Below are 99937 nucleotides of genomic sequence, written 5' to 3'. Positions count from 1 at the left end.
CTCGCCATCAACGAATCCAGCTCCGCCACAACATGATCCAACACCACCCGACAGGTCTACCAGCACCGAACCACCTGAGTGCAGTTGCAGTATTAGTTCAGACTGTCATGGTCATAGCCCAGGTGATCGGTGATCTCGCCTTCCAACGGTTGATGGGGGCGGATTGGTATCGGTTGTGAGGTTGAGCGGAGCCAATTTCAGTGGCGCCGTGATTGTTCGAACTCTCGTGCCACGAAGGAGCGCACCAGCGCGAGTTGGGCGAGGATTGTCGGCATCTCCACGTCCGAGAAGCGTGAAAGCGATCTTGTCGAGGCGTTCCAGCGCGCTGGATAGCTTGTAGGGCTTGAGGCTTCGGACGAGGTTGTCGGCCTCGGCGTTGTACGCGCGCAGCATCAGCATCGAGTATTCGCGGATCATCTTGCGGCCATCGGTGACCGACCCCTCGACCACCCATGTTTTCAAGGCCTCGATCGCGCCGCCGTCGCGGCGCGCCATGTCCTTGATCTCACCTTGTAGTTGCTTGAGCTCGTCACGGTAGGCGACTGAGTCGGACAGGGGGTGGCGGTATTCGTAGATGCCGATCTCCTGAAGCACCGACTCTTCTCGAGTGTTGATCACCTGCGTGCGGAGGCTGTCCAGCAGCGTTTGCTGGTCGGTGACCTGTGCTGCGTACTGGTCCCGCAGCTGTTGTAGTTCGGCGATCTCGAGCCCTCCGGTACTCGCCAATTGTGCTCGTAGCCTTTGGTTTTCGGCGAGCGCGTCCGCCAGCTCCTGCGACTGCTTCTTCGCGTGCGCACGGGCACCGAACAGCGGGACCTTCGAGGCCTGCCCAACGTTCTGCTGGGTCTGGTCGGTGATGTCGACCGCGGAGGGAGGTACACGGTCACCGGTCCATTCGGTGCCGTTCCAATACCTCAGAAAGCCCTCGTTCTGAGGGTCGGGGTACCAGTTCGGTGGCGCGGTATTCATGATCCCCCTTGTCGCAGTTGCTATCTCGAGGATGCCAGCACGAACCGGCCACTGGAAGCAGAACGCCGATTGTCTCCGCGGCGACTGGCGATCGGGCACTGCTGTCTCGCCATCAGTAGAACCCGGCGAAAACACCTGGGCGCTCGCGGGCTCGGTCGTTGATGTTGGTGCTAAATCCGTCACCCTAGCGGCATCAAAGCAGACCTGAGTTTCGTCGCGGCCGGCTTGCCCGTAACCAGCTCCAGCTCATCCCCGACCAGCTCTGATACCTGCCGCCGACGGCGGCGGGCATTGCACTCGGCCTGGTGGGCCGGCGCTTACTGCACCACACACCCCGGGGCTTGTGGGGCGCCGGCGAAGCGGTCGGCGAGGAACTTCATGCCGCCCAAGGCTTCGCCCGCGGCGGCTCCGATATGCGTCGGGAACAGCGAGTGGATCGCGGTGAGGGTGGCACCCTGAGCACAGTAGCTGTCGACGAGGGCGGTGTAGCCGGCGACGGGGATCTTCTCGTCGGCAACGCTGTGGTACAGGTACAGCGGGGTGTCGGGAGTGGTACGGCCGAGTTCATTGGGCATGGCGGCGTTGCGGAAAGCAGGCTGCGCCAACAGGTTCGGGACTGTGGCCAAGTCGTCGACGTGGATGTCGGAGTATTTCTGAGCCAGATCCGCACCGCAGGCGGAGGTGTCTGCGGCGAGCAGCGCGCGGCGGCCCCGGTCGTTCAGCAAGTCGGCCAACCGGGAGTCGGGTTCATTGCGGGCCAGCCCGAGCAGGATCAGTATCGCCCCCACGGCGCCGTCGGCGCGTTGTGCCACGGCCGGGATATCGGTGGGGATTCCGCCGGCGCTGGTGCCGACGAATCGCACGTCTGGTGCATATTCCTGACGCAACTGGGTGGCCCACAGCGTGGCGAAGGCTCCACTCGAGTATCCCCAGGCGCCGATCGGGCTCGAGGCATCGATGCCGGCTGGCGGGAACGACAGTGCGGCCCGGATTCCGTCCAGGACTCCACGCCCGGATGTCACGCCGTCGAAGAGCCGGGACTGCGGCCCTTCGTAATCGCTGACCACGACGGCCCATCCCCGCCGCAGTGCGTCCGCGATGAACGGCGCATCCTGCATGGCGCTCGCCATGTTGCTGTCGCTGCCGCCCCGCAGCGTGGACGACGGCGCGCACCGGGTGTCCAGACTGTTCTCGGGTACCTGGTACGACAACACCGGCCGCGGACCGTTCCAGGGCACCGGCGGCACCAGCACCGTGGTCACATCCAGCTGCGGATGCTCTTCGGAATCGGTTGTGCGATACCGCAATTGCCACGCCACCACGGGTATCGGCAGACCGAGCAGTGGGATCGTCCGCGATCCGAGCACCGCGCCGTTCGGATGTGACGCGAGATCGGGGGGTGCGGCATAGAAGGGATCGTCACCAGGGGACAGCGCTGTGGCTCGCGCGACCGGCATCGACAATGCTGCCGCCAGCATGATCAGGGCGAGCGTGAGGGGTGCAAGCCACTGTCGGCCGATCCGCCACCACATCGCTGGTTGCCTTGGCGCGCCGTCGACTGGCGGACCAGGCACACCGGTAGCCGAACACGCTGTGCGGCAAGCATTTTTCCGATATGTCGACAACATATGCCGGGATTCCATCACGCCTCCCGCGTCCAACTATCCGACGCGCAGGCGCTGGGGGGCCCGCACAACTAGTCACACCAATTCGAGATCTAGGTCACGGTAACATAACGATCTCATATTCACAGCTTAATTTTTCCAACAACGGTCGAGGCCGCCCAGCGAGGAGGAGAAGGCTCGCCGGACTGAGCGGATTTCAGCGCGGGCGCCTGGCCTCGACGCGGTCGGCAATCGCTCGGCATACGCTGTTATCGCGCCGACCTATGAGCCGTGCACGTCGGGCGCCCCGCAAAACCAGATGTCGGAGGCGCAACCCCGACGTAATCAGGCAAGCATGTGTGACGCTCCTGAGAATCTCTGCCTCGCCGAGCCGGTTTCAGCAAACGGCAGTAGGGTGCTGGTCCGAGACTCCGAAAATGGCTGTGCGGCGGAATCAGGGATGCGTACACGGAGGTCGCGGGCAGGAGATGCGATGCCGACAACATGGATTCGATGGCTCGTTGTCGGGGTCATATCGGCAGCTGCATTCGCCACCTTGCCCGTGGGACCGGCAAGCGCCGACCCGGTCGACGACATCGCGGGTGGGCTGGAGACGTTCTATCACCAGCCGCTGGACTGGAAGCCGTGTAACGACGCGGCGCTCGACAGCGCGGGGGCTCAGTGCGCGGGCGTTGTAGTACCGCTCGACTACACCCGACCGGACTCGCGCACGCTGACCGTAGCGATCTCGCGTATCCCGGCCACCGACCCTGAACTCAGACGCGGGATCATGCTGTCCAACCCCGGCGGTCCCGGCGGTCCGGGCCTGAGCATGATCGCCGACCTCCGGGATCGGCTGACACCGGATGTCCGTGCCCGGTACGACCTTATCGGCATGGACCCGCGTGGTATCGGCCGATCGGACCGAATGAGTTGTGCGCTGCCGCTGCCCACCATGTTGTTCTCGGCCGGCTTCGACGCCTTCGGCTATGCGCGCGACGCCACCTTGGCCGCCGCGCTCGCGGCTTCCTGCGTAGTACCCGATCCCGAGAAGGCCCGGTTCATCACCACCCGCAATACCGCCCGAGATATGGATGTCATCCGCGGCGCATTCGGTGAACGCGAGCTCAACTACTACGGCGACTCCTACGGCACCTACCTGGGCGCCGTGTACACGCAGATGTTCCCTCAGCACAGTGACCGCATCGTGCTGGACAGCGCCATCGACCCGGACCGCTACTGGATCGGCACCTACCAGGACATGGGCGCCGTCAACGAGGCCGGGCTCGACGACTGGGCGATCTGGGCGGCCCGCCACGACGCCGACTACCACTTCGGTACCAGCGCACCGCAGGTCCGAGCCTTTGTCGAGGACATGATCCGACGTGCCGCCACCCATCCGGTCATCGGCAACGGCTATCTCATCGACGAGCACACCGTTCCGATGATGCTGCTGTCGCTGTTGTCCAATCCGAAAAAGAACACCAACCTCGCCGAGCTCGTGCGGACCGTATCCGACGCAGTGTCCGGGCTGCCCATCGACATGGAGCAACTGAAAGCGAAGATCAACGGTCCCGTTCCGCTAGATGCCTCGGGCATGGCCGCGGTCCTGTGCGGCGACAAGGCCGCACCCCGAGATCTGGCCTGGTATCGCCGCAATATCGAAGGCGTCCGGGCGACCCAACCGGTGTTCGGCGCGTTCGCCAACAACATCACAGCCTGCGCGTTTTGGCCGGACCCGGTCGAGCCACCCACTGTCGTGCACAACTCGACACCAGCCCTGATCCTGCAGGCGACCCGCGACACCCGCACCGCCTACCAGCAAGGCCTTGGGCTGCACCAGGACCTGACAGCGTCACGAATGATCACACTGGCAGACACCCGCGTTCACGGCGTCCTCGGCTCCGACCTGAGCCACTGCGTGAACGACGTCGTCAACACCTACTTCCGTGACGGCACCCTCCCCGATACCGACCTCACCTGCCAACGCGACCCCAACTATCTTCCCGACTAATCGCCCGCAGCGCCCAGCGGCGCGATCCACTCGACGGGCCGCGAATTGTCAAACCCTCGGTTGGTTCAACGAGGGGGAGACGATGTTTCTGGCCTTATCTATGTATGTCGACGTGATTCGAAACTGGGCGTGGGATGAATTGCTTAGCCGCCCGCCCCCTGGTCAGGACTCAGGTTGTAGGTGTGCAGCGTGGTCGCTGGGACCGCGACCCGCAACCGGGCAAGATATCCGGAGAAGGTCGGCATCACCGATATGCGATCAACCATGTCCAGGTCCAGGCGCGCGACGATCAGTCGCAAGGCCGCATCGATATCGGCGTTCATGCGGGCCCCTGCCATATCTCGGGCCGATACAGCGGTGCCGGAAAACCGCCGGAATGAGCAGATACCCCGATCGCCCGACAGTCCACCGGCCCTGCCGCAGGCACCGGACCACGATGAACTGATCGTCGCCGTCGAATCCGAGCCCTTGTCCCGCATCCCAGGTGAGGTGTTTGAACGCCGATCGATCCGACACTCGACCGTGATCGTCGATAGTGCCTTTGTCAGTGCGGGGACTGCCCTTGGTATTTCAGCGGAGCGGTGGGTGGGAAGGTGACCGGCAATTCGGTCAGCGCCCGGTGGAAGGGGCCTGGTCGCCAGTTGGGTGTCTGATTCGGCAGGTCGAGTTCGATCTCCGGCAGTGCGTCGAGTAGTTGGTCGATGGCCTCCTGCGCGATCAGGTAGGCCAGGGTGCGCGCCGGGCAGGCGTGCGGGCCCAGGCCCCAGGCAAGGTGGGAGCGGTTGCCGGTCAGGTCGCCGGTGCGGATCGCGGGGTCGTTGTTGCAGGCGGCCATGCTGATGACGACGGGCTGGTGGGCGGGCAGCCACACATCGTCGATGAGGATCGGGTGGCGTGGGTAGGTGATCAGCAGGTTCGCCAGTGGCGGGTCGTTGAACAAGACCTCGTCGAGGGCATCGCGGGAGGACAGGTTGCCGCCGAGGAAGCTTTCGCCGAAGCGCTCGTCGGTGAGGATCAGCAGCAAGGTGTTAGCGATCAGGTTCAGCTCGAATTCGATCCCGGTGCCGTAGACCTGTGATACGTGGTGCGAGGCTTCGACGTCGTCCAGCTGGGCGGGGTGCTGGAGCAGCACCGAGGTGATGTCGCGTTGGGGGTCGGCGCGTTTGAGTGCCACGAGGCTCATCAGCGCCTCCCCGAGCATTTGGTTCCCCTTCTCGGCGTCGACACCCTCGAGCAGCGCGGCCGTACCGGCGGCGACCTGTCCGCCGATCTCCGGCGGGCAGCCGAGCAGGTAGTTCACCACTTCGAACACCAACGGGTACAGGTACTGGCGGATCAGGTCGGCGGACCCGTCCTGGCAGAAGGAGTTGATCAGCGGGATTGCGAGCCTCTCCACGACCGCGTGCAGGGCGTACAGGTCGATCTCGTCGATGCTGGCGGTGATCGCTCCGCGGTAGCGGGTGAACTCGGTACCGGTGCTGCGACTTGCCATGGGCCGCCACTCCAGCAGGGGAAGAATGGGGCAGTCCGCGGGAATGTCCTTCTGCCAGGCCCGTGGGTCGGCGGGGAAATGTTCGGGATCATTGAGGATCCGCACCGCGGTGCCGTAGCCGATCACCAAGGTGGCCGGTACGCCGGGCGCCAACTCGACCGGCGCCAAAGATCCATAACGCCTACGCATTTCGCGATAGGCATGATGTGGATCGGCCGCGAACTCGGGCGAGTACATGGGCACCCGCGGGTCGTCGGAATCGGTTGGCGAGCCGTGGACGACCGGGCACGACTGAGCGGGGGCCTGGGATTGCGGCAAACTCAAGGGCAAAACTCCAAACGGATTCGTATGCACTACTTGACTGCTGAACTACCGCTCTCTGCCCGGACACGGCACTGGAGCGAGTTACCGGGTCTGCGCCGGAACCGGTCGATGATATAGCGCCCATGGACGGCAATCATCAACGCACGGGAAAATTGGCTCCACAGTTCGCTTTTCGCCTCCGATGCGCGGCCGGGCCGCCGCCCGGGCGCGAGATCGGTTGGCGGCAAGTCGGTGTCAGACGCCGAGGGCGTGCAGCGAATCGTGATCGTCGATGGCCGTGGTGATGCGCTTCAAAAGCGTCAAGCAGGTCTCCACGGGCTGCATCTCGGGTTGATAGGCTGCCCTGCCGATGGTGAACGCCCAAGCGGCGTAAGCGAACATGGACTGTTGCCGGTAGGCCAGCCATGCGTCGTCGAAGGATGGCGCTTCGCCGCCGAGGGTTCCGAGTTCGTCCAGGTAGGCCGCCAACAGTTCCCGGTCCCAGGCGCGCCGATCCTCGGGCTCGCATCCCGAGATGACGGTGTAGGCGAAGTCGTGCGCCCAGCCTCCCCGCATCACGACCTGCCAGTCGACGAATCCCATTCGCCCCGTGCCGGTTCGGTATGTCTGTCCGATGTGCGGATCACCGTGCAGCAGGGTCTGGGGCAGCTCGTTCGTCGCCTTGTCGATCGCACGCTCGACACCGGCCCACAGGCGTTCGCTCTGGCCGTGCAGAACCTGGGGAACCACCTCCCCGGCGCGGCGCAGACCGACCTCGCAACGCTTTTTCATGTCGATGGCGGCAAGGTATGCCTGGAGTGCCTCGGTCGTGGTCTTGAGGTCCGTGATCGACGGGTGGTTCCAGAAGGTGCGGTGGAGCCGGGCGAGATTGCGCACCAGGTCTTCGATCTGGTCACGGGCGATCGGGGCGGTCGGCTCGATGAACTGCGCACCACGGGTCGAGACGATGTCTTCCATCAGGGCGATCGATCGCCAGGACGCCGAATCGGCTGCGCCCCAATAGCCGAACGGAGCCTCGATGTCGGCCCGGGGCCGAAAATCCCTGAAGAACCGGGTCTCGCCGTCGATCATCTTCCCGCCACCGAGCAGGATGCGTTGGGAGAAGGCCGTCGTGGTCTTCGCGAAGAGATCGGTCGGTAAGCTCGCCTGCTTGCCCGTCTCGTTGTACTCGACACGAATCGCGACACGAGTGGATGTTCCGCGGCTGCCGCTCGAGGTTTCGAACGACAGCACCTCGGCATCGGGGACATCGCGGCACAGGACGGCCGTCAGCCACTGCGGGGTCAGCGTCTCACCGGATACCGGGACGTCCTCGAGGTCACGGGCTTTCGGCCGAAACAACTTCTCACCGAGAATGTGAGCGCCGACCGTGACAGACCGTCCGAGCAACCAGAGCTTGTGGTTCATTCGCTTGCCTCGATTCCGGAGTACGACATGACCGCCCGAGCAACTGGATCGCCAGCACACGGGTCCGCAGGACAGTAACCCACATCCTCGAAATGGCTGTAGTGCAACATGATTGCCGCGAGTCGCGGCGGGCTCGATTTCCGGGCCGGCGCGGCCCACCCAGTCGAGCTCGGTCACCACGGGCCACGGGGGTTCCTGACCCCAGCCCGAGCCGCAAAGTGAATTCCCGAAGCCGTACCCAGGGCACAGTGCCCGATCTCACCAGTACGCGATGACCGGTGCGTTATTGCCCTCGATCCGGGTGACCTGATCATCCTCGACGGTCACCAGAATCCCGCAGTGCGCTTCACACAACGTGCATTGCCGAGCGACGGTGGTAGCACCCATCCCGTACCGATCGAAATCCTCGGAAGTTGTTATGCGCGAATGGATTTCGTGCCAGGCCGAGGCTCCACGGACCAGCGGCGATGCGACTGCTGACATTTCGGGTGCGGTCGTCGCGCGGATACCCGGCCACGGCATCAGGGTCAGCGGTGCATGTATCCCAGTGTGAACGATGCATCGTCGAGTCGGGGGGCGATCGATTCCCCGCCGAGCGCCTGCCGCAATATCGCTTGTTCGTCCTGGATGACGTGCATTACGGCGTTGATCAGGGCGAGGTGGGTGAACGCCTGGGGGAAGTTGCCCCAGTGCCGACCGGTCCGGGGGTCGATCTCCTCGGCGTAGAGGCCGAGGGGGCTGGCGTAGGCGAGCAGTTTCTCGCACAGCTGTTTGGCTCGTGTCTTCTCGCCGATCTCCGACAGCGCCGAGACCAGCCAGAACGAGCAGATCGTGAAGGCACCCTCTTCCCCTGCGCAGCCATCGTCGGTTTCACCGACGCGATACCGCAATACGAGGCCGTCTTCGGTCAGTTCGTCGGCGATGGCCAACACCGTGTTGCGTACCCGGTCGTCGTCAGGGGGCAGGAAACGAACCAGCGGGATGAGCAGGGTCGAGGCATCCAGCGCGGTGCTGCCGTAGTACTGGGTGAACACCTGCCGGGAATCGAGGGCATGAGTGCATATGTCGGCGTGGATCTCGTCTGCGGCCTGTTGCCAGCGATGCGCGCGTTCGAAGTCCTGGTGGATGCGAGCCAGCCGGGCGCCGCGATCGGCGGCAACCCAGCACATCACCTTGCTGGAGGTGAAATGCTGGGGCTCCCCGCGTACTTCCCAGATGCCATGGTCGGGCTCGCGCCAGTAGGTGAGAGCGCTTTTGACCGCCCGGCTCAGCACCAACCAGGCTCGCGCGTCGATTCGGTCCTGGTTGCGCGCGTAGAGGTACACCGCGTCCAGCGCAGCACCCCACACATCGTGCTGGCGTTGCCGGTACGCGCCGTTGCCGATGCGCACGGGGCGGGCATTTTCGTAGCCGCGCAGGTGGGTGAGGGTCTGCTCGGTGAGGTCGCTTTCGCCACCGATACCGTAGACGATCTGCATATCCCGGACATCTTCGGTCAAGCCGATGATGTAGGAGAAGAAGTCGTTGGCCTCCCAGCTGAAGCCCAGCGTGTACAGGCCCCACAGCGCGAAGGCGGAGTCGCGTATCCACGAGTAGCGATAGTCCCAATTGCGTTGTCCGCCTGGCGTTTCGGGTAATGACGTGGTGGCGGCGGCGATGATGGCGCCGGTGGGCGCGAAGGTCAGTCCCTTGAGGGTCAGCGCGCTGCGGGTGAGCTGGGCAGCCCACGGATGGTCCGGAAACCGCCCACCGGCCAGCCAGTGCCGCCAATGATGGATGGTCCGCAGCATCCGTGCATCGGCCTCGTCAACGGCGCGGGGCGCGTCGCGACTACCCCAGGAGAGCGCGCAAAAGCGTGTGTCGCCCGCCTTCAGCAGGGTGCGGGCCAGCGCATGCGTCCCTTCCAGCCCCAAGCGCATGTCGGTGCTCAGCGTCAGCTGCAGATCGATCCCGTCGGCGCCGGCCTGCGCGGCGTAGTAACTGTCGAGGTACTCCCAATGCGCTCGATGCCTGCCGTAGTCGAAGGAGGGCTGACAGTCGAGCACGAACTGGATTTGCCCGGTCTCACAGTGCACCGTCCGCAGCAGAATGTGCTCGGCGTCGTAGTCGGTGGGGGTTCGGCAGTGGGCGCTACGGCCGGGGACCTGGTGTCGCCAGGGCCCGACCAGCAGCACATCGCGGACCGTCGCCCACCCTTCGCCACTGCGCCAACTCGTCTCCATCACCATCGTGCCGGGGACGTAGCGGCGATCGGTGGGCACCATGTAGTCGGCGGGGGCGAACCGAAACGAACCGGCGGAACGATCGAGCATGGCCGCGAAGACGCTGGGGGAGTCCATGCGGGGCAGACACATCCATTCGACTGCTCCGCTGGGGGCGATGAGTGCGGTGACCTCGCAGTCGGAGATGAAACCGTAGTCGTCGATGCGTGGGAACGCCGTCGGCCGCGGCATGGGTTCGCTGTGGTCGTCCATGTGTCGCTCCATCGTCGTCTGGGCGCTGAACTCTGGCCTGGCTATTCCACGCAATCGACTGGCGAATCAGGCTGAGTATGCACCGCGACGATGGTGCTCGGCGACGTTATGCCAATGCCTGCCTGCTGGGCACCAGCCGCGGTGGGATCAGTTTCGTCCAGAATTCGCGGCGGACCGCATCCCACAGCCTCGCCAGTTCCGGAAGGAGCTCTCGCGCACGCGCGAGATCCGGGTAGCTGCTGGGGCAGAAGGACGCCACCGGCGAAGCGTCGGATGCGTTGTGCACGGCGACAATCGCGATCACATGATGATGAACCATGCGCCACGTCACACACAGTCCGTCGACTTCCGTATGGCAGGTCAGGCTCTCGGACATGGGAAATTCCTGTTTCGATCGTGACGTCGGCGCGTCGAGGTGTCCATGCGGGGCGGTGCCCTTAACCTAAGACATTAGATTTCATAGTTCAAGAGGTTTACATAAAACTTTATAGTTCATATTTCAATTGTTAATTGAGTAGAATCGTGTCAGGTCCCGCCACCCCAGGAGTCGCGTTGTCCCACCAGAAGAGGGCCGGATTGACCGCGCTCGGCGCAGTGCTGTCACCGCTCGAGGGCGGTGGTCCGAAAACCGATGCCGTCGTGCAGCGGCTGTCTGCTGCGATCAGCCTCGGTGTGATGGCCGACGGCCAGCAGTTGCCGAGTGAGACCGACCTCGCCAACCAGTTGGGTGTATCGACGATGACCCTGCGCGAGGCGCTGGCCGTACTTCGGCAGCAGGGCATCGTGCACACCAAGCGCGGGCGCGGGGGTGGCAGCTTCATCAGCGCTTCGGCGGAGGTCTTCGAGGCCACCTCGCTGGCGCGGTTGCAACAGATGAGCGTTCAGGAGCTGCGCGACCTAGGGGACGAGCACTTCGCCGTCACCGGGGCGGTTGCCGTGTTCGCCGCGCGCCGCAGCTTGCGGGCCGATATATCCGGACTGCGCGCCTTGGCCGACCGGCTCGAGGACAGCTCCGACATCGTCTCGGCCCGCCAGGCCGACAGCCGCTTCCACATCGAGATGGCGGTGTGCGCACAGTCCACCCGGCTGACCCGCGCCGAGGTCGGTCTGCAGGCAGAGCTCTCCGCCTTGCTCTGGCTGCCGGGCCTGAAGCTGGACCCTGCGGTCGAGGCGACCGCCCATCGTGACGTGGTGGACGCGATCGAACAAGAAGACGATGCCCGGGCCAGAGAACTGGCAGAATCGCATACGGAATCACGCATCCGCCGCCTTGTTGCTTTGCGCTTGGAGCTCAGTGAGGGACACCGATAACTTTCCGACCCCCGCGACCATCGAGTCGCTCGCTGATTCCGTCACAAAACTGGCTGACGAGGTCTACCTATCGCTGGCAACCATCGGGACCGCGCTGACAACCCTCTGGGATGAGCTGACCGAGAAGCTGCGGTCCGCTCCCCGGGCAACTGATCTGGCACCGCTGCGCGAGACCATCCTCGGCGAACTCGAGTCGCGCGGAAAATTGTTCAACGGCGCAGGCGTAGTGATGGCCGACAGCGTGCTGGCCGATCACCCCCGACACCTCGAATGGTGGCTTCCCACCGCGCAACGCCTGGTCCTGGAATTGAATCCCGGTAGTGAATACTTCTACGACTACACCAAAATGGACTGGTTCACGGTTCCGCACGAGCAGGGTCGGCGATGGGTACAGGGGCCACACCTCGATTACGCGTGCACCGATGAGTACGTCTGCACCTTCTCGATACCGGTCACGACCACATCGGGAACATTCCTCGGAATCGCCGGCGCCGATGTGCCGGTCGCCGCGATCGAGGAGGTCCTGCTTCCGCGATTCCAAGCATTCGGTCAGCGGGTAGTGCTGGTCAACAGTGAAGGCCGCGTCATCATGGGGACCGATCCCGAATTCACGACCGGATCCAAGACGAGCCGGATGGACAGATCTGCTGCGACAGTTCCGATCGAGGCGGTGCCTTGGTCGTTGCGTCCGCTCGAATCCACCGCATCCCACTGACCCTGCGCGTCAACTCCACAGCGTCACATGCACTTTCGGGCGGAACCGGGTGACGCCGACGCCGGACCCGCGGATCATCGCCTGGGTGCATCGCGGGGTGGTGATGAACCGCAGCAGCTCCGACACCGCGGGCTGGCGAGTGTCGGGTGGCAGGGTGGTTGCGCACCACTCATCGGATACCTGAAGGCCAGGTCCCTTGATGTGGCGCAACCGACCGGTCGCCAGGTCGGAGGAGACGGCGAAGCCGATCGTCAGGGTGATGCCCCCGGCACAGCGGACCTCTTCGAGGGCGGCAGCGTCGCTCTGGAAGATCCGCTGGTGTGATTCGGGAATGGCCAACTCGCGCAGCATCGTCGCGATGTGCCCGTCGACACTGCCTGCACTGGGGCCCAGCATCCACTGCTGTTCCCGCAGCAGCGCCGGATGCGGTGCGATGTCGGCCAGTGGGCTGTCGGGGCGCGCGACCGAAATGATCTGATACTTCAGGAACGGCCGGGCGGTGATGGTCGAGTCGGGGCCGTCGTGCCCGGGTCCCAGCGCGATATCCACCGCACGGGTCTCGATCAGGCTGCGAAACCGGCTGGTGGGATGCACACTCAGCTCCACCGACAGATCCTTCGCCCGCGCCGCGAACAGGTCGATGAGGCCGGGCGCGGCATGTTCGGCGAACACGCTCGATGCCGCGATACGTAGCAGCCGCCGGCCATGCGCCGCCTCGCTCACCTCGATGGCGGTCTGGCGCTGCAGTCCGAGAATCTCGATCGCCCGGCTGGCCAAGCGCAGCCCGCCGGGGGTGAAGGCCAGACCCGATGCCGCGCGGGTGAACAGCGGGTCGTCGAGTTCCTTGCGCAATTGGGCGATGTGCGTCGAGACACCGGCATCCGACATCCCCAGCTCGCCGGCCGCCGCATGGACGGAGCCGAGCCGCACCACGGTCGAGTAGGCCCGAAGCTGGGCGGGCGTCACAATCCGAGTCTACTTTGGAGGTGTACGCAGCGCCGACGGCTGCATCGCGTCTGGAGGACGCATTATGCAGGACGTGCTCACGGATCTGATGACAACATGGAACGCCGGGGGCACAGCTGGGGTCGCAACAGTCGTGCGGACCTTCCGTTCGTCGCCGCGACCGCCTGGTGCGGCCATGGTCGTCGCCCCGGACGGAACGGTCGGCGGTTCGGTTTCCGGTGGCTGTGTCGAGGGCGCGGTCTACGAACTCGCCACCGACGTCATCCGGACCGGTTCTCCGGTGCTGCAGCGCTACGGCTTCTCCGACGAGGACGCATTCGCTGTCGGTCTCACCTGCGGCGGCATCATCGACATCTTCGTCGAAGCGATCTCGCGGGAGACGTTTCCGGAACTCGGCGAGGTCGCCGCGGATATCGCCGAGCACCGGCCGGTCGCCATCGCGACCGTCATCGAGCACCCCGACACTGCCCGGGTAGGGCGTCGGCTGCTGATCCGGCCGAGCGATGCGCACGGCACGCTGGGGTCGGCGCGCGCAGACGATGCCGTCACCGATGACGCACGCGGGCTGCTCGCGGCGGGACGCACCGAAGTGCTGTCCTATGGTCCGGACGGGCAGCGCCGCGGCGAGGGCATGGGTGTTTTCGTCGCCAGTTACGCCCGGCAGCCGAGGATGCTGGTATTCGGGGCGATCGATTTCGCCGCCGCCGTCGCCCAGCAGGGATCATTCCTCGGCTACCGGGTGACGGTGTGCGACGCGCGGCCGGTCTTCGCCACCTCTGCCCGGTTCCCGACCGCCGACGAGGTCGTCGTCGACTGGCCGCACCGCTACCTGGCCGCGCAGATCACGGCCGGCGCGGTCGACTCGCAAACCGTCGTCTGCGTGCTGACCCACGATCCCAAGTTCGACGTTCCGCTGCTCGAGGTGGCGCTGCGCGCGCCGCAGATCGGCTATGTCGGTGCCATGGGGTCGCGCCGCACGCACGACGAGCGGCTGGGCCGATTGCGACAGGCAGGCCTCACCGACGAACAACTCACCCGCCTCGCCAGCCCGATCGGGCTGGATCTGGGCGGGCGGACACCGGAGGAGACGGCGGTGTCCATCGCGGCCGAGATCATCGCGCGACGCTGGGGCGGACACGGCGCCGCACTGAGCAGAACCGGCGGCCGGATTCACCATCCGACCAGCGCGAACAGCGAATTAAGTGATTCCTTAAATCGGTCTTGACGCCCAGCTCAGCGGGGCCGAGGCTTGGCTCATTCCCGCTGATGTGAGGTCGATCACATGCAAGTTCCTGGGCCATTCGAATACGAGCGCGCAACGGGCGTGGATCACGCCATCGGACTACTGGACCGGCTCGGGGAGGAGGCGCGCATCGTCGCGGGCGGGCACAGCCTGCTGCCGATGATGAAGCTGCGTCTGGCCAATCCGGAATATCTCATCGACATCAACGACCTGGCCGCCGAACTGGGCTACATCGTCACCGATCCGACCCTGGTGCGCATCGGCGCGATGGTCCGGCATCGGCATGTACTGGAATCCGACGACCTCGCCACGGTGTGCCCGATCTTCCGTGACGCCGAGCGCGTGATCGCCGACCCGGTCGTACGCAACCGCGGCACGATCGGTGGCTCGCTGTGCCAGGCCGATCCCGCCGAAGATCTGTGCACTGTCTGCACGGTCCTCGGCGCCACCTGCCTGGTGCGCGGACCGTCCGGCGACCGGGAGATCGCGATGGACGACTTCCTGGTCGGCCCATATGAACCCGCCATGTCGCACAACGAACTTCTGATCGAGATCCGAATCCCGGTGCGGCATCGGACATCGAGCGCCTACGCGAAGGTGGCGCGCCGAGTCGGCGACTGGGCGATCGCGGCGGCCGGCGCGACGGTGACCCTGCGCGGCGAGGCGATAGCGGCCGCACGGATCGGTCTGACCGCGGTCGACCCCGATCCAGCGGCACTGGCCTCCTCGGTGGACGTGCTCATCGGTGAGCCGCCCACCGAGGAGGTTTTCGCGGCGGCGGGCCGCCGGGCGAGCGCGGCGTGCTCACCTGTCTCCGATGCGCGCGGCAGCGCGGACTACAAACGCCATCTCGCGTCCGAACTGACGATTCGCGTGCTGCGCACCGCGGTCGAGCGCGTACTGAATCACCCTGCGCCGGAAGGGAATTAGCCATGCAGGTAACCATGACCGTCAACGGCGAGCCGGTGACCGCGCAGGTCGAGCCACGCACCCTGCTCGTGCATTTCCTGCGAGATCAGTTGCGGCTCACCGGAACCCACTGGGGCTGTGACACCAGCAACTGCGGCGCCTGTGTGGTGCAGGTCGACGGCGAACCGGTGAAGTCGTGCACGATGCTGGCCGTCATGGCCGGCGGTCGTGCGGTGCGCACCGTCGAGGGGCTCGAAGTGGACGGCCGGCTCGATCCCGTGCAAGAAGGCTTTATGCAGTGCCACGGGTTGCAGTGCGGATTCTGCACGCCCGCCATGATGATCACCGCCCGCGCCCTGCTCGACCGCAACCCGGATCCCGACGAGCAGACCATCCGCGAGGCGATCTCGGGCCAGATCTGCCGCTGCACCGGATACACCACCATCGTGCGGTCGATCCAGTGGGCCGCGGCGAAACAACGCGGCGAAGCGGTCGAGCCCGAACCCGCCGCCCCACCGACACCGGTCGGGAGCACGTCATGACCGCCGTCGAATCCCGGCCCGAAGACCGTGTCGACAACGATCACAAGCCGTGCGGTCACGGCAGGATGCTGCGCAAGGAGGATCCGCGGTTCATTCGCGGCCACGGCAATTACGTCGACGACGTATCGCTGCCCGGCATGCTGCATTTGGCGATCCTGCGTTCCCCGTTCGCGCACGCCCGGATCGTCAGCGTCGATATCTCCGCAGCACAGGCACATCCGAAGGTCAGAGCAGTTGTCACGGGTGCGGATCTGGCGGCGAAGGGACTGGCCTGGATGCCGACGCTGTCCAACGATGTGCAAGCGGTGCTGGCCACGGACAAGGTCCGGTTCCAGGGCCAGGAGGTGGCCTTCGTCGTCGCCGAGGACCGCTACTCCGCCCGTGATGCGTTGGAGCTCATCAACGTCGAGTACGAAATGCTCGATCCGGTCATCGACGCCCGGACCGCACTGACGCCCGGGATGCCGGTGATCCGCGACGATCTCGAGGGCAAGCGCGACAACCACTGCTTCGACTGGGAGACCGGCGACGCCGCCGCGACCGAGGCGGTGTTCGCGCGCGCCGACGTCGTCGTAAAACAGGAAATCGTCTATCCGCGAGTGCATCCCGCCCCGATGGAGACCTGCGGTGCCGTCGCGGATCTCGATCCCGTGACGGGCAAGCTCACGCTGTGGTCGACGAGCCAGGCACCGCATGCCCACCGCACGCTCTATGCGTTGGTGGCCGGGCTGCCCGAGCACAAGATCCGGGTGATCTCACCCGATATCGGCGGCGGCTTCGGCAACAAGGTGCCCATCTATCCGGGATACGTCTGCGCCATCGTCGGGTCGCTGTTGCTGGGCAAACCGGTGAAGTGGATGGAGGATCGCAGCGAGAACCTCACCAGCACCGGATTCGCCCGCGACTACATCATGGTCGGCGAGATCGCCGCCACCGCCGAGGGCAAGATCCTGGCCATCCGGTCGACCGTGCTCGCCGATCACGGCGCCTTCAACGGCACCGCCGCACCGTTGAAGTATCCGGCGGGCTTCTTCGGCGTGTTCACCGGCAGCTACGACATCGAGGCCGCCTACTGCAAGATGACCGCGGTCTACACGAACAAGGCCCCCGGCGGCGTCGCCTACGCGTGCTCGTTCCGGATCACCGAGGCCGTCTACTTCGTCGAGCGGTTGGTCGATTGCCTCGCCTACGAACTGAAGATGGACCCGGCCGAGCTGCGGCTGCGCAATCTCCTTCGCCCCGACCAGTTCCCGTACACCTCCAAGACCGGCTGGGTGTACGACTCCGGCGACTACGAGAAGACCATGCGCCTGGCGATGGACATGATCGGCTACGACGCCTTGCGAAAGGAGCAGCAGGCCAAGCGCGCCCGCGGTGAGCTGATGGGCATCGGTATGTCCTTCTTCACCGAGGCCGTCGGTGCGGGTCCGCGTAAGGATATGGACATCCTCGGACTCGGGATGGCCGACGGGTGCGAACTGCGCATCCATCCAACCGGCAAAGCCGTTGTGCGCATAGCGGTGCAGACCCAGGGGCAGGGGCACGAGACGACGTTCGCCCAGATCGTCGCCGAAGAACTCGGCATCCCGCCCGAGGATATCGACGTGGTGCACGGCGATACCGATCAGACTCCGTTCGGCCTGGGCACCTACGGCAGCCGCTCGACACCGGTCTCGGGCGCCGCCGCCGCACTGGTGGCGCGCAAGGTGCGCGACAAGGCGCGGATCATCGCATCCGGCATGCTCGAGGTCTCCATCGCCGACCTCGAGTGGGAGAAGGGCTCTTTCCACGTCAAAGGAGATCCGTCCGCGGCCGTGACGATCCAGCAGATCGCGATGCGAGCACACGGCGCCGGAGATCTGCCCGAAGGCATCGAGGGCGGACTCGACGCGCAGATCTGCTACAACCCGGAGAATCTCACCTACCCGTATGGTGCGTATTTCTGCGTCGTCGACATCGACCCGGGGACAGCCGTGGTGACGATGCGGCGTTTCCTCGCCGTCGACGACTGCGGCACCCGGATCAATCCGATGATCATCGAGGGTCAGGTGCACGGCGGCATCACCGACGGCATCGGTATGGCGCTGATGCAGATCATGGCCTTCGACGAGGACGGCAACTGCCTGAGCGGATCCCTGATGGATTACCTCATTCCGACGGCGGTCGAAGTTCCGCATTTGGAGACCGGCTACACGGTCACCCCTTCGCCGCACCACCCGATCGGCGCGAAAGGCATCGGCGAATCGGCCACGGTCGGATCGCCCGCAGCGGTGGTCAACGCCGTGGTGGATGCATTGGCGCCGTACGGAGTCCGGCACGCCGACATGCCGCTGACGCCGTCGCGGGTGTGGGAAGCGATGCAGGGGCGGCCCACACCGCCGATCTGAGTGGGTGCCGGCGATGGGATCACCGATGAAGATGAGCGAGCGCGCACAGCAGTTGGTCCGCACCCGGACTCCGTTCGTGCACGCGACCGTCGTGCGCGCGCAGCAGCCGACCTCGGCGCACGCCGGGGATGAGGCGATCCTGTTGCAGGACGGGACGATCGAAGGGTTCGTCGGCGGCCAGTGCGCCCAGAACTCGGTCCGCAAGGCGGCGCTGGGGGCCCTGCAGTCGCACGAGAGTGTGCTGCTGCGCGTACTGCCCGACGGCGATCTGCAGTTTCCCGAAGCGCCCGGCGCGGCGGTCGTGGTGAATCCGTGTTTGTCCGGCGGAGCGTTGGAGATATTCCTCGAGCCGCAGATCCCGGCGCCGTTGGTGCGCATCTGCGGCGCGACACCTATCGCGGACGCCCTGGCCGACATGTGCGAACTGGTCGGATTCGGGGTGCAGCGCAGTGTGGCCGGAGCCGACTCGCCGGATTCGCTGACCGATACGACGGCGATGGTGATCGCCAGCCATGGTGGCCCCGAAGCCGAGCTGATCCGCGCCGCGCTCGATGCGGGTCTGGGCTATATCGGGTTGGTGGCCAGCAGAATTCGGGGGGCATCGATTCTCGACGAACTCGGATTGACCGACGCCGAGCGGGCGCGCGTGCGCACCCCGGTGGGTTTGCCGATCGGCGCCAAAACCTCCGCCGAGATCGCCGTCTCGATTGTCGCGCAAGTGATCCAGGCGATCCGCAAGGACGGTTTGGCGGTGACACCCCGCACGGTGGATGTCGCGGTCGAGGCGCTCGATCCGGTGTGCGGCATGACCGTGACGGTCGGGCCGGACACACCGCATCTCACCATCGACGATGTCGACCACTGGTTCTGCAGCTCCGGCTGCCGCACCTCCTTCGCGAAGACGGGCTCATGACAATCGGGTTCGTCACCGGAGTCGTACTCGCCGCGGGCGCCTCACGGCGCCTGGGCACTGCGAAACAGCTACTGCCGTACCGGAATACGACGGTTCTCGGCGCCACCCTCGACGCGGTGCGGTCCTGCGCTTTCGATCAGATCATCGTCACCCTCGGCGGCGCGGCCGCGGCGATCCGGCAGCAGATCGATCTCGCCGGGCTGGAGGTGGTCATGGCCGACGACTTCGGTTCGGGCTGTTCGTCGTCGTTGCGTTCGGCCCTGCGCGTGGTACACCCCGATGCTGCCGGAATGGTGCTGATGCTCGGTGATCAACCGGGCCTGTCGGCGGCGACCGTCGAGCGACTGATCGCCGAGGGAACATCCACGGCCATCACCGTCTGTCGCTACCACGACGGTGTCGGGCATCCATTCTGGCTGAGTCGCAGCGTATTCGGCGAGTTCGCCCGATTGCACGGCGACAAAGCCGTGTGGAAGATCATCGAGTCCGGCCGCGTCCCGGTGTCTCGACTCGACGTGGACGCGCCGATGCCCTTGGATGTGGACACCTGGGACGACTACGAGCGCCTGCGCGCCGCCACGTCGCCATGATGTCGCCGTTCGACGATATCGAGGACGTGGTCCGACGATTCGACGCCGACGACTACCTGCTCGACACCGGAACCGCCGCCGCCTTCTATCTGGCCACCACATTGGGCCGGCCGCTGCTGCTGGAAGGCGAACCGGGAGTGGGCAAGACAACGGCGGCCAAGACCCTGGCCACCGTGCTCGGTGCACCACTGATCCGCCTGCAGTGCTACGAGGGACTCACCGTGAGCGAAGCGCTGTACGACTGGAACTACCAGCGTCAACTGCTCAGCATCCGGCTCGCCGAGGCGCGCGGCGCCGACCTCACCGAAGCCGATCTGTTCACCGAGGCATTCCTGGTCGACCGCCCGATCCTGCGCTGTGCCCGCTATCGCGGTCCGACGCCCCCGGTGCTGCTGATCGACGAAATCGACCGCGCCGATGACGAATTCGAAGCGCTGCTGCTCGAATTCCTCGGTGAGGCCACGGTGACCGTACCCGAACTCGGGACCTTCGTCGCCGAACACCCGCCGCTGGCGGTGCTGACCTCCAACCGCAGTCGCGACCTGCACGACGCGCTGCGGCGGCGCTGCCTCTACCACTGGATCGACTACCCGGAGCCGACTCGCGCGGTGGCGATCGTGCGCCGCACCGTGCCCGGGGCAACCGACGCGTTGATCGAACACGCCACCGGATTCGTGGGCCGCGCCCGCGAACTCGATCTCGACAAGCCGCCCGGCGTCGCCGAGACCATCGACTGGATCGCCGCGCTGGCAACACTCGACGTCGCCGAGCTCACCGCACCAGAGGCGGTCGCCGAGCTCACCGCACCAGAGGCGGTCGCCGCGCTCAGCGCACTGGCGAAGACACCCGACGACCGCGCCACCGTCCACACGGCATTCGTCGAATACACCCGAAGCCTGGCCACCGGATGAGAGGGATACTCCGATGAAGATCGCCAACGAATTCACCGTCAACGCACCCGTCGAGCAGGCATGGCAGGTGCTGACCGACCTCGAACAGGTGGTCCCGCTCATGCCCGGCGCACAGATGGTCGGCTGGGAGGGAGAGGACTTCCTCGGCAAACTGAAGGTCAAAGTCGGCCCGGTGACCAGCGAATTCACCGGGAAAGCGAATTTCGTCGAGCGCGACGAACACGACCATCGCGCCATCATCAACGGCAGCGGCCGGGATTCACGCGGATCCGGAAACGCGGCGGCGACCATCACCACGCAGCTGCGCGAAGACGGCGGCAAGACCCACGTCACCGTGGACACCGAACTCAAGATCGTCGGCAAGCTCGCCCAATTGGGCAGCGGGGTGCTGCAGCAGGTGTCCGAGAAATTGGTCGGTCAATTCGTGACATCTCTCGAAGCGAAACTCGCGGCGGGCGACACAACCGCCGCACAGACGGACGTCAGACCGGACAGCCTAGGGATGCGGCCGCAATCGGTCGCCCAACCCGAACCGGCACCACTGGACCTCGTCGATCTCGTCGGGCCCACGATGATCAAGAAGTATGCGCCCGCGATCGCGCTCGGGCTGGCGGCCGTGCTCGCAATCATCCTGGTACGCAGACGGATACGCGGGAAGCGATGACACGCGCGGTAATGCTGCGTGGCGTCGATCTGGCCGCATTCGCCGTCGCGGTGGTCGCACGGCTGCGCCGTGGCGGCGTCGCGGTCGCACCGAGCGGGCCCGCGCTGTTCGTGCAAGCCTTGCGCCGCATGCCACCGTGGTCGCGCACCGAGCTCTATTGGGCAGCGCGACTCACGCTCGTCGATCGTATGCAGGATCTCGCCGCCTTCGACGCGGTCTTCGCGACGGTGTTCGCCGACGCGGTGCTGGGTGTGGACCCGCCCAGCCGAACGCACGGATTGCCGACCGAACACATGTCGGCGCCGGGTACGGGCGGTCGGGGGCAGGGTCGGCAAGCGGGTGCGGTCCCTTGGGCGACACTGCAATCAGCGACCGGCGCCGACCGATCGACCGATCAGGACATGATGCTGCCGGACGTACTGCCGAGCAGGTTCGCGGCGCGAGCACAGGAACCGTTCGACCACTTCGATCCGGACGATCTACGCACGGTCGGTGCCTGGCTCGAGCAGGCATCGGCGCACTGGCCGCGGCGCCGCAGCAGGCGATATGAAAACCATCCACACGGCAAGCGGATCGACTTCCGGGCGACGATGCACAACTCCCGCCGCACCGGCTGGGAGTCGGCGGTCCTGGTCCGCACCCGTCCCCGTGGTCGCCCGCGCCGAATCGTCATGATCTGTGACGTCAGCCGCTCCATGCGGCCGTATTCGACGATCTACCTACACCTGATGCGAGCCGCGATGCAGCGCCGCACACCCGATCGACCCGAGGTGTTCGCCTTCTCCACCTCGCTGACCAGGCTGACCTCGGTGCTGGCGCACCGTTCCCCCGAGGTCGCGGTAGCCAGGGCCAACGACAAGGTGATCGACCGCTACGGCGGCACGCATATCGGACAGTGCCTCGGCACGCTGCTCGCCAATCCGTCCGGCAACGCGGTGCGCGGCGCCGTCGTCGTCATCGCATCGGACGGCTGGGACAGCGACACCCCCGAAGTCCTCGCCCGAGCGATGGCCCGGATCCGGCGCCGGGCTTGGCGCGTGATCTGGCTCAATCCCCGTGCCGGCGACTCCCGATTCCAGCCGACCACCGGTGCGATGGCGGCGGCCCTGCCGTACTGCGACATCATGATGCCCGCGCACACACTGGCGGGCATGCACGAATTCCTGCTAGCCCTGGCATCGGCGAATATCACCTGACACCCTGTCGACGCACACGCACCGGTGACACGGCGAAAGAAACAGCGATAGTCTTCCTGCGCGCCGCCGGGCCCGGCTTCAGCCCGGATTCATGCGCCAACGTGAACCCAAAGGCGTCAGACCGGAGTAATCGGCAACCGAAGCGCTCCCGGCGCCGATTCCGGCACCACCGGATTCTTCGGCACGATCGCATCGATCCGCCGATACGGCGCACCCAACGGCGGACGCTGATCGTTTTCACCCTTGTTCGGCCACAACGACATCGCGCGCTCGGCCTGCGCGGTGATGGTCAGCGACGGGTTCACCCCAAGATTCGCCGAGATCGTCGAACCGTCCACGATGTGCAGACCCTCGTAACCGTAGAGCCGCTGATACGGGTCGACCACGCCGGTATCGGGGGAGTCGCCGATCGCGCAGCCACCGATGAAGTGGCCGGTGATCGGGATATTGGCCATCTCGGTCCAGGAGCCCTGCGGAATGCCGTTGATCTTCTCGGCGACCCGCCGCGTGACCTCGTTCCCCTCCGGAATCCACGCCGGAGGCGCTTGTCCCACACCGGGTTTGGTGGTCATCCGCTTACCGAACAGACCGCGCTTGTTATAGGTGATGATCGAATTGTCGACGTTCTGCATGACCAGCAGCCCGATCATCCGCTCGGACCAGTGCGCCGGATTGTGCATGCGCAGCAGATCCCGCCGATACCGCACCATCTCCCGCAGCCCGAGCACCCAGCGCCGCTTACCCTCCTGCCCCTCCACCAGCACCGTCGTCAACAAACCCATGAAATTGCTGCCCTTGCCGTAACGCACCGGCTCCACATGGGTGTAGGAGTTCGGATGGATCGACGAGGTGATCGCCACACCCTTGGTGAAATCCGAATCCTTATCGCGTGTTCGCGCCGCCAGCACCGCCTCGGAATTCGTGCGCGCCAGATGCCCCAGGCGCAGCGAAATATTCGGCAGCACACCGCGATCCCGCAGATTGTGCAACAGCTGCTGGGTGCCGAGCGCGGCCGCGGAGAACACCACCTGATCGGCGGTGAAGGTCTGCTTCGCCTTGCGAACCCAGCGCCCGGTGCGCACGGTATCGACCGCATACCCGCCACCGGACAGTGGCCGCACCGACACCGCGGTCGTCAACGGATGCACGGTCGCCCCCGCCTGCTCCGCCAGATACAGATAGTTCTTCACCAGGGTGTTCTTCGCGCCATGCCGACACCCGGTCATGCACTCACCACAATGCGTACACGAACGCCGCTCGGGTCCGATACCACCGAAGAACGGATCCGCGACCGCAGCTCCGGGCCGAGTCTCCTTATCCGCGAACAACACTCCGACCGGCGTGCGACGGTAGGTATCGCCGATACCCATATCCTCGGCGACCTCCCGAAGCACCCGATCCGACGGCGTCGTCGCCGGATTGGTCGTCACCCCCAGCATGCGCTTGGCCTGGTCGTAATGCGGCGCCAGCTCGGACTTCCAATCGGTGATATGCGACCACTGCTTATCGCCGTAGAAGGTATCCGGCGCCTCGTACAGCGTGTTCGCGTACACCAGCGAACCGCCACCGACACCGGAACCGCTCATGATGAAGGTGTCGTTCAGCAGCGTCATCCGCTGAATACCGAAGCAGCCCAATTTCGGCGCCCACAGATATTCGCGCAGATGCCAGGAGTTCTCAGCGAATTCGTCATCGGCGAAGCGCCGCCCCGTCTCCAGGACACCGACCCGATAGCCCTTCTCGGTCAACCGCAGCGCGCTGACACTGCCACCGAAACCGGAACCGATCACCAGCACGTCATAGTGCGTCATGGGATTACCTTCCGGTGCGAACGAGCTCGTAGTCGCGGACATCGAAATGCGTCCGCTTGTCGTATTCACTCATCCGGCCCGGCCAGTTCGCTGTCACCCGACCGCTGGGCTCCCGGTACCAGCTGGTGCATTTGGTCCACACCGTATGTTCGAGCCGCCCCTGGATCTCCTCGTCGAACCGCGCCTCCACCTCAGGCTTCACCGAAAGATAACCACCGACCTCGCGCAGATGCTCGACCGCTTGGCGCAGATAGCGCGCCTGCCTTTCGTGCATGTAGATGATCGAACCCGCGCCGAGGTTGGTATTCGGCCCGTACATGATGAACATATTCGGGAAATGCGGCACGGTGAGGCCCTTGTAGGCGCGCGCACCGCCCGACCACACCTCGCGCAACTCCTTGCCACCGATCCCGCGAATCGTCATGGGCGCCAAGAACTCCGTGGCCTTGAATCCGGTGCAGTACACGATCACATCGACCTCGTACAGCGTGCCGTCCTCGGTGCACACACCGGTCGGCGTGATCTCGGCGATATGCGAGGTCTCGACGTGCACATTCGGCTGCGCCACCGCCGGGTAGTAGTTGCTCGCCATCAGCCCGCGCTTACAGCCCGCCTCGTAATCCGGCGTCATCTTCGCCAGCAGTTCCGGATCGGAGATCTGCGAGGCCCGATGCCGGTCCGCCCACCCGGAGATCACATCGGCGATGCGGCCATTGCCCTCCAGCCCCGAAGTCACCAACTCGTAGAACGAATACCAGCCGAACCGCTCCGCGCGCTGGATCAGCGGGAACTTCGTCACGATCGACAGCTTGTCCAGCGCATTGAGTTTCGGTGGCGCGTAATAGCTTTCGATTTTCGGAATGATCCACGGCGCCGACCGCTGGAACACCGTCAACTGCCCGACCTTCGGCTGAATCGCCGGAATGATCTGGATCGCGCTCGCGCCGGTGCCGACGATCGCGACCCGCTTACCGGACAGCTCGATGTCGTGCTCCCAGCGCGCCGAATGGAAGGCCTCGCCGGTGAACGAATCCGTGCCCGGAATGTTCGGCCACACCGGCCGCGACAGCTGACCCACCGCGGGCACGAAGACATCCGCCTCGAGCAGCTCACCCGCGCTCGTGCGCACCTGCCAGATGCCACGGTCGGCATCGAAGTCCGCCGAGTCGACCTCGACACCGAAACGCATGTGCTTGTCGAGGTCGTAGCGCCTGGCTACCTCACGCATGTAGCCGAGGATGTCGGGCTGCTCGGCAAAGCGCTTCGGCCAGTGCGCATTGGGGGCGAAGGAGAACGAGTACAGATCCGACGGTGCGTCACAGGCGGCGCCCGGGTATGTATTGTCCCGCCAGACCCCGCCGAGCCCGTCGGCCTTATCGACGATGGTGAACGCGTCGTGGCCGCGGCGCTTGAGTTCCAGCGCGGCCGCAAGGCCGCCGAATCCGGCACCGACGATGAGCACGGACGGAGTGCTAGTCATGTCGATAACTGTATGAACGGTGACACAGTTGCCGAGAGAGCGCTGCGGCCAGGAAATCAACATTTTCGGCCATCAAGCGACGTTTTATTCGTCACCGTGACGATTCACGGTGGGGTAGCGGAAAGGGGTGAAGGGGAGAGGTTCAGCGGGATCTTCTTGCTACCCAGAGCAATTCGGACACCGCTGCCGACGTCGAGGCGGCCGCACTGATTCGACCGACCGCGGTCAAGGCACCACCGGGACAACCTCGGGCTCAGCCTTCCGATCCACATGAAATCCCGGCAGATACCGATTCGCGAACGGAATCAGCACCTGAATCAACGGACCGATTCCGAATGCATAGACCACCGTGCCGATGCCGACGCTGCCACCCAATAGCCAGCCGGTCGTCAATACCGACACTTCGATCCCGGTACGCACCAATCGCACCGACCATCCAGTCCGGCGTACCAGTCCAGTCATCAGTCCATCTCGCGGCCCGGGACCCATACCAGCGCCGATGTACAGCACCGTAGCCACCGCATTCAAAACCACCGCGGCACCCATCGCACCGACCCGCACCGGCAGGACATCCCAGTCCGGCAACGTCCACAACCCGACATCGACCGAAACACCGATCACCACGACATTGCTCACCGTGCCGAGACCCGGCCACTGCCGCAACGGAATCCACGCCAACAACACCGCGACTCCGGTCAGCGCCGTCACCGCCCCGAAACTGATCGGCACATGCGCGGCCACCCCTTGATGAAACACATCCCACGGATCCAACCCGAGCCCAGCCCGAATCATCACCGCCATCGAAAACCCGTACAACCACAACCCGACATAAAGCGCCACCAGCCGCCGAACCAACATCACCCCAGCCTGCCGCCAACTGGACCCGCAAAACAGATCCAATCATCAAGCACTGGCCTCATAACCAGAAACCAATCCAACCCGGCATGGGCACCAGAGACCCTTTAAATCGTCACGGTGACGATTTAAAGGTCTCACTGGACCGCAGAGGGGAGTCGAACCCAAGCGGTCCAGATCCGAAACTTCGAGCGAATACGATATTTTCCGCCAAAACTGGGGATCAACCGAAATATTTACATCAACAGAATCAGACATCAAGGGGACACCGTGCGGACACAGCACACGATTCCGTGCGCAGAACGCCCGGTAGCCAGCCGGTCGCACAGCAAGCGAAGTCCGAAATGCCGTACCTGCCAACGTCATACAACACGAGCCGCCCACTTCCAGCCCCTCCGTTGTAACGCCGATAATCAACATTATGTCAAGTAGACGCCGTGACGGTCGCCGCTCACAGTTCATCCGCCGCTCCCCTCCCAATAACCACGACCTCGGACCGGCAGCGGATTGTGGGTTCATCAGGTGCGACACGTCCGTCGACCGGCGGAAGTTGTGGGATCGTCTCGAGATTTCGGAAAACCCTCCCGTCGAGACTTGAATGAGTCATACTCTTGAGTGTGTCCACGACTTCGGAATCCGAGCGCATGTTGCGCGGGGTGTCGCTGCGCGTTACGGCGCCGCGGGTTGCCGTGCTGACTGCCGTGCACGAGCATCCGCACTCCGATACGGACTCGATCCTCGGCCATGTGCGCGCGACGCTCGGTGCGGTATCCCATCAGGCGGTATACGACGTGCTGCGCGCATTGACGGCCGCCGGTCTGCTACGGCGCATCCAGCCAATGGGATCCGTCGCGCGCTACGAAACGCGAGTCGGCGATAACCATCACCATGTGGTGTGCCGCTCGTGCGGCGTCATCGCCGATGTCGACTGCGCCGTCGGTGAGGCGCCCTGCCTGACCGCATCACATGACAACGGATTCGTACTCGATGAGGCCGAGGTCATCTATTGGGGTCTGTGCCCCGACTGCTCGGCAGCTCAAATGTCCGGATCACACCCGTGATCACAGCCCGATTCACTCACTCCCCCGAAAGGAATTGCCGTGCCTGAGGAACATCCGCCCATCGGAGAGGCCAATACGGAACCCGCCGCCGGTGGTTGCCCCGTTACGTCCGGTCGCCTCAAGTCCCCAGCCGAGGGCGGAAGCAGCAACCGTGAATGGTGGCCGAACCAGCTCAACCTCCAGATCTTGCAGAAGAACCCGGCCGTAGCCAACCCGATGGACGCGGACTTCGATTATGCCGCGGAATTCAAAACCCTCGATCTGGCTGCGGTGAAGCAGGACATCACCGAGGTCATGACCACCTCGCAGGACTGGTGGCCCGCCGACTTCGGTCACTACGGACCGTTCTTCATCCGGATGGCCTGGCATGCCGCAGGCACCTACCGGATCAGCGACGGCCGCGGCGGAGCCGGTGCCGGTATGCAGCGCTTCGCCCCGCTCAACAGCTGGCCCGACAACGGAAACCTCGACAAGGCCCGACGGCTGCTGTGGCCGGTCAAGAAGAAGTACGGCAAGAAGCTCTCCTGGGCCGACCTCATGGTCTACGCGGGCAATGTCGCGCTCGAGGACATGGGCTTCCCGACCTTCGGTTTCGGTGGCGGCCGCGTCGACCAGTGGGAGCCCGAGGAGGACGTGTACTGGGGTCCGGAGCGGACCTGGCTCGGCGACGAGCGTTACACCGGCAGCCGGGATCTGGAAAACCCGTTGGCCGCAGTCCAAATGGGTCTGATCTACGTGAATCCGGAAGGGCCCAACGGCAATCCGGATCCGCTGGCCGCGGCCGTCGACATCCGTGAGACGTTCCGCCGCATGGCCATGAACGATATCGAGACGGCGGCGCTGATCGTCGGTGGTCACACCTTCGGCAAGACTCACGGCGCCGACGACGCCGGGCTCGTCGGTCCCGAGCCCGAGGCCGCCTCGCTCGAGGAACAGGGTCTCGGCTGGAAGAGCGCCTTCGGCACCGGTGTCGGCAAGGACGCGATCACCTCCGGCCTGGAGGGCACCTGGACGCCCACCCCGACCAAGTGGGACAACAGCTTCCTCGAAACCCTGTACGGGTACGAGTGGGAGCTGACCAAGAGCCCCGCCGGTGCGAACCAGTGGATCCCCAAGGACGGCGCGGGCGCCGGCACCGTGGTCGATGCCCACGACCCGTCGAAGTCGCACACCCCGGTCATGCTGACGACGGACCTCTCGATGCGGCTCGACCCGATCTATGAGCAGATCACCCGTCGCTGGCTCGAGCACCCCGAGGAGCTCACCGAGGAGTTCGGCAAGGCCTGGTACAAGCTGACCCACCGCGATATGGGCCCGAAGGTCCTCTACCTCGGGCCGGAGGTGCCGGAAGAGACGCTGCTCTGGCAGGATCCGGTCCCCGCGGTGTCGCACGACCTCATCGGGGCCGCCGATATCGCCGCACTCAAGAGTCAGATCCTGGCTTCGGGTCTGACTGTCGCACAGCTTGTTTCGACCACGTGGGCGGCTGCGGCGTCGTTCCGCGGCAGCGACAAGCGCGGTGGCGCCAACGGCGGACGCATCCGCCTGCAGCCGCAGGCCGGCTGGGAGGTCAACGAGCCCGACGAACTCGCCCAGGTGGTGCGCGTGCTCGAGGGCATCCAGGAGTCCTTCAACTCCGCCCAGACCGGCAACACCCGGGTGTCCTTCGCCGACCTCGTCGTGCTCGGCGGCGCCGCGGCGGTCGAGCAGGCAGCCAAGGCCGCCGGCTACGACGTCGAGGTGCCGTTCACCCCGGGTCGCACCGACGCCACCCAGGAACAGACCGATGTGGAGTCCTTCTCCGCGCTCGAGCCCACCGCGGACGGTTTCCGCAACTACCTCGGGAAGGGTAACCGACTCCCGGCCGAGTACCCGCTGATCGACCGGGCGAACCTGCTCACCCTCAGCGGCCCCGAGTTGACCGTCCTCATCGGTGGTCTGCGCGTCCTCGGCGCGAACTACAAGCAGTCGCCGTTGGGCGTATTCACCACGAACCCGGGATCGTTGACCAACGACTTCTTCGTGAACCTGCTCGATATGGGCACGAAGTGGGAGCCGTCGGCCGCCGATGACGGAACCTACGAGGGCAAGGACCGCGCCACCGGTGCGGTCAAGTGGACCGGCAGCCGCGCCGACCTGGTCTTCGGGTCGAACTCGCAGCTGCGCGCTCTCGCCGAGGTCTACGCGACCGACGACTCGAAGGAGAAGTTCGTCAACGACTTCATCGCCGCGTGGGTCAAGGTGTCGAACCTGGACCGGTTCGACCTGGTGTGATGAAGGAGGAATGACCGACCGCCAAGGACGGTCGTCCTCGTCCGGCACCCCCGCGAACTCCCATAGTTCGCGGGGGTGCCTTCATCCGAAGGTCACTTCCTTCGCCGCCACGACGGCCGCTGTGCGCGACGGCGCCGTCTGATACCGCCAGTACAGGTTCGTGTGGGCGATCACCTGCTCCGGCGATGGCGCACCCCATCGGCTCTTGTCGAAGGTCGTATGCCCGTCGCTGACGAGCGTCACGTCGTAGCCGCGGACGAAAGCACCATGGATGGTGGATCGGATGCAGGCATCGGTCTCCGCGCCGGTCACAACGAGACGTCCGACCCTCGCCTTCGCCAGTAGCTCCGCCAGCTCGGTGTCCTCGAACGAATCACCGAACTTCTTGTGCACCAACGATTCCGACTCCGCACGCACCAACTCCGGAACGTATTCCCACGCCGCGGTCCCCGGCACGAGCTCCTCGCTCGAGTGCTGCACCCAGATGATCGGAACACCGTCCTCGCGGGCCTTGTCGACGAGCGTGCCGATATTCGCCACGACGGCGTCACGCTGAAATGCATCCGCCACAACACCGTTCTGCACGTCGATCACTATCAAGGCGGTGTTCGGTCGATCCGACAGCGTGGTCATGTCTCCTCCTACTGGTCGAGCTACGCGTACCTCAACTCAACTACGAACCCGCCGCCCCGGCCAACCCCACGGGTGGCGAAGATCACCAGCGGACGACGATAATCGAATATTCTCGGTTCTGTCCGGGACACCAACCTCGATCGAGTGAGCCGACGATGAACATCCAGCTCGGCGCGGTACCACCGGAGCACGGTGGGGATCGCGCGATGGCTGCTCAGGCCGTATTGGCCAGGGCGGTCGCCGATTTCGCGGGTGAGTGGGAGGCCGCGGGCGAACCACCCGAGCTGACCCCGCACCTGCCCACCGAAACCGCACTGCGGCGGTCGGCGCTGATCGAGTTGATCAAGGTGGATCTGCATCACCGGTCGATCCGCAAGAAATCCGAAAAGCGCCTCGACGAGTACCTGACCGAATTTCCCGAACTCCACACCGCCCCACTGCCTCCGGACCTGATCTATGAGGAGATCACCGCGCGCCGCCAGTTCGATCGGGATCTGGATCTCACCGAATACGAGCAGCGGTATTCGCAGCAGATGGCGCGGATCGCCGACCGCCTCGATGGCGATCACTTCCGCACCACCGTCCTGACCGATCCGGCCGCGCTCGCAACGCTCGACTCCATCAAACCCGGTGCGACCGTTGACGATTTCGATATGTTGATCCTGCTCGGCCAGGGCGCGTTCGGCCGGGTCTTCCTGGCGCGGCAGCGCTCGATGCAGCGGCTCGTCGCGGTCAAGATCTCCCATGATCGCGGCAGTGAAGGCCAGACGCTGGCCCGGCTCGATCACGAGAACATCGTGCGGGTCTTCGATCAACGCCGGATCGCCGATCAGCACTTGAAATTGATGTACATGCAGTACGTTCCGGGCGGCACCCTGCTCGGCGTACTACGGCTGCTGCGCCGCACCGGCGTCGAAGCCAAGACCGGTCGACTACTGCTCGACGCCGTCGACCAGGCGGCCGCCAGCGGCGGGGTGCTGGAACCGCAACCATCCCCCACCCGCACCGAGGTCGCACGGCTGAGCTGGCCGGAAACCGTTGCGTGGCTGGGCAGTCGACTCGCCTCCGCATTGGACTACGCAAACCACGCCGGGGTGCTGCACCGCGATATCAAACCCGCCAACGTACTGCTCACGGTCGACGGGCAACCCAAACTCGCCGACTTCAATATCAGCTTCAGCCGCCACATCCCCGGCGCCAGCCCCGCCGCCTACTTCGGCGGCTCACTGGCCTACATGTCCCCCGAACAGCTCGAGGCCTGCCATCCGACCATGTCGACCACCGCCGCCGACCTCGACACCCGCAGCGACCTGTACGCACTCGCGGTCGTGCTGTGGGAACTGCTCACCGGCCGACTCCCCTTCGACGACGAACGCAGTGCGGGCGAATCCGATACCTCACTGGAACGGATGATCGAACTGCGCCGCCAGCCGGTCCCCGACCGCTTCGCCGCCGATATCCCGCCGGACTGCCCACCGGTACTGCAGCATGCCCTGCTCACCTGCCTGTCCCCCGATCCCGCCGACCGCTTCGCCACCGGCGCCGAGCTCGCCAGCCAGCTGGATCTCACCCTGGACCGCACCGCCCGCGATCTCGTCGACCCGCCGGCGCGCAGTATCCGCGCCAAACTGCGGATGCGGCCGATGCCGGTGGTGACGCTGTCCAGCATGCTGGGGCAATTCCTCGGCGTTCTCTATCTTTCCGCGCACAACACGCGCCTGCTCGACGCGCAACTCACCGCAGAGGCCAGCGCCCAACTCCAACGCCTCGCAACGCTGCTCGGCGCGATCGGCTACCCGCTCGGCATTCTCGCGCTGCTGTATTGGTGCCGTCTGGTGTTCCTGGTTCCCGACGGACTGCGGCGCGGTAAGCATTACGACGAACAGACCCTCGCGCAGGCGCGCGCCGACACCCTCGCATGTGGCGACCGCATCGCGGTGGTCGGGTTCGCCGGGTGGGCGCTATCGCTGGTGATCTTCCTGACCCAGCTGCATTACACCTCGGACCTGTCCACCGGCTTCACCATCAACCTCATCGCATCCCGTCTGGTCGCGGCCGCGGTCGCGGTGGTGTACTCCTACTTCCCTGTCACCTTCTTCGTACTGCGCTGGTACTACCCGGGTTTGCTCGGCACCGCACAGACCTCCCCCGATGACGCCATCCGATTGCGGCGGCTCGCCCGACGCAGCCGGATCTATCTCGGCATCGCTGCCTCCGTACCCCTCATCGGAGTGGCGGGCGGTCTGTTCTACCTGGACGCGGCACAGCAGCAGACAGTAATCGGTCCCATCGTGATCCTGTGCGTGGTCAGCCTTTTCGCATTCGTCGGCGCACTGCGCGTGTTCTACGCACTGGAATCGGATCTGCACGCCCTCGATCGCATTGTGAACCCGCGTTCTCGGCGCTCCGCATAGCTATTCCAAAGGTTTCCCAAAGGACCTCAGCAGATTTCGTGACTACTCTCGAAGCTGTTTGGAATGCCACTGTCCTCGGGGGCGCCATGAAAGAGCAGCGCACACAGGTCTACGGATCGGTCGTGGAGTTCGTCGAGAACTACCTCGCCCAGGTCTATCGGCGCAAAGTGGCCGACAACGGTCTGGCCTGGTGCCCGGAGTGGTGGCGGCACACCGAGGCCGTCGCGCGGCTGGAGGCGCTCTGGCAATCCTGGGAACTCTATCGCCTCAACGCCGAATTGGGTCTGTCGCTCTGGTTTCTGGACCATGCCGACAGCCATATGAACGTGCTGTTCGACCCCAACGGACCGTTCGCCGGCTGTTCCATGCACAATGGGCACACCGATCGCGTCTGGCCACTTTCGGTGAAATCCCCTCCCCCCGATACGTTTTCACCGGCCGGTTAGTCTCGTTTGTTTGAAATGGGTTGTGGTCAACTAACGTTCATGTAGTGCTAGGACATTCACATGCGACCAGCGGCGCTTTCGCCTGGTCGGTGGCAGCGGCCACGCTGCCCATCTCGGCGTTGGTCTATCCGGTATTGCCAACTGGCGACGCGCATCTCGGTGCCGTCGAGGTATTGCTCGGTACCTTCCTGACAGCGGGGGCCGCGCTGCTGCCCGATGCGGACCATCCGAACGGCACCATCGCGCATGTGCTCGGTCCGATCTCCTATCACCTGTGCCGCTTGATTTCCTGGATCTCCGGTGGACATCGGCACGCCACACACTCGTTCGCCTTCGTGATCGCCGTCGCCTACGGGACCTGGGCGGGTGAGCATTGGCTCGGAAGATATTTCACACTCGGTTTGGTGTTCTTCCTGCTCGCACTGGCGGTGCGGGCACTGCATCTGTGCCCCTCCGGCGAGGGCATCGAGGCGTGGGGCACGGTCGTAATCCTCGCCGCGGCAGGGACGTTCGTGATGGATCACTGGATCACCGATAAACCGGCGTGGTTGCCGTTCGCTGTCGGACTCGGGGCGCTGGCCCACCTCGCCGGTGATTGCCTCACCGATAAGGGGTGCCGACTGTTCTGGCCGTTCCCGCTCCGTACCTGCGTGCCGGTGATCGAACGGACCGGGAACAAGGTCGAAACCTGGATTCTGTCACCGGTTTTCACGCTGGCCACACTTGCTGTGCTCTGGCACGTCTTCTCGGTCAATCCCTAGGACCAGTGGCTGCGCCCGCCGAAGCATCATCGGCGGGCGCAGCCACTAGAGGCCACCCTGGTCTGTGCGGTCTTTTGAGTTTGTTCGGATTTGGTGAGTGTGAGTTGGAAAGCCATATAGTTTGATACGCATATCTATATAGTCAGATGTATTATAAGTGCGCTGAAGATCGCAGTTCCACCGGATACGTTGCTCGTGAACCGATCTCAGTCCCCGCCGCGTCATCCTTGGGGGCGCTGCTGCACGTCCAAGCCCTTCCCCATCCGCGGATCCCGGCCCGAACGATCCTGGGCCGGAATCCGCGTACAGATCAGTTCGCCACGCTCTCGAACGTGCCGGGCACGTACGAGCCGCCCTTGGTTTGTGTAATCACCAGGAGCCGGTTGGAGGCGTTGATCATGGCGACCAGGTAGACAAGCGCGGCGATCTGGTCGTCGTCGTAGTGCTTACGCACCTGAGCCCAGGTCTCGTCGGACACACCATGATTCGCGTCGGCGAGTCGGGTGCCCTCCTCCGCGAACGCCAGCGCGGCCTGCTCGGCCTCGCTGAACACGGTGGCCTCGCGCCAAGCCGCGACCAGGTTGATCCGAACCGCGGGTTCGCCGGCTGCCGCCAGCTCTTTGGTGTGAGCGTCGACGCAGTAACCGCAGCCGTTGATCTGGCTGGCGCGCAACTCCACCAGCTCCACCGTGGACTTCGGCAGCGACGACTGCATGATCGCCAGGCTCGTGTTCGCGAACCGCTTGCCGATCTTGGCGCCGAGTTCGTTGTCGTTCAGGTTGAATCGGGGTTCCATGACTTCGGTCCTCACTCGTGGTGTTGATTCGAACGACCATGAGACGGCGGCGCCCCGATTCACATAACAGCAGTTCGATGTGACGCACACCACCACTGCCCCGCTGTTATGAAACGGCAGGATCGGACGTCTGATGGGTGACACATTCGAGAGTGAACAAGGAGCCGCCCATGCCCGGCATGTCGCAGACCACGCCCGCCGACCACGGCGAAAGCAACAGCGACCGTCCGGACCGCGCGACGAAAGCCTTCGTCGCACACCGCAACTTGCTGTTCACCGTCGCCTACGAAATGCTCGGCTCGGCCGCCGACGCCGAAGACGTCCTCCAGGAAACCTGGCTGCGCTGGGCAGGCGTCGACCTCGACACCGTGCAGGACCACCGCGCCTATCTGGTCCGAATCGCCACCCGCCAGTCACTCGACCGGCTGCGCACGCTCGGGCGCCGCAAGGAGTCCTACGTCGGCCCCTGGTTGCCCGAACCGCTGCTGACCGCACCCGACGTCGCCGAGGACATCGAGCTGGCCGACAGCGTCTCGATGGCGATGCTGTTGGTATTGGAGACCCTCACACCCGTCGAGCGGGCAGTGTTCGTGCTGCGCGAGGTGTTCGATCTGGAGTACGACGAGATCGCCGAAGCAGTCGACAAGAGCCTGGCGGCGGTCCGCCAGCTCGCGTACCGGGCCCGATCACACGTCGCCGCGCGCCGACCACGCGAGGTGGTCTCCGCGGCCGAAACCCGAGACGCGCTCGCGGCATTCCAGCGAGCCGTCGAAACCGGCGAATTACAGAGCCTGCTCGACATTCTCGCGCCGGATGTCGTCTTCCTCGGCGACGGCGGCGGACTCGCACAGGCCGCGCTGGTGCCCATCGTCGGGGCCGACGCGGTAGCCGGCTTCCTCGCCGCCGCGCTCGGTAACCTCACCACCCGGTCGGCCCAGCCTGCCTTCGTCAACGGCCACCCGGCGCTGATCTTGCGACTCGACGGCGAGATCGATGCCGTCGTAGCGGCGCGCATCGACGACGGCCTCATTACCGGGATCTACTCCGTGCGCAATCCCCAGAAACTGTCGCGTTTGCAGCACGCGACCGCCTTGCACCGCTGACGCGCCAGGGAAGCACCCACGCCCGAAACCCCGGAGTCGAGCTCCCCACTCCCCATGCGTGCGCACACCACTCGGTATCGGGTACCTCCTTGTCCTCTACTCCGACTCGCCCCCCTTCGTTACTCGAACGGAGCCCTCGTGCTCGTCTGTGCTGCGTTCGGCGGAGCCGGACGGATGTTGTTGTCTGCTCCATCCAAAGGTGAGCACACATGTTTAGATGCGCATATCTACGTATGAACATGTTGCAGTTGTCGGTTTCCAGCAGCTGGTCGTCGGCATCGGGATAAGGTGAGCCATGGTCGCCGGATCGACAATGCAGCCGCGGCGCTGGACGCCACCGCCTGCCCCGCCCCGGGCTCGCGAAACGCGTAGTGCCACACCACTTCCCCAGATCACGCGATTGGAACTGCCCGCTGCGGCACCCGAGGATGTGGTGCGCACCGCCGAGGGGCGAATCATTGCGGGAGTCGATGACGGTTCGGTCTACAGCATCGATCCCGCGGACGGCACGGTGAGCCTGCTGGCGAATACCGGCGGCCGTCCGCTCGGTATGCATGCCGACGCCGATGGGTCGCTGCTGATCTGCGATTTCCATCGCGGACTGCTGCGGCTGGACAGTGCGGGCGAGATCGAGGTGCTCGTGGACGAGGTCGACGGCGAACCACTCCCCTTCGCCAGCAATGTGGTTCGCGCCGCGGACGGCACCATTTACTTTTCCTCGTCGTCGCGTCGCTATCCGCTGGACGAGTGGATGGGCGACCTGCTGGAGCATTCCGGCACCGGCCGCCTGTTCCGCCTCGATCCGTCCGGCAAGCTCGAAACCCTCATCGACGGACTGCAATTCGCCAATGGCGTGGTCCTCTCCCCCGACGGCGCCAGCGTGCTCGTCGCGGAGACCGGCGCCTACCGGGTGACCCGCTACTGGCTCACCGGACCGAAAGCGGGCACCTACGACCGCCTGATCGAGAACCTGCCCGGCTTCCCGGACAATATGGCTCTCGGCAGCGACGGCCTGGTGTGGATCACCCTGCCGTCACCACGAAATCCATTGCTGGACCGCCTACTTCCCCTGCCCGGTATTCTGCGCCGGATCGTGTGGGCGCTACCGGAATGGGTACAGCCCAAACCGCCGCGCACTACCTGGGTGATGGCCGTCGACTTCGACGGCAAGGTCGTGCACGACCTACAGGCCGACGGCACCGACTATGCGATGGTCACCGGAGTCGTCGAATACGACGGCACCCTCTACCTCGGCAGTCTCACCGAAACGGCGGTCGGAGTCAGCCACATACCGTCCTAGGTCGGTGCGCCGACACGAAAATCTCAGTGAACAATTGTACACTGAATGAATGAGTGAGCCCGAGCGGCAACGACAGGCGGAGATGCAGGCGCTCGCGAGGTTGGCGGGCGATGAACTGGGTGGCGCGATCGAGGGGATCGCCGCGGTGCATCGAGCCATCTCGGACCGGGTGTTCGCGGCGGTGCGACTGGGTGTCGGACCGGCTGCGCAGCCGGTCAAGGTGGTGCACGATGCGATTACCGATGGGGTGTATCGGCTGGTAGGCGGAACCGCAACAGTTGCGGGCGCCCTGGCGGAGCGCACCGTGGACGTACCCGGTGCCCCGGTGCCCTCACGCACGGTCTACGGGTCCGGATTCCTGGCGGCACTGCAGGGTTTGATCGGCGACAGTCTCGAGGATGAGCTGCCGATTCTGGCCGGGCCGATGACATTTCGAATCAATGGGGAACCGGTCGCGCCGGGGTGGGTCGGCGATGTGGTGTCGAATCCGCGCCCGCGCATCGTGGTTTTTCTGCACGGTCTGGTGGAGACCGAACACGCTTGGCGGCTCGGCGGGCGGCCCAGCTATGCCGAGCGGCTCGAAGCCGATCTCGACTGCACGGCGCTGATGGTTCGATACAACAGCGGGCTGCACATCTCGGAGAACGCCTGTCTGCTGAACGGGATGCTGCAGCGGCTGGTCGAGAACTGGCCGGTGCAGGTCGAGCAGATCGCACTCGTCGGACATTCGATGGGCGGCCTGATCGCGCGGGGCGCCTGCTACGACGCCGATCAGGCCGACCTGCCATGGGTGCGCCGGGTGCGGCAGATCGTCTGTCTCGGATCACCGCATTTGGGTGCACCGTTGGAGCAGCTCGTCCACTACGCCTCCGCCGCATTGGTGAAAATACCGGAGACCCGGCCCTTCGGTCGGCTGCTGCGCCGCCGCAGCGCGGGGATTCGCGACCTGCGCCAGGGTTCGCTCGTCGATGAGGATTGGCATGACATGGACGTGGATGCCTTGCGCCGCAGAGTCGTTCGCGAAATACCGCTACTCGATTGCGCCGACCACTACTTCGTCACCGCCTCGGTAACCCACAGCCCGCGTCATCCGCTCGGCCGGATCATCGGCGACGGCTTGGTCCTGCCCGCTAGCGGCTCCGGCCGAAATCGGGCCCGCCGCATCGGTTTCGATGATGCCAACGGCCTGCATCTCCCCGGAGCCAACCACTTCACCCTGCTCAACCACGACGCCGTTTACGATGCACTGCTCCGCTGGCTGGGCGCCGATGCGCGTCAGATGTCTGTGCGCTGTGGTTGAGCAGCGGTGCTCGGGTCAGAACAGTTGGTCGGAGTGGGTGTCGGCTTCCCCTCTGACGTCGGCGGCGAACTGGGCTTCGACTTCCGCGTCGTCGCCCGCGGTGTGGGCCGAGTAGAGCAGTAGGCAGCCGCGGATGCCGTCGAGGAGATCTTCCAGGAGGTCGAGGGCCGGGCGGGTGGGGTCGAGGCGGCTGATCCGGAACTCATCGAGGAGCGCGGCGCGGGAGGCGCTGTCGAGATCGAATTTGCGGGCCTGCTCTTCGATTTCCGCGACGCGAGCGACCACCGCCCATGGTGCGGGCACGTGTCCTTCGGAGACGGCCATGGCCTCGGCGATGAGGTCGACGACGATCTCGGTCGGTGTCTCACCGCTGATCAGGCGCTCCAGCACCAGGGTCGGGGTTTCGACCTGCAGCGCCTCGATATCGTCGGCTTCGACGACCACATCGGCGGTCGGCACGCCCGCGAGTTCGCCCGCGACCTCGGCGGCGGCGTAGAGCCAGTGCGCGGCCGCGACGGATGCGGAGGCGGGGTCGAGTTCGGTGAACAGTTCCACGGTGCCGAGCGGGTCGGCGCGCAGCAGGTCGTCGGCGGCCTGGACCTGGGCCGGTGAGACATCCGGGCGTGAGAGTTCGACCGCTTGGCGTGCGCGCCCGGACAGATCGCCGAGTTCGGCGGATTCGATGGCGGCCTGTTCGGTGCGGACCTCGGCCGCGATGGTGTCACGCAGGCCGGAATCGTCGACGGCGTGCAGGGTGCGCCCTACGCGGTGCGCGGATTCGACGACGCCGCTGTAGGAAACGACGAGGCCGTGATCGGTCGGCAAGTTGGGGGTGCGGATTCCGGCCTCGACCTCCTTGAAGTTGCGGCGCTCTTCCGCGCGCCGCCAGGCCTCGCTATTGGGCACGTCGGGATCGCCTGCGGCACTTGCCGGGTGCGTATAGGTGCGCCACTGGAACCGGGACAGGGTGGTCAGATTCGACGCCAAACTCGTTGCCTGGTCATGGTTTATCGGTGGCAGCTGGGCCACCGTGGTCGAGAGATCGCCGCGTCCGGTCGCCCAGATGGCGACGAGGGCGTTGCGGTCGGCGTCGAATGCGTATCGGGTCACACACGCCAGTCTTGCCGATCCGCGGCTGTTGCGCGCGCGATCGCCCGGTTCGAGATGCGGTCTTCGCCGTTTCAGTGTGCGATGTCGGCGCTACCGAGGGCCCTGCGAGGATGGACGGTATGACTATCGATCACGGTGATCCCGGCGACGCGCCTTCGATTCCACAGCCGACCGCGCCCGTGGTGAATTCCGCTCGCCCCTCGGCGGCCGAGGAGGCCAGAACTGTTGCGGCGGCGACGAATATCGCGACCTTGGCGAGTTTGAGCGAGGACGGCGGCCCGTGGGCGTCGTTCGTCACCTACGGGCTGCTGGATGGTCAGCCGGTGCTGTGCGTATCGCGGATGGCCGAGCACGGGCGCAATCTCGCGGCGGATCCGCGCGCCAGCTTGTCGGTGGTTTCGCCCGATGTTCCGGCCGATCCGCTGGCCGGTTCCCGGATCACGCTGGCCGGTGTGGTGGAGCGGCCGGTCGGTGCCGAGGCCGCGGCGGCGCGCGAGGCGCATCTGGCGGCGGTGCCGGCGGCGAAGTACTACGTGGATTACAGCGATTTCTCGCTGTGGGTGTTGCGGGTGCGGCGAGTCCGATGGGTCGGTGGGTACGGGCGGATGGATTCCGCGACGGCAGAGCAGTATCTGGCGGCCGCGCCGGATCCGGTCGTTCCAGTGGCGGGGCGGGCGATCACGCACCTCGATGATGATCATGCGGATGCGCTGTTGTCGATGGCGCAGGTATTGGGCGGGTATCCGGATGCGACCGAGGCGAGTTGCGAACGCGCCGACCGGTACGGGCTGGATCTGCGAGTGGTGACGCCACGCGGAGTGGCGCGGACACGGGTCGGCTACGCGACCCCGATCGATTCGGCAGACGAATTGCGTACGGCGACAGTCGAATTGACACGGCGGTCGCGCGAGGGCTGACAGATCGAACTCAGTTTGGCCGTATAACAGTATACTCAATCAGTGCCATCCGGCACGGACGGCAGCGCCACACAGCCCGATGTTCAAAGTGAGATCGGGGTCCGGACGCGGATTCTGGCTATCGCGCTCATCCCGAGCCTTTCCCTGCTCGTGGTCGGCGCGAGTACCGCGGGATACCTGGTCGCCGAGGGGAATAAGGCTCAGGAGTGGGCCTCGCAGAATCGGCGGCCTTACTCACGGCCAACCCGGGACCCAGGTGTTGGGCGCGGCCGTCGCCGACGTCACTCGCGACCCGCGAAGACCATGATTCACATACCCGCTGTGTAGGCAGGATGGTCGAAGATTCCGTCCGCGAAACGCCATTGGAGGTGGATCGCGGTGAGGTTGACGGCCGAGGCGACGAGCGCGAGCGAATAGATATAAAGCATCGGATTGCTCGCGTGCGGATTCGTTGCGATCTCGGTGACCAGCAGCGCCGACCAGAGCGCGGTGAGTGCGATGAATGGGCCACGCAGCCGCAGCGGACGCACCTGGGCGTAAACGAGAGTCGGCATCCGATGCTGTGGCCCGTCAGGGAGAGTGGCCAGGCTGTGACTTCGCTTCGGAATCACCAACCTGCGCACGAGCCCGGCGATGACTGCGGTCAGCACAATGACGGCGATGAGATGCACAGGACGCGTGTCCTCCTTCGTGTGAGATTTCGTCGGCATGCACAAATAGATTCGGTCACGTGCGCGGTTGCCGATAGCCACCCATGGGGTGGACATCGCCCACCCCGAAGGATTTCTCCGAACCGGACTATCTGCGTGGTCATAGGGGGCAGCGGGGGGCACTGACCGCACCCTTGGGTGGCTTGATGCGGCGCCGCCGGTCGCGGAGCCTGTTCATAGCCGGGCTTCCCCGGGCCGCGTCACGAGGAGAGCAATGCCAATTTCTGAACAGTCGAACAGAGCCGAACGACATTGTGGTGGAACGCTTTACACCGAGCCGGTGCTAATTATCGATCAGAAGCCCAAGCTGATCGAGATGTCCACCGAGTACGCGGTGCTGGACGAGAACGGCCAGCGGCTCGGGTCCGTAGTGGAGATCGGTCAGAGTCGACTGCAGAAGGCCACTCGCTTTTTCGGTGACTTCAATAATTTCTTGACCCACCGGCTCGAGATGCGAGATGCCTTGGACAATCCTGCGCTCACGGTGACGCGACCCCGAAAGGTGTTCAAGTCGAAGGTCATCGTCGACGGGCCCGCGGGACAGCCGATCGGTCGGATTGTCCAGGAGAACTGGATGGGCAAAAAGCGTTTCGCGCTGCTTGCCGATAGCACCCGGATCGGGACCATCCACGCGGACCGGCTGTTCCAACCTCGAAGGTTCACAATCGTCGATCACACCGACACGGAAGTCGCCCGGATCATCAGAACCACAGCCGGGCTGGAACGGGCGATCGTGTCGGCCGAAACCTACGCGCTGGTGATCGACAAGCCGTTGCGCGATCCGATGGCCGGCCTTGTCCTTGCGTCTGCGGTGGCGATCAACACCGCGATCATGCAGGTGAAATCCACCACCGTGCTGGACCTGATCCCTTAGTCCGAACCGGTCGACGCGGGTGTGGAGGTGAGGGCGAATCGAGCGATGAACCCCTCGACGAATTCGCGCAGTTGGTCGTGGCCTTGCACCATGCCCACCGCTCCTTCGTTGCAGATGATGCGCGCTGCTCCGGTGAGCAGGATCGCCATCACCACCGGCGGATACACCGACAGGTCGACGCCGTGTGAGCGCAGGACCATGGTGACGGCCGCGGTCTCGATGTCGCGCACCCGTTCGGCGTAGGTCTTCAGCTCGGCGCCGATCACTTTGCGGTGGTTGGCCAGCGCCATCCACTCGGTGCTGAGCCGGGTGTAGCCGGTATCGGTGTTGATCAGCCACAACACCCGCAGTGGATCGTCGTCGGTGAGGGCTTGACGCATCCGTTCCAGCGCCTGATCGCCGGAGTCGCTCAGCACAGCGAGGGACAGGTCACCCTGGACCGGATGCTCGACCGTCTCCAGGACATCGATATCGACGACAGCGCCCACGGCCCCGCGCAGCACCGCGCCTATCGATATGAACCGACGTTCCTCTTGCGTGGATTACGCGAACTGCACATCACCTTCGCCGAGGTGGACCGGTGATGCGCGATAGCCTTGTCCGGACTTCCGGTGATCCCCGGTGAAGGCCACCGTCGATGCCGACCGTTGCCGCGGGCACGGCGTATGTGTTGCGCTGTGCCCGGCAGTCTTTCAGCTCACCGACCACGGCTACGCCGAAACCCGAGACCCGACAGTCACCTCCCAGTACCAGGACGCCGTGACCGACGCCGTGGACGCCTGTCCCGAACACGCCATCGTGACGCAGTGACCGGTCCGTTCCGGCGGAAGGTTCTCTGCGCTAACGGTTTTCGCGACGCCCGCGGTATCGAGGGGTTTCTTCGGCGATACGCCGCATTGTGGCCTGCAGGTTCTATACGGTTCATCCTCAGTTTGGTTGCCGCGCAGGGGCGTCGGTGTCACCCTCACTAGTGTGTCTACGCCCGAGCGGACGAACGGGGCCGGATACGCCGAGATCACCCCGGCGTACCGACTCCTCGACATAGTGCACGGCACGGCGCTGGCCCGTGCCGAGCGGCGGCTGCATCGCGAGTTCACGATCTTGTTCGACGCCAACACGATTCACCATTTCCTGCACGACTCCTACTCGCAGATCACGGCGCGCGCCCCGGTGAAGCTGTACCTGCCGCTGCTGGCCGAGCGCTTCGCCCGGCAGCAGCTGCACGCTCGGGCCAAGGTGGAGGGCCGCGTCGAGCACGCGGTCCCGGTGGTGCTGTTCCTGTGCACATTCAATGCCGGACGTTCGCAGATGGCGCTGGGATTCTTCGAGCACTACGCACAGGGTCGGGTATTGGCCTGGTCCGGTGGGTCCGAGCCGAGCGGGGCGCTCAACGCGGCAGCGGTCGCGGCCATGGCCGAGGTGGGCATCGACATCTCCCACGAATTCCCCAAGACCTGGACCGACGAGATCATCCTGGCCGCCGACGTCATCATCACCATGGGGTGCGGCGATGTGTGCCCGCTGGTGCCCGGCATCCGGTACGAAGATTGGGGCGTGGACGACCCCGCCGGGCTACCGGTGGCCGACGTGCGGCCGATCCGCGACGATATCCAGCAGCGTGTGATCGATCTGCTGGCTAGCCTCGACCTCGCGATCACCTCCTGACCTAACCCCCCGATGTCGCTTGGCGCACCGGCACGGTGAGCATCGCGACGATCATGTCGATGATCTCGGCGGTGTCGCTGCCGGGGACCGGGGTGCGCACGCCTGCTTCCAGCGCACGTTCGTAATCGGCGATCAGTGCGAACATGACGGTCGCCATGGTTTCCAGGCGCTGGCGGCGTCGACGGGGTGGAAGTTCCGGCAGGGCCGCGTCCAAGCGGGTGGCGATGATGCGGACGGCGGCACGGTCGGCACCGGCGAGGCGGCGGGCGTCGGCGATCACGGGGTGGGCACGCACGACTTCGAGGAAGCGGCCGTAGTGGGTGACCTGTGCCGTGTAGATGAGTTCGAGGATGGGGGCGGCGAGCATCGCGACCAGCGTGCGGATCTCGTGTGCGGTGCCCTCGGCCTCATGCTGGGCGAGCAGTCCCATTCGGCGGTCTTCGAGCCAGTTCATTCGGCGGTCGACGATGGCCTCGAGTAGACCGCTGCGGGAGTCGAAGTAGTAGTGCACCGCGGAGTTGTTGCGCTGGCCCGCGGCTGCGGCGATATCGCGGAGCGGGACGTCCACGCCGCGTTCGGCGATGAGTCGTTCGCCCGCGTCGAGCAGTGCGGCACGCGGTTCCTCGGTGGCCATATCAGCACTGTACTAAACCAGAGTGTTGACTACATTAAGCGTAAGTGTTTAATTGGGCGGTACGAAGCAAGTCTTTGTGCAGCAGAGTCGAGGTGATCCGATGACCATCGCGCGGGGCCCGATCTTCCAGCTGTGCTGGGTGGTTCGCGATATCGAGGCGGCCCAGCGCGAGTTCACCGCGCGATACGGCGTCGCGAAGTGGTTCACCATCCCGGACGTGCACTTCGGGCCGCAATCGTGCGAATTGCGAGGCGCGCCCGCCGATTACACGATCACGGTGGCATTGGGGTATGCGGGCGGGCAGCAGTTGGAGTTGATCGAGCCCAAATCCGGGACCAGTTTGTATTCCGAACATCTGGACCGAGTCGGGCCCGGACTGCATCACGTCGCGTGGGTACCCGAGGACTATGACGCGGCGCTGGCCGAGGCGAAGGCAACCGGAGCCGAGATCCTCGCGCGCGGCGCGTTCGAGGGCGTCGGGATGGAGTTCGCCTATCTCGACGGCGGCGCACTCGGTTCCGCCGTCGAGCTCATGCGGCTGTCGCCGGATATGCGGGCGATGTTCGATTATCTGATTCCGGAAGGGTTTTCGAACCCGTGGGCGTAGGAACCGAACTCCCCCAGCTCATTACCGAAACGGTCGAGTGGGATGTAACCGCGCAGGTGATCGTGGTCGGATTCGGTATCGCCGAAGCGTGCGCGGCGATCAGCGCGGCCGAGGCGGGGGCGCGGGTGCTGATACTCGAGCGCACGAGCGCGGCGGGCGGTGCTTCGGCGTTGGCGGCCGGGCATTTCTACCTCGGTGGCGGTACTGCGGTACAGCGGGCGACCGGACGCGCGGGTGCACAGGCGGCGGGACTATCCGCCGCATCGAACAGGGCGCACAGCGCCGAAAGTATGGAAGGCGATTGAGATGCGATTCACCTATGCCGAGACGATGACGGACCCGACCTTCTATGTGCCGCTGGCACAGGCCGCGGAGGCAGCCAGGTACACGTCGATGACAATCGCCGACAGCGTGGCCTATCCGAAGGAATCCGACGCCACCTACCCCTACACTCCCGACGGCAATCGGGAGTTCCTGGAGGACAAACCGTTCATCGAGGCCTTCGTACTATCGGCGGCCATCGCGGCGGCCACGACGACGCTGCGGCTGACACCCTTCGTGGTGAAGCTGCCCATCCGCCCACCGGTGCTGGTGGCCAAACAGGCCGCCTCGATCGCCGCATTGAGCGGGAACCGGTTCGGGTTCGGCGTCGGCATCAGTCCCTGGCCGGATGATTTCGAAATCATGGGTGTCCCGTTCGAACACCGCGGCGCACGCATGGACGAGTGCATCGATATCGTGCGCGGGCTCACCGCGGGCGGCTATTTCGAATACCACGGGGAGTTCTACGATCTGCCGCCCATCAAGATCAGCCCGGTGCCGACCGAGCCGATTCCGATCCTCATCGGCGGACACAGTGGCCCGGCATTGCGCCGCGCGGCCCAGCGCGGCGACGGCTGGATGCATGCAGGCGGCGATCCGGCCGAATTGGACCGGCTGCTCGCCAAGCTCGATGTCCTGCGCGCTGAATACGGCACCCGCAAGGATTTCGAGATCCACGTCATCTCGCTGGACGGGTTCACCGTGGACGGTGTGAAGCGGTTGGAGGACAAGGGGGTCACCGACGTGATCGTCGGCTTCCGCTACCCGTACACCACCGAACCGGATACCGAGTCGCTGGACACCAAGATCGCGCACCTGTCCCGGTTCGCGGAGAAGGTCATCGCGAAGACGAGCTGAACCGGGGTGGGGCCCGTCACGAACACCCGGTGTCACAGAATGTGGTGGTCCGGCGTCTGGTGAGCGACGCAGTCGAGATCCAACAGACAGGAGCCACCCGTGGCCACACACTTCCGGATGCCGGGGGCACAGTCGTGAGCGCGGATCCTGCCACCGAAGTCTTTGTCACCCACCGCAATCTGCTCTTCACCGTCGCCTACGAAATGCTCGGCTCGGCCGCCGACGCCGAAGACGTCCTCCAGGAAACCTGGCTGCGCTGGGCAGGCGTCGACCTCGACACCGTGCAGGACCACCGCGCCTATCTGGTCCGGATCACGACCCGCCAGTCGCTCGACCGGCTGCGCACGCTCGGACGCCGCAAAGAATCCTACATCGGCCCCTGGCTGCCCGAACCACTGCTGACCACCCCCGACGTCGCCGAGGATGTCGAGCTCGCGGAGAACGTCTCCATGGCGATGCTGCTGGTACTCGAGACACTTGCCCCGACCGAGCGCGCGGTATTCGTACTGCGCGAGGTGTTCGATCTGCCCTACGACGAGATCGCCGAAGCGGTCGACAAAACCCCGGCCGCGGTCCGCCAGATCGCCCACCGTGCCCGGGCACATGTGGCCGCGCGCCGACCGCGCGGGCCGGTTTCGGCGGCCCAAACCCGCGACGTGCTCGCGGCGTTCCAGCGGGCGGTCGAAAACGGCGACATACAGGGTCTGCTCGATATGCTCGCGCCCGATGTCGTGCTCCTGGGCGATGGTGGCGGAATCAAACAAGCCCTGCCTCGGCCCGTCACCGGAGCCGATAAGGTGGCCCGCCTCCTGGCCGCCTTCCCTGGCAGAATCACTGCGGCCTTGTCGCTGCAACCCGCCCAGGTCAACGGTTACCCGGCGCTGGTCATACGGCTCGACGACGAGCTCGATACGGTCATGGCGGTGCGCATCGACGACGGCCTCATCACCGGCATCTACTCCGTTCGCAACCCCGAAAAACTGTCGCATATGCAACAGGAGAGCGCCTTGCGCCGCTGAGTCCGAAGCGTCAGATCAGAGCGGACCGTCCTCGGCGAAGAACCTGAACTCGACCCTGCGCTCAGGCGCACCGCCACTGCGGCAATCTGTGCAACGGTCAGGGCCCGGATTGTGTCGCCGGGCAGCCGCGCCACAAAGGCGCGGCCATCTGCATCGTTGATCATTCAGCGCACAACGTCACCAGTACGGTGCGCGGCCTGACCCGCAGGCGTGCATTACGGCGAGCACGCCTGGGACGAGTCACGCGCGTCGCGGCCCGAGTAAGACATGCGGTCGCTTACAGCGCAGATACTCGGCCTCGAGATCGCGCTCGATCTCCGTATTACGGGTGCGATGCGGCGAGGGCGGCTGAGGCGGCGGCGAGGGTTTGGGATCGGTAGGAGCTGCCGAAGAGGACGACGTGCACGAGGAGTGGGTGCAGCTGGTGCAAGGGAACGCGCGTGCGCCAGCCGTCGGCGAGTAGGTGGGTTTCGTGGTAGGCGGCGCGGATTCGGTCCAGATGCGGGGCGCCGAAGAGGGCGAGCATGGCGAGGTCGGTTTCGCGATGACCACCGTGGGCGGCGGGGTCGATGACGAGCGCGCGGTCGGCGGTCCACAGCACATTGCCGGACCACAGATCGCCATGGATGCGGCTGGGTGGTTCGGGTGGGCCCGCGAGGGTCTCGATGTTCTCGATCACGCGTTCCAGCAAGCGAATTCCGTCGCGACCGAGAACGGGGGCTGCACGCGGTAGGTAGGGCGCGAGGCGATAGTCGGCGTACCAGCGCGCCCATGAACCGTCGAGCCGGGTGTTGTCCAGCGGCAGATCGGCGATCCAACCCGACCACGGCGCACCGAAGGATCCCGGCGAATCCGCGTGCAGCGCAGCAAGTTCGCGCCCGAAACGCTCTGCTGTCGATGCGGTCGGCGCAGCCGCCGAAACCCAGGGCAGCACCAGCATCCCGTCATCGACGGCCAGCACCTCGGGCACCAACTCCGGCACCCCCGCGGCGAGCCATCGCAGCCCCGCCGCCTCGGCCGCGAATACCGACGCCTGGTCGTGCGCGGCCTTTACGAAGACCTCGCGACCGTCGCCGAGTACTGCCCGATGCAACGTCCACGAATGCTGTGATCCCAGATCGGTGATCGATTCCACCGTCACGCCGACCAGTGCCGCGAGCTTCGCCGCGTCCGTCACCTCGGTCCCCTGCCCACGCTCACGGCCCCTCATCACGATGCAGCGTTGAGGCGCTTCTTCGTCTCGTCATCGGCCGGGAAGAACGATTCGATGGCGAGTTCGGCGACGGTCACGTTCATCGGCGTACCGAAGACGGTGGTGACGCTGATGAAGGACAGCTCGTGGTCTTCGTGGCGCAGGCGGAGCGGTACCACGGCCTGGTCCGGTTCGGGGAGGGTGAGATCGACTGTGCCGCCGGGATATTCGCACAGTTCATCGCGGAGCTCGATCAGTTCGGGCGAACCGGTGACTTCGATCTGGCGCGACAGGCGTTCGAAAATATGGCCGCGCCATTCGGCCAGATTGACGATGCGGCTCGCCATACCGTCGGGGTGCAGGCTCAGGCGCAGGGCATTGACCGGTGCGGTGAGCAGTTTCGGGTCGATGCCCGTCAACAGCAGTGCCACACCGGAATTGGCGTCGATCATATTCCAGCTCTGGTCGATGGCCAGCGCGGGATAGGGGTCGTGGCCCACGAGGATTTGGCGCATCGCACCGCGCACCGCATCCATCGCCGGTGTATCGAGGGATGGTTCGGCGTAGGCGGGTGCGAATCCGGCCGCGAGGAGCAGCCGATTGCGTTCCCGCAACGGAATCTCCAACTGCTCGCACAGGTGCACGAGCATGGTGCGGCTCGGATTCGCGCGACCCGTTTCGATGAAGCTCAGATGCCGCGCGGAGGTTTCGGCGCGACCGGCCAATTCCAGCTGGCTGAGCCTGCGCTCGAGCCGCCAATGGCGCAACAGGTCACCGGCTGTCTGCGTACTCACCCTGCCGATCCTACGAAGCCCGCAGCCCCGACACGATTACCTCACGGGTAATGGACGTGCGGCGACTCAGAACCGCCAGCGGGTCGCGCCGCCGGGTTCCACGGTGGACAGCGCCGTGGCGGTGAGCGCGGTCAGGCGGTACACGTGCCAAGGCGGCGGGCCCGCGGAGGGGGCGCTGTATTCAGCGGTGAGCGCCTCGCCGGTGTCGTCGACGCGACAGGGCCAGCCGCCGTCGGCCCAGCGCCGGGCGATATCGGCGACGGCGGCGGGATCGGCGATCCTGGTCGCGGTACCGTCCACGACCAGATCGAATTCGTGGGTGGCCACGCTCATCGAGCAGCGCGGATCGCGAGCCAGGTTGCGGCCCTTGCGGCTTCGGGCGCCGGTGGTGAACCAGAAGGCGCCGTCCACCCAGAGCGCGCCGAGGGCGGTGACGTGCGGGCTGCCGTCGGGATTGATCGTGGTCAGCCAGCAGGTGTGCCGATCAGGGCCGCCGGCGCCGGGGGCTTGTTCGAGGCTCGCGTCGAGTCGTTCGCGAATGCTGTCCCAATCGATCGGCGGCAGCTCGTAGCGGTCGGCGAGGTTGATTGTGTCCATATCAGTCAGGACGATCCGTGTCCGGAAAACTCACCGGTGTCAGAAGATTTCATCGCCGACGAAGGCCTGGGCCGACTGGGCCGCGGTGAGCTCGGCGCCGATCGCCTCGGTGAATTCGGTGAGGTCGCCGGGACTGCGGGAGGTGATCAGCGGCCAGCCGTTCTCGTCCGAACGCACCACCGGCCGATCGATCCAGCGCCCTTCGGCATTGACGACATCGGTACGCAGCGAGTGGTAGGACGTCAGGGTCTTGCCCGCGACGACGTCGGCCTCCACGAGCAGCCATGGGCCGTGGCAGATCGCCGCGACGGGCTTGCCTGCCCGCACGAACTGTTGTGCCACTTCCACGGCGCGATCGCAGACACGCAATTTGTCCACGTTCACAGTTCCGCCCGGCACGACGAGCAGGTCGAAATCGTCGACCTCGAGATCGTTGAGCGCCGCATTCGGCTGCACGACCTCGTCCTTGTCGACATCGTGTCGAAAAGTCTGGACCTCGCCGCGTTCGGGGGTCGCGTGCACGGCGACGGCGCCGTGTCCGCGCAACCAGTCCAGCGGCATCAGCAGCTCGTCGTGTTCGACGCCGGTATTCGCGGTGATGACCAATGCGCGCACACCGCGCAATTCCTCGGACATACCGGACCCCTTTCTCGCCGATCCTTCACTACGGTCGGCCTACCCCGGCGGGGGGCACTCAAACGATTCCGGCACCCGTCCGGATCAGCGATTTGCGCAGTAAACTCCAGTAATGGCCGCGGCCCTGCCCACTGTCGGCGTCGAAGAGGAATTCCTCCTGGCGGATCCGATCACGGGTGCGCCGAGTCCGCGGAATGTCGAAGTCGCGTCGGCAGCCGCCGACGTCGGCATCGATCTGCAGTTGGAGTTGACGCGCTGTCAGGTCGAGATCAATACCGGGGTGCACACCCGGACCTCCGAAATACTCGATGACCTGCGCCGACTGCGCCGCAGCGTGGCGAGTTGCGCGGAGAAGAACGGTGCCAGGCTGCTCGCGGTGGCGGTGCCGCCCACCGTGCCGGATGCGTATCCGGTCACCGATACCCCACGCTATCGACTCATCGAACACCACTTCGGGTTGCTCGCCCATGAGCAGGGTTTGTGCGGCTGTCATGTCCATGTCGGGGTGCCATCACGTGATATCGCGGTGCGGGTCGGGAATTATTTGCGGCCCTGGTTACCGGTGTTGTTGTCGTTGACGGCCAATTCCGCGGTCTACCGCGCCACCGATACCGGATACGCCAGCTGGCGCAGCATTATGTGGCGGCGGTGGCCGAGTGCCGGTCCCCCACCGTTCTTCGCTTCGATCGCGGATTACGACGATATGGTGCAGATGATGTTCGCCAGCGGCAGCATTCTCGATACGGCGATGGTGTACTGGGATGTGCGGCCCTCGGTCTCGTACCCGACCGTCGAGGTGCGCGTCAGTGATGTACCGGCGACGGTGGAGGAAACGGCGTTGTTGGCCACGCTGATTCGCGCCGCGGTCGTGATGGCACAGACAGCGATACACGATGGGCAGCCACCGCCACCGGTGCCCGCGGAGGTTTTGCGAGCCGCGTATTGGAAGGCTGCCCGATCCGGCTTGGACGGAGACGGGCTCGACACGATCAGCGGCCGCGCCCTCCCGGCCCACACCCTGCTGGCCGGGCTCGTGGACTATCTCACCCCCGCGCTCGAGCAGTCGGGTGACCAGCAGTTCGTCGCCGATGCCGTCAAAGCAGTTCTTGCGCGTGGGAACGGCGCGCGGCGACAACGCACCGCTATGCGCGCGCACGACGATGTCAGCGACGTCATCGATGTGGTCGCCGCCGCCACCCTCGAAGGGTGCTACTGAGACAGGCCGAATACCGGACGCAGGCCGCCGTCCCGGACGACCTGTACGGCGACGATCGCCAGCAGCGTCGCACCGGTCACCATGTGCTCGATCGCGTCGGTGATATGGCTAGGAAAGCTGAAGATCAGCACGTGGTGCGAGAACAGCGCCCACACCCCGACCGCGAATCCCCCGCCCACTCCGGCGAGCACGCAGTACCAGGCCGACCACGACTTGCGGGTCGCGACGATCAGTGCGGGGCCGAACAGCAGGAGCCCGGCTACCGCGTGCCAGCCGTTGTAGTCCATGCCGAGTACCGGTGTCGCGGGTGCGTGTTCGCCGAGTTCGAAACTGGGCTCAGCGATCCACCCCGCGATCGCCCACACGATATGGACCGCACCGATCACGAAGACGGCCCACTGCAGAAAGCTCCATCGCGTCCGGTTGATTCGCTGTTCGACCACCGATTGTTCGCTCATTGCGCCCTCCCTGACCGTATCTACTACACAGCGTAGTTGAGATGGGGGTCATCGGAAAGTGCTTCGATGGAGGTATGCCCCTACTCGTCGGCACATCGGGTTGGCAGTACCGGGACTGGCGTGACGTGCTGTATCCGGCGAACGTGCCGCAGCGTGCGTGGCTCGAAACCTACGCCGCGGGCTTCGCGACGGTCGAGAGCAACAATGCCTTCTATCGACTGCCCAGCCGCGAGACCTTCGCGGCATGGCGGGACCGGACACCGCCGGACTTCTGTTTCGCGGTCAAGGCAAGCCGCTTCCTCACCCACATCAAGCGGCTGCGCGAGCCCGAGGAGCCGGTCGGACGCTTGATGGAGCACGCCCGCGCACTGGGCGACAAGCTGGGACCGGTGCTGTTGCAACTTCCGCCGACGCTGCGGGTCGACCCGGCACTGCTCGACGCCTGCCTACGCTGTTTCCCGCCCGACGTCCGGATCGCGGTCGAACCCAGGCACGAGTCCTGGTGGATTCCCGAAGTTCGTGCCGTGCTGACGGAATGCGGCGCGGCGCTGTGCTGGGCCGACGTCCAGTCCCGTCCCGTCGCGCCGCTGTGGCGCACGACGGACTGGGGTTATCTGCGACTGCATTCCGGACGTGCGGCACCCGCACCGCGTTACGGACGCACGGCGCTCACCAGTTGGGCGCGACGGCTGGCCGACACGTGGTCGGATCGCGAGCAGGTGTACGTCTACTTCAACAATGATCCCGGCGGTGCGGCGGTTCGCGATGCGGTCGTCTTCGCGCGCGCCGCCGCCACGGCCGGAGCCACCGTCAGTCGAACACCCGCAACGGATTTCAGCTCCCCACGACAGCATTCATGATGGTGCCCGCACTGGTTGCGATGACACCGCCGACCATCGCGCCGGCGAGCATCTTCGGGGATTCCAGGGTGCCGCCGCTCCACTTCTCCCAGGCGAACCGGCCGCCCGCGTAGGTGATGCCGGAGACACCCGACAGCAGAACAAACCAGGTCAGGTAGCGGACCATCTGCAGGATCTTCTCCGAATTGGGCGGGGCCTCGGGCGTCGGATTCCCGAGTTGAGCAAGGACGGTCTCGTGCAAGGCGATCAGCATCATGGGCGCGTACTCATTCCAGGTAGAGGCGGACGATGAGCGGCAGATAACCGAGCGATAACCACATCGATACCCGGACAGTATGGGCGGTGACTGCGATTTTCGGGCCGTCTCCGTAGAACCTGTCTGGAATGTCCGAAGGCAAGGCCCGGCGCGCCGATGCACAGGTGTAGCATTTCGCCCGAACAACCCCAGCGCGGGAGCTCGGGCACGGCCGGGCTGAGAGGGCGGACCCCACGTTTCGCCGACCGCATGAACCTGTCCGGGTAATGCCGGCGTAGGGAGAGCGGTACCGGGATGTCTGCATCCACCCTTGATCGATCCGAGCGGCGCGAAGCACCGTTGACCCTGGACCAGCCTGCGCCGAAGGTCCTTTCGTTCTGGGACCAGAGCGCGTTCTGGGCGAACCTCGGGGTCAGCCTGTTCGCATTCTCCGGCGCGTACACGGTGCTCGCGCCGAATTCCGATGGCGGCGCACAGATCTCCATCGCTGCGGGCATTCTCGCGATGATCATCGGCACGGTGGTCGGCGGGCTCATGCTCGGCCTGGCCGCGGTGCCCGGAGCCAAGACCGGTAAGCCCGCGATGATGTTGCTGCGCGGACTGTTCGGCGCGAAGCTCAGCTACCTGCCGACGCTGCTCAATATCGCCCAGCTGATCGGTTGGGGCACCTTCGAATTGATCGTCATCGGCGATGCGGCCGAAGAGTTGTTCGACGGTGGGCCGCACTGGGTTTACGTGGTCGCCGCGGGTGTGCTGACAACGGTGCTGACGATCTGGCCGCTGGGTTCGGTGCGGATGCTGCGGCGGTTCGTGACCGTCGGCGTGGTGATCGCGTTGGTCTGGTTCTACATCCAGTTCGTCCGCGCGGGTCTGCCGGATCTCACCACCAACCCGGGCCCCGAGGGCGGCGGACCGTTCGGCGTGGATTGGAATCTGTTCTGGGTCGCCACCGATGCGGCGCTCGCGGTTTCGATCTCGTGGGTGCCGGTGGCGGCCGACTACACCCGGCACTCCCGCAGCACCGGCGCGGCATTCGGCGCGGCCAGTGGCGCGTATGCGATCACCCAGATCATCGCGTATGTGCTCGGACTGTTCGCGCTGGCGCTCGCATCCGGCGACGGCGGGGTGTACTCGCCGTTCCTGACGGTCACCCTCGGAGCGGTGTTCTTCTTCATCTTCGTATTCCGTGAGGTCGACCAGTCCTTCGCGAATGTGTACTCCACGGCCGTCTCGATCCAGAATCTCGCCCCGCGGGTCGACCGCCGGGTGCTCTCGATCGGCCTCGGCGTGCTGATCACGCTGCTCGCGCTGCGGCTGAACATGGCGAACTACTTCGGCTTCCTGGGCCTGATCGGGTCGGTCTTCGTGCCGCTGCTGGGCGTGCTCGTCGCGGACTTCTTCCTGCGCGCGCGCGACCAGTGGGACACCTCGGCGAACGCACCGTCACGGTGGGGCATGGTTTTCGCTTGGCTGGTGGGGCTTTCGGTCTACCAGCTGATCAACCCGGGCGAGGCCGGAGTGTGGACCGACTTCTGGGTCGACGTGCAGGAGAAGCTGCACTTCACCAAGCAGGCGTGGATGAGCGCGTCACTGCTGTCGTTCCTGGCCGCCGTGGTAGTCGCGTGGGGTGTGGGGCGGATTTCGTTGCCGCGCAAGTCAGGTTAGACCTCGGACCAACGCGGCGAGGGCCGCCGGTCGCCAACTCGCACCCTCCCGAGTCGACGGACCGGCCGACGGCCGCGGCGCATTCACGCCGAACTCAGGACAGCGGCGCTGTCAAATATTCAGTTGAGCACCCCGCATAAGCCATGAGCCTCCGACAGGTACTCACTGGATGTGCGAGGACTTCACTGGAGTGCATGACGTGATCTACCGACTCCCGAGAACCGACTGATTCGTGCAGCGCATGGACGGAGTCGGTAGATGTTTCGCGAGCACTTTGCCGAGACAGGTGGCGGCACTTCCGGTCTCGGATGACGGTGGTTGCGGAGATTGCGATCCCTTTGTGGCGCAAAACTTTCTGATCGCGCAATCTTGCGGGACACGCAAGTTTGCGTATCGTGAAGGGCGTGGCATTCGTACTCGGGTTGCGGGAACGCAAGAAGCTCGCGACTCGGGAGGCGCTCGGATTCGCGGCGCTGCGGCTGGCGGTCGAGCATGGGCTCGACGCAGTGCTGGTCGAGGACATCGCTGCGGCGGCAGGTGTTTCGCCACGTACGTTCAACAACTACTTCGCCAGTAAGTACGAGGCCGTTTGCTCGGTCGCGGTCGACCGGGCGCGGCGGATCGCGGACCGACTGCACGATCGTCCGGCGGCCGAAGCGCTGTGGCCCGCGGTAATCCACGCGGTACTCGCCGAGTTCCGCGATGACGAACTGCCCGATCCGGCATGGACGCGCGGCGTCCGGCTGATCACCACCGAACCCGCGCTGCAGGGTGAATATCTCAAGGCGCAGGCCGTCATCCAGGAGGCCATCGCGACGGCCATCGCCGCACGCACCGGCCGCGACCTGCACACCGATATGTTCCCGCGAATCATGGCGGGCGCGATCGTGACGGCACTGCAGGTCGCCATCGACCGCTGGGTCGATGCGGACCCGCCCATCGCGGCACTGCCCGTCATCCGGGAAGCGTTGCGGCAACTGTCGTATCTACCAGGAGCCTTTCCCATGGACGTCCCCACCAACCACACACTCGCCGTGCCCGGTGCGACGCTGTATTACGAGATCCGCGGCACCGGTCCGCTACTGCTGCTCATCCCTGGCGGCAATGGCGACGCGGGCAGTTTCGACCAGATCGCCGAGCGATTGGCGGATCGCTATACGGTGGTTTCCTACGATCGGCGCGGCTTCTCGCGCAGCCCAGGCCAGGACCACAACGTCCAGCTGGACGGCGCCGATGCCGCCGCGCTGCTCACTCACCTCGGAGACCAGCCCGCCGCCGTGCTCGGCAGCAGCTCCGGCGCCATCGTCGCGCTCGAATTGCTCACGACGCGACCGGAACTCGTGCACACGCTCATCGCGCACGAACCGCCGCTGGCGACCGTACTGCCCGATGCCGACAAATGGCTCACCTTTTTGGACGACGTCTACCGGACCAGCAAGTCCGACGGCTTCGTCGCCGCCATATCCCAATTCGCCGAAGGGGTCGGGCTGCGCCGGCAACGGCCCGATACCCAAGAACCCACGCCCGAAGCCGCCGCGATCAGTGCGCGCATCCAGCAGAACATGCTGTTCTGGATGGAACACGAGATGCGCCAGTACGTCAGATACACACCGGATTTCGATGCCCTGCAGGCTGCCGCCGAGAAGCTCGTCCTCGTCGTCGGACACGATTCGAAGGAAACCTTCCCGGCGCTGCCCAATGCGGTGCTCGGCCAGCGGCTCGGACTCGACGTCGTGGAATTCGCGGGCGACCACGTCGGATACCGAAGCGCCACCGAGGAATTCGCGACACAGCTCGACACGTTGCTCGCCAAGCGCGCGTAGGCAGTCCGATCGGGCGCGCTGAGGGCCGGATATCCGAATTGAGGGCCTTCCGCAAGGCGGAAAATACCGACCGCTCGTCGCGGACCACGGAACCTCACCTGCAGTGCGAACGAGAGCAGGCCCGAACTGCACGGACGCAGATGGCGCTGAGCCTTCTCGTCGGCGTGCTCGTGGACGGTGATACCTGCCCCGCCAGCCTGGCCGTCCTCGGTCCGCGCGTGCACGCACGGGGCCGGGACCACGCTGCGCAGCGTACGCGCTGGGCCGAGCCACAGGCATGCCGAATTGGACTGACCTGCAGGGCCTCCAGGACTGAGCCGACCTGCCGCGGCGTCCGAGGCGGGACGGCGCTGGGGTGTGTAGAAGACTCGCCCGACCAGTGGGGCGCAGAAGGAAAGCGCACTGGGTTGAGCCGGGCTGCCGGGACGTGCAGGGTTGGACCGTGCGGTGGGGTAGGCCGGGACGACCCGCCGAGAGCATTCGGCTGAGCGAGATTCCGCCAACTATCGTCGATTCCATGGCTCGCGACATACCCCTACAGGTCGCGGTGTGCGGACCGCGTGATTGCACAACCATCGAGGCCGAATGGGCCGCGGAGGTGGGGCGACTGCTCGCGGCCGCCGGTGCCACTGTTCTGTGCGGCGGCGGTAGCGGCGTTATGGCGGCGGTCGCCGAGGGGGCCTCCGGCGTGGGCGGTCTCGTCATCGGCGTTCGTCCCGATACCGACCGGTCTGCTGCCTGTCGCGGTCTGTCCGCCGTCTTGTACACCGGTATGGGCGAGGCCCGAAACGCGATCCTCATTCACTCCGCTGAGGCCGTCATCGTGATCGGCGGTTCCTGGGGCACCCTCTCCGAGCTCGCTTTCGCCCGCCACCGCGGCACCATCCCCGTCATCTCGCTCGGCGGTTGGCAAGTCCAGGACGCCAACGGAAATCTCATCCCCGCAGCACAACTCGCCACCGACCCCGCCGACGCCGTCCACCGCGCTCTCACCTAGGCCCGAAACCTTCAGTACTTCGGCGCACCCGCGCTACTCGGCGAGCCCCGGCGACATGGGGACCGTTCGCCGGAAGGTCTGGCGTGGGCCGCCTTCCGGGCCCGGGGCGCCGATTTCGGCCGGGATGAAGCCGAGGCTTTCACAGAACGCGCGTGCGGGTGTGGCGGCGGGATGACCGAGGCCGAAGGTGACTACCTCGATGGTGGCGGGGGCTCGGACGAATCTGTGCTGTGCCTCCGCTATCAATGCACGGCCGACACCGCGGCTGCGTGCGTGTTCGGAGACGACGAGCCAGCGGATGTGGTAGATCGGGGCTCCGCGGATACCGAATAGAGTGCTGTTTTCCGTACTGGGCAGTCCTGCTGAGTCTGTCCTGTCCAGGTCAGAGTGCGACACCCGCGTGGTCAGCGTCTCAGACGAGACCCCTGAGCGAAGCAGCGGTCAGTCACATCGCCCACGGATCTGCCGCAGCCGCAAGGGCGTCCGTGACTATATGGACCCTGAAGAACGCGAGGCGCTTCATGAGATGGGCGTCGACCGGATGATCCGGAGGTGCAAGCTGGGCAGCAGTGGGTATCGGATCTGTTGAGGTGCTGGGGAATGTGGATGCGCAATTGGCCGTAGCGCGATACCAGTGTGGGCAAAACCGGCCGCCAGCGGCGAGGACGAAATAGCCATCGGCATTCGGCACGGTCCGCTGGCTGTGCCAGCCGTCGCACAGACTTTGAGTAATCCGGAGTGGCTAAACTGCATGGGCACAATGAGGTGGAGTCCCGATTCGTGGTTCATGTGGGCGCGGCAGCTCGAACGACCGGAACCGGAGACGCGATCCGCAGAATCGGTAACACCGGAGCATCGGCCCGTACGGATCGGACCGGACCGCCATCTTTCGTCAACGGATGCTCCTCGTCTCTGGGGCAACACTCCGCCGTGATGCCGCTGCCGGTTCCGTGAACCCTATGGTCGACACTCGGATTTGAACACGAGCCTGACGGCCCAGCCTTGGCCAGAGGCGAGAAACCTCACCCGATGAGTACGAACCGCCCATCACAGGCTATTGTTGATCAAGTGCGTGACATGTCGCGCCAAGCGTCGTAGATCGCATTCGCTTCGCAACCAGCGCTTGCCGCATCCGCTCTTCTTACGGCGATCGATTTTGCCCATTGGCAATCTCGCCATTTCGTGCCCCGGCGCGGACCCGGAAGGTCCACAGACGGCTCGGGCACCACCTGATGTCCGAAAGGCACCGCAACACCTATGAGTTCTGCTGACCTCTCTTTTGCCGCGCTCGGCGTGAGCGCACCGCTGGTGAAGGCGTTGACTCGCGCCGGGATCACCGAACCTTTTCCGATCCAGACCGACACCCTGCCCGATTCGCTGGCCGGACGCGACGTGCTGGGCCGTGGCCGGACCGGCAGCGGCAAGACGCTCGCCTTCGCCATCCCGATGGTCAACCGTCTCGGCGGTGGTCTCGCCGGTAGGCGCGCACCGAGCCGCCCGACGGGCCTGGTACTGGCGCCGACTCGGGAATTGGCCACCCAGATCACGGCCGCGCTGGAACCCCTCGCCGCGGCCTATCGCATGACCGTCACCACGATTTTCGGCGGAGTCCCGCAGAACCGGCAGGTCCGGGCGCTGCGCGCCGGTGTCGACATTGTGGTCGCCTGCCCCGGCCGTCTCGAGGATCTGATGAACCAACGTCTGATCTCCCTGGATGCCGTCGAGGTCACCGTGATCGACGAGGCCGACCACATGGCCGACCTCGGGTTCCTGCCAGGCGTGACCCGCATTCTCGCGGCCACCCCGAATGACGGTCAGCGCCTGCTGTTCTCGGCCACCCTGGATAACGGCGTCAACAAGCTGGTCAGCCGCTTCCTGCCGGATGCCAAGCTGCATTCCGTCGATGAGGCGAACTCCCCGGTCGCCGCCATGACCCATCACGTTTTCGAAACCGCGAGCGTCGAAGCCAAGCGCGAGGTCGTACACCGGCTCGCCTCCGGCTCGGGTCGGCGAATCCTGTTCATGCGCACCAAACATCAGGCTCGCAAACTTGCCAAGCAGCTGACCCTCGCCGGAATTCCGGCCGTCGATCTGCACGGCAACCTCTCGCAGGGCGCCCGCGACCGCAACCTCGCGGTCTTCGCCGCCGGTGATGCCCTGGTGCTGGTGGCGACCGATGTGGCCGCGCGCGGCGTGCACGTCGACGGTGTCGAGCTGGTCGTGCACGTCGATCCGCCCGCCGAACACAAGGCGTACCTGCACCGTTCGGGCCGTACCGCGCGGGCTGGCAACTCCGGTGAAGTGATCACCCTGGTGCTGCCCGGCGAACGACGCGACCTGGCCGACCTCATGCGCAAGGCCAAGATCACTGTGACTCCGCAACGGGTCACCGCCGATTCGCCCGTGGTGGCCGAGCTCGTCGGCACGATTGCCCCATTCGTCGCGCCCTCCTACAGCGAGCGGGCCGCACGTGAAGACGACCGCCGCAGCAGCGGACCGTACCGTAGCAGTGGCGGAGCGCGCAGGGGCAGTGGCGGACCGCGCCAAGGCAGCGGTCGTCGCAACGGCAGCGCGGCGCATGGTCAGTCGCGCGCCAAGCCGCGCGCTCACTCCGCGCGCGGAACGGCCGCATAAGGCTCGTTTTCCGTCGCTCCCCGGCATCGAATGCTGGTGAACGTGGCTGATGACGCCGGTACTGGCGGGCAACCCATCGAGTGCGAGGCAGTCGCGCCCGATGGGTTGTCGTGCGATTGGGTAGCCGGGAAATATGCGGGCGTGGCCAAGAGGGACACGCCGGGACATGACACTTGGACCTTTCCGATCCAACCCGGCCACCTACCCCCGCGCCCGGCCCCGCGGCTTCGACCGCGCGAACGGCCACCGATCCTCACAAACAGCGAATCCAACTCCACCGCAACAACATCCAACACCGCCCCCAACACACTACCGAACCGAGTGCCGTTGCAGCGGTGGATCCATGGCTCGAGAACTTGCCACGCATATCCGGACAGCACCGCGACAAGCTCCTCCCATATCGGTCCGCTTCCGCGGTGCTCGACGGCCAGCTCGAAAGTTCACGGTCGGCCTGCGCCCGATCTAGCGCGTCCATGGCCTGCGCGACGGGGTGGGAGGTGAGGTGGTTTCGATGACGATTCCGACTTAGCGTCTTCTGTTGTCAGCGTGGGGATCTCGCGTGCGGCGCAATCAGCTGGGCAATCGGATAGACCTTCTGTGCTAGGGATCGTGACGTCGATGGGGTCGAGATCGGATGACATGCTGTCGGGTTGGACAGCATCGCGATCCGATGTACCCATAGATTTCGTCCTCCGTGCACACAAGCCTCGTGCCGGACCTACGGCCGACTACCAACCAGCACGCGTCGTGCGCACGGTCATCAGCGTTATAGCCCCACAACCGCGAAAACCCCCTTCCGATACCGAAGTTCGGTGAACTGGGCATCCTCACCGTTTCCCCGGGGGATCTGCCGCCCTCACCCTATGACCGGGTGACAGACACATCCAGGAGGAGTCCATGATGTCGAAAGCCGCTGCCCGGCAGACGAACTCGGGTGATCGCTGCCTCCTGGCCCAGGTGAGTTCGGACATCGAGCACCCAATCGATGATTTTGACAAGACGACCTATTGCTCGTTCGTTCGCGCTAGCGTCCACGAACCCCATATGGACCGCCGACTCGCGGACTGTCAGCACCGTTTCAAGGTCGCGGCTACTCAACTTGTCTTCGACGAGCAGGTTCAGGATGGCTATGGCGAGGAAACAGGGATGGCGACGCCGCGTGTCCTCATCGCCCCTGCGAGGGTTGGCAACTGATCGGCGATCACATGGCTGCCGTCGAACGGGTGGGGCGCGCCGAAGGGCTGCATCGACTCCTCCTCCAGCAGGCCAGACAGCCGCTGACCGTGCAGAGGGCGGACCGGTGCCGGTAGGGATCGCGCGCACGTGGACAACACCGCCGTTAGGGCCTCGCGGGCCTGCTCGCGGGTGTCGAGTTCGGCCGACTGCTGCACGGCCTCGATGATCACGTCACACTTCATGCTGATTCGACGGTGCTGGTGATCTCGCCTACCGGTGATCTCCACTTATCGTACGTGGCCGACACGGCGGTGAACTGCGGCAACCGAACGCCCTCTTTTGCCGCTGATCGCGCTGATTGAACCGGTCGGCGTGTGATCGCTTACGGGTTGCAGTCGTAGCCGTTGACGTAGGCCGGAGCATTCGCGATGCCGCCCGAAATGGTTCGACCGGTGCCTGGCTGCGGCAGATCACCGAGGTCGAAGCCCCGATGCGCGAGGCGATGACTCAGGCGCAAGTGCACAGTTCCTCGACAGGAACGCGTTGCGGGCTGGAAACATTGGATCCCGGCAGGGCTTCGGTGGTGGCTTCGGTCGGTCGCGCGGTGCGCAATATCGCCACCCCGGAACCCCAGATTTCGCAGCTGTCCATCGTGATCAACCTGGCGAAGCAGCCCGATGGGCGCTGGCTGGTCGACACGATGGACGCACCCGGGCTGCTCGCGCCCCGCTAGCGGATACCGTCGAACTCAGCGCCCATTCCCACGACGAATCCGCGGGATCAGGACAGAAACGGGCGCTGAGCCCATGCACCCGACCTAGCGGGCGTTCGCGCGCGACAGGTTCCACCCCTGCCACGTATCGTCGTCGAGATCGAGGCGGATCGTGGAGAGCACTTCGCTGCGCTGCGGTTCGGGAAGCCGCTTGACGGCGGGGACGATATCGGGTGAGAGCCTGCCGAGGTAGAGGGTGTCGAGGTTCTTGCCGTGCTCCCAGCGGTCGATATTCCGTTCCGCGACAAGGCCTTCCGGATTGAGCACAGCCAGTGCGAACAGTGTCGACATGGCGGTGCCTATGGCGGCGCGCGGCAGCCAGGTGCCGTCCAAGCGAAGGACGGCGGCGATCATCAACAGGTACACCAGCCCCAGCCAGAGTTCGCATACCTCGACCAGCAGGCGCATGACCGTGAACCCGTAGGCCTGCTGGTAGGTCCACATGCGGCCGAGGGCGGAGGCCACGATGATCAGCGTCAGCACGCTGATCGCGCACAGCAGGATCCGCAGCCAGGCCCGGTCGGCGGCAGATTCCCTTGCGGCCCAACGCAATACGACGGCGATTACGGCGAGGGTGAGGATGGTGACGATCGAAAGCTGCCAGAATCCGCTGCGCGCGTATTCGGCGTAGGTCAGATTCGCGGTGCGCTGCACGTAGTCGTCACCGCCGAACAGCGCGACGAACTGGGCGGCGACGAAGACCGCGAACAGGATGGTCAACGCGCCCACCGGCAGTGCCCACTCCAACCGTCGCAGGCCTCCGGCGGACGAAGCACCCGTCGCCGCGGCTCGCGGACCGGCAAGCAGATACATGGCACCGACGCTTCCCAGACCGGGTACCGCGAACAGCACGATCCACTGCACAACCGATGGCGCGTCGATCTCCGGCGTCACCGCGTCGAGCAGTTTCGCGAATGTCGCATCGGCGCCGCCCAGCAACGGCACGAAAACCGCCAATAACGCGAGCGTCACCGCAACCGACATCCCGGCTCGCCACGACCGGCGCGCCGGACCGTCACCGATCCGCCCGAACGCCGAATACACCCACGGAATGCCCCCGATCGACTCGATCGGCACCGCGATCACGTCGTACCACGCGCCATACACCGAACGCCGCCCGACAACAGCCAACGACCCGGCCACCCCAGCCCCGACGACACACAGCGCGAACAGCCACCCGGCCGCCCGCACCGCCCCGACCGCAAGCAGCGCCAACGCCAGGGTCGTCCACCACACCCGCCCCCAATTCACAGCGCGGACACCGAATCCCGATCCAGCCGGATCAGTTTCGGTACCACCGTCTTCCACAGTCGTCAGGCCGCCGGTACCGACCGGATCCGAGCTCCCCGATTCGGGCTCAGTCGCTTTCGAGGTGGGCGATTCCGGCGAGTTCGGTATCGATGCTGCATCGACCCCCACCGAACCGCCGCTGTTCACGTCAGATAGATCGGACGGGGCACTGACATCTTCGAGTAACGTCCGACCACCGGGTATCTCGGGAACCAGGCGTCCTGGATCACGCCTCGTCTCCTCGGACGCGGCCGAATGCTGTGCCGAGACGGCCGCTTCTGCCGTACGACGAGCGCGGCGGTCCACCGTGAATACCGCGGCCGCTGCCACCGAACCGGCGAGTACCCAACCGATTCCGGGGCGGCCCAACGGTATGAATACCGCGCCCGCGAGACCTGCGATGCCCGCTGCGGGCAATACGCCTGGCGGGCAGGCGACGCGCCGCCATCTCGGCGCTTGTACAGGCCAGGGTCGTGGCGCGGGCAACGCGGAGCTCGGCGGCGGAACCGGCGGCATCATGATGGGTGGCGGCGCACTCGACGGGGGGCTCATCGGCACACTCGACGGGCTCGCCCACACGCTCGGCGCGGTCGGCGGCGCACTCGACGCCGTTCCTGATGACGTGTCCGCCGTACCACTCGACGGCACTCCCCGATCCGCCGTCGACGTGCCAGTAGGTTCGCCCGATTCCGTCTGCACCACACCCACGCTCGTCGAATCCGATGCGTCCGACGCCCGTTCAGCGGATGACGCAGCCGACGCCTCGACAGCCTCCGGAACCGAATCACCCCCGGACTCGACCGAGGTCGGCGCATCACCCACGGATTCGGATATGGACAGGGTGTCGGGCTCGGACGGTGTCCCCGTTTCGGCCGAAGGGTCGGCCGCGTTCGGTGCGTCGGCTGCCGATTCGGCTCGTGCCTTCGGCTCCGATATCGCTGCGGGTGACGCAGGTGATTCGGGTTGCGATGGATCGGATCGGTCTGGCATTGGTATCCCTCCTATGGGTGTGCGAGATCGTCCCGGAACCTCCGAGGTCCGGGTTGCGGAACGTTGGGCGTCAAGGGGCCGGAAGTACCACGCGGATGCGGGAGCCCGGATCGGCGACGGCTATGGTGCCGCCGTGTAGATCGACTATCCAGCGGGAGATGGCCAGGCCCAGACCGGTACCGCCGCCGTCGGTGCGCCCGCCGCGGGTGAAGCGGTCGAAGATGGTGGCGCGCTCGGCGATCGGGATGCCGGGGCCTTGGTCTTGAACGTCGATGACGAGACCACCGCGGTCGGCGCGGGCCTCGATGCGGACTTCCCCGCCCGCGGGTCCGTGGCGGGCGGCGTTGTCGAGCAGGTTGAGCAGCACCTGATGCAAACGTGCACGGTCTGCGAAAACGCTTGCGCTGCTTGGTTGCACATCGGTGCGGAAACGCACGCCGCGCCCGAGCGCCGCGGCGGCCACCTCGGCCTCGGCGATGACCTCGGCCAACAGCGGTGTGACGCTGAGTTCTTCGCGGTCGAGGGCGCGAGCGCCGGATTCGATGGTGGACAGGTCGAGCAGTTCGGAGACGAGTCGGCCGAGCCGTTCGGTTTGGGCGAGTGCGGTGCGCAGGGTTTTGTCGTCGGGTTCGGATACGCCGTCGACCATGTTCTCCAGTACCGCATTCAGCGCGGTGATCGGGGTGCGCAGTTCGTGGGAGACATTGGCGATCAGGTCGCGCCGCTGTTGGTCGGCGGCTGCCAGATCGGCGGCCATCTGATTGAACGCCACTGCCAGTTGGCCGACCTCGTCGCGGGAGCTGGCCCGCACCCGGCGGGTGTAGTCGCCCTGCGCCATCCGCTTGGCCGCCGCGGTCATCTCGCGCAGCGGCCGAGTGGTGCCGTGCGCGAGGATCTGCGAGGTGATCAGCGCGATCACCGTCGCCGCGATCGTCGTCTTCGGCGGCAGCCAGCCGATCCGCAGCCGGAAGAAGCCGAATGCCACCCCGGCCGACCCGAGCATCAGAATCGCGAACTTCAGCTTGATCGATTTCACCGGATCCAACGGTCGCGGCACCACTTCCGCTACCGCGTCCGATATGCCGCGCAGCTTCCGCGAAACAGTTGCGCGCCACTGCGCCCCCGCGCGCACGACATCCTCGGTGGCGTGATCGCTCATCGCGCGTCCAACGCGTAGCCGACACCGTGCACCGTGCGAATCACGTCCGCGCCGAGCTTGCGACGCAATGCCTTGATATGGCTGTCGACCACCCGGGTGCCCGCGGCGTCGGCCCAGTCCCACACCTCTTCGAGCAATCGTTCCCGGGCCAGCACCACGCGGGGACGTCGTGCCAGGCGCGCCAGCAGGTCGAATTCGAGCGGAGTGAGTTGCGCTTCGATATCGGCGCGCCACACACGACGCTGGTCCACATCGATGCGTAGATCGCCGACGACGATGGTGGCGCCGTCCCGGTCGGCGACGCGATCCAGCCGGCGCAGCAGGGCATGCACGCGAGCGGTGAGGACACGCAGCGAGAACGGCTTGGTCAAGTAGTCGTCCGCACCGACACCGAGGCCGATGAGCTGATCGGTTTCATCGGTGCGCGCGGTGAGCATGAGAACCGGGATCGGGCGCGCGGCCTGGATACGGCGGCACACCTCGAGACCGTCGAAGCCGGGCAGCATCACATCCAGCACGACCAGATCGGGCACCACTGCCTCGGCCGTCGCGACCGCTCCCGGCCCGTCATGCGCCAGATCGACGGTGAACCCCTCGGCTCGCAGGCGCACCGCCACTGATTCCGCGATGGTCACCTCGTCGTCGACCACCAGAATCCGTCGCGCCGTCTGCCCATTGCCCGCCGCGTGCTGTTCCATGAACCGAAACCCTAGCCACTCGCTGTGGAGAGAACCCGCGTCAATTGTGGAGATTCCATGTGCACCGCAGGCGCGCTCGAGCGGGACAACGCAGCTGGCGACATCAAACTGTTTCCCACCTGCAACGAAAGCGAACACGAGAAGCTGCGACCACGGCGGACAGTTAGCGACATGGTTGCCATGGGCCGGATCGGGATACGCGTGCTGGTGGCCGCGGTCATCGCGGTCGTCGCGCCCTCGGGGCTCCCCGATGACGCGACAGCCGCACAGATGGCGACACTGGGCGGCGGCTCGGGCATCCTGATCGAGGGCCGAGCGGTATGCACCCTCACCACGGTCGGCTATGACAGAGCCGACCGGATGGTCGGACTCACCGCCGGACACTGCGCCGATATCGGTATGTCCGTCCAGGCCGAGACACAGCAGGCGGGCATCATCGGCACCGTCGCCGCGGTCGGGCACAGCAACGACTACGCCGTCATAGAATTCGACCGCACCAAGGTCACGCCGGTTCGCCAGGTGGCGCAGACCTTCATCGGCGGCATCGGCGCACCGCCGCGACCGGGCGATATCGTCTGCAAGAACGGCCGGACCTCCGGCTTCGACTGTGGCGTGGTGTGGGATACGCACGACTGGTGGTTCCGGAGCCAGCTCTGCTCCAGGCCGGGCGATTCGGGCGGTCCGGTGACCCTCGCCGACCGCCTGGTCGGGATGAATATCGGGCACATCGGGATCGTGGTGGCCGGCGTGACCGTCTTCGATGTCGCCTGCGACGCGGCGCCGGCGGTGCACGATCCGGCCGTGGCGATCGACATCGGCGTAATCCTGGATGAGATGAATCAGTCGGACGCCGTCGGTACCGGGTTCCGGCCACTCTGAGCTCATGGCTCCAATTCCGGGCTACCCGTTCGTGCACTCGATGCCGAAATGCGCCGACTGTCGAGCAGATAGGGCCTCACCCTCGACTTCGAACCCGGCGCCGCCACTACACTCCCACGCGTATGGGCTGCGGACCGGCTACGCCGACGACGTCGCCCTCGCTGTTCCAGGCTCGCGCGACCCACTCGCTCGAAGGCGTTATCCGCTCAGCTGGGCGAGCAGGAAGTCGCGGGCGACGCTGGACGCTCGTTCGAACTGCTCCTCGTAGACGGCGAAGTGCGGACCCGGGATCAGCGCCAGTTGTTTGGGTTCCAGGGCCTCGGCGTAGCTCTGCAGGGCGATATCGCTAGGCGTCAGAGTGTCTTGATCGGCGATCACCATCAGCAGTGGCGTCGGAGAGACGCGCCGCAGGAAGGCTTCCGGGGCGTAGGACTGGAACTTGTCGACGCTGGAGAGAGTGACCTCGTTGCGCCAGGTGGGGATCTGCGGGCCGTTGGCCATCAACCAGTTGTAGACCTCGATACCGGGCATGGCGACGAGTTCGGTGGGATCGTCGGAGGCCGCCTTGATCATCTGATGCGGTTTGCCCGAGGCGCGGGCTTGCCGGTCGGCGGCGATGGCCGCATGGACCGCGGGCAGCATGATGGAGGGGACCAGACTGCGGAAGTTGGCCCAGCCGTTGGTGAGTGGCACCTGCGACACCACCGCGCGCACGCGTCGATCGGTCGCCGCGACCACCAACACGTGCCCGCCCGCGAAACTGGTTCCCCAGATGCCGATGCGTTCCGGATCGATGCCCTCCAGGGTTTGCGCGAAGGTGATCGCATCGCGATAGCCCTCGATCTGGGCGACGGGGTCGACCTCGTAACGCGGTTCGCCATCGGATGTCCCGAATCCAGGGTGGTCGTACACCAGACAAGCCAGGCCCGCTCTGCTGAACACTTCCGCGAACGGGGCCACCCATTCCTTGACGCCCGCGAAGCCGTGTGTCATCACCACCAGCGGGACGGGACCCGACGCCGCTTCCGGCCTGAAGAGCCAGCCCCGCAATGTCACTGCGCCGCTGGTGAATTCGATATCGACCCGCATCCGATGCCCTCCATTACTTCCGTCCTGTAACGAAGGTACGGCGCGGGTGGCGCAATGTCGAAGGCCGTGCGCGCCAGTAGATCAGGTCCACAGCACCGCGATGAATACGTTGACGATCGCCAAACCACCGGACGCGTGCGTCATCCACGGCACCGGCTTCCCCTTCTTGGCATCCGCACGACCGATCTCGGCGAACGCGGCAACCAGCACGGAGATGACCAGCTTGGTACCGATCTTGGCCATATTCGGATCCTTGCCGAGCGAATCGATCGAATCCGCCATCCCCACCAGGATCAGACCGGTGACGAGCTGTGCCCGCGCACCCCACACCATCAGCTCGGATACGCCCGGCTGTCCGGCGACATACCCGCCGACAACCGCCGCCATACCCAGCAGATGGGCGACGACGACGATGTTGTACACGACCTCCACGTCGCAAACTCCCTCGATCACGGTGACCGTTCCGACCCACGAGTCTTCCATCCGGCTGGCTACCATGACGAGGATGCTGAGAAACGCACACATCGAAGCCCGCATACCCACCGAGGACCTGGGCCGAGCCCGCCGCTGGTACGCCGAGAAACTCGGCCTCGAACCGGTCGAGGAACGCGAGGGCGGCCTGCGCTATGAAGGCGCCACGGGTGTCTTCTGCCTGTTCGCCTCCGCCGGTGCGTCGGACGGCTCGTTCACCCAAATGGGTTTCTACGTCGATGACATCGAGGCAACCGTCGCGGGCCTGCGTGCCCGTGGCGTGGTGTTCGAGGAATACGACGGTACCGTCAACGGGATCATGGATATCGAGGGCAACTATCCGAGCAAGGGACGTGCCGAGCGGGGTGCGTGGTTCCGCGACAGCGAGGGCAACCTGCTCGGTATCGGCCAAGTCATCCCCTGAGTAAGCGCACGATCGCCACACCTGACAGTATTAGATACTGTATATCTAACAGTATGGTCCGATCGGTAAGCGGCCGGAGAAGGCGCGGGTACAACAGTGAGCGATGACGACACCACCGGCGGCACGGTGCACAGCCACCGCGACGGCTCCCTGCTGCGCCTGACCCTGGACCGCCCTGCCCGGCGTAATGCACTCAGCCCCACCATGATCGATGATCTGGTCGGCGCGCTCACCGCCGCCGCCACCGACGACACCCTGCGCGTCATCCACATCCAGGGCGCAGGCAACGATTTCTGCTCCGGGGTGGACTGGGTCGCCACCAACAGCCCCGCCAACCGGGCCCGGACCGGTGACCTCGTCCGGCGCATACCCCATACCGCACACCGGGTCATCGAACTCGTCCACACCATTCAGCTGCCCGTGGTCTGCACCGTCCGCGGCTGGGCTGCCGGCATGGGATGCAACCTCGCGCTCGCGGCCGACTTCACCATCGCCGCCGCCGATGCCGTGTTCTGGGAGCCCTTCCTGGCCCGCGGATTCAGTCCGGACACCGGATCCACCTGGCTTTTGCCGCGCCTGGTCGGCCTCACCCGAGCCAAACGACTACTGCTGCTGGGCGAGAAGGTCGAGGCCACCGACGCGGCCGACTGGGGCCTGATTCATCAGGCTACCGACCCCGCCGAACTCGAACAGCACACCGAGGCGTTACTCACCCGCCTCGGCGCGACGGCGACCATCGCCTTCGGACTCACCAAACAGGCCATCCATCACAACCAGCACACCGCCCTGCCCGAAGCGCTGAACCACGAACTCTTCGCCCTCGAACTCGCCTGCCGCACCAAAGATTTCAAGGAGGGCCTGGCGGCCTTCCAGCAGCGTCGCCGACCGGACTTCCAGGGTCGATAGCAAAATACCGCGGACGCCACCACCTCCCCCGAAAATGCGGTCTGAAATGCATCTCGATGATGCCGAGACCCGGCGCGAATCAATCCCGCCGGAGCCTTCGTGAGCCGACTCGCTACGGCACCTCGGGTTCCGGGACATGGAAGTGTTCGTCCCGCAACCGGAATGCCTCCTTGGTCCCGTGCTCCGCGCGTGTCTTGACGAAGTTGAATTCGCCGGAGGCGAATTGCAGATTGGTCCCGAATGCGTGGAAGAGATAGCTGGCCACTTCCTCGCCTTGATAGGCCTGGCTCTGCTCGACGAGCCGAAACGCCTCCTTGGCGATGACGACACCATCGGCAGGCATCTTCGCCGCCTTTTCGGCCCAGTACCGCGCCCGCACGGTCACCGCGTTCGGCTCGCACGTCTCGGTGAAGACACCGAGATGTTCGACGCCGCTCGCCTCGATGATGTCGCCGGTCAACAGCAGCCGACGTGCGAGCACCGGACCGAGCCGGTGGAAGAACATATGCAGACTGCCGAGCGCGGGACCAAGGAAGCGGGTCGCGGGCATACCGACTTTCGTATCCCGCGCGATCACCGAAATATCGGTCATCAGCGCCATTTCGAAACCGCCACCGAGTGCGAAACCACTGATTTCGCCGACAGTGACCTTCGGAAACCCGAGGAAATTGTGGTAGAAGTCGAACGATTTGCGGTCGACCGTTAGCCGCCGCCGTTGGCTGGGCCGGCTCTTGGTGGGCCGCTTGCCGTTTCCGGCGCCCTCGCCGTACCAGCCGTAGGCATTGTTCATGTCGGCGCCGGTGCTGAATACACCGCCCGCCCCGCGCAGCAGCACGACGGTGATGTCGTCGTCCTCGGCGATCTGGTCCAGGTATCGGGCCAGACCGTCACGCATGGCCGCATCGTAGGAATTCCGCCGGCTCGGATTATTCAGCGTGACAGTGGCGATCCTTCTGTCCGGGTCCACGTGGTAGAGCACGCGGCCGTCGGCGGCGCTCGAACTGGTCATCGGTGTGTCTCTTCCTTCTCTTTCGGGGATCGCTTTCCGTATCGCGCGCCGGTCAGCCGCTCGGGCGGCAACGCGACCGTCTGGACGACCGCCGTGCACAGCACCTCGTCTTCCAGAATCAGCCGCGCCGTCGATTCGATGCCGGACTCCCCCACCGACCGGACGATCTCGAATCGCAGCTCGACCAGAATCGGAGTCGGACGGCGATAGGTGACATTCAACGAGCGAGTCTTGCCGGTCAGGCCGACCACGCAGCTCTGGTGCTGGACGGCGGCATCGAAGAAGACCGCGAGGAACCCACCGTGCACGAGCCCGGGCGGCCCCTCGTGCACCAGCGGAAAGGTGACCGTGCCCGCGGCAGCGCCGATGCCGAGATGGTCGAATCGGTATTCCGGGAAACACGGATTGTATGCGCCGATATCCGCGGAATGGTCCAGATAGACGCGCTGCGAAGCACTTTGGGTCGGGCCGACCCGCGGCGCCGGATCCGGCGGGATCGCCAGGACCAGTTCGCGCTCCCATTCGGCGAATTGCCCGAGCATGGCCTCGACGGTCGGGTGGGGATGTTCCAGCGACAGGAGTAACCCGCTGAGCCTGCGGATCGCGGCGGCCGCGGCCATGGTCTGCGGCAGCGGTTGCTCGCCGAAACGAATCGCCGATCCGGTCGCGGCCGTAGCGCCGCTCGGGGGTGTGTGCCCATGCTCAGCCATCGGGCCTCTTTTCGTCGTCGATGCCTATCCGCTACCTTTGCAGAAGGCTAACGGTACTGTCTACTGTATACACATCAGTAGCGCGCGTCAGCAGCCGTACCGAGGAAGGAATCCCATGCCGTTCGACACCATCGGATACGACGTCGACGGGCATACGGCCACCGTCACACTGAATCGGCCGGACGCCCTCAACGCGCTCAGCCCGCACATGATCACCGAGTTGCGGGCCGCATACGAGGAGGCGGAGCGCGACGACAAGGTCTGGTCGATCATCGTCACCGGCGTCGGGCGGGCCTTCTGCACCGGCGCGGACGTGAAGGCCATCCCCGGTGACGGCAAGGTGATCAACGAGCGGCCGTATCTGTCCACCTATGAGCAGTGGGAAGCGCCGCAGGAGGGCACACCGCCCTTTCGCACCATGACCAAACCGATCCTGGCCGCGATCAATGGATTGTGTTGCGGCGCGGGGCTCGACTGGGTCACCACCGGGGATATCGTCATCGCCTCGGAGCGGGCGAGCTTTTTCGATCCGCACGTCAGCATCGGTCTGGTCGCGGGCCGCGAGGTGGTGCGCCTGGCCAGGGTGCTGCCGCGTTCGGTCGCGCTGCGCATGGCGCTGCTGGGCAAGCACGAACGGATGAGCGCGCAGCGCGCCTACGACTTGGGCATGATCACCGAGGTCGTCGAGCACGAGCGACTCCTCGAGCGCGCACACGAGATCGCCGATATCGTCAATTCCAATGCGCCGCTGGCGGTTCGGGGCACCCGCCTGGCCATCGTCAAGGGCCTGGACGTGCCGCTGCACGAGGCGGAGATGCTGGCCGAATCGTTCCGCGAGCGCGTCACCCGCACCGAGGACGCGCTCGAGGGACCCCAGGCTTTCATCGAGAAGCGGACCCCGGACTGGCAGTGCCGATGAGTACCGAATTCGAGACCATTCTGCTCGAGGTGGATCCGGTCGACCGCGTCGCCACCATCACCTTGAACCGGCCCGAGCGCCTCAACGCCTTCGATCGCACCATGTGCGAGGAAGTCGAACGTGCCTGGCATATCGTCAAATTGGACGATGCGGTCCATGCCGTGGTGGTGCGCGCGGCGGGTGATCGGGCATTCAGTGCCGGTTTGGATATCAAGAAGCCCTATGGGCAGCCCGCCAGTGTGTGGCATCACGAGGATCCCGGTGAGGCACTCAGCCCGAAGTGGCAGAAGATGTGGAAGCCGGTGGTCTGCGCCGTGCACGGTCTCTGCACCGCGGGCGCGTTCTATTTCGTCAACGAGGCCGACATCGTGATCTGTTCGACCGAGGCCACCTTTTTCGACTCGCACGTCTCGGCGGGGCTGGTCTCCGCATTGGAACCGGTTGGGCTCATGCGACGCGTCGGTCTCGGCGATACCTTGCGGATGGCGCTGATGGGCAATGACGAACGCGTCGGCGCGCAAACCGCGTTGCGCATCGGATTGGTGACCGAAGTGGTCGAGCGCGATCGACTTTGGGCCCGCGCGCATGAGATCGCGGCCACCGTCGCCGCCAAACCGCCCGCGGCCACGCAGGGCACGGTCAAAGCGATCTGGGAATCACTCGACAAGCCCTATCGAGCCGCGCTGGACCACGGCCTCATCTACACCCGCCTGGGCAATCCGATCGGTACCGCCCAGCTCGCCGATAATACCGCGCCACAGCGAGTTTCGACCGAACCGAGGATCCGGTGATGAACGACTATCCCGGCGGCGACCATGCACTGATCCGGCGCATCGCCGATGTGCTCGACCTGCGCCCGGACGCGCCCGCGATCGAATACGACGATCGGTGGTACTCATGGCGACTGCTCGCCGATATGGCACGCCGCATCCGCTCATACACCACCGAGCCCGGGACCGAGCCGCGAAAGGTCGGTATCCTGCTGCGCAATCGGCCCGAACATGTCGCCGCATTTCTCGGCGTCCTGCTGGGGGGCGGCAGCGTCGTGGTGATCAATCCGGGACGCGGTGACGACCGGATCCGAGCCGATATCGCCGCACTGCGGCTACCGCTGGTCATCGGTCGCGCCAGCGATCTCGCGGCGCTGGTCGCGCCCGAATCGGGCCCGGCGACGGTGTCGATATCGGAATTGGATGTGGAACCGCACTCGACCGGGCAGCCGCGCGATCCCGGTGCGGCCGAGCCGGGAGTGGCGGTGCACATGCTGACCAGCGGGACGACCGGACCCCCGAAGCGCGTCGATATCACCTACGACATGCTCGCGCGCAGTGTGCTCGGCCCCGACCCGAGTCGTGCGACGGCGCCCAGCGAACCACGCCGCGGTGTCGCGATCGTCAATGCGCCGCTGGTCCACATCGGCGGCATATTCCGAATACTGCAGTGCGTCACCGAAGCTCGGCCGTTCGTGCTGTTGCCGCGGTTCGAACTAGGCAGCTGGGCCAAGGCAGTGCGTGCGCATCGCCCGGCCGCGGTATCGCTGGTGCCCGCCGCATTGCGCACGGTGTTGCATTCGGGTCTGGGCAAGGACGATCTGGCGGGCATTCGCGTCGTCACCTCCGGCACGGCACCGCTATCGGCCGCCGATGCCGATGCCTTCTACGAGAAGTTCGGTATCCCGGTCCTGACCTCTTATGCCGCAACGGAATTCGGTGGCGGCGTGGCGGGCTGGACGCTCGCCGATCACCAGCAATACTGGAATGCCAAGCGCGGCAGCGTCGGTCGCGCAAGCGGCGGCGCTCGGCTGCGGGTCGTCGACGAGGACGGTACGGTCCTGGGGGCCGAGCAGCCCGGTCTGCTCGAGGTGATCCCCGGCCAGCTGGGACCGTCGGCGGACTGGATCCGCACCACCGATGTCGCCCGCATCGATGCCGACGGATTTCTGTGGATCCTGGGGCGGGCCGATCAGGCGATCATCCGGGGCGGGTTCAAGATCATGCCCGACGATGTGCGCAGCGCCCTGGAAAGCCATCCCGCCGTGCAGGGGGCGGCGGTGGTGGCCCGGCCCGACCAGCGTCTCGGGGAGACACCGGTGGCCATGGTGGAACTGCGTTACGGCACGACCACCGAAACGGACCAACTGGTCGCGTTCCTCCAAACTCGGTTGGCGGCCTATGAGATTCCCACTCGGATCGTCATCGTCGACGCCATTCCGCGAACACCGTCCGGGAAGGCGGATCTGAGCGCGGTGCGACGGCACTTCAGCGAACCCGCGGCCGCCGTGCGAGGCGACAATGGCCGCTGAGTCCCCCACCGTGGCGCGGCTGCTGCACCGGCATGCCCGAACCCGCCCCGATCATCCACTGCTGATCTGCGACGACGAGCGCCTCAGCTATGGTGAAGCGCAGCGCCGCTCGGCCCGGCTCGCCCGCGGACTGATCGCACTGGGAGCCGGTAAAGGCACCCATATCGGGTTGTTGTATCCCAACAGCTCCGATTTCGTTGTCGGCGCGCTAGCGGCCGCGCGGATCGGCGCCGTGATCGTCCCGTTCTCCACCCTGGCCACCGCCGGGGAAATGCGCGAGCAGTTGGTCGACGGTGATATCCGAATTCTGCTGGCCGCCCACAGCTTTCGCTCCCACGATTACGTGCAACGGCTGACCGAGGTGCTCACCAGCTCGAAATTCGGCTCCGGGGGCAGGTTGTTCTGCAGTACGGTCCCGCAACTGCGCCACGTCGCGATCAGCTACAGCACGGACCTGTACCGCGTCCGCAGCATCGAGGGTCTCGCCCACTTCGCCGAGTCCGTCGACCAAGCGCTGCTGACCGCGATGGAAGACGATGTCGACGGCTCGGACCCGCTGGCCATCATCTACACCTCCGGATCCACCAGCGCGCCCAAGGGAGTCGTGCACACGCACGCCGCGCTGCTCGATCACCAGAAGAACTTGAACGAGATCCGCGGCCTCACCGAGGCGGACATCCTGTTCTGCAACTCGCCGTTCTTCTGGATCGGCGGATTCGCCTTCGGGCTGCTGGCGACCCTGGTCGCCGGATCGACGCTGGTGTGCTCGAACGCCACCGACGCCGGTGCGACCCTCGATCTGCTCGAGGCCGAAAAGCCCACGATGACAAATGGTTTCGCGGCGGCCATCGCCCATCTCGCGCGGCATCCCAGCTACGCCGATCGCGATCTGTCCAGCATGCGCCGAGGTAACCTGCACCCGATCATGGCCGAGCAAGTGCGCCCCCGCGATCCCGAGCTGCGCCACAATATGCTCGGCTTGACCGAGGCGGGCGGTGTCGTGCTGCTCTGCGGTGACGAATCCGATCAGCCGGAGCAGCGCCGCGGATCATTCGGCAAGCCCGCTCCCGGATTCGACATCAGGATCGTCGACCCGGACACCGGTGCCGAAGTCGAGACCGGTGAGATCGGCGAACTGTGCATCCGTGGCCGCTACGTCATGCAGGGCTACTACAAGCGCAGCCGGGAGGAGAGCTTCGACGCCGACGGCTGGTTCCACACCGGTGATCTGGTGCGCGTCGACGTCGAGGGCTTCGTCTACTTCATCGGCCGACACGATTCGATGATCAAGACCGCGGGCGCGAACGTCTCGACCGGCGAGGTCGAGAAGGCCATCACCAAGGTCACCGCGGCCACCGCGCATGTGCTCGGCATTCCCGATCCGGATCGAGGTCAGACGGTCGCGGCGGTGATCGTGACACCGAACGGCGGCGCCATCGACGACGTGCGGGAAAGACTGCGATCGGAACTGTCGGCGTACAAGATTCCCAAGCGGTTCGTATTCGCGCGCGCCGCGGACATTCCGACACTGTCCAGCGGCAAGGTCGATGTCCAACGACTCCGAAAGATGTTCGATGCCTGAAGATGGCGCGGCGAGCGCACGCACCGTCGACGCACTGCTACGACTGCGCGCCGACGAAAATGGAGCCGACGCAGCGGTCATCGATCCGACCACACGGCTGACCTACGCCGAACTGGACGCCACGACACGCGAGCTGGCCGCGGCATTCGTCGAGGCCGGTATCGGCAAAGGCACCCGAGTCGGGCTGATCATGCCCAATAGCGTTCGCTGGGTACAGTTCGCGGTCGCGCTCACGCGTATCGGTGCGGTGCTGGTCCCGCTCAGCACCTTACTGAAGACACCGGAACTGGTAGTGCAATTACGCGTCGCCGCAGTGGAATTCGTGATAGCGGTCGAGGAGTTCCGTGGGCACCGCTACGTCGAAGGCCTGCGATCCGAGCTCGAACTACCCGACGACGCGCCGATCCAAAACCTGGCGCTACCCGCGCTACGGCGGATATGGACGGTCGATGAGGTGAATGAGCTGCATGTCACCGCGACGGCCACCGAGGTCGCCGCCGCTTTGGCGCACACCGTCGTCGCCGCCGATCCGCTCACGATCATGTTCACCTCCGGCAGCCGAAGTCTGCCCAAGGGCGTAATCCACTCGCACGGCAATGCATTCGGGGCCGTGCGCTCCGGACTCGCCAGTCGATGCATCGACCGCCGCACCAGGCTGTACCTGCCGATGCCCTTCTTCTGGGTGGGCGGCTTCGGCGGTGGCATTCTGTCCGCGCTGCTGGCGGGAGCCACCTTGATCACCGAGGCGATTCCGCGACCGGAAACCACCTTGCGACTACTCGAACGCGAGCGGGTCACCCTCTTTCGCGGTTGGCCCGATCAGGCCGAAGCGCTCGCGCGCCAAGCGGATACGATCGGCGCCGACCTCTCGGCGCTGCGGCCGGGCAGCCTCGAGGCACTACTGCCACCCGAGCAGCGCTCGCGCCCCGGTGCGCGCGCCAACCTGTTCGGCATGACCGAATCCTTCGGCCCCTACTGCGGTTACCGCGCCGACACCGATATGCCCGACACCGCGGCGGGCAGCTGCGGGCGACCGTTCACCGGTATGCAGGTGCGCATCATCGATCCGTCGGACGGCACCCTGGCACCCGCGGGCACGGTGGGCGAGATCCAACTCCGGGGACCGCATACGCTGCGCGGCATCTGCCGACGCGGTCGCGAAGACCTGCTGACCGTCGACGGCTTCTACCCCACCGGAGATCTCGGCCGTCTCGACGAAGACGGCTTCCTGTTCTATCACGGCCGCTCCGACGACATGTTCAAGGTCAGCGGCGCCACCGTCTATCCCAGCGAAGTGGAACAAGCCCTGCGCGGTATCGGCGGTGTCGAGAACGCCTTCGTCACCAATGTCGTTCAGGGACACGGCGATCAGGTGGCCGCGGCCGTGGTGGCCGATATCGCCATCGATCGGCTCCGCACCGAGGCTCGACAACGGCTGAGCGCCTTCAAGGTGCCGACGATCTGGTTGCTGCTGGAATCCGATGCGGGCATCCCGCGCGGATCGACGGGCAAGGTCGATATCACGGCACTGCGCCACCTGCTGTCGCGCCTGGGCAGCAACTGAATACGCGTTCGACGACAAGGTGAGCGAAGACATGACAGCGATGCAAGCGATCAGCGGGCTCCTCGACCACATCGGATTCCGCCGAAACGGAGGCGCGGACGACGCGCCCGTTTGGGAACTTCCGGTCGCTCCACACGTGGTCAATACCTCGGGCGGACTACAGGGCGGCCTCATCGCGACACTGGCCGATATCGCGGCGGGCACGGCGGCCCTGGCAATGCGACCGAACGGCGGCGGCGTGGTTACCTCGGATCTGAGTGTGCGCTATTTTCGCGCCATTACCACCGGTGCGGCGCGCGCCGTGACCAAGATCGTGCACGCGGGTAAGCGGTCCATCGTCGTCCAAGTCGAAGTGCGGGCAATGCCGGGTGACGAGCTCGCCGCACTCGCGACCGTCAATTTCGCCACGGTCGATTTCAACACCGGTGCCACAGAGCCGTAGCCGAGCGCCATCACAATTCTGGTGCCGCATCCAAATTCCTTGCTGCGCTATCCGCCTCCAGCAGCTGGCCGAGCGTAGTGATATGGCGGTCGAATTCGCCGTAGGCGACCACCATTCGACTACGTTCGACGAACCCCTGGCACGCGCAGCGATACGGCAGAAGCTATCTGGACACGGCACTAAGTGACCGAGGAGGCGGAGTTCGACAGTGCGGCCGTCGTTGAGTACCACCGCGGTTACGCGGAGTTTCGAGGCAGCGCCGCGGCTGGCGAGGTGCCGTCAGCCGCGGCCGTACATGGCCGCCACCTCGTCGAGCTTCGCCTTCAATGCCGCATTGCGCGGCAATCGTTCGACCACCGCGATCGCGACCGGCACATGGTGGCTCGGAAGAGCTTGCCGGACAAGTTCTTTCAGTTCGTTCTCTACCGGAGCAGGCACGCCGCGGCGCACCTCCACCGCCGCGAAAGGCACCTGCCCCAGCCGCGCATCGGGCACACCGACCACGCAGGCGTCGCGGACCGCGGGATGCCCGAGCAGCACCTTGCGTACGGTCTCGGGTAGGATCTTGAATCCACCGCGACTGATCGCGCCGTCACCCCGGCCGTGCACCGTGACGAAACCGTCGGCATCCACCGAAGCGAGATCGGTCGTGCGCACCCAGTCCGGGCCCAGCACAGCCACTTTGGCTTCCAGAAAGCCGTGCGCTCCGACCGCCGCTTCGGATCCGGTCACCGCATCGATCACGCGGACCTGCACACCCGGCAGCGGCCTGCCGGCACTGCCCTGCTTGGTGGCACCGAATCGTCGATGCAACTCCGGTGTCCACGCACAGACCGAGCCCGCGAATTCGGTCGCACCGTACGCCCACAGCAGCGGAATACCATAGCGCTGCTCGAATTCCGCGCGCAGTTCCGGTTCCAGCGGCCCGGAACCACCGGGCAGATATTCCAGTGAGGCCAGGTCTTCGCGTGGAACATCGGCCTGCAGAATCATTCGCAGAATGGTGGGCTGCACGCCAGCCCGCCTGATCTGGTAGGTCTTGACCGCGCGAACCCACTCCTCGACGCTGAACTTCTCCAGCAACACCATGCGCTTGCCGAGAAACGGACCGGCGAGCAACTGGCAGATGCCCACACTGCCGAATGGCCAGTACACCAGTTCCGGCGGATCGTCGGATGCGGCGGTTTCGCCGCCGGTCATGGTCCGGACCGTATGTTCGAGTGCGGACATCGGGATCGGCACCCGTTTCGGTGGTCCCGTCGTTCCGCTGGTCAAGATGTGCAAGCCGGGTATCTCGGCCACCGGATCCGCGCCGCGAGTGCGTGGCAGCACCGTCTCGATCCGCGGCGGATCCAGTGCGAGCGAAACTCCGGCACTACCGACTAGTTCGCACGCCGCGAGCACCGGCGCGGTCCAATCCTGGTGGTCGGCGATCACGGCACTCGGCCGCAACTGCTCGATATCGCGGGCCATCGACTCGGCGGACTGGTAGGAGTTGATCATCGCGATCGGACGCGACTCGGCGATGCATCCGAGCACCGCCGCCGCATGCGGTACGCGGTTGCGAACAATGATGGCGACCCGCTCTGATGTGGCGACATCGGCGCGGGCGAGCGCGATGGCACGGATGTAGTCGACGATCTCCTCGCCTGTATACCATCGCTGCTCGAACTCGATACACGGGCGGTCGCCGTAGTCCGCGAGTCGAGCCGCTAATTGGTTGCCGAATTCCGCGGTGCCGCCGTCATTTTCGTCGCGCATCGGCGACATCGTCTGTTCCGTCATCAGGAAACCGTCGTGGCCTGCGGCCGGTAGAAGATGGCGAGTTGCCCGATGCCGGATGCCGCTCCGAGACCGGCCGCGATCGCGAACCCTACCCAGCCATCGGGTTGATCGGCATCGAAGAGCAGCCGATCGATGCTGATCCGCCCGGGGCCCAGCGTCGCTACGGCTATCGCCGCCACCGCGAGCACCATGTTGTACTCCCAGCCATTGCCCACGATGAAGAATCCATTGGACCGATGGACGGTCCACGCCGCCACCAGCATGAGCGCGACGAACCCGGCCGCGGCGACGGGGGTGAGCACGCCGAGCGCGAGTGCGATACCGAAGCCCACCTCGCAGCCCGCCGCCAGGCGCGCGTGCAGCGGCCCCGGCTTCATCCCGATGCTGTCGAACCAGGCAGCCGTTCCGGTGAGCCGTCCGCCGGAAAAGACCTTGCCGTATCCGTGTGCGGCCATGGTCAGGCCGAGGCATGCTCGCAGTAGCAACAGACCGACATCATAGGCATTCATCACAGCACCAATACATCGAGAACGGAGGTCTGGCACCGGTCCGCGGGGCCGGACCCGGGCGTTACCGTATTACATACCGCTAGTATTACAGTAATGGTTATATACACTAGCCGGGCGGTCAACCAGGAGGCCATGTCATGACGAGTTCCGCCACCGCCGTCGATGCGGTCGCACCGGAGGATTTCCGCGAAATCCTGGCTCAGACCAGGAAGTTCGTCCGAACCGTCGTCGTCGAGCGGGAACGCGAGATCGCCGAAGAGAACCGGATGCCCGACGATATCGTCGAACAGGCCAAGGCAATGGGGCTTTTCGGCTACGCCATCCCCCAGGAATGGGGCGGCCTCGGCCTGAACCTCGCACAGGACGTCGAATTGGCGATGGAATTCGGCTACACCACTCTCGCGTTGCGGTCGATGTTCGGGACCAATAACGGGATCGCGGGCCAGGTACTCGTCGGATTCGGCACCGAGGAGCAGAAGTCTCGATGGCTCGAGCCCATCGCCTCTGGTGCGGTGGTGGCCTCGTTCGCACTCACCGAATCCGGGGCGGGTTCCAATCCGGCATCGTTGCGGAGTACGGCGGTCAGTGCCGGTACGGATTGGATCATCAACGGCGAGAAGCGATTCATCACCAACGCCCCAGTGGCGGATCTGTTCGTGGCCTTCGCACGCACCCGCCCGGCCGACGAAAACGGCGCCGGCATCGCGGTATTCCTCGTACCCGCCGACACCCCCGGCGTCGAGGTAGGGCCCAAGGACCGCAAGATGGGACAGGAGGGCGCGTGGACGGCGGAGGTGCGATTCCAGGGTGTGCGCGTCGGTCCCGAGGCGCTGGTCGGCGGCAGCGAGGATATCGGCTACCGCGCGGCGATGACCTCACTGGCCCGCGGCCGGATCCATATCGCCGCACTCGCGGTCGGCGCCGCACAACGCGCCCTCGACGAATCGGTGGCCTACGCCGCGACCGCCACCCAGGGCGGCACCGCGATCGGACAATTCCAGTTGGTGCAGGCCATGATCGCTGACATGCAGACCGGGGTCATGGCGGGCCGGGCATTGGTCCGCGATGCGGCGCGCAATTGGGTGGCAGGCGAGGACCGGCGCATCGCACCATCGGTCGCAAAGCTGTACTGCACCGAAATGGCAGGCAAGGTAGCCGATTTGGCGGTACAGGTACACGGCGGCACCGGCTACATGCGTGATGTCGCCGTCGAACGCATCTACCGCGATGTCCGACTGCTGCGACTCTACGAAGGCACCAGCGAGATCCAGCGCCTGATCATCGGCGGCGGACTCGTCAAGAACGCACAGCGCCGTCAGCAATAGACCCGTATCGACAGCGCGACCGGCGTGAAACCGCGATCAGGCCAGGACATCATCCAGGCTGTTGGCGGTGAGCACCCGCGCGCTCCACACCTTCAACTGCTCCACCCTGGCATCACGAATAGCCTGCTCCACCGAGGTAGGCAGCCGACCGAACTTCAAGGTCACGAGCTCGATCAACGTCTCCGCCCGCCAACGCGCCTCACCGCGCGCTACGCCGCGCGCTTCACCCTCTGCGCGCAACTTGTCAGCAGTAGTCACGATGACCTCCTTGGCTTCGGTCCCGAGTTGATCGGTCGGCGCTGGGCAGTCAAGTAGCGCCCCACTCACGCCAGGACGTCGTCCAGACTGCTTGCCGTGAGCACCCGTGCGGTCCACTCCTTCAACTGCTCCACCCCGGCGTCACGAATAGCCTGCTCAACCGAGACAGACAGCCGACCGAACTTCAAGGTCACGAGCTCGATCAACGTCTCCGCCCGCCAACGCGCCTCACCGCGCGCTTCACCTTCTGCGCGCAATCTGTCAGCAGTAGTCACGATGACCTCCTTCGCTTCGGTCCCGAGTTGATCGGTCCGCGCTGGCGCGAGCGAGCAGCGACCGCTCAGGCCAGGATGTCATCAAGAGTGCTCGCCGTGAGTACCCGCGCGGTCCACACCTTCAACTGCTCCAACCCACCATCACGAACAGTCTGCTCAATCGACACGGGCAACCGACCGAACTTCAACGTCAACAACTCAATCAACGCCGCCGCCCGACCACGGGCTTCACCCCGCGCTTCACCCCGCGCTTCACCGCGTGCCTCCCCACGCGCTTCACCCTCTGCACGCAACTTGTCAGCGGTAGTCACGATGACCTCCTTGGCTTCGGTCCCGAGTTGATCGGTGAGGGGATCGAGGTCGTCGGCGTCTATATCGCCGACGAACAAAATGTACTGCACGATGGCTCTGAAGGCCTGTTTCCCGCCTGGACCTGCGATAATGGCCCGCAGTTCGGGGCGGAGAAGCAGCAGCTGCGTCACCAGGTCGGGATTGCCCGACACAATTTTCTGCAGGCAGAGCATCACCTTGGCCGCGGGTGTCAGCGGCCGTCGCAGTAACGCGGGCAGATCGACGGCATTGACATCGTCGAGTACATACCGCAACCGTGGCAGGTAGTCTCCGAGCGCCGCTCGGGCGTCGGCGTCAGCGTCGATCAGATCCGCCACGTCCATGGGGGCCGTCCATCGGTATCCGTTCGGGCCAACATGCACGACAACCGGAATGATCGGGGGCAGCAGTCGAGCATCGGGGTGCGAGCGCAGGTAATGGTTCCAGATGTTGACTACGTACTCGAGCATCCGGAACGGCATCAGATTGTCACTGCGGCTCTGATGCTCCAACAGGATATAGACGAACGCGTCGCGGCCGCCGAGGCGGGTCCGGAACAGTAGATCACTCTGGCGGGACCGCAACTCATCGGACACGAACGTTCCCGACTGCACCTCGAGCGTCGACCAATCCAGGCGCGCCACAATCTCCTTCGGCAATACCAGGCGTAGTTCCGAAGCCGCCTCCGCGGGGCGGCCGAGCACATTGCGGAAGTAGGCGTCGTGCGGGTTCGCGGCCATGTGGCGCACCGTACTACCGCCCACCGACACGGCGGCCGGGCGAGCGAGGTTGCACGCCAGGCTGATTCATGCCTCGGGTTGCTCGTCCCGGACCGCCCATGATGAGTCGGATTGCCGGACAATCAGCAGCGAACCGAGTTGTCGGGGCGCGGTAGGGATTCGCCGGATGTGTCATTGGGACAGCCATTGCTCGATGAGGTCCAGTGACGCTGTCGAATACAGCGCTTCGCCGTCTTCCGCGTCGAGCAGTGTCCAGCGCTGATCGCGCACCAGCAGGTAGCCCGCTCGTACGGCGCGACTGGCGAGCTGCTGTTCTCGGACCGATTCCGGATCGGAAGTCACCGGATACTCCTTTCGCTAGATAGTGCCCTGTGAATGTTCTTGGGGGACAAAGAATTCGACCCAATATTCGTGCCGGATCGCATCCCATAACCGAGAGAGCTCCGGGAATCGCTCGCGCAGGTCGGCCAGATCCGGTGCGACGGCAGGTGTCGCGGCGGACAGCAGCGGCTGTGCTTCGGATAGGTTGCGCACCAGCATTATTCGAATGCGGTGGCGATCGATCCGCCAGTCCGCGTGCCAGCCGTCGACCTCGGTGCGACGCTCGCTCATTCCGGCCCCCGTTCGAAGTCAGTCGTTGTCGTGATCGTTCGCGCGTGCGCCGGAAATCGGCGATGCCAGCTCGTTGAGCTTGTCCAGTACCTCGTGCAATGTGCGCAGGGGCAGCCCACGGGGAGCGTGCGGCTCGCTGTCCAACGGAGGAAACGCGATCCCCCGGGCGGCGGTCCGCTCGCGCGGGGTCACCGATTGCGGGACGAGCCGTCCGGCATCGACCAGCGTGTAGTACGCCGCAGCCTTCCACACGCACCGATGAATCCGGCAGGTACGGTGCCTGCGCATCAGCTCGTGCGCCAGCTCGATGTCCGCGCACTCGCAGATCTCCGGCAGGGTGAAGGTGAGTTCCCGGCTCATCAGGCCGCACCCACCGCACACGGCCCCGGACGCGCTGCCCGCGCCCAAGTGGTTGCGGGACAGACGGTTTCGAGATCGAAGTCCTCGCATACCCGCGCCGGTTGATCGTCTACATGAGCCAGGTCGTAGACAATGAGCGCGGCCACATCGAGCCCGGCGGCGATACCGAGGGCATATCCGATCGGATCGGACGTGTCCTGTGGCGGCCGTATCGTGTAAACGTACTGATAGCCCAATGACTCGGCGTGCCGGGTCACTGCGCACGCGTGCCGAGGTGCCGCGAGCCCGGACACGTCACCGCGCACGAATCCAACAGCTTTCGGCTGGGCACTTCGGCGTGTATCCATTTCTGCCACTTGCTTGTTCGTTATCATTGCGAGCCTCCGGTCGTACCGAGTCTTTGGGCACCCGGCCGCGAATGGGATGGAACCGTCGAGCCAGCGGGCGGGATCTCGCATCAAAGCCTTCCGCCCGGGCGTCTCCACATCAGATCACTCGACCGCCAAAATGGCATTGCCGAATCAGCATCTCTCCGAAAGTGATTCAAAACCGCAGGGCGCCTGCCACTATGGCAATCGACCCCTGTCATTTCTGATAGTGCCAAGGAGCTGCGATGGTCTTTGCGGGACACACTTCACTGCCACGACGCCAGCTGGGACAGTTCGTGCGCCGACAGCGCGAGGCGAACACGTCATTCACCCAGGAGGCGGTCGCGAAAGCGATGCAGTGGAGCCACAGTAGGTACGCGCGCTTCGAACGAGGAGAGCCCGGCAAGGTGCTGGACCGGGATCTCGTCGAGCTCGGCAAGATTCTCGAAATCCCGGACCATGAAGTCGCGGCCATGATCGAGCTGGCTCGGCAGGTGGCCGAAAAGACTTGGTACAACCCGTACAACGATCTCATTCGAGCCAACCTCGACGTGTACATGCGCTTGGAGACCGACGCGCGGTCGATGGAGATCTGGCGACCCGATCTGGTGCCCGGCCTGCTCCAAACGGCCGACTACGCCGCCGCGCTGAACCGGATCCACTTCCCGAAGGAATCCGAGGAGGAGCACGAGCGCCGGATCGAGTTGAAGATGCAGCGCCAGAAGATCCTCACCCGCAAGAAGTCGGCGGTCACCGTCGATCTCATCCTGCACGAATGTGTTCTGCACACAATCGTCGGAAGCGAGGCGATCACAGCGGCTCAGTGCCGACATCTTGCGGACATGAGCACACAGCCGAACATCTCGATCCGCATCCTGCCGTTCAAGGCAGGATTTCCACTTGGCACACCAGTCGGACCGTTCGTAATCCTCGACTTCGAACCCAAACCGAACGGTGTAGCCGAACCGACCGTCGTCTACGTCGAGAACTACTCCGGCGACATGTACCTTGAGGAAGAGACGGACGTCGAACTGCACCGGCGGGCGTCTGCGACGATCCAGCACACAGCGCTGGATGCGGTGGCCAGTAGGGCACTGCTGCGGCAGGTAGCACGGAAGGACTCGAGACAGTGAGCGATGACCGCCTAGCGGGTGCGAAATGGTTCAAGAGCACCCGCAGCTCCGGAAACCACGAATGTGTGGAGGTGGCATTCCTGGACGGCGGTGGCATAGGGGTTCGCGACAGCAAGAATCCGACCGGCGCGGCACTGGTATTCACTCCCGGCGAGTGGGACGCCTTCACCGCGGGCGTGCAAGACGGTGAGTTCACCCGCCCCACGGCGTAACAACCTCGAACCGATCGCGGGTAGCGGCCTCAGCCCAACACGTAATGGACTGAGGCCGTTGTTGTTTCTGGTAATAGCCCCACGTCCAAATAGGTTGCCTCGGAATCAACCTGCCCGCGGCTTTGTCACACTGCGCAAGAAATCGCGGGGCAAACCCATGCGCGGTAAGCGAATTGGTGCGCGGAACATCCCGAGGCTGGGACGCGCATTGCCTGTTGCGCGCCAGCGACGAATCCCACCGCTGCGATCGGGTGGGGAGATGGGGTTACGGGAGGACGTTCTCGGTTGGTTGTCGACGGCCTGGCACGCGGCGAGCGGATATCCCGGTGCGCGCCGCGGTGAATTCGCGTTCGACGCGTTCGACGCGGTCGACGAGTTCGGCGACGGCGACGATGTCGTGTACCCCGGCCACGCCGTGGCCCGCGCTGAACATCTGCGCCTGGACCGATAATTGCTGGTGGTCGCCCTGCCCTAGCTCGGCGGCATCGAATCCGGTTTCGGCACGGTGTGTTTCGGCGTTTGCGGTATCGACCCGGATCATGCTGGTCGGCAGGCCGGTGAGGGCGCTGGTCAGCTCGATATCGTCCATCGATGCGCGTACCACCGCCTGCTTGTAGGACTCGTGCGCGGCGCTCTCCGCGGTAGCGATGAAGGGCGTGCCCATGTAGCCGAGATCGCAACCGGCGGCCAGGGCCGCGAAAAGACTGGCACCGTCGGTGATGCCGCCCGCGAGCACCAGCGGACCGTCCCAGATCCGGCGAACCGCGCGAATGAAGACGAGCGGGTTCGCCCATCCGGTCTGCCCTCCGGCGCCTGCGGTGAGCAGTACCAGTCCGTCGACACCCGCGGCGATCGCACGCTCGACATGGCGCATGGATGCCACATCGGAGAAGACCAGCACACCGGCGTCGTGCAGCGGTCCGACGACCTGGGCGGGCGATCCGACGCTGGTGATGACAGCGGGTACCCGATGGGCGGTGATGACGGCGAGATCGGTCGCCAGCCGCGCATTCGTCCGGTGCACAACGAGATTCGGGATGATCAGGCCACCGCGCTGCTCGAGGTGCCACAGCCACCGGTCCACCTCGGCCGATGACGCGGCGTTGTGCACCGGAAACGAGGCTCCGATGCCACTCTCGACCGCTGCCACCGCCAGTTCCAAGCCGGATACCCCCGTCATCGGCGCGGCGATGAGCGGAATACGGAAGCGGTCCAGAAACTCCGCCACGGCTTCGTTGGTCATCCTGCACTTCACTTTCACGTCACACAGATCAATGTGGTTGCACGTTCGGGTCGGTGTTGGTCGCGTTCGTCATCGCGCTGATCATGCGACACGGTCGCCAACCAGCACTGCGGGATTGTCGAGTAGCGGATCTGCTCGCGGCGGCCGAGATGCGTTGGCATCCGGCCGCTTCGGCGTCAGCCGAGATCGAAGGGACCGTCGGCGATGACGGTGCCGAGCAGGCCGAGATCGACGCCGAGATCGGCTGTCGCGGCGACACAGGCCGCGACATCCTTGCGCAGAAATGGCGCCGCCAACTGTTCGAATTTCGGGAATCCCCCGGTGCGTCGAATCGAACTGGCCGCGAAGCTGTTACCGCTACACGCCGCCAGCACATCCAACAAATTGTTGTTCTCGATGCCCAATTGCCTGCCGAGCTCCGCCGCGAGCGCCACCAGCTGCGCATTCGCGGCGAACAGCGCGTTGTTCACCAGTTTCACGCCCAATGCGCTGCCGAGCCCGCCCGTGGCCACAATCGTCCGGGCGTAGGCTTCGAGTACTGAGCGCACCGCCTCCACCGCCAGCGCCGGGCCGCCCAGCAGCACCGTCAGCTTGCCCGCCGCGATATCTTCGGCCGAACCGCTCACCGGTCCGTCCAACAGCACCGGCCCGTCCGGATGCGTTGCGGCCAACTCCTTTATCGTCGACACCGCGCCTGTCGTATGCGACACGACGACCGTATCCGGGGCCGCCGCCGCCAGCACACCGTCGGGACCGCCCACGACCTCGACCAATTGCGCGTCAGAGAATACGCAGACGATCACGATATCGGCGGACGCGGCCGCCGCAGCAACCGAATCCACCACCTCCGCACCGCATGCTCGCAAGCGTTCCCGCACCGGTTCACGGCGCGCATGCACCACCACCCGATAGCCCGCGCGCACCAGCCGAAGCACCATCGGCTCGCCCATCTGTCCCGCACCGACAAACCCGATGACCTGCGACATACGCGTACTCCTCACTGAGATCCACGTCCAACCTACAATAGGCTACCGTTGCGCTTACGATAGACAATACAATATATATTTCGGCGGATCGGCGGTAGGGTAACGAGAGGCCGGTTCTCCGCTCGCGGATATGATCCATCCGCATACGACGCCGCAGGCAGAGGAGGGCAAGTGACCGGCCGACTCACGGACAAGGTTGCGTTCATAACCGGAGCAGCGCGAGGTCAGGGCCGCGCGCACGCGGTGCGCATGGCCACCGAAGGCGCCGATATCATCGCCGTCGACCTGGCGGGCCCGCTCCCACCGGCGGTTCCCTATGATTCGGCGACGCCCGACGATCTCGCCGAGACGGTTCGCCTGGTCGAAGCGACCGGCCGCCGCATACTGACCGCCACTGTCGACATCCGGGACCTGGACGGATTGCGCAAGGCCGTGAACGAGGGCATCGACACCTTCGGTCGCCTCGACACCATCGTCGCCAACGCCGGAATCTGCATCCCGGAAACCTGGGACGCGATAACCCCCGAATCCTTCCGGGATGTCATCGATGTCAATGTCATCGGAACCTGGAATACCGTCGTCGCGGGCGCCCAGCACATTATCGATGGCGGCCGCGGCGGGTCCATCATCTTGATCAGCTCCGCCGCGGGCGTGAAGATGCAGCCGTTCATGGTGCATTACACGGCCAGCAAGCATGCCATCACCGGAATGGCCCGATCATTGGCGGCCGAACTCGGCAAACACGATATTCGCGTGAACAGCGTGCACCCGGGTGCGGTCAATACACCCATGGGCAGCGGTGACATGGTCAACGCGCTGGGCCGGGCGTTCGAATCGAATCCGCAACTGGCGCATATGACCACACCGTTCCTCCCGGCGTGGGTCGCCGAACCGGAAGACGTGGCCAATACCGTGTGCTGGCTGGCCAGCGACGAAGCACGCTTCATCACCGCAGCCCAGATATCGGTCGACCTAGGTTCCACTCAATACTGAGCTCAGCACTGAGGACATATCCATGTCGCTACTCGAAGGCCGCGTCGCCGTTGTCACCGGCGGCGCTCAGGGCATCGGACTCGCCATCGCCGAGACATTCGTGCGGCACGGGGCACGCGTGGTGGTGGGTGATCTGAATCCCGGTGATACGCAACAGATTCTAGGTGCGGATGACGCGCGTGCAGTGCGCTGCGATGTCACGCGGGCAGCCGATATCGAGGCCGTGCTCGATACGGCGCTCACCGAATTCGGTGCGCTCGACATCATGGTGAACAATGCGGGCATCACCCGCGACGCCTCGATGCGCAAGATGTCCGAAGAGGACTTCGACCAGGTGATTTCGGTACATCTCAAAGGCACCTGGCACGGCACCAGGCTGGCCGCGGCGATCATGCGGAAAGTCGGGCGCGGCAGCATCGTGAACATTTCCTCGCTCTCGGGCAAGGTCGGGATGGCCGGTCAGACCAACTACTCCGCCGCGAAGGCGGGCATCATCGGTTTGACCAAGGCCGCCGCCAAGGAAACGGCCGGACACGGGGTACGGGTCAATGCCATCCAGCCCGGATTGATCCGTTCGCCGATGACCTTGGCAATGCCCGAACATGTTTGGGCGCAGAAGATGTCCGAAATTCCGATGTCGCGCGCTGGTGAGCCGACCGAGGTCGCGAATGTCGCGCTGTTCCTGGCCTCGGACCTGTCCTCCTATATGACGGGCACCACCTTGGAGGTCACCGGTGGGCGGTTCATGTAATCGCCGCGGGCGCGATCCGAGACGTCGATTCCCTGCTCCCGGAGACGAATTCCATGCGTGAAGTTGTGATCTGCGAACCCGTCCGCACCCCCATCGGACGCTACGGTGGATCGTTGCGGTCGCTGACCGCGGTCGACCTCGGCGTGACCGCATTACAGGGTCTGTTGCGGCGCACCGGAATCGACCCCAGAAATTATCGAGGACGTCGTGCTCGGCCACTGCTATCCGAACAGCGAGGCACCCGCCATCGGCCGCGTGGTCGCACTGGATGCCGGGTTGCCGGTCACGGTCGGCGGTATGCAGGTCGACCGGCGGTGCGGTTCGGGTCTGCAGGCGGTCATCCAGGCCGTGCTGCAGGTGCAGAGCGGCGCCAACGAGGTGGTCGTCGCGGGTGGTGCCGAGAGTATGAGCAATGTCGCGTTCTATTCGCTCGACATGCGGTGGGGCGGGGCACGCGGGGGTGTAAAGGTGCACGATGGTCTCGCGCGCGGCCGCGAAACGGCGGGCGGACAACATCATCCGGTCCCCGGCGGCATGTTGGAGACCGCGGAGAACCTGCGCAGGACCTACGAGATCACCCGCGAGGAGCAGGATCGACTCGCCGTGCGCTCGCATCAGCGTGCGGTCGCGGCCCAGCACAGCGGCGCGAGCGCCGAGCAGATCATTCCGGTCACCGTATCCGCACGGGGTACGGAAAGCCGGATCGAGACAGATGAACACCCGCGCGCCGATACCACCGTCGAGGCGCTGGCCAAGTTGAAACCCATTCGCGCACAGCTGGATCCGGATGCGACGGTGACGGCGGGCAATTCCAGCGGCCAGAACGACGCCGCCGCCATGTGCCTGGTCACCACGCGCGAGAAAGCCGAACAACTCGGGCTCACCCCACTGGTCACCCTCAAATCGTGGGCGGTGGCGGGAGTGCGACCCGACATCATGGGCATCGGCCTGGTGCCCGCGACCGAGGCGACGCTGAGCCTGGCCGGTCTCACCCTCGCCGATATCGACCTGATCGAACTCAACGAGGCATTCGCCGCCCAGGCCCTCGCCGTGCTGCGCGAGTGGAAGTTCGGCGAGCAGGATCTGGAACGCACGAATGTGCACGGCTCCGGCATCTCGCTCGGCCATCCGGTGGGTGCCACCGGCGGACGAATGCTCGCGACGCTCGCGCGCGAAATGCACCGGCGCGAATTGCGTTACGGGCTGGAAACCATGTGTATCGGTGGCGGACAGGGCCTCGCCGCCGTCTTCGAAAGGGTGGCATGACCAAGCGCGTATTCACCTCGTTGGACCAGCTGCGTGCCGCGGTCGGCGAATCCATCGGACCGGGACCATGGCTGACTGTCGACCAGGCGCGAATCGACGCCTTCGCCGAAGCTACCGGCGACGACCAGTGGATCCACGTCGACCCGCGGCGCGCCGCGGACGGACCGTACGGCGCGACCATCGCCCACGGCTACCTCACGCTCTCACTGATCCCGCTGCTGGGCCGCGACATCTACGCCCTCGACTTCGGCACGGCCCGAATCAACTACGGCAGCAACACCGTTCGGTTCCCGTCTGCGGTCCGCTCGGGCACCCGCATCCGCGCCACCGCGACCATCGCGGACCTGCGCGTCGAACAGACGCGGGCACAGCTGACCGTCCGCTGGACCATCGAGAACGAAGGACAGTCCAAACCCGCATGTGTCGCGGAAACGATAACGGTGGTCGTGCTGTGAAACTCGCACGAACGCACGGTCTTTCCGAGATCCAGACCGAAATCCTCGATACCGTCCGCACATTCGTGAACAAGGAGATCATTCCCAGCGCTCAGGAACTCGAACACGCCGACACCTACCCACAGGCCATCGTCGACCGCATGGCGGAGATGGGGCTGTTCGGCCTGATGATCCCCGAGGAATACGGTGGACTCGGCGAATCCCTGCTCACCTACGCGCTCTGCGTCGAAGAACTGGCACGGGGCTGGATGAGCATTTCCGGGGTGATCAACACCCACTTCATCGTGGCGTATCTGCTGCAGCACCACGGCACCCCGGAGCAGAAGCGGCACTTCCTGCCCCGGATGGCCACGGGCGAGATCCGCGGTGCGTTCTCGATGTCGGAGCCCGAACTCGGCTCGGATGTGGCCGCCATTCGCACGAAAGCGGTTCGCGACGAGGCCGGCGATTACGTCATCGACGGCCGGAAGATGTGGTTGACCAACGGCTCGACGGCGACCGTGGTCGCGGTCCTGGTCCGCACCGACGAAGGGCGCGAACGTCCGCACGACAACCTCACCACCTTCCTGATCGAAAAGCCCGCCGGATACGGCACGGTGGCGCCGGGCCTGACCATTCCCGGCAAGATCCACAAAATGGGCTACAAGGGCATCGATACCACCGAGCTGCTGTTCGACAATTACGCGGCGGCCGCGGACACCGTGCTCGGCGGTACCCCGGGCGAGGGCTTCAAGCAGATGATGGACGGCATCGAAGTCGGGCGCGTCAATGTCGCGGCGCGCGCCTGCGGAATAGCCATCCGCGCGTTCGAACTCGGCGCCCGCTACGCCCAGCAACGCTCGACCTTCGGCAAACCCATCGTCGAGCACCAAGCCATCGGCTTCTCGCTGGCGGAGATGGCGACCAAAGTCGAAGCGGCACATCTGATGATGGTCAATGCCGCCCGGCTCAAGGATTCCGGTGAACGCAACGACGTCGCCGCGGGCATGGCCAAATACCTCGCCAGTGAATTCTGCAACGAAGTCACCCAGGCCAGTTTCCGAATCCACGGCGGCTACGGCTATTCCACCGAGTACGAAATCGAGCGGCTGATGCGGGAGGCACCGTTCATGCTGATCGGCGAAGGTACCAGTGAGATCCAGAAACGGATCATCAGCAAGGGCGTACTGCGCGACTACCGTCTCTGAACCTCGACCGACTGGCCCTGCACGAGCAGGGCCGGTCGGGCAGCTGTCGGACGCACGCCAGACCATCGAGATTGTGCACCGTCAGGCCCAGACGGCGATCAGATCCGAGCTGACGGTCACCTGCCCGGTGGTGTCCTCGGCACACTCACACGCGCGACCACCGCACCGAAATACAGCGCGGTCGCCGTCCCGTAGTTCCGGACGGCGACCGCGATATGTAGAGACCGGTGCCCAGCTGTCAGACCGAGCTCACCTCGGCTGGAATCGTTGCGCACCATCGATACGTACGACCTCGCCATTGATGTACGGGTTTTCCAGCAGGTGCTGGGCGAGCGAGGCGTACTCGTCCGGCGCGCCGAGCCGCTTCGGGAACGGCACCGAGGCGGCGAACTTCGCCAGCCGCTCCTCGCCGAGGAAGTCCATCAGCGGGGTGTGGATGGTGCCCGGTGCGATGCTGTTCAACCGGATGCCCACCGAACTGAGATCCCGTGCGCCGGACAAGGTCAGCGAGATCACGCCGCCCTTGGCCGCCGAGTAGGCGGACTGACCGATCTGGCCCTCGTACCCGGCGATCGAACTCGTCATCACGATCGCGCCGCGCTCGCCGTTCGGCTTGGGGTCCAGCTTCGCGATCCGCGCGGCGGCCAGGCGCAGCACGTTGTAGGTGCCGGTGAGATACAACGCGATGGTGTCGGCGAATCCCTTCAGCGTCGCCGGGCTGCCGTCCCGGTTGATGACGCGCTCCAACACACCGAAACCACCGTGGGCGATAACCGCGTACCGCAGCACACCCAGCTCGTCCGCCTTCGCGAGCGCGGCCTCGATGGTCGCGTCATCGAGCACGTCGGTGCGCACATAGGCGACCTTGTTACCGAGTTCATCGGCCAACGCTGTCGCCTTCTCGTCGTTGACGTCGGCGATGACGACGGCGGCGCCCGCACCGTGCAACCGGCGCACCGTGGCATCACCCAACCCACCGGCACCGCCGGTCACCAGCACTACTTCACCTTCGAACGACACAGCGTCTCCTAACTTTTTGGGTCGATTGTGGTGCGAGCCGAAAGCCCTTACGCACCAGTCCATTTGGGGGCACGTTTCTCAGCGAAGGCCAGCGCGCCCTCCTGCGCGTCCTTCGACTGGAATACCGGAATGACCAGTTCCAGCTGCTTCTGCCACATCTCGTCGGAGGTCCAATCACTGGATTTGACGAGGACCTCTTTGGTCTTGGCGACAGCCAGCGGCCCATTGGCGGTGATCCGCTCGGCCAGGGCCAGCGCTTCGTCGAGTGCGTTTCCGGGATCGGTGAGCACATTCACCAGGCCATAGGCCGCGGCCTCCTCGGCCGTGAAATTGTCGCCGGTCAGCGCCAGTTCGACGGCCTTCTGATACGGAATGCGGCGCTGCAACCGCAGCAACGCACCACCCGCGGCGACCAGACCGCGCTTGACCTCGGGCACACCGAATTTCGCGGTTTTCGAGGCGACGATCAGATCGGTCGCCAGCACCACCTCGGTGCCACCCGCCAGCGCGTACCCCTCGACCGCGGCGATGATCGGCTTGACCGGCGGCTTTTCGGTGAAACCGAGGCCACGCCCCGGCACGATCACGATCTCACCGGCCGAGAATGCCTTCAAATCCATTCCCGCACAGAAATTCCCACCGGCGCCGGTCACCACGGCGACCGACAGTTCCGGACTCTCGTCGAGCTCATCGACCGCGTCGGCCAGTCCCTGACTGACCGCGGTATTGATCGCATTGCGCGCATCCGGCCGGTTGATGGTGATCACCAGCGTGCGCCCGCGGCGTTCCCGCAGAACCTCATCCGACACCGATAGCCTCCACTCGTATCGTCAGCCTTAGATAGGCTTACTATAAGTCTTTCAGTACAAAAGGTGCCGACCGGACGTCCGGTCCGCGCACAACGAACCGGCATCCGGCCGACAGTGGTCAAACCTCCACGATGAGCGCGCCGCCCTGACCGCCGCCCGCACACATCGCCGCAACTCCGATGCCGCCGCCGCGCCGGCGCAGTTCGTAGAGCAACGTGGTCACCATGCGGGCGCCGGACGCCGAAATCGGATGCCCCAGACTGCATCCGCTACCCGAGAAGTTCACCAGCTCTTCGTCGAGTCCGTGCTCGCGCACCGCAGCGATCGGCACCGAGGCGAAGGCCTCGTTTATCTCCCACAGCGCCACATCGGCGGGCTTCAGACCGGCGCGGTCCAGGATCTTGCCGATCACCTTGCCCGCGGCGAGTCCGTTGTCGGCCGGGGTGACGGCGGTATTGGCCCACGCCCGCACGGTGCCGAGAACCTCGAGTCCCTCGGCGGCGGCATAGTCGTCGCCGACCAGCGTCACCGCTGCCGCGGCGTCGTTGATCCCGCTGCTGTTACCAGCCGTGATCGAGAAGCCCTCGATCTCCGGATGCAGCACGGGCAGGGCCGCCAGCCGCTCCAAAGTGGTATCGCGGCGCGGGAATTCATCGACCGCGAAGTCGATCACCGAACCGTCGAGCTGCTGGATCTTCATCGGCACGATCTCGTCGACGAACTTTCCGGCATCGATCGCGGCGACCGCGCGCTGATGCGACCGCAGTGCCCACGCGTCCATCTCCGCGCGAGTGATACCCGCCTTCTCAGCCGTATTCCAGCCGACGGTGATCGCCATGTCGAGGGTCGGCGCGTCCGGCGTCTCCGGATGTGACGGCGGCATCCACGGTTCGATGAACTCGAGTTCGGCCTTGCCCGGCACCCGCCACTTCATCAGCGGCGCGGTCGACAGCGACTGCACACCGCCCGCGACGATCACCCGCTCCATTCCCGAGACGATGTGCGCGGCACCGTTCCCGATCGCGGTAAGACTGCCCGTGCAGTGCCGATTGACCGCCTGCCCCGGCACGGACAGCATGCCGCTGGCCACGGCGGCATGCCGCGCCAGATCGCCACCGCCGTAATTCAATTCGGCGAGTATGACGTCGTCGACGGCGGCCGGATCGATACCGGCCCGGCGTACCGCCTCGGGCAGGATCGTGGTCGCCAGGGTTTCGGAGGGCACATTCGCCAGCGCCCCTTTGAATGATCGTCCGATCGCCGTCCTGACGGCGCTGACGAGGACAGGTTTGGCCATATCTCTCAACCTCTGAGCTATCGAGCCGCACCCTCGGGCGCAGCATTTCGAATGTATTCATCACATTACAGTTAGTGATACAGTACAGGTTTACTGCATCTTCCTCAGCGCGGTGTGGCCACCGTTGCTGCACCGAATTGTCCTGGCGCAGTCAATATTTCGATCAGACCGATACCACGTCCAGCGATCTGATCGCGCTGCCGCCGCCAGTTCGTCATCGGGGGCCATGCCGACCGCGACAACGACCACCACATCGGCGACGCTCATCGGGCCACCTCGATCATTTCGAAATCGGACTTCTCGGCGCCGCAATCCGGACATGTCCAGTCGTCCGGAATCTCGTCCCACCGGGTGCCGGGCGCGATACCGTCATCGGGCCAGCCCAATTCCTCGTCGTATTCGAATCCGCAGATGATGCAGCGGAACAGCCGGTAGGTGGTCGCGGTCTCGTTCATCGGCCTTTGCCCCATGGCACGGCTTTGACGAAACCGCCCGCGTCCACTCGCAATTGGCTGCCGGTGATGTAGCGAGCGTCCTCACCGGCCAGGAAGACGATGAGATTGGAGACGTCCTGCGGTTCGATGTACGGGATGGGCATCGCCTGCATCGCCGGGAACGCCTGCTCGGCGTCCTCGCGGGTCGGCGCCTCCTTGTCGGGCCGGAAGACTTTGTACATGCCCTCGTTGTGCAGCATGTCGGTGTTCACATTGGTCGGGTGCACCGCGTTCACCCGGATCGACTGCTTCGCCAACTGGATCGACAAGTCGTTGACATATTGTGCGACAACCTGTTTCGCGAAGCTGTAGGCCGAACCGCCGGGCCCCTGCTTGGTGGAACTACCCAGTTGGGCCGCCAGCGATCCGGTCGCGATGATGGACGCTCCGGCACCGAGGTACGGGATGCTGGCCTGGATGACATTGAACACCCCCACCAGATCGGTATCGACGGTGTCCGACCACGACTGCATGGTCTGGCCCTTGCCCATCGCCGAAATCCCGGCATTCGCCACTACGATGTCGAGCCGGCCCAATGCCTCGACACCGGCCGCGATGGCACTCCAGACCGCGCTGCGCTCCCGCACGTCCACGATCACGGGATGGACACGGACGCCTTCCTTTTCGACCAGGCGGGCCGTCTCCTCCAGATCCTCCGGACGGGCCAGCGGGTAGGTATTTCCCTCCAGGTCGGCGCAGATATCCAGTGCGATGATGCTCGCACCCTCGGCGGCCAGATTGATCGCATGCGAACGGCCCTGCCCGCGCGCGGCACCCGATATCACCGCGACCTTGTTGTCCAATTTCCCCACGAGTTACACCCTTTCCGTCATTCAGTGGTGGGCCGCGCGCCGAGAGTCGCCACGGCGTCGCGAATTGTTCAGTGCCGCCTCGGAATTCGGCTGCCGATGGTTTTGGTCTCCAGATACTGCTGGAAACCCTCCAGGCCGCACTGGCGGCCGACTCCGCTGTTCTTGTAGCCGCCGAAGGGGGCGTCGGCGCCGTAGAACATGCCGCCGTTGACACCGATCGCGCCGGTCCGGATGCGCCGCGCGATTCCCATCCCCCGCTCCAGCGACCCCGAGAGCACCGCGCCCGCAAGACCGTAGGCGCTGTCGTTGGCGATGCGTACCGCCTCCTCGTCGTCGGAGAACGGCATCAGCACCAGCACCGGGCCGAAGATCTCCTCCTGAACGATCGGCAGGCTCGGATCGTCGCAGACGAATACCGTCGGCTCGACGAAGTAACCGCCGCCGAGATGCGGTGGCAGGTTCTGCACTGCCGCACCGCCGGTGACAAGGCGGGCGCCGTCGACGGTCGCGCGCGTGCACGCATCCAGGACGCGGCTGCGCTGCGCCGCGCTGATCACTGGTCCCACCAGGGTTTGCGGGAGTGCCGGATCACCGACCGGCACCGCCTCGAACGCCGCGGCCACCTGCGCGACCATCTCGTCGAACTTCGACCGGTGCACGAGCATCCGGCTGGTCGCGGCACATGCCTGACCGGCGTGCACGCAGACGCCGATCGCGCTGCGCAGTGCCGCCACCGGGTCGGCATCGTCCAATACGATCAGCGCCGACTTTCCGCCCAGCTCGAGAAATGTCCGCTTCATGGTGTCCGCGCCCTGCCGCATCAGCGTGCGCCCGACCGCGGTCGACCCGGTGAAGGAGATCATGTCCACCCGCGGATCGGTCGCCAGCAATCCGGCGACCTCGTTGGACGGCGTGGGGACGACATTGACGACACCCGGCGGAAAGTCGGTGCGCTCGGCGATGAGCCGCCCGAGTCGGGTGGCATGCCACGGCGTATTCGGATCAGGTTTGAGCACCACGGTATTTCCCGCCGCCAGCGCGGGACCAAGTTTGTTGAGCGCGACCTCGAGCGGGAAATTCGACGGGCAGATCGCCGCGACCACACCCACCGGTTCCTGAATCACGGTGCGCACGTTGCGATCACCGAACAGACCGCCGCCCTCCAGCACGCGCTCCCAGCCGAATTCGTCGATCAGCCGCGACGGATAGCGCAGGGACTCCGCTAGCGGCCAGTCCAGTTGCGCATTGCACAGCGTCATCGCCGGAGCTCCGGCCTCGGCGACGAGTTCCTCGCCCAGCTCATCCTTTTCGGCCTCGAGGGCCTGCTGCAGTTGCTCCAGGCACCGCTGCCGCAGCGTCCGATTCGTCGACCAGTCGGTTTCGTCGAAGGCCCGGCGCGCGGCCGCGATGGCCCGCAGCATTTCCGCCGAACCCGCCGCCGCCGTGCTGCCGAGCGCGTCGCCGGTGGCGGGGCTGATGTTGTCGAACGCGGCACCCGAGGCGGCCGCGACCAGCTCGCCCTCGATCAGCATCCGGAATTCGGCTCGCTCGGCGGCGCGGCGCCCCAATTCGACAATGGGCGCCGCCTCCCCGACGATCTCGCTCACGACTCCACCTCGCTGGCGCG

General features: G+C 65.4%; 104 protein-coding genes, 2 pseudogenes and 1 riboswitch. Of the genes and pseudogenes, 54 read left to right on the top strand and 52 right to left on the bottom strand.

Features of this window, described 5'->3' with window-relative positions:
- Positions 1 to 111 precede the first annotated feature (111 nt).
- Both ACZ60G_RS10605 and ACZ60G_RS10600 read right to left on the bottom strand, forming a co-directional pair.
- Positions 112 to 969, bottom strand: coding sequence for an SNIPE associated domain-containing protein (locus tag ACZ60G_RS10605; RefSeq protein ID WP_465809134.1), 858 nt, complete (start codon positions 967 to 969; stop codon positions 112 to 114).
- A 317-nt stretch (positions 970 to 1286) separates the two neighbouring features.
- Positions 1287 to 2501: a lipase family protein gene (locus tag ACZ60G_RS10600; protein ID WP_465809132.1), complete on the bottom strand. Its 1215-nt coding sequence runs from the start codon at positions 2499 to 2501 to the stop codon at positions 1287 to 1289.
- Between the two features lie 565 nt (positions 2502 to 3066).
- Between ACZ60G_RS10600 and ACZ60G_RS10595 the strand changes: the two genes are divergently transcribed.
- The gene (locus tag ACZ60G_RS10595) at positions 3067 to 4587 is read left to right on the top strand and encodes an alpha/beta fold hydrolase (RefSeq protein WP_465809131.1); all 1521 of its coding nucleotides are present in this window, start codon (positions 3067 to 3069) and stop codon (positions 4585 to 4587) included.
- 143 nt (positions 4588 to 4730) lie between these two features.
- Here the strand turns inward: ACZ60G_RS10595 and ACZ60G_RS10590 are convergent, their stop codons facing one another.
- From ACZ60G_RS10590 to ACZ60G_RS10565, 6 genes are all read right to left on the bottom strand, one after another.
- Entirely contained in the window at positions 4731 to 4910 is a 180-nt protein-coding gene (locus ACZ60G_RS10590; protein ID WP_465809129.1) for a hypothetical protein, read from the bottom strand.
- 221 nt (positions 4911 to 5131) lie between these two features.
- On the bottom strand, positions 5132 to 6403 hold the full coding sequence (locus ACZ60G_RS10585; protein WP_465809127.1) for a cytochrome P450 family protein: 1272 nt from the start codon (positions 6401 to 6403) through the stop codon (positions 5132 to 5134).
- 234 nt (positions 6404 to 6637) lie between these two features.
- Complete coding sequence (locus ACZ60G_RS10580) at positions 6638 to 7810, bottom strand: aminoglycoside phosphotransferase family protein (RefSeq protein ID WP_465809125.1); 1173 nt, start codon at positions 7808 to 7810, stop codon at positions 6638 to 6640.
- Positions 7811 to 8068: 258 nt separating this feature from the next.
- A complete protein-coding gene (locus ACZ60G_RS10575; protein WP_465809123.1) occupies positions 8069 to 8293 on the bottom strand; it encodes a hypothetical protein in 225 nt (74 codons plus the stop codon).
- Positions 8294 to 8337: 44 nt separating this feature from the next.
- Positions 8338 to 10296, bottom strand: coding sequence for a glycoside hydrolase family 15 protein (locus ACZ60G_RS10570; protein WP_465809121.1), 1959 nt, complete (start codon positions 10294 to 10296; stop codon positions 8338 to 8340).
- A gap of 94 nt (positions 10297 to 10390) precedes the next feature.
- Positions 10391 to 10660, bottom strand: a complete 270-nt coding sequence (locus ACZ60G_RS10565; RefSeq protein ID WP_465809119.1) for a hypothetical protein — start codon at positions 10658 to 10660, stop codon at positions 10391 to 10393.
- 176 nt (positions 10661 to 10836) lie between these two features.
- On the opposite strand from ACZ60G_RS10565, the gene ACZ60G_RS10560 reads away from it, so the two are divergent.
- Both ACZ60G_RS10560 and ACZ60G_RS10555 read left to right on the top strand, forming a co-directional pair.
- Positions 10837 to 11595 (top strand): FadR/GntR family transcriptional regulator, encoded by a 759-nt coding sequence (locus ACZ60G_RS10560; protein ID WP_465809117.1) that lies wholly within the window; start codon positions 10837 to 10839, stop codon positions 11593 to 11595.
- Positions 11579 to 12310 (top strand): cache domain-containing protein, encoded by a 732-nt coding sequence (locus tag ACZ60G_RS10555; RefSeq protein WP_465809115.1) that lies wholly within the window; start codon positions 11579 to 11581, stop codon positions 12308 to 12310. Before ACZ60G_RS10560 ends, ACZ60G_RS10555 begins: the two co-directional genes overlap by 17 nt.
- Before the next feature lie 9 nt (positions 12311 to 12319).
- Here ACZ60G_RS10555 and ACZ60G_RS10550 read toward each other — a convergent pair whose 3' ends face one another.
- Positions 12320 to 13276 carry a LysR family transcriptional regulator gene (locus tag ACZ60G_RS10550; protein ID WP_465809113.1) on the bottom strand — a complete coding sequence of 319 codons (957 nt, stop codon included), beginning with the start codon at positions 13274 to 13276 and terminating at the stop codon, positions 12320 to 12322.
- A 64-nt stretch (positions 13277 to 13340) separates the two neighbouring features.
- Here ACZ60G_RS10550 and ACZ60G_RS10545 point away from each other — a divergent pair, with 64 nt between their 5' ends.
- From ACZ60G_RS10545 to ACZ60G_RS10505, 9 genes are read left to right on the top strand one after another with little or no spacing between them, the layout of a single operon-like run.
- Positions 13341 to 14501 (top strand): XdhC family protein, encoded by a 1161-nt coding sequence (locus ACZ60G_RS10545; RefSeq protein ID WP_465809111.1) that lies wholly within the window; start codon positions 13341 to 13343, stop codon positions 14499 to 14501.
- 57 nt (positions 14502 to 14558) lie between these two features.
- The gene (locus tag ACZ60G_RS10540; RefSeq protein ID WP_465809110.1) at positions 14559 to 15449 is read left to right on the top strand and encodes an FAD binding domain-containing protein; all 891 of its coding nucleotides are present in this window, start codon (positions 14559 to 14561) and stop codon (positions 15447 to 15449) included.
- 2 nt (positions 15450 to 15451) lie between these two features.
- Positions 15452 to 15970 (top strand): (2Fe-2S)-binding protein, encoded by a 519-nt coding sequence (locus ACZ60G_RS10535; RefSeq protein ID WP_465809109.1) that lies wholly within the window; start codon positions 15452 to 15454, stop codon positions 15968 to 15970.
- On the top strand, positions 15967 to 18357 hold the full coding sequence (locus tag ACZ60G_RS10530) for an aerobic carbon-monoxide dehydrogenase large subunit (protein ID WP_465809107.1): 2391 nt from the start codon (positions 15967 to 15969) through the stop codon (positions 18355 to 18357). Before ACZ60G_RS10535 ends, ACZ60G_RS10530 begins: the two co-directional genes overlap by 4 nt.
- A gap of 25 nt (positions 18358 to 18382) precedes the next feature.
- Positions 18383 to 19270: an XdhC family protein gene (locus tag ACZ60G_RS10525; RefSeq protein ID WP_465809105.1), complete on the top strand. Its 888-nt coding sequence runs from the start codon at positions 18383 to 18385 to the stop codon at positions 19268 to 19270.
- Positions 19267 to 19860 carry a nucleotidyltransferase family protein gene (locus ACZ60G_RS10520; RefSeq protein WP_465809104.1) on the top strand — a complete coding sequence of 198 codons (594 nt, stop codon included), beginning with the start codon at positions 19267 to 19269 and terminating at the stop codon, positions 19858 to 19860. The genes ACZ60G_RS10525 and ACZ60G_RS10520 overlap by 4 nt, the downstream gene beginning before the upstream one ends.
- On the top strand, positions 19857 to 20771 hold the full coding sequence (locus ACZ60G_RS10515) for an AAA family ATPase (protein ID WP_465809102.1): 915 nt from the start codon (positions 19857 to 19859) through the stop codon (positions 20769 to 20771). The genes ACZ60G_RS10520 and ACZ60G_RS10515 overlap by 4 nt, the downstream gene beginning before the upstream one ends.
- Positions 20772 to 20784: 13 nt before the next feature.
- On the top strand, positions 20785 to 21435 hold the full coding sequence (locus ACZ60G_RS10510) for an SRPBCC family protein (protein ID WP_465809100.1): 651 nt from the start codon (positions 20785 to 20787) through the stop codon (positions 21433 to 21435).
- Positions 21432 to 22631: a vWA domain-containing protein gene (locus ACZ60G_RS10505; protein WP_465809099.1), complete on the top strand. Its 1200-nt coding sequence runs from the start codon at positions 21432 to 21434 to the stop codon at positions 22629 to 22631. The genes ACZ60G_RS10510 and ACZ60G_RS10505 overlap by 4 nt, the downstream gene beginning before the upstream one ends.
- Before the next feature lie 116 nt (positions 22632 to 22747).
- Here ACZ60G_RS10505 and ACZ60G_RS10500 read toward each other — a convergent pair whose 3' ends face one another.
- The 3 genes from ACZ60G_RS10500 to yczE all read right to left on the bottom strand — a co-directional run bounded on the left by ACZ60G_RS10500 (position 22748) and on the right by yczE (position 26780).
- Positions 22748 to 24442: a GMC oxidoreductase gene (locus ACZ60G_RS10500; protein WP_465809097.1), complete on the bottom strand. Its 1695-nt coding sequence runs from the start codon at positions 24440 to 24442 to the stop codon at positions 22748 to 22750.
- 4 nt (positions 24443 to 24446) lie between these two features.
- Complete coding sequence (locus ACZ60G_RS10495; RefSeq protein WP_465809095.1) at positions 24447 to 25922, bottom strand: flavin-containing monooxygenase; 1476 nt, start codon at positions 25920 to 25922, stop codon at positions 24447 to 24449.
- A 225-nt stretch (positions 25923 to 26147) separates the two neighbouring features.
- On the bottom strand, positions 26148 to 26780 hold the full coding sequence (gene yczE / locus ACZ60G_RS10490; protein WP_465809093.1) for a membrane protein YczE: 633 nt from the start codon (positions 26778 to 26780) through the stop codon (positions 26148 to 26150).
- A 641-nt stretch (positions 26781 to 27421) separates the two neighbouring features.
- Between yczE and ACZ60G_RS10485 the strand changes: the two genes are divergently transcribed.
- Entirely contained in the window at positions 27422 to 27838 is a 417-nt protein-coding gene (locus ACZ60G_RS10485) for a Fur family transcriptional regulator (RefSeq protein WP_397056192.1), read from the top strand.
- Positions 27839 to 27877: 39 nt separating this feature from the next.
- A complete protein-coding gene (gene katG / locus ACZ60G_RS10480) occupies positions 27878 to 30112 on the top strand; it encodes a catalase/peroxidase HPI (protein ID WP_465809092.1) in 2235 nt (744 codons plus the stop codon).
- A gap of 81 nt (positions 30113 to 30193) precedes the next feature.
- Here the strand turns inward: katG and ACZ60G_RS10475 are convergent, their stop codons facing one another.
- A complete protein-coding gene (locus ACZ60G_RS10475; protein ID WP_465809090.1) occupies positions 30194 to 30745 on the bottom strand; it encodes a cysteine hydrolase family protein in 552 nt (183 codons plus the stop codon).
- Between the two features lie 155 nt (positions 30746 to 30900).
- On the opposite strand from ACZ60G_RS10475, the gene ACZ60G_RS10470 reads away from it, so the two are divergent.
- From ACZ60G_RS10470 to ACZ60G_RS10460, 3 genes are all read left to right on the top strand, one after another.
- Positions 30901 to 33159 (top strand): serine/threonine-protein kinase, encoded by a 2259-nt coding sequence (locus ACZ60G_RS10470; RefSeq protein WP_465809088.1) that lies wholly within the window; start codon positions 30901 to 30903, stop codon positions 33157 to 33159.
- Between the two features lie 122 nt (positions 33160 to 33281).
- Positions 33282 to 33605 (top strand): DUF4913 domain-containing protein, encoded by a 324-nt coding sequence (locus ACZ60G_RS10465; RefSeq protein ID WP_245721097.1) that lies wholly within the window; start codon positions 33282 to 33284, stop codon positions 33603 to 33605.
- Positions 33606 to 33649: 44 nt separating this feature from the next.
- Entirely contained in the window at positions 33650 to 34366 is a 717-nt protein-coding gene (locus tag ACZ60G_RS10460; protein ID WP_465809086.1) for a metal-dependent hydrolase, read from the top strand.
- Between the two features lie 310 nt (positions 34367 to 34676).
- Here the strand turns inward: ACZ60G_RS10460 and ACZ60G_RS10455 are convergent, their stop codons facing one another.
- The gene (locus tag ACZ60G_RS10455; protein ID WP_465809084.1) at positions 34677 to 35162 is read right to left on the bottom strand and encodes a carboxymuconolactone decarboxylase family protein; all 486 of its coding nucleotides are present in this window, start codon (positions 35160 to 35162) and stop codon (positions 34677 to 34679) included.
- A 170-nt stretch (positions 35163 to 35332) separates the two neighbouring features.
- Between ACZ60G_RS10455 and ACZ60G_RS10450 the strand changes: the two genes are divergently transcribed.
- The 3 genes from ACZ60G_RS10450 (at position 35333) to ACZ60G_RS10440 (ending at position 38865) form a co-directional block, all read left to right on the top strand.
- Complete coding sequence (locus tag ACZ60G_RS10450) at positions 35333 to 36265, top strand: RNA polymerase sigma-70 factor (protein ID WP_465809082.1); 933 nt, start codon at positions 35333 to 35335, stop codon at positions 36263 to 36265.
- A gap of 295 nt (positions 36266 to 36560) precedes the next feature.
- On the top strand, positions 36561 to 37565 hold the full coding sequence (locus tag ACZ60G_RS10445) for an SMP-30/gluconolactonase/LRE family protein (protein ID WP_465809080.1): 1005 nt from the start codon (positions 36561 to 36563) through the stop codon (positions 37563 to 37565).
- Positions 37566 to 37614: 49 nt separating this feature from the next.
- Positions 37615 to 38865, top strand: a complete 1251-nt coding sequence (locus ACZ60G_RS10440) for a lipase family alpha/beta hydrolase (RefSeq protein WP_465809078.1) — start codon at positions 37615 to 37617, stop codon at positions 38863 to 38865.
- Positions 38866 to 38880: 15 nt separating this feature from the next.
- On the opposite strand, the gene ACZ60G_RS10435 is transcribed toward ACZ60G_RS10440, so the two are convergent.
- Positions 38881 to 39975, bottom strand: a complete 1095-nt coding sequence (locus tag ACZ60G_RS10435; protein ID WP_063044035.1) for a hypothetical protein — start codon at positions 39973 to 39975, stop codon at positions 38881 to 38883.
- Between the two features lie 119 nt (positions 39976 to 40094).
- Between ACZ60G_RS10435 and ACZ60G_RS10430 the strand changes: the two genes are divergently transcribed.
- Entirely contained in the window at positions 40095 to 40892 is a 798-nt protein-coding gene (locus ACZ60G_RS10430) for a HugZ family pyridoxamine 5'-phosphate oxidase (protein WP_465809076.1), read from the top strand.
- A gap of 308 nt (positions 40893 to 41200) precedes the next feature.
- Here the strand turns inward: ACZ60G_RS10430 and ACZ60G_RS10425 are convergent, their stop codons facing one another.
- Positions 41201 to 41563 (bottom strand): hypothetical protein, encoded by a 363-nt coding sequence (locus ACZ60G_RS10425; RefSeq protein WP_465809074.1) that lies wholly within the window; start codon positions 41561 to 41563, stop codon positions 41201 to 41203.
- A gap of 319 nt (positions 41564 to 41882) precedes the next feature.
- On the opposite strand from ACZ60G_RS10425, the gene ACZ60G_RS10420 reads away from it, so the two are divergent.
- Complete coding sequence (locus tag ACZ60G_RS10420; protein WP_465809072.1) at positions 41883 to 42476, top strand: LURP-one-related family protein; 594 nt, start codon at positions 41883 to 41885, stop codon at positions 42474 to 42476.
- Here the strand turns inward: ACZ60G_RS10420 and ACZ60G_RS10415 are convergent.
- Positions 42473 to 42856, bottom strand: a complete 384-nt coding sequence (locus tag ACZ60G_RS10415) for a hypothetical protein (protein ID WP_465809070.1) — start codon at positions 42854 to 42856, stop codon at positions 42473 to 42475. The two genes, ACZ60G_RS10420 and ACZ60G_RS10415, sit on opposite strands and share 4 nt — an antisense overlap.
- Before the next feature lie 39 nt (positions 42857 to 42895).
- Between ACZ60G_RS10415 and ACZ60G_RS10410 the strand changes: the two are divergent.
- From ACZ60G_RS10410 to ACZ60G_RS10400, 3 genes and pseudogenes are all read left to right on the top strand, one after another.
- Positions 42896 to 43060: pseudogene (locus ACZ60G_RS10410) on the top strand (cytochrome P450); the annotation flags it as partial.
- 37 nt (positions 43061 to 43097) lie between these two features.
- Positions 43098 to 43286: a ferredoxin gene (locus tag ACZ60G_RS10405; RefSeq protein ID WP_465809068.1), complete on the top strand. Its 189-nt coding sequence runs from the start codon at positions 43098 to 43100 to the stop codon at positions 43284 to 43286.
- Between the two features lie 204 nt (positions 43287 to 43490).
- A complete protein-coding gene (locus ACZ60G_RS10400; RefSeq protein ID WP_465809187.1) occupies positions 43491 to 44141 on the top strand; it encodes an arsenate reductase/protein-tyrosine-phosphatase family protein in 651 nt (216 codons plus the stop codon).
- Position 44142: 1 nt separating this feature from the next.
- Here ACZ60G_RS10400 and ACZ60G_RS10395 read toward each other — a convergent pair whose 3' ends face one another.
- Entirely contained in the window at positions 44143 to 44775 is a 633-nt protein-coding gene (locus ACZ60G_RS10395; RefSeq protein ID WP_465809066.1) for a TetR/AcrR family transcriptional regulator, read from the bottom strand.
- A 100-nt stretch (positions 44776 to 44875) separates the two neighbouring features.
- Here ACZ60G_RS10395 and ACZ60G_RS10390 point away from each other — a divergent pair, with 100 nt between their 5' ends.
- From ACZ60G_RS10390 to ACZ60G_RS10375, 4 genes are all read left to right on the top strand, one after another.
- Positions 44876 to 45382 (top strand): VOC family protein, encoded by a 507-nt coding sequence (locus tag ACZ60G_RS10390; RefSeq protein WP_465809064.1) that lies wholly within the window; start codon positions 44876 to 44878, stop codon positions 45380 to 45382.
- Positions 45373 to 45687 (top strand): FAD-binding protein, encoded by a 315-nt coding sequence (locus ACZ60G_RS10385; RefSeq protein ID WP_465809062.1) that lies wholly within the window; start codon positions 45373 to 45375, stop codon positions 45685 to 45687. Before ACZ60G_RS10390 ends, ACZ60G_RS10385 begins: the two co-directional genes overlap by 10 nt.
- A gap of 1 nt (position 45688) precedes the next feature.
- Positions 45689 to 46561 (top strand): TIGR03619 family F420-dependent LLM class oxidoreductase, encoded by an 873-nt coding sequence (locus ACZ60G_RS10380; protein WP_465809060.1) that lies wholly within the window; start codon positions 45689 to 45691, stop codon positions 46559 to 46561.
- A gap of 134 nt (positions 46562 to 46695) precedes the next feature.
- Entirely contained in the window at positions 46696 to 47580 is an 885-nt protein-coding gene (locus tag ACZ60G_RS10375; RefSeq protein ID WP_465809058.1) for an RNA polymerase sigma-70 factor, read from the top strand.
- A 322-nt stretch (positions 47581 to 47902) separates the two neighbouring features.
- Here ACZ60G_RS10375 and ACZ60G_RS10370 read toward each other — a convergent pair whose 3' ends face one another.
- Genes ACZ60G_RS10370 through ACZ60G_RS10355 form a run of 4 tightly spaced genes read right to left on the bottom strand, consistent with a single transcriptional unit; the run spans position 47903 to position 50799 of the window.
- Positions 47903 to 48790 (bottom strand): fructosamine kinase family protein, encoded by an 888-nt coding sequence (locus ACZ60G_RS10370; RefSeq protein WP_465809056.1) that lies wholly within the window; start codon positions 48788 to 48790, stop codon positions 47903 to 47905.
- Positions 48790 to 49575, bottom strand: coding sequence for a helix-turn-helix domain-containing protein (locus ACZ60G_RS10365; protein ID WP_465809185.1), 786 nt, complete (start codon positions 49573 to 49575; stop codon positions 48790 to 48792). The genes ACZ60G_RS10370 and ACZ60G_RS10365 overlap by 1 nt, the downstream gene beginning before the upstream one ends.
- A 57-nt stretch (positions 49576 to 49632) precedes the next feature.
- On the bottom strand, positions 49633 to 50163 hold the full coding sequence (locus ACZ60G_RS10360; RefSeq protein ID WP_465809054.1) for a pyridoxamine 5'-phosphate oxidase family protein: 531 nt from the start codon (positions 50161 to 50163) through the stop codon (positions 49633 to 49635).
- 39 nt (positions 50164 to 50202) lie between these two features.
- Positions 50203 to 50799, bottom strand: a complete 597-nt coding sequence (locus tag ACZ60G_RS10355; protein ID WP_465809052.1) for a DJ-1/PfpI/YhbO family deglycase/protease — start codon at positions 50797 to 50799, stop codon at positions 50203 to 50205.
- A gap of 112 nt (positions 50800 to 50911) precedes the next feature.
- On the opposite strand from ACZ60G_RS10355, the gene ACZ60G_RS10350 reads away from it, so the two are divergent.
- Positions 50912 to 52015, top strand: coding sequence for a glutamate--cysteine ligase 2 (locus ACZ60G_RS10350; protein WP_465809050.1), 1104 nt, complete (start codon positions 50912 to 50914; stop codon positions 52013 to 52015).
- Here the strand turns inward: ACZ60G_RS10350 and ACZ60G_RS10345 are convergent.
- On the bottom strand, positions 52009 to 52473 hold the full coding sequence (locus ACZ60G_RS10345; RefSeq protein ID WP_465809048.1) for a DUF4383 domain-containing protein: 465 nt from the start codon (positions 52471 to 52473) through the stop codon (positions 52009 to 52011). The two genes, ACZ60G_RS10350 and ACZ60G_RS10345, sit on opposite strands and share 7 nt — an antisense overlap.
- Positions 52474 to 52547: 74 nt before the next feature.
- Here ACZ60G_RS10345 and ACZ60G_RS10340 point away from each other — a divergent pair, with 74 nt between their 5' ends.
- Positions 52548 to 53333, top strand: coding sequence for a DUF72 domain-containing protein (locus tag ACZ60G_RS10340; RefSeq protein WP_465809046.1), 786 nt, complete (start codon positions 52548 to 52550; stop codon positions 53331 to 53333).
- Here ACZ60G_RS10340 and ACZ60G_RS10335 read toward each other — a convergent pair.
- The gene (locus tag ACZ60G_RS10335) at positions 53308 to 53589 is read right to left on the bottom strand and encodes a hypothetical protein (protein ID WP_357477329.1); all 282 of its coding nucleotides are present in this window, start codon (positions 53587 to 53589) and stop codon (positions 53308 to 53310) included. The genes ACZ60G_RS10340 and ACZ60G_RS10335 overlap by 26 nt on opposite strands.
- A 183-nt stretch (positions 53590 to 53772) precedes the next feature.
- Positions 53773 to 53889, top strand: a riboswitch (TPP riboswitch).
- Here ACZ60G_RS10335 and ACZ60G_RS10330 point away from each other — a divergent pair.
- The 3 genes from ACZ60G_RS10330 (at position 53884) to ACZ60G_RS10320 (ending at position 58074) form a co-directional block, all read left to right on the top strand.
- A complete protein-coding gene (locus tag ACZ60G_RS10330; RefSeq protein WP_465809044.1) occupies positions 53884 to 55254 on the top strand; it encodes a purine-cytosine permease family protein in 1371 nt (456 codons plus the stop codon). It overlaps the preceding riboswitch by 6 nt.
- A gap of 404 nt (positions 55255 to 55658) precedes the next feature.
- On the top strand, positions 55659 to 57077 hold the full coding sequence (locus ACZ60G_RS10325; protein WP_465809042.1) for an alpha/beta fold hydrolase: 1419 nt from the start codon (positions 55659 to 55661) through the stop codon (positions 57075 to 57077).
- A gap of 517 nt (positions 57078 to 57594) precedes the next feature.
- Complete coding sequence (locus ACZ60G_RS10320; protein ID WP_465809040.1) at positions 57595 to 58074, top strand: SLOG cluster 4 domain-containing protein; 480 nt, start codon at positions 57595 to 57597, stop codon at positions 58072 to 58074.
- A 33-nt stretch (positions 58075 to 58107) separates the two neighbouring features.
- On the opposite strand, the gene ACZ60G_RS10315 is transcribed toward ACZ60G_RS10320, so the two are convergent.
- Positions 58108 to 58470 carry a GNAT family N-acetyltransferase gene (locus ACZ60G_RS10315; RefSeq protein WP_465809038.1) on the bottom strand — a complete coding sequence of 121 codons (363 nt, stop codon included), beginning with the start codon at positions 58468 to 58470 and terminating at the stop codon, positions 58108 to 58110.
- Between the two features lie 861 nt (positions 58471 to 59331).
- Between ACZ60G_RS10315 and ACZ60G_RS10310 the strand changes: the two genes are divergently transcribed.
- Positions 59332 to 60708 carry a DEAD/DEAH box helicase gene (locus ACZ60G_RS10310; RefSeq protein ID WP_465809036.1) on the top strand — a complete coding sequence of 459 codons (1377 nt, stop codon included), beginning with the start codon at positions 59332 to 59334 and terminating at the stop codon, positions 60706 to 60708.
- Positions 60709 to 61835: 1127 nt separating this feature from the next.
- Here the strand turns inward: ACZ60G_RS10310 and ACZ60G_RS10305 are convergent.
- Together ACZ60G_RS10305 and ACZ60G_RS10300 are read right to left on the bottom strand one after the other, a co-directional pair.
- Positions 61836 to 62114 carry a hypothetical protein gene (locus ACZ60G_RS10305; RefSeq protein ID WP_465809034.1) on the bottom strand — a complete coding sequence of 93 codons (279 nt, stop codon included), beginning with the start codon at positions 62112 to 62114 and terminating at the stop codon, positions 61836 to 61838.
- Between the two features lie 152 nt (positions 62115 to 62266).
- Positions 62267 to 62401 carry a hypothetical protein gene (locus ACZ60G_RS10300; protein ID WP_465809032.1) on the bottom strand — a complete coding sequence of 45 codons (135 nt, stop codon included), beginning with the start codon at positions 62399 to 62401 and terminating at the stop codon, positions 62267 to 62269.
- Positions 62402 to 62467: 66 nt separating this feature from the next.
- Here ACZ60G_RS10300 and ACZ60G_RS10295 point away from each other — a divergent pair, with 66 nt between their 5' ends.
- Positions 62468 to 62617 (top strand): hypothetical protein, encoded by a 150-nt coding sequence (locus tag ACZ60G_RS10295; protein ID WP_465809030.1) that lies wholly within the window; start codon positions 62468 to 62470, stop codon positions 62615 to 62617.
- Positions 62618 to 62701: 84 nt separating this feature from the next.
- Here the strand turns inward: ACZ60G_RS10295 and ACZ60G_RS10290 are convergent, their stop codons facing one another.
- On the bottom strand, positions 62702 to 63907 hold the full coding sequence (locus ACZ60G_RS10290; RefSeq protein ID WP_465809028.1) for a DUF4153 domain-containing protein: 1206 nt from the start codon (positions 63905 to 63907) through the stop codon (positions 62702 to 62704).
- A gap of 346 nt (positions 63908 to 64253) precedes the next feature.
- Here ACZ60G_RS10290 and ACZ60G_RS10285 point away from each other — a divergent pair, with 346 nt between their 5' ends.
- Positions 64254 to 65075, top strand: coding sequence for a hypothetical protein (locus ACZ60G_RS10285; RefSeq protein WP_465809026.1), 822 nt, complete (start codon positions 64254 to 64256; stop codon positions 65073 to 65075).
- On the opposite strand, the gene ACZ60G_RS10280 is transcribed toward ACZ60G_RS10285, so the two are convergent.
- Together ACZ60G_RS10280 and ACZ60G_RS10275 are read right to left on the bottom strand one after the other, a co-directional pair.
- Positions 65007 to 65939: a HAMP domain-containing sensor histidine kinase gene (locus ACZ60G_RS10280; RefSeq protein ID WP_373864788.1), complete on the bottom strand. Its 933-nt coding sequence runs from the start codon at positions 65937 to 65939 to the stop codon at positions 65007 to 65009. The two genes, ACZ60G_RS10285 and ACZ60G_RS10280, sit on opposite strands and share 69 nt — an antisense overlap.
- Positions 65940 to 66091: 152 nt before the next feature.
- Entirely contained in the window at positions 66092 to 66793 is a 702-nt protein-coding gene (locus ACZ60G_RS10275; protein ID WP_465809024.1) for a response regulator, read from the bottom strand.
- Positions 66794 to 66964: 171 nt separating this feature from the next.
- On the opposite strand from ACZ60G_RS10275, the gene ACZ60G_RS10270 reads away from it, so the two are divergent.
- On the top strand, positions 66965 to 67672 hold the full coding sequence (locus ACZ60G_RS10270) for a S1 family peptidase (RefSeq protein ID WP_465809022.1): 708 nt from the start codon (positions 66965 to 66967) through the stop codon (positions 67670 to 67672).
- A gap of 198 nt (positions 67673 to 67870) precedes the next feature.
- On the opposite strand, the gene ACZ60G_RS10265 is transcribed toward ACZ60G_RS10270, so the two are convergent.
- Positions 67871 to 68761, bottom strand: coding sequence for an alpha/beta hydrolase (locus tag ACZ60G_RS10265; protein WP_465809020.1), 891 nt, complete (start codon positions 68759 to 68761; stop codon positions 67871 to 67873).
- Between the two features lie 81 nt (positions 68762 to 68842).
- Entirely contained in the window at positions 68843 to 69244 is a 402-nt protein-coding gene (locus ACZ60G_RS10260) for a hypothetical protein (protein WP_465809183.1), read from the bottom strand.
- A 22-nt stretch (positions 69245 to 69266) separates the two neighbouring features.
- Between ACZ60G_RS10260 and ACZ60G_RS10255 the strand changes: the two genes are divergently transcribed.
- Both ACZ60G_RS10255 and ACZ60G_RS10250 read left to right on the top strand, forming a co-directional pair.
- Positions 69267 to 69656 (top strand): VOC family protein, encoded by a 390-nt coding sequence (locus ACZ60G_RS10255; protein WP_465809018.1) that lies wholly within the window; start codon positions 69267 to 69269, stop codon positions 69654 to 69656.
- Between the two features lie 96 nt (positions 69657 to 69752).
- The gene (locus tag ACZ60G_RS10250; protein WP_465809016.1) at positions 69753 to 70562 is read left to right on the top strand and encodes an enoyl-CoA hydratase/isomerase family protein; all 810 of its coding nucleotides are present in this window, start codon (positions 69753 to 69755) and stop codon (positions 70560 to 70562) included.
- Between the two features lie 112 nt (positions 70563 to 70674).
- Here the strand turns inward: ACZ60G_RS10250 and ACZ60G_RS10245 are convergent, their stop codons facing one another.
- Together ACZ60G_RS10245 and ACZ60G_RS10240 are read right to left on the bottom strand one after the other, a co-directional pair.
- Positions 70675 to 71571: an enoyl-CoA hydratase/isomerase family protein gene (locus tag ACZ60G_RS10245; RefSeq protein ID WP_465809014.1), complete on the bottom strand. Its 897-nt coding sequence runs from the start codon at positions 71569 to 71571 to the stop codon at positions 70675 to 70677.
- On the bottom strand, positions 71568 to 72281 hold the full coding sequence (locus ACZ60G_RS10240; RefSeq protein ID WP_465809012.1) for a PaaI family thioesterase: 714 nt from the start codon (positions 72279 to 72281) through the stop codon (positions 71568 to 71570). The genes ACZ60G_RS10245 and ACZ60G_RS10240 overlap by 4 nt, the downstream gene beginning before the upstream one ends.
- Positions 72282 to 72396: 115 nt before the next feature.
- Here ACZ60G_RS10240 and ACZ60G_RS10235 point away from each other — a divergent pair, with 115 nt between their 5' ends.
- The 6 genes from ACZ60G_RS10235 to ACZ60G_RS10210 are packed head-to-tail and all read left to right on the top strand — an operon-like array spanning position 72397 to position 79090.
- Positions 72397 to 73200: an enoyl-CoA hydratase/isomerase family protein gene (locus ACZ60G_RS10235; RefSeq protein ID WP_465809010.1), complete on the top strand. Its 804-nt coding sequence runs from the start codon at positions 72397 to 72399 to the stop codon at positions 73198 to 73200.
- On the top strand, positions 73197 to 73991 hold the full coding sequence (locus ACZ60G_RS10230) for an enoyl-CoA hydratase/isomerase family protein (protein ID WP_465809008.1): 795 nt from the start codon (positions 73197 to 73199) through the stop codon (positions 73989 to 73991). The genes ACZ60G_RS10235 and ACZ60G_RS10230 overlap by 4 nt, the downstream gene beginning before the upstream one ends.
- Complete coding sequence (locus ACZ60G_RS10225) at positions 73991 to 75502, top strand: class I adenylate-forming enzyme family protein (RefSeq protein WP_465809006.1); 1512 nt, start codon at positions 73991 to 73993, stop codon at positions 75500 to 75502. Before ACZ60G_RS10230 ends, ACZ60G_RS10225 begins: the two co-directional genes overlap by 1 nt.
- Positions 75492 to 77084, top strand: coding sequence for a class I adenylate-forming enzyme family protein (locus tag ACZ60G_RS10220; RefSeq protein ID WP_465809004.1), 1593 nt, complete (start codon positions 75492 to 75494; stop codon positions 77082 to 77084). Before ACZ60G_RS10225 ends, ACZ60G_RS10220 begins: the two co-directional genes overlap by 11 nt.
- Positions 77077 to 78648: a class I adenylate-forming enzyme family protein gene (locus ACZ60G_RS10215; protein ID WP_465809003.1), complete on the top strand. Its 1572-nt coding sequence runs from the start codon at positions 77077 to 77079 to the stop codon at positions 78646 to 78648. The genes ACZ60G_RS10220 and ACZ60G_RS10215 overlap by 8 nt, the downstream gene beginning before the upstream one ends.
- Positions 78649 to 78679: 31 nt before the next feature.
- Entirely contained in the window at positions 78680 to 79090 is a 411-nt protein-coding gene (locus ACZ60G_RS10210) for a PaaI family thioesterase (protein ID WP_465809001.1), read from the top strand.
- Between the two features lie 279 nt (positions 79091 to 79369).
- On the opposite strand, the gene ACZ60G_RS10205 is transcribed toward ACZ60G_RS10210, so the two are convergent.
- Both ACZ60G_RS10205 and ACZ60G_RS10200 read right to left on the bottom strand, forming a co-directional pair.
- Positions 79370 to 80875 (bottom strand): class I adenylate-forming enzyme family protein, encoded by a 1506-nt coding sequence (locus tag ACZ60G_RS10205; protein WP_465808999.1) that lies wholly within the window; start codon positions 80873 to 80875, stop codon positions 79370 to 79372.
- A complete protein-coding gene (locus tag ACZ60G_RS10200; protein ID WP_465808997.1) occupies positions 80875 to 81384 on the bottom strand; it encodes a DoxX family protein in 510 nt (169 codons plus the stop codon). Before ACZ60G_RS10200 ends, ACZ60G_RS10205 begins: the two co-directional genes overlap by 1 nt.
- Positions 81385 to 81521: 137 nt before the next feature.
- On the opposite strand from ACZ60G_RS10200, the gene ACZ60G_RS10195 reads away from it, so the two are divergent.
- Positions 81522 to 82709, top strand: coding sequence for an acyl-CoA dehydrogenase family protein (locus ACZ60G_RS10195; protein WP_465808995.1), 1188 nt, complete (start codon positions 81522 to 81524; stop codon positions 82707 to 82709).
- Between the two features lie 36 nt (positions 82710 to 82745).
- Here ACZ60G_RS10195 and ACZ60G_RS10190 read toward each other — a convergent pair whose 3' ends face one another.
- The 7 genes from ACZ60G_RS10190 to ACZ60G_RS10160 all read right to left on the bottom strand — a co-directional run bounded on the left by ACZ60G_RS10190 (position 82746) and on the right by ACZ60G_RS10160 (position 85631).
- On the bottom strand, positions 82746 to 82967 hold the full coding sequence (locus tag ACZ60G_RS10190) for a hypothetical protein (RefSeq protein WP_465808993.1): 222 nt from the start codon (positions 82965 to 82967) through the stop codon (positions 82746 to 82748).
- A 65-nt stretch (positions 82968 to 83032) separates the two neighbouring features.
- Positions 83033 to 83242 carry a hypothetical protein gene (locus ACZ60G_RS10185; RefSeq protein ID WP_465808991.1) on the bottom strand — a complete coding sequence of 70 codons (210 nt, stop codon included), beginning with the start codon at positions 83240 to 83242 and terminating at the stop codon, positions 83033 to 83035.
- A gap of 65 nt (positions 83243 to 83307) precedes the next feature.
- Positions 83308 to 84312, bottom strand: a complete 1005-nt coding sequence (locus ACZ60G_RS10180) for an Rpn family recombination-promoting nuclease/putative transposase (RefSeq protein WP_465808989.1) — start codon at positions 84310 to 84312, stop codon at positions 83308 to 83310.
- A gap of 171 nt (positions 84313 to 84483) precedes the next feature.
- Positions 84484 to 84654: a hypothetical protein gene (locus tag ACZ60G_RS10175; RefSeq protein ID WP_465808987.1), complete on the bottom strand. Its 171-nt coding sequence runs from the start codon at positions 84652 to 84654 to the stop codon at positions 84484 to 84486.
- A gap of 15 nt (positions 84655 to 84669) precedes the next feature.
- Positions 84670 to 84924 (bottom strand): hypothetical protein, encoded by a 255-nt coding sequence (locus ACZ60G_RS10170; protein ID WP_433602984.1) that lies wholly within the window; start codon positions 84922 to 84924, stop codon positions 84670 to 84672.
- 18 nt (positions 84925 to 84942) lie between these two features.
- Positions 84943 to 85284, bottom strand: coding sequence for a hypothetical protein (locus ACZ60G_RS10165; protein WP_465808985.1), 342 nt, complete (start codon positions 85282 to 85284; stop codon positions 84943 to 84945).
- Complete coding sequence (locus ACZ60G_RS10160; RefSeq protein ID WP_465808983.1) at positions 85284 to 85631, bottom strand: hypothetical protein; 348 nt, start codon at positions 85629 to 85631, stop codon at positions 85284 to 85286. Before ACZ60G_RS10160 ends, ACZ60G_RS10165 begins: the two co-directional genes overlap by 1 nt.
- Before the next feature lie 266 nt (positions 85632 to 85897).
- Here ACZ60G_RS10160 and ACZ60G_RS10155 point away from each other — a divergent pair, with 266 nt between their 5' ends.
- Positions 85898 to 86785 carry a helix-turn-helix domain-containing protein gene (locus tag ACZ60G_RS10155; RefSeq protein WP_387293662.1) on the top strand — a complete coding sequence of 296 codons (888 nt, stop codon included), beginning with the start codon at positions 85898 to 85900 and terminating at the stop codon, positions 86783 to 86785.
- Positions 86782 to 86997 carry a DUF397 domain-containing protein gene (locus ACZ60G_RS10150; RefSeq protein ID WP_465808980.1) on the top strand — a complete coding sequence of 72 codons (216 nt, stop codon included), beginning with the start codon at positions 86782 to 86784 and terminating at the stop codon, positions 86995 to 86997. Before ACZ60G_RS10155 ends, ACZ60G_RS10150 begins: the two co-directional genes overlap by 4 nt.
- Positions 86998 to 87262: 265 nt before the next feature.
- On the opposite strand, the gene ACZ60G_RS10145 is transcribed toward ACZ60G_RS10150, so the two are convergent.
- Both ACZ60G_RS10145 and ACZ60G_RS10140 read right to left on the bottom strand, forming a co-directional pair.
- A complete protein-coding gene (locus ACZ60G_RS10145; protein ID WP_465808978.1) occupies positions 87263 to 88240 on the bottom strand; it encodes an NAD(P)H-dependent flavin oxidoreductase in 978 nt (325 codons plus the stop codon).
- Between the two features lie 176 nt (positions 88241 to 88416).
- Entirely contained in the window at positions 88417 to 89226 is an 810-nt protein-coding gene (locus tag ACZ60G_RS10140) for an NAD(P)-dependent oxidoreductase (protein ID WP_465808976.1), read from the bottom strand.
- Positions 89227 to 89397: 171 nt separating this feature from the next.
- Here ACZ60G_RS10140 and ACZ60G_RS10135 point away from each other — a divergent pair, with 171 nt between their 5' ends.
- The 5 genes and pseudogenes from ACZ60G_RS10135 to ACZ60G_RS10115 all read left to right on the top strand — a co-directional run bounded on the left by ACZ60G_RS10135 (position 89398) and on the right by ACZ60G_RS10115 (position 93878).
- Positions 89398 to 90219, top strand: a complete 822-nt coding sequence (locus ACZ60G_RS10135; protein ID WP_465808975.1) for a mycofactocin-coupled SDR family oxidoreductase — start codon at positions 89398 to 89400, stop codon at positions 90217 to 90219.
- A gap of 22 nt (positions 90220 to 90241) precedes the next feature.
- A complete protein-coding gene (fabG, locus tag ACZ60G_RS10130; protein WP_465808973.1) occupies positions 90242 to 90970 on the top strand; it encodes a 3-oxoacyl-ACP reductase FabG in 729 nt (242 codons plus the stop codon).
- 53 nt (positions 90971 to 91023) lie between these two features.
- Positions 91024 to 92236, top strand: a pseudogene (locus ACZ60G_RS10125) (acetyl-CoA C-acetyltransferase).
- Positions 92233 to 92691, top strand: coding sequence for a MaoC family dehydratase (locus ACZ60G_RS10120; protein WP_465808972.1), 459 nt, complete (start codon positions 92233 to 92235; stop codon positions 92689 to 92691). Before ACZ60G_RS10125 ends, ACZ60G_RS10120 begins: the two are co-directional and overlap by 4 nt.
- Positions 92688 to 93878: an acyl-CoA dehydrogenase family protein gene (locus tag ACZ60G_RS10115; RefSeq protein ID WP_465808970.1), complete on the top strand. Its 1191-nt coding sequence runs from the start codon at positions 92688 to 92690 to the stop codon at positions 93876 to 93878. Before ACZ60G_RS10120 ends, ACZ60G_RS10115 begins: the two co-directional genes overlap by 4 nt.
- Positions 93879 to 94127: 249 nt before the next feature.
- On the opposite strand, the gene ACZ60G_RS10110 is transcribed toward ACZ60G_RS10115, so the two are convergent.
- From ACZ60G_RS10110 to ACZ60G_RS10080, 7 genes are all read right to left on the bottom strand, one after another.
- Entirely contained in the window at positions 94128 to 94898 is a 771-nt protein-coding gene (locus ACZ60G_RS10110; RefSeq protein WP_465808968.1) for an SDR family NAD(P)-dependent oxidoreductase, read from the bottom strand.
- Between the two features lie 47 nt (positions 94899 to 94945).
- Positions 94946 to 95707, bottom strand: coding sequence for a crotonase/enoyl-CoA hydratase family protein (locus tag ACZ60G_RS10105; RefSeq protein ID WP_465808966.1), 762 nt, complete (start codon positions 95705 to 95707; stop codon positions 94946 to 94948).
- A gap of 118 nt (positions 95708 to 95825) precedes the next feature.
- Positions 95826 to 97004, bottom strand: coding sequence for a thiolase family protein (locus ACZ60G_RS10100; protein ID WP_465808965.1), 1179 nt, complete (start codon positions 97002 to 97004; stop codon positions 95826 to 95828).
- 90 nt (positions 97005 to 97094) lie between these two features.
- On the bottom strand, positions 97095 to 97271 hold the full coding sequence (locus tag ACZ60G_RS10095; RefSeq protein WP_465808963.1) for a hypothetical protein: 177 nt from the start codon (positions 97269 to 97271) through the stop codon (positions 97095 to 97097).
- Complete coding sequence (locus ACZ60G_RS10090; RefSeq protein WP_387293674.1) at positions 97268 to 97459, bottom strand: rubredoxin; 192 nt, start codon at positions 97457 to 97459, stop codon at positions 97268 to 97270. Before ACZ60G_RS10090 ends, ACZ60G_RS10095 begins: the two co-directional genes overlap by 4 nt.
- Positions 97456 to 98310 (bottom strand): mycofactocin-coupled SDR family oxidoreductase, encoded by an 855-nt coding sequence (locus ACZ60G_RS10085; RefSeq protein ID WP_465808961.1) that lies wholly within the window; start codon positions 98308 to 98310, stop codon positions 97456 to 97458. The genes ACZ60G_RS10090 and ACZ60G_RS10085 overlap by 4 nt, the downstream gene beginning before the upstream one ends.
- 68 nt (positions 98311 to 98378) lie before the next feature.
- Positions 98379 to 99842 carry an aldehyde dehydrogenase family protein gene (locus ACZ60G_RS10080; protein ID WP_465809181.1) on the bottom strand — a complete coding sequence of 488 codons (1464 nt, stop codon included), beginning with the start codon at positions 99840 to 99842 and terminating at the stop codon, positions 98379 to 98381.
- Positions 99843 to 99937 lie beyond the last annotated feature (95 nt).

The organism is Nocardia sp. NPDC102475 (assembly GCF_055584605.1).
This window is presented reverse-complemented; position numbering and strand designations above follow the sequence as displayed.

Coding starts and splice junctions, on each gene's coding strand:
- ACZ60G_RS10200 (WP_465808997.1), bottom strand. CDS start 81,384: ATGAATGCCTATGATGTCGGTCTGTTGCTACTGCGAGCATGCCTCGGC.
- ACZ60G_RS10535 (WP_465809109.1), top strand. CDS start 15,452: ATGCAGGTAACCATGACCGTCAACGGCGAGCCGGTGACCGCGCAGGTC.
- ACZ60G_RS10255 (WP_465809018.1), top strand. CDS start 69,267: ATGCTGAGAAACGCACACATCGAAGCCCGCATACCCACCGAGGACCTG.
- ACZ60G_RS10215 (WP_465809003.1), top strand. CDS start 77,077: ATGCCTGAAGATGGCGCGGCGAGCGCACGCACCGTCGACGCACTGCTA.
- ACZ60G_RS10455 (WP_465809084.1), bottom strand. CDS start 35,162: ATGGAACCCCGATTCAACCTGAACGACAACGAACTCGGCGCCAAGATC.
- ACZ60G_RS10445 (WP_465809080.1), top strand. CDS start 36,561: ATGGTCGCCGGATCGACAATGCAGCCGCGGCGCTGGACGCCACCGCCT.
- ACZ60G_RS10545 (WP_465809111.1), top strand. CDS start 13,341: ATGCAGGACGTGCTCACGGATCTGATGACAACATGGAACGCCGGGGGC.
- ACZ60G_RS10335 (WP_357477329.1), bottom strand. CDS start 53,589: ATGATGCTGATCGCCTTGCACGAGACCGTCCTTGCTCAACTCGGGAAT.
- ACZ60G_RS10155 (WP_387293662.1), top strand. CDS start 85,898: ATGGTCTTTGCGGGACACACTTCACTGCCACGACGCCAGCTGGGACAG.
- ACZ60G_RS10220 (WP_465809004.1), top strand. CDS start 75,492: ATGGCCGCTGAGTCCCCCACCGTGGCGCGGCTGCTGCACCGGCATGCC.
- ACZ60G_RS10430 (WP_465809076.1), top strand. CDS start 40,095: ATGACTATCGATCACGGTGATCCCGGCGACGCGCCTTCGATTCCACAG.
- ACZ60G_RS10485 (WP_397056192.1), top strand. CDS start 27,422: ATGTTGCGCGGGGTGTCGCTGCGCGTTACGGCGCCGCGGGTTGCCGTG.
- ACZ60G_RS10280 (WP_373864788.1), bottom strand. CDS start 65,939: ATGCTCGGGTCGGCCGGGGTGGCATTCGGCTTCTTCCGGCTGCGGATC.
- ACZ60G_RS10080 (WP_465809181.1), bottom strand. CDS start 99,842: ATGCTGATCGAGGGCGAGCTGGTCGCGGCCGCCTCGGGTGCCGCGTTC.
- ACZ60G_RS10525 (WP_465809105.1), top strand. CDS start 18,383: ATGAAGATGAGCGAGCGCGCACAGCAGTTGGTCCGCACCCGGACTCCG.
- ACZ60G_RS10275 (WP_465809024.1), bottom strand. CDS start 66,793: ATGGAACAGCACGCGGCGGGCAATGGGCAGACGGCGCGACGGATTCTG.
- ACZ60G_RS10360 (WP_465809054.1), bottom strand. CDS start 50,163: ATGGACACAATCAACCTCGCCGACCGCTACGAGCTGCCGCCGATCGAT.
- ACZ60G_RS10345 (WP_465809048.1), bottom strand. CDS start 52,473: ATGAGCGAACAATCGGTGGTCGAACAGCGAATCAACCGGACGCGATGG.
- ACZ60G_RS10575 (WP_465809123.1), bottom strand. CDS start 8,293: ATGTCAGCAGTCGCATCGCCGCTGGTCCGTGGAGCCTCGGCCTGGCAC.
- ACZ60G_RS10230 (WP_465809008.1), top strand. CDS start 73,197: ATGAGTACCGAATTCGAGACCATTCTGCTCGAGGTGGATCCGGTCGAC.
- ACZ60G_RS10475 (WP_465809090.1), bottom strand. CDS start 30,745: ATGACCACGCTGTCGGATCGACCGAACACCGCCTTGATAGTGATCGAC.
- ACZ60G_RS10390 (WP_465809064.1), top strand. CDS start 44,876: ATGACCATCGCGCGGGGCCCGATCTTCCAGCTGTGCTGGGTGGTTCGC.
- ACZ60G_RS10565 (WP_465809119.1), bottom strand. CDS start 10,660: ATGTCCGAGAGCCTGACCTGCCATACGGAAGTCGACGGACTGTGTGTG.
- ACZ60G_RS10590 (WP_465809129.1), bottom strand. CDS start 4,910: ATGAACGCCGATATCGATGCGGCCTTGCGACTGATCGTCGCGCGCCTG.
- ACZ60G_RS10600 (WP_465809132.1), bottom strand. CDS start 2,501: ATGTGGTGGCGGATCGGCCGACAGTGGCTTGCACCCCTCACGCTCGCC.
- ACZ60G_RS10180 (WP_465808989.1), bottom strand. CDS start 84,312: ATGGCCGCGAACCCGCACGACGCCTACTTCCGCAATGTGCTCGGCCGC.
- ACZ60G_RS10240 (WP_465809012.1), bottom strand. CDS start 72,281: ATGGCTGAGCATGGGCACACACCCCCGAGCGGCGCTACGGCCGCGACC.
- ACZ60G_RS10120 (WP_465808972.1), top strand. CDS start 92,233: ATGACCAAGCGCGTATTCACCTCGTTGGACCAGCTGCGTGCCGCGGTC.
- ACZ60G_RS10225 (WP_465809006.1), top strand. CDS start 73,991: ATGAACGACTATCCCGGCGGCGACCATGCACTGATCCGGCGCATCGCC.
- ACZ60G_RS10500 (WP_465809097.1), bottom strand. CDS start 24,442: ATGACGCACTATGACGTGCTGGTGATCGGTTCCGGTTTCGGTGGCAGT.
- ACZ60G_RS10320 (WP_465809040.1), top strand. CDS start 57,595: ATGGCTCGCGACATACCCCTACAGGTCGCGGTGTGCGGACCGCGTGAT.
- ACZ60G_RS10355 (WP_465809052.1), bottom strand. CDS start 50,799: ATGTCCGAGGAATTGCGCGGTGTGCGCGCATTGGTCATCACCGCGAAT.
- ACZ60G_RS10350 (WP_465809050.1), top strand. CDS start 50,912: ATGGCCGCGGCCCTGCCCACTGTCGGCGTCGAAGAGGAATTCCTCCTG.
- ACZ60G_RS10520 (WP_465809104.1), top strand. CDS start 19,267: ATGACAATCGGGTTCGTCACCGGAGTCGTACTCGCCGCGGGCGCCTCA.
- ACZ60G_RS10495 (WP_465809095.1), bottom strand. CDS start 25,922: ATGACTAGCACTCCGTCCGTGCTCATCGTCGGTGCCGGATTCGGCGGC.
- ACZ60G_RS10330 (WP_465809044.1), top strand. CDS start 53,884: ATGTCTGCATCCACCCTTGATCGATCCGAGCGGCGCGAAGCACCGTTG.
- ACZ60G_RS10090 (WP_387293674.1), bottom strand. CDS start 97,459: ATGAACGAGACCGCGACCACCTACCGGCTGTTCCGCTGCATCATCTGC.
- ACZ60G_RS10530 (WP_465809107.1), top strand. CDS start 15,967: ATGACCGCCGTCGAATCCCGGCCCGAAGACCGTGTCGACAACGATCAC.
- ACZ60G_RS10140 (WP_465808976.1), bottom strand. CDS start 89,226: ATGTCGCAGGTCATCGGGTTTGTCGGTGCGGGACAGATGGGCGAGCCG.
- ACZ60G_RS10310 (WP_465809036.1), top strand. CDS start 59,332: ATGAGTTCTGCTGACCTCTCTTTTGCCGCGCTCGGCGTGAGCGCACCG.
- ACZ60G_RS10270 (WP_465809022.1), top strand. CDS start 66,965: ATGGTTGCCATGGGCCGGATCGGGATACGCGTGCTGGTGGCCGCGGTC.
- yczE (WP_465809093.1), bottom strand. CDS start 26,780: ATGTTGGTTCGGCGGCTGGTGGCGCTTTATGTCGGGTTGTGGTTGTAC.
- ACZ60G_RS10415 (WP_465809070.1), bottom strand. CDS start 42,856: ATGCGTCAAGCCCTCACCGACGACGATCCACTGCGGGTGTTGTGGCTG.
- ACZ60G_RS10450 (WP_465809082.1), top strand. CDS start 35,333: ATGCCCGGCATGTCGCAGACCACGCCCGCCGACCACGGCGAAAGCAAC.
- ACZ60G_RS10095 (WP_465808963.1), bottom strand. CDS start 97,271: ATGAGCGTCGCCGATGTGGTGGTCGTTGTCGCGGTCGGCATGGCCCCC.
- ACZ60G_RS10595 (WP_465809131.1), top strand. CDS start 3,067: ATGCCGACAACATGGATTCGATGGCTCGTTGTCGGGGTCATATCGGCA.
- ACZ60G_RS10370 (WP_465809056.1), bottom strand. CDS start 48,790: ATGAGGGGCCGTGAGCGTGGGCAGGGGACCGAGGTGACGGACGCGGCG.
- ACZ60G_RS10380 (WP_465809060.1), top strand. CDS start 45,689: ATGCGATTCACCTATGCCGAGACGATGACGGACCCGACCTTCTATGTG.
- ACZ60G_RS10505 (WP_465809099.1), top strand. CDS start 21,432: ATGACACGCGCGGTAATGCTGCGTGGCGTCGATCTGGCCGCATTCGCC.
- ACZ60G_RS10440 (WP_465809078.1), top strand. CDS start 37,615: ATGAGTGAGCCCGAGCGGCAACGACAGGCGGAGATGCAGGCGCTCGCG.
- ACZ60G_RS10395 (WP_465809066.1), bottom strand. CDS start 44,775: ATGGCCACCGAGGAACCGCGTGCCGCACTGCTCGACGCGGGCGAACGA.
- ACZ60G_RS10100 (WP_465808965.1), bottom strand. CDS start 97,004: ATGGCCAAACCTGTCCTCGTCAGCGCCGTCAGGACGGCGATCGGACGA.
- ACZ60G_RS10605 (WP_465809134.1), bottom strand. CDS start 969: ATGAATACCGCGCCACCGAACTGGTACCCCGACCCTCAGAACGAGGGC.
- ACZ60G_RS10165 (WP_465808985.1), bottom strand. CDS start 85,284: ATGAGCCGGGAACTCACCTTCACCCTGCCGGAGATCTGCGAGTGCGCG.
- ACZ60G_RS10470 (WP_465809088.1), top strand. CDS start 30,901: ATGAACATCCAGCTCGGCGCGGTACCACCGGAGCACGGTGGGGATCGC.
- ACZ60G_RS10510 (WP_465809100.1), top strand. CDS start 20,785: ATGAAGATCGCCAACGAATTCACCGTCAACGCACCCGTCGAGCAGGCA.
- ACZ60G_RS10580 (WP_465809125.1), bottom strand. CDS start 7,810: ATGAACCACAAGCTCTGGTTGCTCGGACGGTCTGTCACGGTCGGCGCT.
- ACZ60G_RS10205 (WP_465808999.1), bottom strand. CDS start 80,875: ATGACGGAACAGACGATGTCGCCGATGCGCGACGAAAATGACGGCGGC.
- ACZ60G_RS10260 (WP_465809183.1), bottom strand. CDS start 69,244: ATGGAAGACTCGTGGGTCGGAACGGTCACCGTGATCGAGGGAGTTTGC.
- ACZ60G_RS10245 (WP_465809014.1), bottom strand. CDS start 71,571: ATGACCAGTTCGAGCGCCGCCGACGGCCGCGTGCTCTACCACGTGGAC.
- ACZ60G_RS10170 (WP_433602984.1), bottom strand. CDS start 84,924: ATGAGCGAGCGTCGCACCGAGGTCGACGGCTGGCACGCGGACTGGCGG.
- ACZ60G_RS10210 (WP_465809001.1), top strand. CDS start 78,680: ATGACAGCGATGCAAGCGATCAGCGGGCTCCTCGACCACATCGGATTC.
- ACZ60G_RS10265 (WP_465809020.1), bottom strand. CDS start 68,761: ATGCGGGTCGATATCGAATTCACCAGCGGCGCAGTGACATTGCGGGGC.
- ACZ60G_RS10235 (WP_465809010.1), top strand. CDS start 72,397: ATGCCGTTCGACACCATCGGATACGACGTCGACGGGCATACGGCCACC.
- ACZ60G_RS10160 (WP_465808983.1), bottom strand. CDS start 85,631: ATGGATACACGCCGAAGTGCCCAGCCGAAAGCTGTTGGATTCGTGCGC.
- ACZ60G_RS10540 (WP_465809110.1), top strand. CDS start 14,559: ATGCAAGTTCCTGGGCCATTCGAATACGAGCGCGCAACGGGCGTGGAT.
- ACZ60G_RS10195 (WP_465808995.1), top strand. CDS start 81,522: ATGACGAGTTCCGCCACCGCCGTCGATGCGGTCGCACCGGAGGATTTC.
- ACZ60G_RS10340 (WP_465809046.1), top strand. CDS start 52,548: ATGCCCCTACTCGTCGGCACATCGGGTTGGCAGTACCGGGACTGGCGT.
- fabG (WP_465808973.1), top strand. CDS start 90,242: ATGTCGCTACTCGAAGGCCGCGTCGCCGTTGTCACCGGCGGCGCTCAG.
- ACZ60G_RS10145 (WP_465808978.1), bottom strand. CDS start 88,240: ATGACCAACGAAGCCGTGGCGGAGTTTCTGGACCGCTTCCGTATTCCG.
- ACZ60G_RS10515 (WP_465809102.1), top strand. CDS start 19,857: ATGATGTCGCCGTTCGACGATATCGAGGACGTGGTCCGACGATTCGAC.
- ACZ60G_RS10570 (WP_465809121.1), bottom strand. CDS start 10,296: ATGGAGCGACACATGGACGACCACAGCGAACCCATGCCGCGGCCGACG.